Here is an 86,848-nt window from a genome sequence, read left to right as displayed (position 1 = left end):
TGCGCCAGGCGCAAGCAAGGGGGCCTTCATGTACCTGGGTCACTCCACCCGGGTGACCGTGAGGACCTCCGACGCCTCCTGGGACGGGATGTCGACCCGCACCGTGTCACCGTCCCGGATCTCACCGGCCAGCAGCTGTTTCGCCAGCTTGTCGCCGATCGCCGACTGCACGAGCCGCCGCAGCGGCCGCGCGCCGTAGATCGGGTCGAAGCCGTTCAGCGCGAGCCACTCGCGGGCCCCGGCGGTGACCTCCAGCGTCAGGCGGCGCCGCGACAGCCGGGCGGCGAGCCGCTCGATCTGGATGTCCACAATGGACGTCAGTTCGTCGGTGCCGAGCGCGTGGAAGACCACGATGTCGTCCAGCCGGTTCAGGAACTCCGGTTTGAACTGCCGCTGCACCACCGACATCACCGCGTCGTTGCGCTGACGCTCGTCGAGCGCCGGGTCGGCGATGGCCTGCGAACCGAGGTTCGAGGTCAGCACCAGGATGGTGTTGCGGAAGTCCACCGTCCGGCCCTGGCCGTCGGTGAGCCGTCCGTCGTCGAGCACCTGGAGGAGCACGTCGAACACGTCCGGGTGCGCCTTCTCGACCTCGTCGAGCAGCACCACCGAATACGGCCGCCTGCGCACCGACTCGGTCAGCTGTCCGCCCTGGTCGTAGCCGACGTAGCCCGGAGGCGCCCCGACCAGGCGCGCCACCGAGTGCTTCTCGGCGTACTCGCTCATGTCGATCCGCAGCATCGCGCGCTCGTCGTCGAACAGGAACTCCGCCAGCGCCTTCGCCAGCTCGGTCTTGCCGACGCCGGTCGGGCCGAGGAACAGGAACGAACCGGTCGGCCGGTCGGGGTCCGCGACGCCGGCCCGGGTGCGGCGCACCGCGTCCGAGACGACCTGGACGGCCTCCTTCTGCCCGATGACGCGCCTGCCGAGCTCCTCCTCCATCCGGAGCAGCTTGCCCGTCTCTCCCTCCAGCAGCCGTCCCGCCGGGATGCCGGTCCACGCGCTGACCACGTCGGCGACGTCGTCCGCGCTGACCTCTTCCTTGAGCATGACGTTCTGCTGGCTGACCTCACTGGCGGCCGTCGCGGCTTCGAACTCCTTCTCCAGCGCGGGAATCCGGCCGTAGCGGAGTTCGGCGGCCTTGCCCAGGTCGCCGTCGCGTTCGGCGCGCTCGGACTCGCCGCGCAGCTGCTCCAGCTGCTCCTTGAGTTCGCGGACGCGCTCGATCGAGCCCTTCTCGTTCTGCCAGCGCGCCGTCAGCGCCGTCAGCGTCTCCCGCTTCTCGGCCAGCTCCGACCGAAGCGCGGCGAGCCGCTCCTTCGAGGCGGCGTCGTCCTCTTTGGACAGCGCCATCTCTTCGATCTCCATACGCCGCACGGCGCGTTCGACCTCGTCGATCTCGACCGGCCGGGAGTCGATCTCCATGCGGAGCTTCGACGCGGCCTCGTCGACCAGGTCGATCGCCTTGTCCGGCAGGAACCGGGCGGTGATGTAGCGGTCGGACAGCGTCGCGGCGGCGACCAGCGCGGCGTCGGTGATGCGCACGCCGTGGTGCACCTCGTACCGCTCCTTGAGCCCGCGCAGGATGCCGATGGTGTCCTCTGTGGACGGTTCGCCGACCAGCACCTGCTGGAAGCGCCGCTCCAGCGCGGCGTCCTTCTCGATGTGCTGGCGGTACTCGTCGAGCGTGGTCGCGCCGACCATCCGCAGCTCGCCGCGGGCGAGCATCGGCTTGATCATGTTGCCCGCGTCCATCGCGCCCTCGCCGGTCGCGCCCGCGCCGACGATGGTGTGCAGCTCGTCGATGAAGGTGACGACCTCGCCCGCGGAGTCGGTGATCTCCTTGAGCACGGCCTTCAGCCGCTCTTCGAACTCGCCGCGGAACTTGGCGCCCGCGACCATCGAGCCGAGGTCCAGCGCCACCACGCGCTTGCCGCGCAGCGATTCCGGCACGTCACCGGCGATGATGCGCTGGGCGAGCCCTTCGACGATGGCCGTCTTGCCGACGCCGGGCTCGCCGATGAGCACCGGGTTGTTCTTGGTGCGGCGCGAGAGCACCTGCACCACGCGGCGGATCTCGGTGTCGCGGCCGATCACCGGGTCCAGCTCGCCGGCGCGGGCACGCGCTGTCAGGTCGACGCCGTACTTCTCCAGCGCCTTGAACGTGCTTTCCGGATCCGCGCTGGTGATCCGCGCCGAGCCGCGCACCTTGGCGAACGCCTCGCGCAGCGCGTCCGGGGTGGCGCCGTGCCGTTTGAGCAGGTCGGCGACCGGGCCGCCCTCGGTGGCGAGGCCGACGAGGAGGTGCTCCGTCGAGACGTACTCGTCGCCGAGTTCGGTCGCGAGCTTCTGCGCGTGCGTCAGCGCCTTGACCGCGTTCGTGTCGAACTGCGGGCTCGACACGGTGGCCCCGGTCGCCGACGGCAGCGCCGCGATCAGCGGCTCCAGCTCCTTGTGCACCTGCTCCGGATCGGCCCCGACCGCGGTCAGCAGCGGTGCGGTGAGCCCCTCACCCTGCGCCAGCAGGGCGCCGAGCAGATGCGCGGCCGCCACGTGCGGGTTGCCCGCCATCGTGGCCGCCTGCGCCGCCGACGAGATCGCCTGCTGGGTCTTCGTGGTCGGGTTGAAAGCGTCCATCCCTCACCTCGTACTAGGTCCTGCGAAGTTCTTGTCGACTCGTACAACGTCAGAAAAGTTGAGTCTGTTCCGCTCAAGTCTGAAAGGTTCAGCCGCCCGTCGGCGAGACGGCCTCCGCGGGCAGGCGCGGGCCCACCCGGCCGAGCCCGACGACGGCCGCGCAGGCGCACGCGGCCACGAGCACCCACGGGATCCACACTGCCACGGAGAACAGCCCGACGACGGCCGGAGCGATCACCGCGGCGAGCGTGAACGCGTATTGGAAGGCCGCCAGATAGCGGCCACGGGCCTCCGGCGGCGCCGCGGCTTCGGCCAGCGCCCCGGACCGCGGGCCGAACGCGAGATCGCCCGCCGCGAGCACGAGGGTCGCGCAGAGCAGGTAGATCGGCTGCAAGACCTTCGGCACGAACACCACCAGGAGGCACGCCAGGCACCACACGGCGAACAACGCCGAGCCCGCGCGCATCGCGGAGATCCGGGTCAGCCGCCGGGTGAGCCGCAGCCCGACGACTCCACCCAGACTGGTGACGACGGTGAGCAGCGCGATGATCGCGCCGGGCAGCCACCGGGGCCCCTGCAGGGCGTTGAAGACGTACACCGGCATCCCGATGAGGAAGAAGTCCATCGTGAGCGCGAAGAGCCCGCTGAACACGATCAGCGCCAGGTACGGGCGGTTCCGCCAGACCCGCGCGGGCCCCGAAAGCCGCCTCGGCCGCCGCTGGACCGGCGGCACCAGCGTCGAGAGGATGGCCGCGGCGACGACGAAGGTGGCGACGTCGATCATCACGGCGACGTACAGGCCCTCGCGCCCGATCCACACCAGCAGCCCGGCCGCCGCGAGCCCGCCCAGCCCGAAGCCCGCGGAGCGGACCATCGCGGCTTCGGCGAACGGCCGGTCCTTCGGCCCTTCGCCCGCCACGTCGGCGATGAGCGAGAACTGCGAGCTGTAGAACAACTGCTGCCCGGACGCGAGCATGACCGACGCGCCGACGACGCCGGCGAAACCACCGGCGAGCAGGAAAGCGCCCACTCCGGCGGCTTGCAGGACGTGGGCGCAGATCATCACCGTCCGCGGGCCGATCAGGTCGACGAGCCGTCCGGCGAACGCGGGGACGAGCAGCCCGGCCAGTGCACCGAGCGTGACCGCCGCCCCCGCCTGGGCGAGCGGCAGACCCACCACACGGATGACGAAGACGAGGCCCAGCGGGAGAAAGAGTCCCGAGCCGAAGTTGTCGATTCCCAACGCGACCAGCAACGCGACCCGGCTCCGCACCACTTCGACGCTACCGGCGTGACAGCGCTACGAAAGGTCCGTTCAGTCAAGACCGGCGGGTAGCAACAAAACCCCTCAGACGGGGCATGTGCGGCCGCCGAGGACCGCGCGGACATCGGCGTTCATCTCCGCCAGGCGAGTGGTCAACTCGATGACCTTCTCGTCGTCCCAGTCACCGAGCGCGCGCTCCATGAACTCCAGATAACCGGCCCGCCGCCGCCCCAGTTCCGCGCGGCCCCGTTCGGAGATGCTGATGATCGACGCGCGGCCGTCCTCGGGGGCGGGACGGCGGTCGACCATCCCCGCCGCGGACAGCTGGGAGATTTGACGGCTCACGACCGAAAGGTCCACAAAACGTCGTTTGGCGAGTTCCGAGGGACGCGCCTCGCCGTGCTTCGCCAGATCGGAAAGCAGCATCGCGGCCGCCGGATGCAGACCGGGGTCGTCCTGCCAGGCCTGCATTATCCAGGCGTGCTGCAGTTGGGAGGCGGCCTTCAGCTCACGCATCAGTTCGACCCTGGCGTCGTCTGCGGAGCTCATCGGTGCCTCCCGGCTACTTGTACAGTACAACTTTATTCGGCGACGCTTGCGTAAGACAACTATTTACCTCGTGAGATCGCCCACTGCCACGCGGATTCGAGTACACCCGTCCGGAGCAACGATGCGGGCAAAAGGGCTCCCGGCAGCTAGTCTCGCGAACGAGGCCGGAACCAGCCGACCGGCCGACAGCCACTGACCGGAGAGGTGAATGGTCCGTGAATTCTTCTCCAGTGGTCCCTCGTCCGTGAACCTGGGAAACTCTCTTCCGGTATGCGCTTCCCGATCAGCGACTCCCAGCCCGTGACGGCCGACGCGGTCAGCCCGGTACCCCGGTCGTCGGCGCCACGCGAAGCCCCGCCCGCGGTCACCGCGATGGTGCGGCTCATCCGTGACACCTGGGCGAAGTCGGAACCGTTCATCCCGGAGATCTCACAGTTCTTCTACGGGATGCTGTTCACCCTCGCGCCCGCCACCCGCGACTTCTTCCCGATCAACATGGAGGTCCAGCGCGGCAGGCTGGTGCGCGCGCTGGTCCACATCGTGCAGATGGTCGACCGGCCGGACGACCTCGTGCCGTTCCTGACCCAGCTGGGCCGCGACCACCGCAAGTTCGGTGTCATCCCGCGGCATTACGAGGCCGTCGGCACCGCACTGCTCGCCTCGCTCAAGAACCACCTCGGTCCGGACTGGACACCCGAGGTCGAACGGGCCTGGGCCGAGGCGTTCACCATCGTCGCCCGCGCGATGCAGGAGGCCGCCGCGGCCGACGTCAACCCGGCGTCGTGGTCGGCCACCGTGCTCGAACACCGGCGGCTCACCTGGGATCTCGCCCTGGTCCGCGTCCAGCCCGAATTCCCGGTGCCGTACCAACCGGGTCAGTACATGAGCGTCGAAGTCCCGCAGCGGCCGAGGCTCTGGCGCTACCTGTCCCCGGCGAACGCGCCGCGCGAGGACGGCGGGATCGAGTTCCACGTGCGCGCCGTCGACGGCGGCTGGGTGTCCCGCGCCATCGTCAGCCACACGCAGCCGGGCGACGTCTGGCGGCTGGGGCCGCCGCTCGGCAGGCTCGCCGTCGACCGGACCGACGGCCGCGACGTGCTGATGATCGCGGGCGGCACCGGCGTCGCGCCGCTGCGCGCCATTCTGGACGACCTCGCGCAATGGGGCGAGAACCCGAAGGTCCAGCTGTTCTACGGCGGACCGTCGCGTGAGGACCTTTACGACCTCGACGAGTTGCGCGCCCTCGCGGCCACGAACCCGTGGCTCACCGTGACCCCGGTGGTCGAGCACGGCGAGGAAGCACCCGGCTGTGTCCAGGGCACGTTGGCCGAAGCCGTTACACAGCAAGGATCCTGGCCGGGGCATCGCATCCTCGTCGCCGGCTCGCCCGCGATGATCCGGGCGACGGTGTCCCGGATGCTGGTCGCGGGCAGCGCGCTCGACCAGATCGCGTACGACCCCTTCACCATCGACTAGATCACTCGCCGCCTGAATTCGATTCCACAATGGTGATCAGTCGACGGCCGCATACCGTTACGTGACACCCGAATCACGGGGAAAACGCCACCCGATCGGGGGATCACACTTTCTCCGAGAACTGGCGAAAAACACTGTTGGACAAGGGAAATCCCGTCCTGCGTGATCACCTTCACTTAGTGCCAGAGGGGGTTGACGGCGCGTATATCGTTTGCTCCGTTCGAGCGGGAAACAACCATTCGTGGATCCTTTTGCGACTTTCGGGCCTACAGTCGAGATCCCTCGGGGGAAACAAGCACGATGACATCGGGTCTGGAGAATATGCCCGATCCAACTGGAGAAAATCGTTCACCCATGACTGCCGAAACAGTGAAGTACGAGCATCCACCCAGATCGTCCAGATCTTCACCGATTCCCGTTCCGCCGTTGATCGAGACACCCTCGGTGGACAAGACCGTCCAGATGGCGAAGCTCGTCCGGACGAGTTTCGCCGCTGTCGAAACGAAGGCCGACGAGCTCTCCCAGTACTTCTACGGTGCGCTTTTCTCCGTTTCGCCGGATACCAGGGCGTTGTTCCCGATCAACATGGCCACCCAACGAAATCGTTTACTGCGCGCGCTCGTCTACATCGTGCAGATGGTGGACCGGCCCGAAGAACTCACCACCTTCCTCAGCCAGCTCGGCCGCGATCACCGGAAGTTCGACGTCCTCGGCCGGCATTACGACGCGGTCGGCGTCGCGCTGATCGCCACGTTGAAAAGGTTCTTGAAAGACGACTGGACGCCCGAAGTCGAGGAGGCCTGGGTCACCGCGTACGGCGTCATTTCGAAGACCATGCGCGACGCCGCGAGCAAGGAGATCGGGCCCGCGTGGTGGAAGGCGCCCGTCGTCGAGCACCGGCTCGTGTCCCCCGACGTCGCCATCGTCAAGGTGCGCACCGATCAGCCGCTCCCGTACCGGGCCGGCGGCTACGTCAGCGTCGAAGTCCCGCAGCGGCCCCGGATGTGGCGGTACCTCTCGCCCGCCACCGCGCCGCACGACAACGGGTTGATGGAGTTCCACGTGCACGCCGTGCGCGGCGGCTGGGTCTCCCGCACGATCGTCCACCACACCCGCTTCGGCGACGTCTGGCGCCTCGGTCCGTCGCTCGGCGCGCTTTCGGTGCACCACACCGAAAGCCGTCCGCTGCTGATGATCGGCGGCGGCACCGGCGTCGCGCCACTGCTCGCCCTGCTCGACGAGATGTCGCGCTGGAAGAACAACCCGCCGGTGCACCTGTTCTTCGGCGGCCACCGGCCGGACGACCTGTACGCGCTCGACCACCTCCGCGGGCTGACCGTCACCTGCCCTTGGCTGACGGTGACCCCGGTGACCGAGGAAGGCACCATCGCCGGTGGCGACCGCGGCACGCTGGCCACCGCGGTCACGCAGCGCGGCGCCTGGAAGGAGCGTGACGTGTTCGTCGCCGGTTCGCCGTCGATGATCCGCGCGACGATCGCGAAACTGCTCGCCGCCGGGACCGACCTGGCCCGGATCAAATACGACCCCTTCACCCTGGACTGAGCCCCATACTTCGTTCGTATTAGGCCGATCGGCTGTTCTACCTGGGCCTGACGCAGCAGTAGGTCTGCGAATCATTGACCGCGGTCACCGGCGGATTTATGGTCTAGACCACATTGCTCCCCCTCAACGGGAACACCGTCGTTCCATCCCCAGGAGCCGGCATGACCGTCAAACGCAAGCTCGTGGCAGCCGCCGCCGGTGCGATCCTCGCCCCGATCGCCATCGTCGCCATCCCCCAGGTGGCCAGCGCCCATGGCTACGTGCTGTCCCCGCCCAGCCGCCAGGCGAACTGCGCCCAGGGCAAGGTTTCCGGCTGTGGCGCCATCGTCTACGAACCGCAGAGCGTCGAAGGCCCCAAGGGGCTCCGCAGCTGCAACGGCGGTCTTCCGGGATTCGCCGAGCTCAACGACGAGTCGAAGTCGTGGCCCGCCGCGTCGGTCGGCAACAGCGTGACCTTCAACTGGAAGTTCACCGCCTACCACCGGACCACGAACTACGAGTACTACATCGGCGGCACCAAGATCGCCGACATCAGCGGGAACAACTCCGCGCCCAAGGACCCGACGTCCCACACGGTCAGCCTGAACGGCTTCAGCGGACGGCAGAAGGTCCTCGCCATCTGGAACATCGCGGACACGCCGATGGCCTTCTACAGCTGCATCGACCTGCAGATCGGCGGCGGCAACCCGCCCACCAGCAACCCGCCGACCACCAGCAACCCGCCCTCGACGTCGAACCCGCCGAGCAGCACCACCAACCCGCCCACCGGCGGCACGTGGGCGGCCGGGACGGCCTACACGGTCGGCAGCACGGTGACCTACGGCGGCGCGACCTACCGCTGCCAGCTGGCCCACACGGCCATCCAGGGGTGGGAACCGCCGAACACCCCCGCGCTCTGGACCCGGCAGTGAAGCTGGCCCTCGTTCTCGTCGCCGGTCTCGTGGCCCTCGCGGGCTGCGGGGCCGGTGATGGCTCACCTCCCAACGCCGGTGCCCCGATCTCCCCGGTCCCTCAATCGGCCGCGCCGGCGTCCGCCGACTACAACGACGCCGACGTGATGTTCCTGCAGATGATGCTCGCCCACAACGACCAGGGCGTGGAGATCGTCAAGCTGGTGAAGACCAAGCAGGCGCAGAAACAGGAGCTCAAGGATCTCGCGGCCGCCATCGAGGCGACGCAGCTGACCGAGAGCACCGACATGCGGAACTGGCTGAAGAACTGGGGCAAACCCGAGACGGGCTCCATGGACCCGAACGCGCACCATCATCACGGTGGCGACGGGCTCACGGACAAGGGTCTGCTCGAAGCGCTGTCCAAAAAGGATGGTGCGGAGTTCACCCTCGACTTCGCCGACATCTTCGTGGCGCACCAGCACAACGGGGTCGCGCTGGCGAGGACCGAACTGAAGGACGGCAAGGACCCGGGGTCGAAGGCCCTGGCCCAGCGGATCATGGACTCGCGCACCGGCGAGGTCCAGCAGATCCGGACCCTGGTCCCCGGCCAGTAACGCGTTTAGTCCTCTAAATGCCCAGGACGCCTTCCGGCGCCAGACCACGGTCAGGGCATTTAGAGGACTAATTGCGTTTTTTGGGCTTCCAGACGACGAGCGCGGTCTGCTGCCGCAGCGGAACGAGATCCTTGCGGTAGGAGGCGTGCACGGCCGCGGCCGTCTGTTCGGCGGTGAGGTACGCCGCCGTGAGCTCCTCGGTCAGTTCGGCGATCCGGGCGCGGAGCGCGTCGACCTGGTTTTCCAGCTCGATGATCCGCTTGATGCCCGCGAGGTTGACACCGTCCTCTTGGGACAGTCGCTGCACTTCGCGGAGCAGCGCGATGTCCCGCATGGAGTACCGGCGGCCACCCCCGGACGTCCGGCCCGGCGACACGAGCCCCTGGCGGTCGTAGGACCGCAGGGTCTGCGCGTGCAGGCCGGACAGCTGTGCCGCCACCGAGATGACGAACACCGGGGTGTCCTCGTCCGCACCGTGCGGCAGCCCGCCGAACATCGTGCTCACCTGCCTTCGAGAAGTTCGGTGATCTCCGGTCGCGGGTCGTGATCGGACATGGCCTCCGCGTAGGCCTCCAGCGCTTCACGGGCCTTTTCGTCCAATTTGGACGGAATGGCCGCCTGCAGGGTGACCAGCAGGTCGCCTTGCGAGCCGTCCCGCTTCGCGATCCCCTTGCCGCGCACGCGAAGCACGCGGCCGCTCGCCGTGCCTTGCGGCACCTTCAGCGAGACCTTGCCCTCCAGCGTCGGCACGGTGATCGTGCCGCCGAGGGCCAGTTCCGCGAAGGACACCGGCACGGAGATCGTCAGGTCGAGGTCCTGGCGCCCGAACACCGCGTGCGGCGCGACGTGCACGCGGACGTACAGGTCGCCCGGCTGCGCGCCGCCCTTGCCCGGTTCGCCCTGACCGGCCAGCCGGATCCGCTGGTCGTCGGCGACGCCCGGCGGGATCCGCACGGTCAGCGTGCGGGTGCGGGTGCTGACGCCCTCGCCCGCGCATTCCGGGCAGGGGTCGTCGATGATCGTGCCGCGGCCGCGGCAGTCGCGGCACGGCTCGGAGAACGCGAACGCGCCCTGGCTCCGGCTGACCAGCCCGCTGCCCTGACAGGTCGAACACGTCCTCGGGGAGGTCCCCGGCTTCGCGCCGTTCCCGCCGCAGGTGGAACAGGTCGCCGGGCTCGACAGCCGCAGCGGCAGGGTCGCGCCCTTGACCGCCTCGGTGAAGTCGATCCGGACGTCGGTCTCCACGTCCGCGCCGCGCTGCGGCCGGTTCGCCGTGGCACCGGCCGCGGCGCCTCGGCGGCCGAAGAGACCGCCGAGGATGTCGCCGAGACCGCCGAAGCCGCCCTGCTGCTGGCCCGCCTGGCCGAAGATGTCGCCGACGTCGAAGCCGCCGCTCCCGCCGCCACCGCCCGGGAAGCCGAAGCCACCCGGACCGCCGGAGCCGAAGAGGCGGCGAGCCTCGTCGTACTCCTTGCGCTTGGACGCGTCGGAAAGAACGCCGTACGCCTCGGAAACCGCCTTGAACTTCTTCTCGGCCTCCGCGTTGCCCGCGTTGGCGTCGGGGTGGTTCTCCTTGGCCAGCTTGCGATAGGCCTTCTTGATCTCGTCCGCGGTGGCGTCGGAGGAGACGCCCAGCTCACGGTAGAAGTCCTTACCGATCCATTCCCGTGCACTCACCGAACGTCTCCTCCTTTCACGCCGTATCGCCGATCAGCGGTTGTTCTCATCGAAAAGTTCGCCCTCGAGCGGCAGCTCGCCGCCGACGGGCGGGTCCACCGGGGCGTCCTGCGCCGCCGGCGCGGGAGCGGCTCCCGGCTCGTGGTCGGTGACCCCGACCAGCGCCGCGCGCAGCACGCGCTCGCCGAAGCGGTAACCGCGGCGCATGACCGTGGTGACCGTCGGGCCCGCGACGTCCGGCGAGGTGCTGTGCTGGACGGCTTCGTGCACGCTCGGGTCGAAGGCTTCGCCCTCGGCGCCGAACGGCTCGAGCCCCGACCGCTGCAGGCTCCCGACCAGCTTCTCGCCGACCGCCTTGAAGGCACCCGTCAGATCGCCGTGCTGCTCCGCGCGCTCGAGGTCGTCGAGCAGCGGGAGCAGGTCGTTGACGACCGACGCCTTCGCACCGGTGACGACCTGTTCGCGGTCGCGGTCCACGCGCTTGCGGTAGTTGGCGTACTCCGCCTGGAGACGCTGGAGGTCGGCGGTGCGTTCCGCCAGCTCCTTCTCCAGTCCGGTGGCCACCGTCACCGAATCGTCCACGATGGAGTCCCCGAGGCCGGGGCCCGCGTGCGTCGCGGGCTCCGGCGCTTCGGTCACTACCGGTTCTTCGGCCGGAGCGGCGTGCTTCGGACCGTCCTGAGGTTCGGCCGGGGCGGCCGGACGGACCTCACCGGTCAGCGGGTCGATCCGCCTACGGTCCCGCACGACCACCGGTTCCTCCGGGCCACGGCCCTCGGTCTCGTCGTAGCGTCCCGTCACTTCTTGTCCTTCTCGTCCTCTTCGACGATCTCGGCGTCGACGACGTCGTCCGCCTTGGCCTGGGAACCGGTGCCCGCGCCGGCCGTTCCGGCGGCGCCTTCACCGGCGGCACCTTCGGCGCCCGGGGTGGCGTTGGCGTAGAGCGCGGTGCCCAGCTCCTGCGAAGCGGTGTTCAGCTTCTCGATGGACTCGCGGATCTTCGCCGAGTCGGTGCCCTTGAGCGCCTCGTTGGCCTCGTCGATCGCGGACTTCACCTTGCCCTTGAGCTCCTCGGGCAGCTTGTCCTCGTTGTCCTTGACGAACTTCTCGGTCTGGTAGACCAGCGTCTCCGCCTGGTTGCGGGTCTCCGCCTCCTCGCGGCGCTGCTTGTCCTCCTCGGCGTGCGCCTCGGCGTCCTTGACCATGCGCTCGATGTCGTCCTTCGGCAGCGCGGAGCCACCGGTGATCGTCATCGACTGCTCCTTGTTCGTGCCGAGGTCCTTCGCGAGGACGTGCACGATGCCGTTGGCGTCGATGTCGAAGGTGACCTCGATCTGCGGCACGCCACGCGGGGCGGGCGGGAGACCGGTCAGCTCGAACATGCCGAGCTTCTTGTTGTGCGCGGCGATCTCGCGCTCACCCTGGAACACCTGGATCTGCACCGACGGCTGGTTGTCGTCCGCGGTGGAGAAGATCTCCGAACGCTTGGTCGGGATCGTGGTGTTGCGCTCGATGAGCTTGGTGAACACGCCGCCCTTGGTCTCGATGCCCAGCGAAAGCGGGGTCACGTCGAGCAGCAGGACGTCCTTGACCTCGCCCTTGAGCACACCGGCCTGCAGCGCGGCGCCGACGGCGACGACCTCGTCCGGGTTCACGCCCTTGTTCGGCTCGCGGCCGCCGGTCAGCTCCTTGACCAGGTCGGACACGGCCGGCATGCGGGTGGAACCACCCACGAGCACGACGTGGTCGATGTCGCCGACGGCGACACCCGCGTCACGGATGACGTTGTTGAACGGCTTGCGGGTGCGCTCCAGCAGGTCCGAAGTGATCTTCTGGAACTCGGCGCGGGAGAGCTGCTCGTCGAGGAACAGCGGGTTCTTGTCCGAGTCCACGGTGATGTAGGGCAGGTTGATGCCCGCGGAGTTCGAGCTGGACAGCTCGATCTTCGCCTTCTCGGCCGCCTCACGGATGCGCTGGAGCGCCATCTTGTCCTTGGTGAGGTCGATGCCGTTGGAGGCCTTGAACTTGTCGACCAGCCAGGTGACGATGCGCTCGTCCCAGTCGTCGCCGCCGAGGTGGTTGTCACCGGAGGTCGCGCGGACCTCGACGACACCCTCGCCGATCTCCAGCAGCGAGACGTCGAACGTACCGCCACCGAGGTCGAAGACCAGGATGGTCTGTTCCTTCTCGCCCTTGTCGAGGCCGTACGCCAGCGCGGCCGCGGTGGGCTCGTTGACGATGCGGAGCACGTTCAGGCCGGCGATCTGCCCGGCCTCCTTGGTGGCCTGCCGCTGCGCGTCCTCGAAGTAGGCGGGGACGGTGATGACCGCGTCGGTGATGGTCTCGCCCAGGTACGCCTCGGCGTCGCGCTTGAGCTTCATCAGCACGCGGGCGCTGATCTCCTGCGAGGTGTAGGCCTTGCCGTCGATCTCGGTCTTCCAGTCGGTCCCGACGTGCCGCTTCACCGACCGGATGGTCCGGTCGACGTTCGTCACGGCCTGGTTCTTCGCCGGCTGACCGGTCAGCACTTCGCCGTTCTTGGCGAAGGCGACGATCGACGGGGTGGTGCGTGAACCTTCCGAGTTGGCGATGACCGTCGGCTCGCCGCCCTCAAGGACAGCGACGACCGAGTTGGTCGTGCCGAGGTCGATGCCGACCGCTCGCGCCATGGTGTGATCCTCCTGCTAGTTCGTGACCTGCACGTTCGACCCCACCTTGAGTGGGTGTCACGCAAGTTCTATCGGGATGATGCGGTCTCCGTCAAGCCGGACTTGAGCCGACTGCACTCAACCTTGTACCCGGCTCAACGTGCGACCCGGGTGTCTTGTTCCCGGGCTACCGGCAGACCGTGCCCGGAGCGGGTGTGAGCCCGCTCACCAGGTACTTCACCTCTTCGGTGCGCACGCAGGCCGAGTTGAGCAGCCCCGTGTGCCCGTACCCGGCGTCGACCAGCAACGCCGAGTTCTCGATGTTCCGCGCGAGCCCCTTCGCCCAGACGAGCGGCGTCGCCGGATCGTGTTCGCCGCCGACCACGAGGGTCGGCGCCGCGCCCTTCACCCGCTGCGGTCGCGGGAGGTACGCCGAGGGCACGGGCCAGCCCGCGCAGCCGCTCGCCATGTCCCAGAACTCCGAGTACCGCCAGCTGTGCGGCGCGAGGGTCTTCACCAGCCCCTGCATCGCCCGCATGTCGGCGTAGGAGGTGAACGGCGAGCCGAAGTCGTGGCAGCCGATCGAGCGATACGCGCCGTAGGACGGGTCCAGCTGCGAGGACGGCAGCAGTCCGTCCGCGTTCCCCGCCGTCGCGTCGGCGATCCCCTTCGCGATCTCGGGCCAGAACGCGGGAAGGATCAGCGAGCTGTAGAGCCCGGACGCCATTTCCTCGGCGGTCACAGTGCGGCCGAGCTGTTTCGACGGCACGCCGCCGGGCGTGGCCATCAGCTTGTCGTAGGTGGCGAGGACGTCCTTGCCGCGAAGGACGCAGTCCGCCGAAGTCGTGCACCACTTCGCGAAGTCCTTGAGCGCGCTCTCGGTCGCGATGGCCTCGTCGAGGACGGCCAGCCGCGTCGGCCGCGAATGGTCGACGGCGCCGTCGAGCACCATCGCGCGGACGCGCTTCGGGTATTTCTCCGCGTACACGGCGCCGAGTTCGGAGCCGTAGGAGACGCCGAGCCAGTTCACCTTCGGCTCGCCCAACGCGACCCGGATCGCTTCGACGTCGTCCGCGGCGTGCCAAGTGTCCACAGAGGACAACTCGGGTCCTGTCCTCTTGAGACACTCGGCGCCCGAGGAACGGTTGTGCGCGATGAGCTTGTCGTAGTCGGGGCGGCTCTTCGGGAAGCGGCTGATGGCGGGATCGTGCAGATCCGGCCCGCAGGTGATCGCGGGCCTGCTGTCGCCGACGCCACGCGGGTCGAACCCGATGACGTCGAACCGCTGCCGCACCTCGGCCATTTCCGGTTTGTCCAGCGCGAAACCGCGGCCGCCGTACTTGAGCACGGTGACCCCGGCGCCGCCGGGCCCGCCCGGGTTCGTCAGCAGCGAGCCGACGCGGCGCGCGGGATCGGTCGCCGGCAGTTTCGCCAGCGCGATCGAGACGGTGCCGCTCACCTGGAGGTTCGCGCATTCCAGCGTCGGCGCGTACTCGGTCGCGCAGGGCTTCCAGTCGAGCCGGGGCGCGGCCGACGCGGGCAGCGCGGAAAGCGGCAGCAAAGTCAGCGCGGTGACCACCGCGAGGGTCTTCATACGGGCTTCACCGTGACAGAGCCGGTGCCGGACTTGAGGTCGAGGACGTTCGCCGAAGCCTGATCCTGGCGCACACCGGCTGTCTCGACCCCGCCGACCTCCGAACGGGCCTCGATGCGATACGCGCCGTCAGGAACGGAGACGATCACCTTGCCGACACTGGCGTTCGCGGTGACGGCGCCGGGCTTCGCGAGCCCCACCTCGATGTCCCCGGTGCCGGTGGTCAGTCGCACCGGGCCCGACGAACTCCCGATCTTCAGGTCCCCGACGTCGCCGCGCAGGTCGACCGAGGCCACGCGGGCGAGGGAGATCTTGCCGGTGCCGATGCCGCCGGTGACGGCCAGTTCACGCGGGACGACGACCTCGTAGTCCACGCCGCACTGGCTGCATCCGCCGAGGACCAGCGTGCCGTTCTCGACGCTGTGCGTCTTGCCGGGATTCCGCCCGGTGTAAGTCACTTCGCGGCGCAGCGAGACCGGTGCGCCGTCCTCGACCCGGAGCGTGACCCCGCCGACCGGGACGTCCACCCGGATCGCGGTGATCTGCTCGGTGACGGGTGTGCCGTCGCTCAGCGTCTGGCGGCTTTCGGTCGTGCAGCCGACGATGCCGAAGGCCGTCAGCGCGCCGAGAGCGAGCGCGCCGAGGACGCGCTTTTCGATGGTGCCCATGAGAAAGTGTTCCCCCGATAAAGTCCGTCAGGCCGCGTTGACCTTGACGCTTCCGCTGTCGGTGTTGAGATCGAGCTTGTACTGCGCCGAACCGGACTGGTTGACGTCGATGTCGCGGCGGCCGCTGTCGGTGGTGCCGGTGACGTTGTAGTCCCCGGAAGGCACCGTGACCGAGATCGAACCGCTGTCGGCCTTCGCCGTGATGTTCGCGGCCTTGACCAGTTCGAGGTCGATACGGCCGCTGTCGGCCCGCGCCTGGACGTTGCCGCCGAGCCGTTCCCCCTTGATGGCGCCGGAATCCGCGTGGACGTCGACGTCCTGGCCGATGTTCTTCAGTTCGACGCGGCCGGAGTCGGCCTTGACCTTCACCGTGCCCGGCACGTCGCTCACCTCGACCCTGCCGGAGTTGACCGTGATGTCCACAGTGGACACCCCGGCGATCTCCACCCCGCCGGAGTCGACCTTGCCCGTCACCGGAATCCCCGCCGGGACGGTGACGTCGTAGCCGACCTCGCAGCTGGTGCCGCAGCCGGCGAGGACCAGGGTGTCCCCTTCGACGCGGAAGGCGTCACCCGGCTTGTTCCAGCGATACTCGAACGACTGATGGACCTTCACCGGTCCGTTGCCCGTGCGGACCTTGAGGGCACCCGAGTCGTTGTCGACGCGGACGCTCTTGATCTGCTGGGTGAGCTCGCTGGTCGCCTCCGCGTCGGACGGCCACCACCAGCCGAGACCGGTGAGCACACCGACGCCGATCAACGCGATGCCCCCGAAGGCGAGGAGTGGGCGCGCCATGGTCTTGAGTCCCTCCAGAGCAGGTTTTCGTGTACCTCGACGCTAAGGGCAGCGCGGCGAGTTGGACATAGGGGTAACCCCCGGATTCGTCCCTGAACCCGCGCCAGGGTCCTAGGGGTCATAACCTGGCTTCGTCATCTGATCCACGACCAGGAGGACGCATGCCGCAGGCACCCGATCCGTACGACTTCCTGCCCGATCTGCCTGCCTTCACCTTGAGCAGCATCGACATCGAAGAAGGCGGCTTCCTGCCGACACCCCAGCTTTCCGGGATCTTCGGCGCGGGCGGCGAAGACCGCTCCCCGCAGCTGTCCTGGGAGGGCTTTCCCGAGGGGACCAAGAGTTTCGCCGTGACCTGCTACGACCCCGACGCCCCGACGGCGAGCGGGTTCTGGCACTGGGCGGTGTTCGACATCCCCGTGTCGGTGACCGCGCTGGCCGCGAACGCGGGCGACGAAGCGGGCTCCGGTCTGCCGAAGGGCGCTGTCACCCTGAAGGGGGACGGTGGCGTGAAGCAGTTCCTCGGCGCCGCCCCGCCGCCCGGGCACGGGCCGCACCGGTACATCTTCGCGGTGCACGCTGTCGACGTCGAAAAGCTGGACGTCGGCGAGGACGCCACCCCGGCGCTGCTGGGCTTCAACCTCTTCAGCCACGCCATCGGCCGGGCGACCCTGACGGCCCTGTACGAGAACAAGGGCTGAGGGTTCTCTTCGCGCGCGTGTCATGAGGGGTCCCCATCGGACAGAATTCGTCCCATGGGGACCCCTCATGACATCCGGCGGCCGGTCACCCTTCGCACCCTCACGCCCGACGACTGGACCGACTGGCGCGACCTGCGCCTGGCGGCGCTGCGTCACGACCCCGGGGTGTTCGGCGCGACGCTCGCCCACTGGGAGAACGCACCGGAAGAGCGTTGGCGCGCGAGACTCACCGAAGTCCCCTTCAACGTCCTCGCGACCCCGGCGGGCATGGTCTCCGCCACGGCTCCCCAGGACGGCGCTGTCGAACTCCTGTCACTCTGGGTCGCCCCTGCCGGCCGCGGCCGCGGCGTCGGGGACGCGCTGGTCGCCGCGGTCGTGGACTGGGCCCGTTCCGTGGGCGCCGAAACCGTGCGGCTCCGGGTCTACGACCACAACGCGAAAGCAAGGGACCTTTACTACCGCCACGGCTTCGCTGAGACCGGCGAGCCCGAGATCCTCAGCAGGAGCCTGGGGGTCGTGAGTGGTGAGGACGGTTCTAACCGTCCTCACCACTCACGACCTCCCTAAGCCTGCCCGTTCGCCCGAGCCCGCTCCATGTACTGCCCCTCCGGCGGGTCCCCGAAGCCGAACCGCCGGTACAGCCCGTGCGCGTCCGCGGTGTGCAGCATCCACCGGAACTCCGCGCCCGGCCCGTTGTCGATCATCTCCCGCACCAGCTCCTTGCCGAGCCCCGCGCCGCGCGCCTCGTCGACGACGAAGACGTCCGCGAGGTACGCGCTGCCGATGGTGTCCGAGAACGCCCGCGCGAAGCCGACGAGACGTCCGCTGGAAGTCTCGTACGCGCCCACGACGCGCCAGGCGTTCCTGAAGACCTTCTCGACCAGTTCGCGGTCTCGCCACTTGCCCCAGTAGACGTCGGCGGACAGGCACTTCCACACCACGTCGAGGTCCACCCGTGCCGGGTCGTCATCCAGTTCGTATGCGCCGACAGTCCTCATGATCCGCACGTTACCCAGCAGGTCAACGAGGTTTCAGCAGGTAGTCCACCACCGGCCGCAGCTCTTCGGCGGACGGCGGCTCGTCGTCGATGAGGCCCTGGATCAGCAGGCCGTCGATGCCGGCCAGGAACACCCGGAACGCGACCTCGTCGTCGTGCCGGACCATCGAGGTCAGCACGTCCAGCCAGCGCCGCGCGGCGGGCCGCAGCTCGGGTTTGCGCGCGGCCAGCAGGTACAGCTCGTACTCCGCCATCGTCCGCCCGCGCCGCGGGCCCAGCGCCTCCGCGAGCAGCCCGGCGACCTCTTCCGCGCCGCGGCTGCCGCGCGACCGGGCGCGGTCGATCATCCAGTAGACCTCGGTCGCCATGTCCCTCGCGCACGAGATGAGGGTCGCGATCAGCAGGTCGTCGAGGCTGGAGAAGTGATAGGTCGTCGACGCCGTCGGCACGCCCGCCTCGGTGGCGACCGTCCGATGGGTGACACCGGCGACGCCGTCCCGTTCGATCACCCGCAGCGCGGCCGCGATGATCTCGTCGCGCCGCTTCTCGCCCCTGGCCTTCCGGCCGTCGACCTGGATCTTCACTTAGTGCGCGCTCCCTGCCTCGATCAACACGACCCCGCCGACCACCAGTACCAGCCCGGCGATGACGGAGAGGTTGACCGGCTCCTTGAAGAACACCATGCCGACGGCCGCCACCAGCGCGACGCCTGCCGCGGCCCAGATCGCGTAGGCGACGCTCACCGGCACGCCGGCCTTCAGAACGTACGCGAGCGCGACGAACGCGCAGGCGTATCCGACCACCACGACGATGGACGGTCCCACCTTGGAGAAGCCCTCGGAAAGTTTCAACGAGACCGTGGCGGTCACCTCGGCGGCGATGGCGAAAGCGAGGAGAAGGTACGCACCCATGTCACAAAAACTACCTGGACGATCGTCTTAAAACAAAGAGAGGTGTACACCACATCGGTGGGACTTGGGCGCGGTCAGTGGGTTACCCATCAGTAAGAAGCATTAGTCTGCCCGAACCACCACACAGCTTCACTCGGACGAAAGGCACCCGACGATGGGCGCTGTACAGCTGACGCTCGGCGGGATCGCGGTCCTGCTCGGCGTCGTCGCCTGGGGAATGTTCTTCGCGACCATCGCCCGCTTCGTGCGGGTGATCCGCCTCGGTCAGCCGGACTCGACCCGCAACGGCCCGTTCATCCCGCGCATGAAGACCCTGATCAAGGAATTCGCCGCGCACACCCGGATGAACAAGGTCAAGAGCGTCGGCCCGGCGCACTGGCTGGTCATGTGGGGCTTCCTGCTCGGGTCGCTCGCCCTGTTCGAGGCGTACGGCGAGGTCTTCGTCCCGACGTGGGGCTGGCCGATCCTCGACGACTGGTCGCTGTTCCAGCTGCTCATGGAGCTGCTCGGGGTCGGCACCATCGTCGGCATCCTGATCCTGATGGGGATCCGCCAGAAGAACCACCCGCGCCGCGCGGACCGGCAGTCCCGCTTCCAGGGCTCCAACTTCAAGTGGGCGTACTTCATCGAGGCCGTCGTGCTCATCGAGGGCATCGGCATCATCGGGGTCCGCGCCGCGAAATCCGCGCTGGGCGTCCACGACACCCCGGTCTGGGCCGCGTTCGTCTCGCACCCGCTCGGCCTGCTGCTGCCGTCCAGCCCGAACCTGGTCACGGTGTTCGCCTTCGTCAAGCTGATGAGCGCCACGATCTGGCTGATCGTCGTCGCGCGCACGATGACCATGGGCATCGCGTGGCACCGCTTCAGCGCCTTCTTCAACATCTACTTCAAGCGCGAGGCCGACGGCGGAGTCGCGCTGGGCGCGCTCAAGCCGATGATGAGCAACGGCAAGGTGCTCGACCTCGAAGAGGCGGACCCGGACGAGGACACCTTCGGCGTCGGCAAGGTCGAGGACTTCAGCTGGAAGGGCTGGCTGGACTTCTCCACCTGCACCGAATGCGGCCGCTGCCAGTCGCAGTGCCCCGCGTGGAACACCGGCAAGCCGCTTTCGCCGAAGCTGCTCATCACGCAGCTTCGCGACCACGCCTACGCGAAGGCGCCGTACCTGCTCGCGGGCGGTAAGCGCGACATGGCCGGCGACGAGGTCGGGTTGTCCGGGGACGACATGTACGCGGGCATCGACGTCCTCGCGATCGCCGAGTCGCAGAAGGCGCTCATCGGCGACGACGGCGGCGTCATCGACCCCGAGGTGCTGTGGTCCTGCACCTCCTGCGGCGCGTGCGTCGAGCAGTGCCCGGTGGACATCGAGCACGTCGACCACATCGTCGACATGCGCCGCTACCAGGTGATGATCGAGTCCGCGTTCCCCAGCGAGCTCAACGGGATGTTCAAGAACCTGGAGAACAAGGGCAACCCGTGGGGCCAGAACGCCAAGGACCGGCTCGCCTGGACCGAGGACCTGGACTTCGAGGTGCCGGTGTTCGACGGCGACCTCGGCGACACCGAGTACCTCTTCTGGGTCGGCTGTGCGGGCGCGTTCGAGGACCGCGCGAAGAAGACCACGCGCGCCGTCGCGGAACTGCTGCACATGGCGGGCGTCAAGTACACCGTGCTCGGCTCGGAGGAGTCCTGCACCGGTGACCCGGCCCGCCGCGCGGGCAACGAGTTCCTGTTCCAGATGCTGGCGCAGCAGAACGTCGAGATCCTGAACTCGGTGTTCGAGGGCCGCGAACGCAAGGCGCGCAAGGTGGTCGTCACCTGTGCCCACTGCTTCAACACCCTCGCGAACGAGTACCCGGAACTGGGCGGCCAGTTCGACGTCGTGCACCACACGCAGCTGCTCAACCGCCTGGTTCGGGAGAAGCACCTGACCCCGGTGGCGCCGGTCGCCGAGGACGTCACCTACCACGACCCGTGCTACCTGGGCCGCCACAACAAGGTCTACGACGCTCCGCGTGAGCTCGTCGGCGCCACCGGCGCGACGCTGCGGGAGATGCCGCGGCACGGCGACCGGTCGATGTGCTGTGGCGCCGGCGGCGCGCGCATGTGGATGGAAGAGAAGATCGGCAAGCGGATCAACGTCGAGCGTGTGGACGAGGCGCTCGGCACCGCGCCGTCGAAGATCGCGACCGGCTGCCCGTTCTGCAAGGTGATGCTGAACGACGGCCTCACCGCGCGCCAGAGCGACGGACAGGCGAGCGAGAAGGTCGAGATCGTCGACGTCGCGCAGCTGCTGCTGAACGCCGTCAAGCGCAAGCCGGAACCGCAGCTGGTCCCGGCCGGAGCGCCGTCCCTGGACGCCGTCTCAGATGCTGAGCTCGACGGAAAGGCGGACGAGCCCGCCGACGAAACGGCCACCGAGACACCGCTTCCGGCGGAAGACAAGTAGAACATCGAGGTCGGAGGGAACATTCTCTCGCACATAATGCGAGAGAATGTTCCCTCTTGTTTTATCCCGGACATGACCATTCCGTTCCCATTACCCGTTCGGCGGTACACCGTGGCGATAGGCTGCAGCGGATCCGAAAAAAGGGGCGAGGAAAATCAATGGGCAACCGTCACGAACTCCGTCCGGGCAAGGGACACCGCCTCGCGATTCCGGGATCGTCGACACTGCGCCCGCCCGCCCGTCTCCCCTCGGCCGCGGCGCTCGCCAGGATGGCGCAGGAAGCGACCATCCCCAGCATCCCGGCCGCCCGGCGGCCGCCGCGCCGGGAAGCGCAACGCACGCGCGTCCGCCCGTACGTCCGCACGGGCGGACGCACCCAGGCCAAGCGGAACTTCGCCATCGAAGCGATGATCTCGGTCCGGAACGACGCGCCATGGAGCGCGCCGGGGTTCAGCGTCGAATTCCATTCCGTCCGATCACTGTGCCGGCGTCCGACTTCCGTCGCGGAAGTGGCGGCGTCACTAAGCGTTCCACTCGGCGTCGCAAAGGTCCTTTTGGGTGATATGGCCGAGCTCGGTCTGGTTACCGTTCATGAAACGCAGGCTGAATTCGACGGTCATCCGGCGCTCGCCTTGATGGAACGCGTCCTGCAGGGTTTGCGTCGCCTGTGAGATCGGCCCACTCGCACTACGCTGCGCTAGGTGAGTGAAGAATCCGGTGGCGAAAGCACCCTGACCGTGGTGCTGGCGGGTGGGGTCAACCTCGCCATCGCCGTGCTGAAACTGATCGCCGGGATCATCACCGGCTCCGGCGCGATGCTTTCGGAGGCCGCGCACTCGGTCGCCGACACGATCACCGAAGTACTCCTGCTGACCGCGCTGAAACGCTCGGACCGCCCCGCCGACCGCGTCCACCCCTTCGGCTACGGCAAGGAGCGGTACTTCTGGTCGCTGCTCGCGGCGGTGTCGATCTTCGCCTCCGGCGCGATGTTCGCGCTCTACGAAGGCTTCTCGACGGTGTTCGGGGAGGAGACCGAGCAGACCGATCCGATCGTCGGCTACATCGTCCTCGGGATCGCCTTCGTCCTCGAGTCCGTCTCGTGGTTCCAGGCCGTGCGGCAGGTGCGGCGCGACGCCGCCGACGCGGGTCAGAAGGTCTCGGTCTACTTGCGGATGATCGACGACCCCGCGCCGAAGACCGTCCTGTTCGAGGATTCGGCCGCGCTGATCGGCCTGCTGCTCGCCTTCGCCGGGATCGGGCTGCACCAGCTCACCGGCTCGCACGTCTGGGACGGCGTGGCGTCGATCGCGATCGGGGTGCTGCTGGCGCTGGTCGCCTACGTGCTCGGGCGCACCAACCGCGGCCTGCTGATCGGCAGGCAGGCGGATCCGAGGCTGGTGCGCGGGGTGCGGGACCAGCTGATGGGCGCGGCCGAGATCGAGGCCGTCGTCGATCTTCAGACCATGCTGATGGGCACCGACCAGGTACTCGTCTGCGCCCGCGTCGACTTCGACGATGCACTGGGCGCGGCGGACGTCGAACGCGCCTGCGTCCGGATGGCGGCCGAACTGATCCGGGAGTTCGGCGACGTCACCGAGGTGTTCATCGAACCGGTCCCGCGTACGGATCCCGAGCTGCGCGCGACGGTGCTGGCCCGCTACGGCGAGATCGCCGAACGCTGGGAAAAGGGTCAGTAGCCGAAGTTCTGCGTCCAGTACATGCCCTTGGTGTTGACGCCGACGCCGATCTTCTTCAGCTTGCAGTTCAGGATGTTCGCCCGGTGGCCCTCGGAGTTCATCCAGGCGTCCATCACCTTGGCGGCGTTCGACTGCCCCTTGGCGATGTTCTCGGCGCCCGGCTTGTCGTAACCCGCGGCACGGATGCGCTGGTCGAACGTGGTGCCTTCCGGCGTGGTGTGCGAGAAGTAGTTCCGCGCCGACATGTCGTCGCTGTGGCCCTGCGCGGCGGCGGCGAGATGCGATTCGTTGCTCACCGGGGAGCAGCCCGCGTCGGCGCGCTCGGAGTTGACGAGCTCGATGACCTGACCGGCGAGCGAGCTGTCCTGCGAACGAGGCGGGTCCTGGGCCTTGCTCGGAGTGGGCTTCGGGGTTTCGGAAGGCTTGGGCGGCTCGGCCTCGGCGGAGGAAGAGCTGGGCGGCGCGGACGAAGACGTGGGAGCCGCCGAAGACGACGTCGGAGCGGCGGAGCCGGGTGCGGAGCCGTCCGGTGCCGCGGAGGTCGTCTGACCGAAGTAGGCGGGAGGTTTCGCGAGGGCTTCGCCGGGTCTGCCCTTGGTGTCGGGGACGCTCAACGACAGATTGCTCAACGCGGTGCCCTGGAACCGATCGGTCACCATCAGGTAGCTCGCGCTCGCGATCACCCCGCCCAGCAGCACGCTGAGCGTGACAAGCAGTAACCGGCTTCGTGTTCTATTGGGGGACACGGGGCCGAAAACTATCACGAACTGGTTACGGCAATACCCCCGAAAGTAGTAATACCGGTCAGCGGTTGCCGCGAGTGATCATTTCCGTCGACTCATGGGTGATCGCGGTCGCGTCAGCCAGGAACCGGAGAACGGTCTCCAGCTCACCGTCCGTATACCCCTCACAGGCCTCCCGGACCCGCTTCACCAGGTGGTCCCACATCGGCGCGGCGGCGGCCATCATCGCCCCGTCGATCTCGATGAGCACCTTCCGGCGGTCTTCGGGATGCGGCTTCCGCGTGACGACCCCCTTGCCCACGAGCCTGTCGATGAGCGCGGTGATCGACGCCGGCGCGAGCCCGGAGAGCTGCGAAAGCGCCTTCGGCGTCTGCGGGCCGAAGCGGGCGAGGTAGTCCGCCACCTTGCTCTCGACGGCCGAGAGGCCCCCTTGCTCGGCGATCGCCGAGTGGAACATGACCGTCTCCGTCGACAACGCCCGCGATCCACCGAGGATCCGCTCGACCAGTTCCGCTCGCTCGCTTGACACGTCGGCCAGCCTAGCGGAGTCTTTAGTTCGACAGAACGAATTAGTTTCTAAGAGATTCGATGGGGTGAACTACATGGCGAAGGCACTGATCGCCGGTGGGGGTATCGCGGGCACGATCACGGCGATCGCACTGCACGAGACCGGCCACGAGCCGGTGATCCACGAGGCGTACGACCGGACCGCGGAAGGGGTCGGCGCGTTCCTGACCCTCGCGGTGAACGGACTCGACGCCCTGGCGCCACTGGGACTGAAAGGCCTGGTCAAGGACCTGGGATTCGATACGCCGCGGATCAAGATGCATCTGGGGAGCGGGCGTGAACTGGCGGACTTCGCGCTCGGCGGGCAGCTGGAAGACGGCACCGTCAGCCAGACCGTGCTGCGCTCCGACCTGTACGTCGCCCTTCGCGACGAAGCCGTCAGACGCGGTATCGAAGTCCGCTACGGCAAACGTCTGGCCGACGCGCAGGAGACCGGCGGCGGCGTGCGCGCGACGTTCGAAGACGGTTCGTCGTCCGAAGGCGACCTGCTGATCGGCGCGGACGGACTCCGGTCGCGGGTGCGGGAGGTCATCGACCCGCGGGCGCCGTCGCCGCGTTACGTGCCCCTGCTGAACACCGGCGGGCTGGCCGAAGGCCTGCGGCTGGACGACGAACCCGGCGTCATGCACATGACCTTCGGCAAGCGGCTGTTCTTCTCGCACGTCGTCCACCCGGACGGCGGCGTCTGGTGGTTCGCGAACGTCCCCCGGAAGCAGGAGCCGTCGCAGGCGGAACTCGCCGCGATGACCGGCGACGCGTGGCGCGAGGACCTGATCAGGCAGCTGGCGGTGGACCGCACCCCGGCCGTCGGGATCGTGCGCGCGACGCGCGAGATCTACCGGCCGTGGGCGACGTACGACTTCCCGAGCGTGCCGACCTGGCGGACGGACCGGATGGTCATCATCGGCGACGCCGCCCACGCGACCTCACCGGCGGCGGGCCAGGGCGCCGCGATGGCGATCGAGGACGCCGTCACGCTGGCGCGATGCCTGCGTGACGTGCCCTCGATCCCGAAGGCGCTCGCCGCGTACGAAGGACTGCGCCGCGAGCGCGTCGAAGCCGTCGTCGAGCGCGGCAAGCGCAACGGAGACGCGAAGGCGGCCGGGCCCGTCGGACGGGTGATCCGGGACTTCTTCATCTCACGGGCGTTCAAGAACCCGCCTGCCGAGGACCCGAACGCCTTCATGTGGCGGCACCGGATCGACTGGGAAGCCCCCGTGAGCTGACTCGTGTCTCCCCAAGGGCGCTCAGCGCCCGACGGAGACTTCACCGTCGAGCGCCCGCTCTTGGGCCGGAGGCCCACGGAAACACGATGAAGGGGCGGCTTCACTCCCAACATGACGCGGGTACGCCACGTCGCCCCTTCGGCGGGTTTCCGTCAGCGCTCGACAGAAATCACCGCCAGGTGTCGACGCGGTGGAAGTTCTTGTACGCGCGGCTCGGGGTCGGGCCCCGCTGCCCCTGGTAGCGCGAACCGGCCTCGTTCGAGCCGTACGGGAACTCCGCCGCGCTGGACAGGCGGAAGATGCAGAGCTGGCCGATCTTCATCCCCGGCCAGAGCGTGATCGGCAGGTTGGCCACGTTCGACAGTTCGAGGGTGATGTGGCCGGAGAAGCCGGGGTCGATGAAGCCCGCGGTGGAGTGGGTGAGCAGGCCGAGGCGGCCGAGGGAGGACTTGCCCTCCAGGCGGCCGGCGAGGTCGTCGGCGAGCGTGACGGTCTCGTAGGTCGAACCCAGCACGAACTCGCCGGGGTGGAGGACGAAAGGGTCTTCGCCCTCCTTCTCGACCAGCGACGTCAGCTCGTCCTGCTGGAGCTGCGGGTCGATATGCGTGTACTTGCTGTTGTCGAACACGCGGAAGAAGCGGTCGAGTCGCACGTCGATGCTCGACGGCTGGACCATCGTCGGGTCGAACGGGTCGACGCCGAGACGGCCGGCGTCGAGCTCTTTACGGAGGTCACGGTCGCTGAGGAGCACGCGCTCAGCGTAGTCAAGCTGCCTTCATGTGCCTGCCGTAGGTGGTGTCGGGGCGGAACACCTTGGCGACCTGGCGGAGGTAGTGGCGCCGTCCGGCGGCCCCGATCAGCTCCTGGAGCGCCGTCGCGCCGGGCACCACCCGCCGGACCGTCTCGGCGGCGAAGTTCACCCCCGCCACCGCGACCACGGCCGCCTGCGCGATCGGATCGTCGGGCAATTCCAGGAAGTCGGCGTTGGTCTTGCCGAGCAGGAGCCTGCTGATCGCCCCGTGCCCCGCGACCGACACGTGCGCGAGCACCTTGCCGAGCGCGCCCCGGCCCTCGCCGATCCCGGCGTGGGACTTCATGAGCGCCGCGGCGAGCCGCTTGGAGTCGTCGTCGGGGATGAACTCGGTGGTGGCGAGCAGCCACAGCAGCCGCCAGGCGTCCTCCTCGTCGGCGGGCAGGAGCTCCTCGTCGACGCCCATCAGCCAGCCGACGTAACGCCAAAGGTGCAGGATGTCGGCGCGCTCGCTGGGGCTGTAGCGGAGCCCGAGCAGCTGCGTGCCGAAGACGTAGACGAGGGAGAAGAGCAGGAGCGTGCCCGCGGTCTGGACCTGGTTGACCGGCCTGTCCCAAGCGGCGTAATCCCAGTCCTTGCGACGGTTCATGGCCGCGCGCACGTGGGCGTGCACGATCCGCACCCGCAACGCCGACTCGTACCCGCGCCCGCCGAGCACCAGCGCGCCCGGCGTCGTCACGTGGATCCACCACGTCGCCGTCTCGACAAGACGACGTGACGCCTTGTACTCGATCTCGCCGGTGCCGACGAGCGACTTCGTGGCGCGCGAGGCGAGATAACCGCCCATCAACGAAACGTCGCCGAGCGGAAAGAGCCCGAGCAACCCGGCGCGCGTGATCGCCCGCGCCCCGCGGTCGAGGCGGTCCGGATCGACCCAGTACGGCGTCGCCTCGACGTCGCGGAAGAACGCTTCGAGCTCCTCCGGCGGATCCTCGACGCTCTCGATGCCTTGCCGCAGCGCCTGTTCGAACTGTCCCTGGGCACCTTTTCGCAGCAGCGGCACGAGCACGTCGGCCGCCGGGTCCTCCCGCTGCGCGAACTTCCGCAACCGGGCCACCTGGCGCTCGTCGCCCCCGATGTCGCCGTCGATGAACAGCCTTGACGCGACCCGGAACCCGCCTTCACGGAACAGCTCGGGGTCAGGAAGCCTCTCGCCCATCCGGATCACCTCCGATATAGACAACAAGTGTTGTCACTTTCGACGGCGACGTCAAGGTTGGGGTGGGTCTTGGCAAGGGGAGATCCGGACCATGTATGCTGGCCGAGCACTGCGGATGTAGTTCAATGGTAGAACATCAGCTTCCCAAGCTGAATACGCGGGTTCGATTCCCGTCATCCGCTCTCTCGCGAAAGCCCCAGGTCAGTGGATGTCCACTTTAGACCTGGGGCTTTCGCTTTGGAGTCCCTGATGGCCGTGTCCCTCCCGGACGATCTCCGCGCCGACGTCCAGACGCTCTGGGACTACCACGACCTGCGGCACGAACTCCGGCCCGCCGACGCCGGGATCGGACTCGGCAGCCACGACCTCGGCGTCGCGACGTACGCCGCGGAACTGTTCCATGCCGGGATGTTCCCGCTCATCGTCTTCAGCGGGGCGAACGCGCCGACCACCGTCGAGCGGTTCCCGCGCGGGGAGGCGGTGCACTACCGCGAGCACGCACTTGAGCTGGGCGTGCCGGATGACGCCATCCTGGTCGAGCCCGGGGCGCGGAACACCGGGGAGAACATCGCGCTCACTCGCGCGCTGCTGGACTCACGCGGCGTCGAGGTCGGGTCCGTCGTGCTCATCTCTCGGCCGTACCAGCAGCGACGCGCGTACGCGACCTGCAAGAAACTCTGGCCCGAGGTCGACGTCATCTGCGCATCGCGGCCACTCCCGCTGGACGACTACATCGAGAGCATTGGCGACGTGGACCGCGTCATCAACATGCTGGTCGGCGACACCCAACGCATCACCGCCTACGCTGAGCGTGGCTTTGCCATCCACCAGGAGATCTCAAACTACGTCATGGCCGCCTACAAGCGCTTGATACGAGCTGGTTACGTGAAACGCCTTCTCTAGCAGAGGTACTCTTTGCCGTTGCGATCGCCCACAAAAGAAATAACCTTAAAATAAGGACTATTAAAATTACTCTAGAAAATCCCGCACCCTGACGAATTCCCTACGCGTCACCAGCAGGAAAAAAGTTTCACTCGACTATTTAAATCAACTCAACTGACCCGAATCCAGACCTGCCTCTCCATTGCTTCCTGATTCGATTTCCTTGCGAATCTTCAAGTTTTCCAGACTTATACGAGTAGCAAGGGTGGCACCCAAGCCAAGCTCAAGATTCTTCGAAGAAATTCCAGTAGCAATACCAACAGCTGGCGGAAGAACTACTTCCTCTACCTTGCGAATTACCTGCCTGAATACTTCAAGCCAATTGTTGAAGCGCTCGATCGCGGAAGGCTCCTCAGAAGCCTGCTCCGCAACAACAACCCCAACCTCAAACGCCGTGACTTGAACTGTTCCAAGCAGGTGAGAGAAGCCACGAATACGAACGTAGGTTACCTTCTCCAATGCTATCGAGATCGGTCCGAGCATTCTAATTCGCGCAACCTCTGGTATGTCCATAGCGTTTTCAATGTCAATGCGAAGCTGTCCAAGTTGGTCGTACACCTCCTCCAGAACGCGAACTAGCTCTTCATCGCTACCTTTAGGCTTATGCTCCGGGCCGGCCAAACTCAAAAGAGATGAGAGCGTCGACAAGGAATCGAGCGCAGAATCCGCTATTAGATCATTTGACGAATAAGCTGTAGTGTCATTAAATGAAATTCCAAATATCGGCCGCGCCCATTGCGGACGGTCGCGGAGCAGCGCGGAAGCCCGGTGCCGACGTTGCGGCAATGAATACACGGCACGTTCCACATCCCGAAGAAGGCTTGCCGCCTCAGAACGCACCGATATGGCATCGCCACCCGTAGCGACCAGTGGCGCAATTTCACCCCACATTTGCGTCACGGAGCCGTTGGAACTCAAATCCCGGAAGAGTCCCAGGACACCATGCAGGCGACCAGCGGGCTCGTCTGGAAGTTCGCTAAGTGGCAACATCTACTGCTCCCTCTGACGCAAAATCGGCGCTCAAGCTTAAGATCTTAAACCTTGCTCAGTGCAACGCAATCAAGAAACACTATTCGATATCTAATCACATGAAAGATTGCGCAAAGGTTTGACCTTAACGGAGCACTCTCACCGGTGTCCCGACACAGCGAATCCATGATCACCAGAGTCAGTCGACTCCATCGCCAGTTGGCCCTGAAGCGGGATCTCGTGCACAGCCGCGCTGTCTGCCGAACTTGGCTCTAAGGGATCAAGGCGCCGCCACCGGCGGCGCGCACGTCACCGTCCGTACGGCGGGCTTCGCCCCATGGCGGACGCCGGCCTCCCGCTCCGCTCCGGCAGGCGCCGCCGGGCGAGCCCGCCGACGAGGCAGCACCGCACAGCGCGCCGCCGCCACCGGGAGACCCATGGAGCGCGACGTCAGATCACCCGACCCACCTGACCGCGTGGCAGTGGTCACCGGGTGTCCCTCGCTGCTCAGCGTCTAACACCGTGCCGCTCGCATCAAGGCGGGAAAGCGTGCCTTGACACGACCGACCCGGCGCTAGAAATTGCAGGGGCGAGGGAAGCGGAGCGAACAGGCACAAAGACGCAGGTAGAGACAGGGCGCGTTGGGCCATTAACGGGCCATTCAGAGGGGGCAACCACGGTCAATCGCGGCCACCCTGAGGAAGCGCCGTCCGCAGGTCAGAGCCACTTTCCAGCATGATCACCCTGGTTCCCAAGCTGAATACGCGGGTTCGATTCCCGTCATCCGCTCTCATGCGAAAGCCCCAGGTCAGTGGATGTCCACTTAGGACCTGGGGCTTTCGCTTACGCGTGCCATCGGCCGACCGGGACCCGGTTGGCCGCCCTGATCTTCGTCGTCGGAAGTCGTGCTCCTTGCAGTGACGGTCGACAAGCCTGGACGGCCGGTCCGCAATCTGCGCGTCGACCAAAGACCTCAAGGCGCGCCGCCCCTGGCAACAATCAGCTTAACGATCTGGCCATCATCCACCAGGTCGAAGCCGTGCAGAATCCGTCGATCACCCCCGCCCCAAAGGACCCAGCCGACCTGGCCGACACCAGGTACACCTTGACCAACAACCTCCCGCCTCAGTAGCCCGCCGCCTAGCCGGATCGTGCACAACGGCCGGTCACGCCACCGACCGCATGGCTCGTTTGTCATTGGGATGCGGGGAAGTCCCGGTCAAGGGCTCGGATAAACCGTTCGCACCAAAGCATTCGCTAGGTATCTTTGTTGCCCATGAGCGATGAAGTCGACGGGCGGCCCGTACCCGAGCAGTACGAGCACCTGCTCGAAGAATTGAACCTCGATGATCATCTGACACGAGAAGTCTACGCCTACTTTGGACTGGCCGCCTACCTTGCCAGCGTTATCGAGCACGGACTCGTCAACATCATCGTGCTTTCGCGGGTGGCAGAGGCCCGCGCCGGGAAGACGACGATCACTAGCGACCCCTGGGAATCTTCATTTAAGAAGACCTTCGGACAACTAGTCCACCGCTTCACAAAGTTGTCAGGCGACGAGGAGCGAAAGCTACAAGAGGACCTGGCAAGATGCTTGACCCAGCGAAACTTTCTGATCCACGGTTACTGGCGAGAGCGCGCCGAGACAGTTATGAGCCAAAATGGAAAACTGATGATGCTCGAAGAGTTAAGTGAGATGCATCAGGACTTCAGACAGCTCAACGAAGAGGTCGACCGAGTCACCTTTGACATCGGCGAGTCTCTGGGAGTGTCTCGCGAGGCAGCGGAGGCGGAGTACCAACGAATGCTTGGTTCCGTCGCTGAATAGGCGGTTTCGATACCCGTCATCCACTCTCACACTAAAGCCCCAGGTCAGCGCTTGCACCTACTTAAGACTCTGCTTTCCTTTTCCTTCGGAGCCCTCAGCGACCGATAATTTGGGGCCATAGCGCGTCGCGAAAGCCACTTTCGCGACGTCTGATGTCCCGAAAGTGGCTTTCGCGGCAAAGTACCGTCCGGGAACCCCTACCTGGACGATGCGGCTACTTTCGGGACCCCTCCCCTCAACCCACGCCTACCGTCCCAGCGTGCGGAGAAAGTCGAGTGACAGCACGGCGGCCGCCTTGCTGACCCTGCTGGCAGGGTCGCTGCTCCTCCCGGTGTTGCTGGTAGGCGTGGTCTTCCTCCTCATCGGGCTGAACAGGGGCAGCGGACCGGGGCCGTACACGGTCATCTTCGCGAAGGCGGGCGACGAATGCGGCGCGATGGGGCAGTACCTCGACGCGTCCACCGGCAAGCCGCTGCAATGCATGGGTCCTGGCGGATTCCGGACGGCCTCGCTCGAATTCCCCGGTTTCTCCCGTGAGCAGAACGACGAGGTGCGCCACTGGCTGACCACGTTGGCGGAGGACGGCGAGCTGAGCGTCTTCGACCACCGGTCGGTCCAGGCCAAGATCGACGGGATCGCGGCCGGTTTGCCGCCGGGAACGCGCGTCGAGCGGGAATCCGGCACGACGGAGATCTGGATCGGCGCGGCCTTGACCGCCGTCGGCCTGTCGGCGGGTTCCGGCTTCGCCTGGCGGTGGTACCGGGATCGCCGGAACGGTTTTTGATTTCCCGGCGTTGTTACGGTGCTGTACATGGAGATCCGGGAGTTCCGCGAAGAAGACTGGGCGCAGGTCTGGCCGATCGTGCGCGAAGTCGTCCGGGCGGCGGACACGTACACCTACGACCCCGACCTCACCGAGGAAACCGCGCGAGGACTTTGGGCCGAGAAGCCACCGAGCCGGACGGTGGTCGCGGTCGAGGACGGCCGCGTGCTCGGCACGGCCAAGACGGGCCCGAACCGCGGCGGCCCCGGCTCGCATGTGTCGACGGCCAGTTTCATGGTGGACAAGGAAGTTCGCGGCAAGGGTGTCGGCAGTGCGCTGTGCGCGCATGTGCTGGATTGGGCCAGGGCGCAGGGTTTCGCGGGTATGCAGTTCAACGCGGTCGTCGAGTCGAACGTCGCCGGGATCCGGGTCTACGAGCGGCTCGGGTTCGAGATCGTCGGGACGGTGCCGGGCGCGTTCGAGCACCCGACGCTGGGGCGCATCGGGTTGCACGTCATGTACTGCGACTTCGGCTGAGGCCGAGTGGTCAGCCTTCGACGAGTTCCCAAGGGGCGTCGGCGCTCGGCCGGTCGTACACCTGGCCGGGCGCGGCGCTCAGCACCAGCGCGACGTCCGGGTACAGCGTGACGGCGTGCTCCATCTCGAGGGCTTCGACCTCGAAATCCTCGTTCTCCGGCACCTGGAAACCGACGAGCAGCCAGCTGCCGTCGGCCTCGCGGACGACCTGGCGCACGGCGCGGGCCGGGGCGGCGGGGTCGGTGGAGATCTCGGCGAGTTCGGTGCTCACCTGGACTTCTTCCAGCGGCGAGCCCGGATGCGTCCACGCGGCCAGGCGGGCGGCACGCACCAGGAGGTCTTCTTCGTCGTCATCCGAGTCGGCGACCGAGCTCAGCAACCATGAGCGCCGCTCGGGGTCCCAGTCGGCGGCCATGCCGGTGGGGAGGCCGGCGAGCGCGGTGAACTCCGGGATGAGCTCCACCGCGTCCCGCAGGGGCAGCGCGCCGAAAGCGTCGCGGTTGAGGTCCATGTCCTCGGAGAACTCGTTGCCGTCGCTGATGAACCAGTCACCGTCGTCGTCGAGCACGACGAACGCGAGATTCGACGGGTCCTCCACGAGTGACCGCGAGATGATGACCGGCGATTCCGGATCCTGACGCAGCGGCCAGTTCTCGCTCGACATGCTGGGCTCCCAACGGGGTTGTCCGGCTGTGGGGCACCATCCCACCATCTCCGGCATCGTCGCCGCGCACCGGACCGGCCGAAGGCTATTCGCTGAGGTCGTACTCGTCGACGTCCAGCGCGGCGGCAGCTTCGGCGAGGAACGCGATCACGGCCGGTGACAGATGCCAGCCGAACTCCTCGCCGCCGTCGCGGTGGTGGAAGTAGCGCACCACCTGCAGCACCGCGCTCGCGCCTTCGTCCACCAGCTTCCGGATCCCCGGCCGGACCGGGGCGAGCCTGCCGATCAGGCCCTCGATCTGGTCGTCGACCGGCCCCGGACCTCGATGCGTCACCTTCCAGGCGTGCGTCCTCGGCAGCCGGTGCTCGGTGGACCTCGACCCCAGTACCTGGGCCTCGTCGGGCGCCATGCCGAGCCGCGCGGTGATCTCCCCGGCGGACACGGTTTCGCTCTTCAAGGCGAAGTAGCAGTACTGGTGGACCTTCATACGCCCGGCACCCTAGCTTTCAGGCAGGCTGACCAGGTGAAACGTGATCAATCGCTTATCGAACGTCTCGCGCGGGAGCGCAACGTCTGGCTGTGCACCCTCCGCGCGGACGGATCGCCGCACGTCACGCCGGTGTGGTTCGTGTACGTCGACGACGTCTTCTGGATCGGCAGCGGCGAGCGGAACGTCAAGGTGCGCAACGTCGGCGCTGATCCGCGCGTCAGCCTCGCGCTGGAAGACGGCGGCGCGCCCGCTGTCGCCGAAGGTCTGGCGCACGTTCACCGCGGGCACCTGCGCGAAGACGTTCTCGCCGCGCTGGCGGAGAAATACGACGGTTGGGCGGCCGGCGAGGAGATCGAACCGTTCGGTGCCAGGGTGTTGCTAGAAGTCCCCGTAAAGCGGTGGCTGCTCCGGGGTGTCGCCCAATAGTCTGGAAAGTCCGATACCGATCTTGGGATGGGACGATGCTGACCGGTGAACTGATTCGCTTACGGCCGCTGGAACCCGAGGACGCGGACACGCTGTGGCGCTGGCACAACGACCCGGAGGTCATGCGCTGGATGGCCGGGGACCATCCGGAGTCCCTCGCCCAGATTCGCGAGCGCTACGCCCGACTGAAGCCCAACAGCTACGAACGGACGAGCTTCGCGATCGAGAGCCTCGCCGTCGGCACGCTGATCGGCACCTGCACCCTGCGCGACGCCACTCCTGAGCAGGGCCGGGCCGAAGTCGACATCTATCTCGGCGAGAAGGACCACTGGGGCGGCGGCTACGGCACCGACGCCATGCGCACGCTCTGCCGCTACGGGTTCGACTCGATGCGACTGCACTTGATCGCGCTGTGGGTCGTGGCCGGCAACGAGGCCGCCATCCACATCTACAAGAAGCTCGGGTTCCAGGTCGACGGCAGGCATCGCCAGGCGTTCCGCGACCAGAACGGCGAGTGGCACGACGAGTACCTGATGAGCCTGCTCGAAGGGGAACTCCGCTAGTCGTCCAGACCTCTCGTGAGCCTGGCGGGTGCCTTCATCCGCCAGGCTTCCTCGATGAGCTCACGTAACTGCGCCTTGTCGACCTTCTCCAGGTCGACAAGGATCGCGCCGTAACCGTCGTAATGCGGGGTGGTGAAGTACGCGGGGTCGCCGGAGGCCAGCAGGGCCTCCTTCTCCGCGTGCTCGCACAGCAGCATCAGCCCGCCCTCGGCCTCGGTGCGCAGCCGGGCGAAGTTCTTGCCCGCGACCTTGAGCGACGGTGTGCGGTACGAAGTGGACTCCTCGACCTCCGGGAGCCTGCCCGCCAGGTCCACGACTTCTTCCCAGGTCGTCATGGCGGACATTGTGCCCTGGGTCACTGACAAAACCACCCCCGGAGACGCCATGAAAGGTCCTTTCCTTGCGAAATTCGCAAGGAAAGGACCTTTCATGGCGCTAGCGGAAGCGGCTACGGCAGGACGGTGATCCGGTCCGCGGCCGGCGGGGCGATGCCGGGGTGCGCGCCGAAGTACGCGATCAGCGCGTCGAGGTCCACCGGACCACCGGACAGGTTGGTCCCCTTGGTGAATTCGGCGAAGCCGTCCCCGCCGGCGGCGAGGAAGTTGTTCACCGACACGCGGTACGACGCCGCCGGGTCGATCGGCGCGCCGTCGAGCGTCAGGTTCGAGACGCGCGATCCCTGGGCCGCCGACGCCGAGTACGAGTACTTCAGCGACTTCGAGATCTGCAGGGTGCGCACGATCCCGTTGGCCTGCCACTGCTGTTCGAGCACGTTCTTCAGGTTCTCCCCGGTGAGCGTGATCGTCTGCATGATGTTCGCGAACGGCTGCACGGCGAACGCCTCGCCGTAGGTCACGACGCCGTCGCCCTCGCCGGCGGGCGAGGACGCGTAGGTGAAGTCCGTGCGGATGCCGCCCGGGTTCGTCATGGCGATCTGCGCGCCGTTCGACTTCGTGGCCTCGAGCTGAGCGTCGGCGATGACGTCGCCGAGCGGGGACTCGCCGGAGGCCGCGCCCTTGGCGACCAGGTCGGCGGTGATGGTGCCGACGGCCTTGTTCGCGATCGGCGCGGCCTTGGTCTTGGCCTCGTTGATCAGCGTCTGCACGTCGCCGTCAGGGTCGACGTCGCGGGTGACGATCTGGTTGTGCGCCTTGGTCTCGCCCCGCACGACGTCGCGGGTCCGGCGGTCGATCTTCAGGTCGACCACCGACAGCAGACGGCCGAACGACGCGCCCTGGATCACCGGACGCGGCTTGCCCTCGGGGTCGTTGATCACGCAGTTGTACTGCTGGTGGCTGTGCCCGGTGAAGATCGCGTCCACTTTGGACGAAACCTTCTGCGCGATGGCGGTCGCGGCGCCCGGCTTGACCTTGCACTCGTCCGGACCGGCGGTCTCGGAGTTGTCGCCCTGGTGCAGCAGCACGACCTGCGCCTTGACACCGAAGAGGTCGAGCAGCTTGGCGGTGCGGTCGATCGCTTGGACCTCTTCGCCGAACTTCAGGCCCTTGATCGCCTCCGGGGTGACGACCTGAGGCAGATCCTTCAGCGTCGCGCCGATGACGCCGATCGGGACGCCGCCGGAGAACTCGATGCTGAACGGCAGCAAGGCCGGGAAGCCGTTCTCGTAGTACACGTTGGACCCGAGGAACGGGAAGTTCGCACCCTTGAAGGACTTCCGGAACTGGCAACCGTCGGTCGGGTGGCAGCCGCCGTTCTGGATCCGGCGGAGTTCCTTGAGACCCTCGTCGAATTCGTGGTTGCCCACCACGGAAGCCCGGACGCCGAGCTGGTTCAGCAGCTCGACGGTCGGCTCGTCGTGGAACAGCGCCGAGATCACCGGCGACGCGCCGATGCTGTCACCGGCCGACAGGACGACCGAGTTGCGCGCTTCGCTCCGGAGCTTCTTCAGGTGCGTCGCGAGGTACGCGGCGCCGCCCGCATCGACGGTCTTGCCGCCGGGCAGCGTGACGCGGCCGCTCGAACCGGACGGCGGTTCGAGGTTGCCGTGCAGGTCGTTGAACGTGATGAGCCGGACGTCGGTGGTGGCCGGCGCGGCGGACGCGGGCGCGGCGACGGCACCCAGCGCGGTCAGCGCGGCACCGACGGCAACGGCCAGCCGGGTAGAGAGCTTCATTATTGGGCGCACGGCGGAGGAGTCTGCCTGGCGGAATTGACCTTCACCAGAGGAAAAAGCAGGACGATAGGCAAACGTCACATGGCGCGTGAGCTGCCCTCCAGCAGCACCCGCGCGACCATCTCCGGCTCGTCGTTCATCGGCACGTGCCCGCAGCCGCGCAGCACCAGCAGCTCCGCCCCGGGCGCGATCCGGCGCAGCTCGGCGGCCTTCGGGCGGGCGAGGATGCGGTCGCGTTCCGCCCACGCGATGGTCACCGGGACGTCCCGGACGACGCCGTCGAACCGGAACCCGCCGCGAGCCTGCTCCAGCGTCGGCCGGAAGCCCGGGCAGCCGGCCAGCGCGCGGATGTCCTCCATGACGACCTGCGTGGTGAGCCGATCCGGACGGCCGACGATCATCCCGGTCAGCATCGACCGGCCCGCCGGTGTCGCGGCGAGCCGCCGCGCGGTGCGCTCGGGGATCCGCTCCGCGAGCAGGCGGTGGGTGCGCAGCATGCTCAGCGCGTACCGCTGCTGGCGCGGCGTCCACAGCCCGGCCGGGGACAACGCCGTCACGCTGCGGACGAGACCCGCTTCGCCGAGGGCCAGCGAGAGCAGGCCGCCGAGCGAGTTGCCCGCGACGTGCGGCTTGCCGAGGCCGCGTTCGCGGAAGAACCTCCCGAACAGCTCGACCGCGGCTTCGACGCCGTAACCGCCGGAGTGCGGCGCCGATTCGCCGAACCCCGGCAGGTCGACGGTGATGACGTCGCGATGCGAGGTGAGCAGCGAAAGCACGGGCGACCAGGCCTGGCGGCGGTGGCCGACCCCGTGGATCAGCACCAGCGGCTCGCCGTGGCCCGCGCGGTCGAAGACGACGTTGTCCATCCCGCGAGGTTAAGCTATTTACTGCTACCGGCGGTAACAGGTAAATAAAGGCGTTCGCGCCGCCGGGTGATGTCGTTTGGCATCGGCTCCAGGTCACCCGTCGCGATGAACCCGAGCTTCAGGTACAGCCGCCGCGCCCGGTCGTTGTCCTCCGCGACGTGCAGCCACACCTCGCGCGCGCCGTCGGCCTCGGCGGCCGAGTGCACCTCGCCCGCCAGCTTCGCCCCCAGCCCCTGGCCACGGGCTTCGGCCGCGACCCACATCGAGTAGAGGATCCAGTCGCCGTCGCGGGCCCTCCCGGCGACGAGGCCCACCGCGCGTCCGTCGTCGAAGGCGGCGAACCAGGCGTCCCCGGCCAGCCTCGCGAGCCACTCCTCGTCGGTCTGGGCCCGTTCGGCCGCCGCGATCGAGCCGTAGTTCTCGGGGGTGTCCGTCAGGGCGCGCAGGCGGACGTCACGGAAGGCGTCGAGGTCTTCGGGGGTCAGCCGTCGAACGAGCAGCATGCGGGCAGAATCCCACGTCCGCCGATGGAGCGGGAAGGAATATCGCCGATCGGCCAAGATCGAGGTCAGCCACTTGGCCGATCCGGCCCCGTCCGCCGCGGCCCTTCGACCGAAGCGGCGGGATCACGCTGATCCATAACGTCCATGTCATGACGAACGCACAGGTCACCGCCTTGCAGTACGGCTTGATCGGCTTCTTCGCGCTTTGGGCGACGGCGCTGATCCCGCAGCTGATCGTCCTGCACGCGCGGCACGGCAGGGTGCGCCTTCGTCCCGTCCTGACCATGGCCGCCGTGCTGCTCTACGCCACCATGACCCTGGCGGTGACCTTCCTGCCGCTGCCCGGCCCCGGCGCCAAACGGCTGAGCCAGACCGTGCAGCTGCACCCGTTCCAGTGGATCGCCGACATCCACACCGAACTGCTCAAGCACGGGCTGCCGTTGGCCGACTGGTTCACCACCCAGACCTTCCAGCAGGCCACCATGAACGTGCTGCTGTTCGTCCCGCTCGGTTTCTTCGCCAGGACACTCTGGAAGCGCGGCCTCATCGGCACGACGCTGATCGGTCTCACCGCTTCGCTGCTGATCGAGATCACGCAGCTGACCGCGAACTTCGGCACGGCGCCCTACGTCTACCGGATCTTCGACGTCGACGACCTGCTCAACAACACCGGCGGCGCGATGCTCGGCTGGATCGCCGGAGCCCTGCTGCTCAGCCTCGTCCGGAAGCCCGTTCCTTCAACGGTCGAGCTTCAGCCTCTCGGCCGCGAGCGGATCGACCTCGCCCAGGTCCGCTAGCCTCGCCCGCCGCCGCTGGGCCGCGCGCCGCGCGGCCCGCCTGTCTTCCGCGATCACCAGCACGGTGGCCACGACGAAGATCAACGCGACCAGTCCGAGGATGAGCGAGAGCTGCAAAACGCCTCCTCGAAGACAACCTTGTGTGCGAGATCACAAACAGTACGCACATCGTGGTGAGTTGACCACCCCTTGAGACGAAAGTGGGTGTCGCAGGTCACGCGGGGTTCGCGGAGAACCAGGTCCGGTCGTCCGCGCACCAGCGTTCGAAGACCAGGCCCGCCCTGGTCAGAGACGTGTTCAGCGCTGTCGCGTCCAGTCGGCGGCAGGTGAACGCCTGGGCCCACGACCGGTCGCCCGCCGAGTAGCGGACGACGGCCGACAGCAGATCCCCGTCGCGGACGACCTGGCCCAGCCGGACGTCGACCTCGCCGATCCGGCCGCCCTGGCCGTCCCGGACCGACTCGAACCACTCCGGCGGATGCCACTCGACGAGCACCCGCCCGCCGGGCGCGACATGCGCGCGAGCGGTGGCAAGGAAGGCCGCGCGATCCGCGTCGGCGGCGGTGTTGACCAGGTGGCTGCCGAGCAGTACGGCGTCGAAGACCCGGCCGAGCCGCAGCTCCTCGATCTTCGAACACACCGTCTCGGCGCGGACCTCGGCGAGCATCTCCGGCGAGTCGTCCACCGCGACCACCGGATGCCCCAGGTCCAGGAGCGCGTGCGTGACCCGCCCGGCGCCGCTGCCGAGCTCCAGGATCGACGCGCCTTCCGGGACGGCCGCGTGCACGATCCCGGCCTCGCCGTCGGACGGCAGCAGCCGGTACACCTCCACCGGACAGCCGTCGGCCGTGAACGCCCCCTGATCCATACCCGCCAGCGTGCCGGAAACTGATCCGGTGAGGACGAAACCGACCAAGGACGAGCTGGCCGCCGCGTACGGCAAGACCATCGACGACGTCATCGCGCCTGATCTGGACGTGTTGTTCTGCGGGATCAACCCCGGCCTCTACTCCGGCGCCCTCGGCCTGCACTTCGCCAGGCCGGGGAACCGGTTCTGGCCGGCGCTGTATCGCGGCGGCTTCACCCCGCGCCTGCTCGACCCGAGCGAGCAGGACGAACTGCCCGGGCTCGGCCTCGGCATCACCAACGTCGTCGCACAGACGACGGCGCGAGCCGACGAGCTGACGCCGGACGAGTTCCGCGAGGGTGGGCGGCTTCTCACCACGAGGGTCGCCGAGTACCGGCCACGCTGGCTCGCCGTCGTCGGGATCACGGCGTTCCGGACCGCGTTCGGCCTGCCGAAGGCGAAGATCGGCCCGCAGGACGGCGAGATCGCCCGCGCGCGGGTCTGGGTCCTGCCGAACCCGAGCGGGCTGAACGCGCATTGGACGCCCGCGGCGCTCGGCGACGAATTCGGGCGCCTCCACGCCGAAGTCCACTCTGAGTAGCGAACGCGCCAAGATCCTCCGTCGGCGCGCTCATTCGAGCCTGAGATCCACAACCGGCCGATACGCAGAGTTTGCTGCGACGACGCGATACATCTATGAGGGGGATACCGCGTCACGCCCGCCGACCTACTGACTCGTAATAGTTACGAGGTGTCATCTCTGTCCGGTCCCGCAGGGGGGACCGGTTGACGAGGGTGACCACGCCGGGGGGCCGTGGTCACCGAATGGACTTCACGTCCTCTCGTCCGGGGATGACGGGCAAAAAAACGGAGGGGTCCGTGATGCGAGGCATCGAGCCGAACCGAACGCAGGCCGGCAGGCCTGGCGGACTGTCACCAGGTGGCCGCGGCCTCGGAGTGGCCGCCGTCGATCCGATCCCGATCTTCTGCGAGGGGCTGAGCTCACTGGTCCACCGCACGCCGGGGCTGCAATGGCTCGGGCACGCGACGAGCCATCACGCCGCGCTCCAGCTGTGCGAACAGCTCAAACCGGACGTCATCGTGCTGGATTCGGCGCTCGACCCGAACTGCCACCTGTCCCGGCTGCTCAGCGCCGGCGATCCGGCGCTGGTCATCATCACGATGATCAGGGACACCAACCGCACCCAGCAGTACCTCGCCGCGGCGATCGCGGCGGGCGTTCACGCGATCGTGCCGCGGGCGACCGACGGCCGTCATCTGACCGAGGCGATCCGGCGCGCGCACAGCGACCGCCGCTACATCGACCCGACCCTGGCGGCGCTGACGGCGCGGCCGAAGCGCCAGCCCGTGCTCCCCAAGCCGGGCGACGCCCCCAAGCCGGCGACCGCGCGCGGCCTGATGCCGCTGTCCCGCCGCGAGTACCAGGTCCTTCAGCTGGTCGCCGAGGGGCTGGAGAACTCCGGGATCGCGAAGATCCTCTTCCTGTCGGTGGAAACCGTGCGGACCCACGTCAAGAGCATCTTGCGCAAGCTTTCCGCCCGCGACCGGACACACGCGGTGACCATCGCGTTCCGATCCGGCATCCTGGTCACGAGCCCCGACGACGCGCACAGCCCGGCCGAGACGCCTTCGGCTTCTTCGATCGCGCCGTCACCCCGCTGAACCGGCACCGAGACCCCCCGTATTGCTGATTTACACATCACAACAGTGGCCATTCACTTGCCGCCGGTTACCCACAGGTAATATCCTGAAGTTACCGGCGAGTAGGGGACGTGTGCCCGGCCGGGGAGCCGAACACATTGGAGTGACGAAATGGGCCACTACAAGAGCAACGTCCGAGACCTGGAGTTCAACCTCTTCGAGGTACTCGGCGTGCAGGACCGCCTCGGCAAGGGCGTCCTCGCGGAATCCGACGAGGAGACCGCCCGCGGCGTGCTGACGGAGCTGAACAAGCTCGCTTCCGGTCCCCTCGCCGACTCGTACGCCGACGCGGACCGCAACCCGCCGGTGTACGACCCGAAGACGTTCTCGGTGAAGATCCCCGAGTCGTTCAAGAAGAGCTACCAGGCGCTGATGGACGGCGAATGGTGGCGGCTGGGCCTGCCGAACGAGCTGGGCGGCTTCGGCCTGCCCCCGACCGTGCAGTGGGCCGCAGCCGAGCTGATCCTCGGCGCCAACGCGCCGCTGTTCATGTACCTGGCCGGCCCGAACTTCGCCGGCATCGTCGACAAGAACGGCACCGACGAGCAGAAGCGCTGGGCGCAGGTCATGATCGACCGCGGCTGGGGCGCCACGATGGTGCTCACCGAGCCCGACGCCGGTTCCGACGTCGGCGCCGGCCGCGCCAAGGCCGTCAAGCAGGAGGACGGCTCCTGGCACATCGACGGCGTGAAGCGGTTCATCACCTCGGCCGAGAACGACATGGTCGAGAACATCATGCACCTGGTGCTGGCCCGCCCCGAGGGTCCCGGCATCGAGACCAAGCCCGGCACCAAGGGCCTTTCGCTCTTCCTCGTGCCGAAGTTCCACTTCGACGGCGAAACCGGTGAGCTGGGCGAGCGCAACGGCGCCTTCGTCACCAATGTCGAGCACAAGATGGGCATCAAGGCCTCCACCACCTGCGAGCTGACCTTCGGCCAGCACGGCACCCCCGCCAAGGGCTGGCTGCTGGGCGAGGTGCACGACGGCATCGCGCAGATGTTCCAGGTCATCGAGTACGCCCGCATGATGGTCGGCACGAAGGCCATCGCGACGCTGTCGACCGGCTACCTCAACGCGCTCGAGTACGCCAAGGAGCGCGTCCAGGGCGCCGACCTGCCGAACATGCTGAACAAGGCGGCGCCGCGCGTCACGATCACCCACCACCCGGACGTCCGTCGCTCGCTGATGCTGCAGAAGGCGTACGCCGAGGGCCTGCGCTCGGTGTACCTCTACACCGCGACGTTCCAGGACCAGGTGTGGACCGGCGAGGGCGACGAGGCTTCGCAGAAGATCGCGCACGGCGTCAACGACCTCCTGCTGCCGATCGTCAAGGGCGTCGGCTCCGAGCGCGCGACCGAGCAGCTCGTGCAGTCGCTGCAGACCCTCGGCGGGTCTGGCTTCCTGCAGGACTACCCGATCGAGCAGTACATCCGTGACGCGAAGATCGACTCGCTGTACGAAGGCACCACGGCCATCCAGTCGCTGGACTTCTTCTTCCGCAAGATCGTCCGCGACAAGGGCGCTTCGCTCGCCTACGTCGCCGGGGAGATCACGAAGACCATCGAGTCGGAGGTCGGCAACGGGCGGCTCAAGAACGAGCGCGGGCTGCTCAAGCAGGCGCTCGAAGACACCCAGGGCATGCTCGGCTCGCTGATCGGCTACCTGACCTCGTCGCAGGAAGACCCGCAGAACATCAACAAGGTCGGCCAGCACACGGTCCGCCTGCTGATGTCGGTCGGCGACCTGCTCATCGGCTGGCGGCTCATCAAGCACGCCGAGGTCGCCATCAACAAGCTCGACGCGGGCGCGTCGGCGAAGGACACCCCGTTCTACGAGGGCAAGATCGCCGTGGCGTCGTTCTTCGCGAAGAGCGTGCTGCCGGAGCTGACGTCGCGCCGCGCGATCGTCGAGGCCGCGGACAACAGCCTCATGGACATCCCCGAAGCCGCGTTCTAAACGGTTTAGTGACGAAGAGCCCTCTCCGATGCGGAGAGGGCTCTTCGTGGTTTCGAGGGTGTTTGCCGGGGGCATTTCCGTCCTGAGTCCGCCCGTCGGCGGACACCTCGGCAAAGGAGCTCTTCAATGACAGTCACCGGCATCATCACGGCGATCGTGGTCGGGCTGATCCTCGGGGTACTCGGCAGGTTCTTCGCCCCCGGCAAGCAGTCCATCCCGATCTGGCTGACGATCGTCGTCGGCATCATCGCCGCCTTCGTCGGCACCGCCATCGCCCGCGGGCTCGGCTACGCGGACACCAAGGGCTTCGACTGGCTCGAACTCATCACCCAGATCGTCATCGCCGCCATCGGGGTCACCCTGGCAGCGAACCTCTACGGACGGCGCGGCGTCACCCGGTAAGGGGTCTTGAGGCGCGACGAACCGCTTTCGGTGTCACCGTTGGAACCAACTGATTCTCCAGCGAAGGAGGAACCATGCTGGGTGGCATTTGGGGCATCATCACCACGATCGTGGTGGGCCTGATCCTCGGCGTCATCGGCCGGATGCTCGCGTCCGGCGATCAGAAGATCCCGATGTGGCTGACGATCGTCGTCGGCATCGTCGCCGCCTTCATCGGCAACTGGCTGGCAGGCGTGTTCGGCGTCCGCGACACCCCGGGCATCGACTGGATCCGGCACGCCTTCCAGGTCGGCGCGGCGGTCGTCGGCGTGATCGCCGCGTCCGCGATCTACGCGAAGGTCAAGGGCGGGCACCACGCCGCGACCTGAGGTGCCGTGAGCGGGACTACGGTCGGCCCCTGTGACCACTCGACTCGAACTCAGTGGCCAGGGGCTGACCTCCCTGTCCGGCGTCGCCCTTCCGGCGTCGCTCGAATATCTGGACCTGTACGACAACCGGTTGACGTCCGTTCCCGACAACCTCTGGTCGCTTTCGGGGCTCCGGGTGCTGAACCTGGCCACCAACCGGCTGACCTCCCTCTCGCCTTCGATCGGCGCGCTGCGGAATCTGCACACGCTGGACCTGGGGCACAACGAGTTCGAGACCCTCCCGGACGAGCTCGGCGAGCTCTCCGGGCTGACGGAATACCTCTACGTGAGCGACAACAGGCTGACCGAGTTCCCGGTCGCGCTGTGCTCACTCGGACGGCTGAAGTACCTGGGGTGCACGGACAATCGCATCTCCACCCTGCCGGACTACCTTTCCGGGCTGGCCTCGCTGCGTGAACTTCGCTTGTACGGCAACGGGTTGACCGAGCTCCCGGAATCGCTGGGGACGCTCTCCACGCTGCGCGAGCTGCACCTGCGGAAGAACCGGCTGACGTCCTTGCCGTCCTCACTCGGGGAGCTGAGCGAACTGCGCCAGCTGGACCTGCGTGAGAACCGGCTCGCCTCGCTGCCGTCGTCGATCGCCCGGCTGTCCAAATTGGACAAGCTGGATCTGCGATGGAACAAGGACTTCCGGGAACCGCCGTGGCTCGCGGACTTCGAGGCCCGCGGCTGCATGGTGCTGCGGTGAGGCTCAGGTGCAGATGACCGTGGCGCGCGGCGAATAGGTCGCGTTGCGGGTCTCCCGGCGGACCTCCGTGCCGGTGACGACGTCGACGAGCACGCGGGTGTCCGAGGTGCTGAAACCGGCGGCACCGGGATCCGGCACGCAGCCGGGACCGGAGCCGACCTGAACCGGCTGGGGGACGTAGGAATGCCGATCCCCGCCGACGCTCTGGACCGAAAAGCGTTTCGTGCCCCAGATCCGCACGGTCACCGAGCCGTTGGCGGGGATCACCTGGATCGCGATGCCGGTCGGGGCGTCGTTGACGATCTGCATCTCGACGGGCGAGCCGTCGTCGTTGATCGCCTTCACGTCGCGCGCGACCGGATAGCGGTCCAGGTAGTGGTCGTGCTCCAGATGCCCGCCGTCGGCCAGTCCGGCCAGATACGCGGCGTTGTAGAGCGTCGTCGCGAGCTGCGAGACGCCGCCGCCGACCACGACCGGTCCGGTGCCGTCCTCGTTCGACGGCGCGGGGACGTAGCCCGCGTCCGCCGTCCTCGCCCCGGACCGCGCGCCGAGGCTGAACGTCTCGTTCGGCTTCACGATGGCGCCGGAGACGCGGGTGGCCAGCGCCTGCACGTTCGTCATCGCCGGCCCGCTCAGGCCGGAGGTGGTGAACTCGCCGACGACTTCGTTGATGCCGAGGACGTTCGCCGCTTCGGTGCTGACGGCCGGGCTGCTGGCGTCGTAGACCGCCTTCAACTCCCGGTCTTCGCTCTTGGCGAGGGTCGCGGTCAGCGCGGAGAACGTGAGGTCCCAGTTGACCTTTCTCGCGTCCTTCGACGGCTGCACCGCCGGCCTGTCGCCGACGAAGACGATCTGCGCGTCCGCGCCGTCGGTCTCGGTCTCCTTCAGCTGAGGCTGCGCCGCGGCCCGGAGTTTGCCCTGGTCGATGCGGACTTCGAGGTTGCCGTCGTCGCGCGCGGCGAACTGGAAGGAGCCCGCGATCGCGTCCGGTTTCAGCGTCGCGTCCTTGCCCTCGCCGCGGATCAGGAGCGGCTTCGCGACCGCCGGCGTGACGATCTTGTCGAGCGCCGCGTGCACGCCTTGTGAGTTCGCCTTCACCGGCGCGACGTTCACCTTCAGCTCGACTCCGCCGTCGCCCAGCCAGCCGTCGGTGACCGTGGTGACCGCCGCCTTGACGTCGGCGAGCGTCTGCCCGGACCGCGGTTCGACCGCGGCCGCGGCGACCGCGCCGTCACCGCCCGCGACGGGCCGGAAGGTGATGTTCCCTTCGATCGGCGGACGGTTCAGCTGCGCGGCGGCGAGGTCGGACACGGCCTTTTCGAGCTTCGGCGCGTCCGTCCAGGTGACGACGCCGACCTCGCGGCTGGTGAAGAACGACATCAACCGCGTGTACGGGCTCAGCGGCTGATGCCCGGCGCGCCCCAGCGTCTGCGGCCAGTCCAGGCCGAGCCCGGACGAGGTCGGGTACAGGACCGTGTGGACGTCTCCCGCCCGGACCCGCACCGGCTCGATCAGCTTCGGCTCCAGCTCGCGGCGGAGCTTCGACTCGGCCTCCTTGTGCGTGAGGCCGCCGACGTCGATCCCCGCGACGGTGACGCCGCGCGGGACGTCCCCGGCGCTGACGATCAGGTCGACCGCGTACGCGAGCACGAACAGGCCCATGAGCACCCCGGCGGCCATGAGGGCCTTGCCGAGCCCCTTGCGGAACTTCGACGCGGGCGTCGGCGGCGCGTGCACCACCGCCCTGCCGCCCTCGAAGAGCTCGTCTACCAGGCCTTCGTCTGTTTCCGGAGCGTCGTCCGGATCCGGGAGGAGTTCGTCGGTGAACAGGTCGGTGCCCGGCTCGTCATCGCGTACCAACTCTCACCACCCCTCCCGCGGGCACGGAGCTAGAGGTACAACCCGGTGCCGTGTTCGGTCCGTTCGGTCGCCACGGCGTGGATGTCCCGCTCCCGCATGACCAGGTGTCCTTCGCCCTGGATCTCGACCTCGTGCTGCTCCTCCGGGTTGAACAGCACACGGTCGCCGGTCTTGACGTTCCGCACACTGTTGCCCACGCCCAGTACATCACCCCACGAGAGCCGTCGCGCCACTTGCGCGGTGGCGGGGATGACGATGCCACCGGAACTGCGGCGCTCTCCGTCCTCGGGGGACAGCTTCACGAGCACCCTGTCCTGCAGCATCTGAATCTCGAGTTTCGGCCTTTCCGACACAAGTGAGACTCTACTTACCCGGGTCCCCCGCCATGACCAGGCTCAGCGCGCTTTCTCCACCGTTTTCGAACCGCAACGGCACTCCCCAGTCCTGCCGGGTGATGCGGCAGGCGGGATGCTCGCCTCCGTCGTCACAGCTCGCGGCCTGCGCGACGACCTGCAAGACGCCTCCGGTCACCCCCTCGGCGAAGCGGAGCTTGCGGAACAGGTCCGTGCCGACTCCCGCGCCCTCGGCGAGGAGCTCCGGCGGCGAGGCGCTGATCTCCAGGCGCGTCGACGGGCCATAACGGTCGTCGAGCTTCTCGCCGGGCGGCGGGGTGAAGACGACGGAGAACTCCAGCTCACCCGGCGCCAGCACGGTCGGCGGGCGGCGGACCGCGTGCGCGTCACCGGCCACGGCCTGCTCGCCGAGCGGGACCGGCCCGATCCGGTTGCCCGCCGACTCGACGACCAGCAGCTCGCCGTCGTGCACCAGCAGGCCGGACGGCTCCGCGAGACCGGTCGCGAGCGTGGTCACCCGGCGGGTGAGCGGGTCGTAGCGGCGGACGGCGCCGTTGTAGGTGTCGGCGATCGCGATGATGTCGCCGGGCAGCACGGCGAGGCCGAGCGGATGCTGCAGGAGCGCCTCGTCGGCGGGTCCGTCGACGTGGCCGAAGGAGAACAGGTCGACGCCGACCGCGGTGTGCACGGTGAACGTCTCACCCTCGGGCTGGATCCAGCGCAGCGCCGACGTCTCGGCGTCCGCGAGCCACAGACGTCGTCCGTCGGGCGTTAGGCCGGACGTCTGCGCGAAGAACGCTTCGTGGACGTCGCCGTCTCGCAGACCCTCGACCGTCGTGCCGGCGAAGCGGCGGATGGTGCCCGAGACCGGCTCGAACACGCTCAGCGTGTGGTTGCCCGCCATGGCGACCACGACGCCGCCCGCGGGACCCCACCAGGCGACGTCCCAGGGGCTCGTGAGGTCGATGTCGAGCGCCTTGCCGGTGTCGACGCCGTCGCGCCACTGACGGCCGGTGCCGGCGACCGTGGAGACCTCGCCGGTGATCAGGTCGATGCCGCGCAGCCGGTGACCGGCCGTGTCGGCGACGACGGCGTGGTAGCCCGCGCGTTCCGCGACCTCGTACGGCAGAAGGGTGATCCCGGACGGCTCGGTGAAGCTCGCCAGGTCGAACGGCCCGTCCTGCGCGCCGCGGGCCCCGCTGCCGAAGCGGCGGATGATCGTCTCGCCGTCGGACGCGAACTCGACGATGGAGTGGTTGCCGGTGTCGGCGACCAGGATCCGGCCCTCGGCGGTGGTCACGGCCTTGCTCGGGAACCGCAGTTCGGCGCGCTGCTCTTCGGCCGGGACGTACGGGCTGCCGCCGCGGCGGAGCGTGCCCTTGGCCTCGTGGGTGGCGACGAGGTCGGCGATCACCCGGCGCAGCGCCTCGGCGTGCCCCTCACCGGCTGCGACGTGGACGACGTACCCCTCGGGGTCGACGACCACCAGCGTCGGCCACGCCTTGACCGCGTACTGAGACCAGGTGGTCATCTTCGGGTCGTTGAGGACCGGGTGGTGCACCTCGTAGCGCCGTACGGCCGCCTCGATCGCGGCCGCCTCGCCCTCGTGCAGGAACTTGGGCGAATGCACGCCGATGGTCACCAGGACGTCGGCGAACTCGGCCTCCAGCGGGCGCAGTTCGTCCAGCACGTGCAGGCAGTTGACGCAGCCGCTGGTCCAGAAGTCCAGCAGGACGATACGGCCGCGCAACCCGGCCAGCGTGAGCCGCTCGCCGCCGGTGTTGAGCCACCCGTCACCGGCGAGCTCGGGCGCCCGCACGCGGGACTGCGTTCGTGGGGAAGTCACGCCATGAGTGAACTACACGTGTCGCCGCTCTGTTCCGACGTCCAGGCGTTGAGAGGGCGAGCTCACCCCAGGGGAGGAGCCTCATGTGGGTGATGAGGGGGCCTTCTCCCAGACCGACACGTGCCCCGTGCTCCCGGCGGTGAACTCCGAACGGGCCCAATCCGCCCAGCGGTGCTTCGGGCGCATTCCGGCGATACGGGCCATGAGGTCCAGCTCGGCGGGCCAGACGTAGCGGAAGGGGATGCGGCGAAACCGCCCTGTCCCGTCCGGTGACACGGTCACGTGGTTCGACGTGAACTCCTGCGTGACCACGTCGTACTGGTCGAACCCGACATAGCCGGGGGTCATCGCGAAGGGGACGACGTCCTGTCCGGGCGGCAGGCGGCGCAGGTCCGGGAGGCCCACCTCGACGACGAACAGCCCGCCGGGCCGCAGATGCGCCGCCGCGTTGCGGAAGACGTCGACCTGGCCGTCCTGGGTGGTCACGTTGCCGATCGTGTTGAACACCAGGCAGACCAGCGAGAACTCGCCCGCCACCCGGGTGCTCGTCATGTCGCCGATCGTGACCTCGACCGCTTCGCCACCCGGCTTGTCCGCGATCCGCGCGGCCATCGCCCGGCTCAGCTCGATACCGCTCACCGGCACTCCGCGTGCGGCCAGCGGCGCGGCGATCCGCCCGGTCCCGACGGCGAACTCGAGCACCGGGCCGCCTTCGGCAAGGTCTTCGAGGACGTCCACGGCGGACGTCACCACCTCGGGGGCGTTCGCGCCGCCCGGGTCGTCGTAATCCGTGGCCACACTCTCGGGGAACCAGCCGTCGGCCGGGTCGTCTTCGACGCTCACGATCGCGGACGCTACCGCCGGGACCGCGCGCACTTCACCCCGTTTTCGCCGTCGCGCTCGACCGGCGTTAAAAGAGAAGGCGCCTGCGCGGTGCGCAATTTACGCTCGAACACATGTCCACTGTTGAGCACGCCTTCACCATCGAGGAGGCACACGTCCTCCAGGCGAGCTTGGCCGAACCCGTGCGTCCCGGGTTGAGCGAGGCCGAGCTCGACGACGTCGAAGCACGCTTCGGCTTCCGGTTCGCCGCCGACCACCGGACCTTCCTGTCCGCCGGGGTGCCGATCGGCGACCGCTGGCCGGACTGGCGCTGCGGCAACCCCGACCACCTGCGGAAACGGCTGGACTGGCCGGTGGACGGGGTGCTTTACGACGTCGAACACAACGGCTTCTGGCCGCCGGACTGGGGCATGCGCCCGATCGACCTCGCCGACGCGCTTTCGCGGGCTCGCTCACATCTGGCACAGGCCCCGCAGCTGGTTCCGGTCTGCGGGCATCGGTATCTGCCCGGGATCGCCGGGAGCGCGGGCTATCCGGTGCTTTCGGTGTATCAGACCGACATCGTCTACTACGGCTACGACCTGCGGGGATACCTGCGGCACGACTTCTGCGACGAGCCGCTGGGCCCGCCACCGGCCGGCGGGCCGCGGCAGGTCGAGTTCTGGTCGCGGTTCGTGGAGTGAACGGACCGTTCATACCTTGAGTTCGCGGTTCGGTGCCCCTACCTGTGGCCGATTCGCGCGTCGGGCGTCACCAAATGTGCCCCCGGCGATAGCAAAGGTCCCTTGCTCTTTTCGCGATTCGGCAAAGTGGTGGTAGGGGTCAGGATTCGGCGGCGGCCTTCAGCCGGGCCAGCGTCGCGGCGATGTTCGCCCGGTTGGCGTCGTCCCGCTTCCAGACCCCGGTGAACAGCGACGTCGGCCCGCGCAGCCAGCCCGGCCGCCGGTCCCACGTGCTCTCCACGGCCACGCACCCGTCGCCGGACGCCTCGATGTCGTACTGCCAGCGCGCGACGGGAAGTCCGGCGACCGTGGTCACCTCGAACGCGAACCGCCTGCCCTCGTCGGCGTCGGTGATCGTCGAAAGGGTGCTCCAGCGACGGATCCCGTTGCGGTTGCGGCCGCGGAACCTGGCGCCGACAGCGGGCCCCGCCGCCGCACCGACCCAACGGTGCCCCTCGTACTCCTCGGCCATCCCCGCGAGCGCGCCCGGGTCGCTGACCAGGGCGTACACCTTCTCGGGCGGGGCGGCGATCGCGATCTTTCCGGTGGCGCTGGGCTCAGTCATGGCATACCTCCGTACTGAGGGTATGTGAAATACCCTCAGTTGTCCCGCCGGAGCATGCGACTGATACCGGCGGCGACCGTCGTCGCCAGCACCCAGCCCGACGCGGTGAACCCGGCCGCGACCCAGTTGTCCATGCCGTGCATGTACCAGCGCGACTTGTTGCCGAAGTCGACGATCGGGACCAGGAGGTCGATCGTGTACAGCACCGGATTCCACTGCAAACCGGTGTCGTCCTGGTTGACCAGGCACCGCGGCCCGCTCACCGTGAGATTGGGTTTGGTGACGCAGTCGTCGACCCCGAGCCCGAACCACAGGCTTCCCAGCACCAGCAACGTCAGCAGCCAGCCGAGCGCGCGCACCGGACGGAAGCCGTAGCCGACCATCGACCGCTGCAACCAGCTCCACACGCGCACGCCCGGCCCGAAGAACTTGAAACCCTTCGCGAGCGCCACGTACCGGAATTGCTGCTTCTTCAACAGCACCGTGGAGGCGTGCTCTTCGTTTCCGGACGCGCGCAGCGTCGCCGCCAGCTGGTCGTAGGGTCCCGGCCGGTAGCCGTCCATCGCCTTGCGCAGCAACACGATCCGATGATCGATCGCGCGGTCGTCGTCGAGCGCGATGTCCTCTTGGAGGGCGTCGTACCGGAAATCCTCCAGCTCGATCCCGGTCGTCGACGCCCAGAACGCCTCGTTGTCACCGAGCGTCCCGCAATGCGCGCGCCGCAAGACGATCCGGCCCTCCGGCGGAACGGCGGGCGTGAGCAGGAACTCGTCGGCCGAAACGTCGCTGCCGTCGAGCGCGATCCCGTGCGGCGCGAGGGAACCGAGTCGTGCGCCGCGGAAGTCGACGCGCCGCGCGACCTGAGCGCCGTCGAGGTTGACCCCGCCCTGCGCGACGAACGGACGCTCCTTGTTCTCGGTGAGGATCAGATCACGGCCGATCCGCGCGGTGCGGACGTCCAGCGAGTAACTGGTGCGTGTGCGCGTGCCCGGCTCGGTCAGGCTCGTGCCGAAGAGGTTCACGCTGCCGCCGACCTCGGCGCCCTGGAGCCGCAGAGTGCCCTGGACGGTCGCGTCGGTGAGCTGGAAGTTGCCCGCGATCTTCGCGCGCCGCGCGGAAAAGACGTCGCGGCGCGGGTGCAGGAACATCGAGTTCCACGCCAGCACGTTGCCACCGACGGTGATGTCGGCCATGCGCAACTGCCCGGACGGCACCCGCAGGCTCGTCGCCTCGAGATCGCCGCCGATCGTGGTCCCGTCGAGGTGGATCGCGCGGTCGTAGTAGGGAATGCTCTGCCCGCGCACGACCTGGACCTCGGCGCCGGCGAGGCGCAACGAACCCCCGATCCGGGCGTTGACCATCCGCAGCGTCCCGGTCGCCTGCATGCCGTCGCTCAGCTCGAGGTTCCCGTTGATCGCCGACCGATCCGCGACCAGCGCCGGCCGCGGGTCGATGTACGGATCGTTCGACTTCCACGCGTCGACGACGATCGGCCCGGCCTGATTCACCGACAGTTTGGCTTCGCGAAAAATGACGTCACTGTCCACAGTGGCGCTCGGCAGGAACATGATCCCACTGGCGGAGAAGCGTTTCCGCTGCGCGGCGGGCCCGTAGTTGTCCACCTCGCACAGCAGGCTGCCGCCGATGTGGATCCCGTTCCCGTTGAGCGCGAAGCCGTCCCGGTTGTTCAGCGTCGCGCCCGAAAAGTTGACGTTACCGCCCGCCCGCATACCCGGGATGCGGACTTCTCCGTTGGCCACCAACCGATACGCCAGCAACGCGCCGACGATGTTGACCCGGTCGGCCTGGATCGCCTTGCCCCGCGGATGGGTGATCACCGTGCGGGTCAGCACGACCGAACCCTCGATGACCGCGTCGGTGAGATTGACCGCCGCGTTCGGCATCCCGCGTTCGCGATCGTCGCCGCGCTGGACCGTGGTCTCCTCGATCTCGTGCTCGCCGTCGACGTGCACGACACTGCGGATGAGGCGGACATCGTTGCGGGTGCGGAGATTGCGCGCTTTGAGCCCCGGCAGCCAGCACTTGCGGAACACGAGCCCGAGCAGATGCGCCTCACGGACGTCCGGCGGATGCTCGAACCGGCACCGCTCGAACCGGAACAGATACTTGATGTCGGCCGCGCGCAGATCGAGCGTTCCGGTGATGTAGGCGTCCTCGACCTGCACGATCGGCGCGTTGGTCGCCTGGCGGCGCCACCGGAGCAGACCGGTCGTCCCCGGCTTCATCAGCTCGGATGCCGGAACCTCGTACCGCTTGTCGGGGTTCGGAGCGAACGGATCGAGCGGCGGCAAGGCCGCGTCGCCGTTCGGTTCACCTTCCCCCGGATCGCGCGGCCCGTTGTTGCGCCGAAAACCCGGCATCGTCTCGCTTCCCTCCCCCGTCGTTCCCCTGCACCAGCGAAGCCGATCACCCCCGGGATTCGCAAGTGGGCCTGGGCAGCAGACCTGAACCTGCCACCTGACCGCGACGGCAGAACGGCCATCGCGGGTTCGAGACCAGGCCTTATCGGTGATCTTGACCGAACTCGCCGCCCGTCCGCTTGGTCGCTGCTACGGTCACGCACCGGAGTCAGAGGTGGACTACGGGTAGGTCGCGCCCTTCGCGGCCCGTGCGGGGAGGCACGACGTGAAGCGTTTCTTGCTCTTGGCGGCTGCGGTATCGATTTTGGCCGGTGGTTGCGGCACTCAGGCGGCCGGCACCGCGACGACGAGTGCGCCGTCCTCGGCGCGGCTTCCATCCGATGGGGCGCCGGCGGTGGCGACCCCGATCGCCAATACGGCGGTGGTCGAGGCGGACCCGTGCAGCGCCATCCCGTCGGCCGAGATCGAAGCGATCGGCGGGACGGTGGAGCGTTCACGGACCGTCGACCTGTCCGAAGGTCTGAACTGCAGTTGGTTGTTCTCCGAAGCTCCGAGCACCCTCAGCGCAGGCCTGGTGGTCGGCAACAAGAAAGGGTTGAGCGCTCTCTATGCGCAGAAGTCGACCGGGGGACTCACTACCTTCAAACCAGTCGACTCCATAGAAGGACACCCGGCCGTCATCTATGCCAACGGCAGCGAAGGCCGAGGAACCTGCACGCTCGCTGTCGGGCTCAGGAACGACCTCGTCTACACCGTCATCCCGCACCTGTCTTCCGGAAACCCCATGCTCGCGGACCCTTGCGGGATGGCGACCAAGGTCGCCGCCGCGGCGATCAAGAACCTCAAGAAGTCCTGATCAGGTGAAACCGTCGATCAGGACAAAAGTAACGTCGTCCTGGCAACTTTCGATGGTGATCTTTCACGAAGGGGCTGATCAGCGGTTTACCTGCTGCTATCGTCACCGGTTGGAGTCAGTGATGAACTACGGGTAGGTCGCGCCCCATCGCGGCCCGTGCGGGGAGGCACGACATGACACGACCGGGAAGTGGCCCTCAGGGGGTCTACAACCAGCTCAACACGACGCCGCCGCAGGCACCGCCGCCGGGGTCCGGACTGATTCAGGGCGCTACCGCCGCACCACCACCGCCGGGCCCGCCGCCGAACTACGGCGAGCTGGGTGCCGGGCAGGCCCAGGCCGACTTCGCCGCGGCGTCGTCGAACGGCGGCTGGGAATTCGACTCGGAGGCCATGGACAAGGTCATCAAATCCCTCGAGGACTGCATCGAGAACAACTTCAGCAGCGCCATGAGGGAAGCCTCGTACCTGACCGGTATCGACGCGATGGGTGACGAGGTCGCCAGCCAAGGTTACGTCAAGATCGCGAACGAGTCGGGGGCCTCTTATCAAAATTTCTTGGACGGCGCACGCAAGTTCACCAGGGCTTACGCCGACAAGCTAGTGGAAATAAAGACGGCGTACGAAAAGCAAGACCAGGCAGCGATCGACGCTCTCCGTTCCGTTGGAAAGGCTCTCTGAATGCGTGCTCGACTCGTCTCCGTTCTCACTGTTGCCGCCGTGCTCGCGGCCGGTTGCAATGGGGAAACCGGCGGTAAGGCCGAGCCTTCGACGCCCAAGCCTGACGCCACGACCCTGCCGCGCGCGGGAGCCCCCAAAGTGACGACCCCGTTGAAGACGGAAAAACTCACGAACGAACCCTGCAGCGCCGCGACCGATACGGAGATCGCAGGCATCGCCGGGAAGGTGAAAAGCTCGAAGGTGGAACAGATCGCGGGCGGCCCGACCTGCTCGTGGATCCTCGCCGACCTAGCGGGCTCGATCAACGGCGGTCTGAATGTCAGTCAGCCCGAAGGCTTGAGCCATCTCTACGCTCTCAAGCAACAGGGCAGCGGTGTCACGACGTTCCAACCCTTGCCTGACATCGCCGGACATCCGGCCGTCGTCTTCGCGAACGGTGGCGAAGGCGCGGGCAACTGCAACCTGGCTGTCGGACTTCGCGACGACATGATGTACACCGTGGTCACCGCCCTGTTCGACGACAGCCCCGCCTACAACGACCCCTGCGGTGCCAGCGTGAAGCTGGCCGAGTTGGCGATCCAACGTCTGAAGGCGGCCCAATGACCTACAGCGGATGGGAAATCTTCACCAAACTCAACGCCAACCCGAACACCACGAAACGCTTGGATGCGGCGCAAGTCGCTTCCCATCACTTGATGGTCGCCCACGGAGAAATCAGCACCGCCATGGAGGCCAGCCAGACGGCCTTGAGTTCCTTCTGGAAGGGCAAAGCAGCCGACTCCGGAGCAGCAGGCCTCGCCCCGCTCATCGCGACCTCCAAGATCGCGGGCGAGAACATGGACCGCGCCCGCCAGTCGATGTACGACCAGAACGGCTCCTTCCACTACACGCGCGGCAACGTCCGCCCGGTGGAGAAGGAGCGCGCGGGGGACAACGGGCCCGAGGACATCCTGTCCATCGGCGCGAGTGACGACGAGATCGCGGCGGCGAAGTTCGACGCGGACACCAAGCACAACGTCGAGGTCTACGAGCCGTACTACCAGAGCACCCAGCCGCGGCAGCAGTCGCTCGCGCCGGTTTATCCGGCCGCGCACGATCCGAACGTCTCGGCGGGGCCGATCACGGCGGATCCGATCGATCCCGGGACGAAGGTCAGCGGATTCAGTGGTGGGCACGGCGAAACCGGCGGGCGGCACGGCGGACCCGGTGGCGGGTACACCGGCGGCCCGAGTTCGTACAGCCCGCCTCCGGGGGCCGAGGGGTATCAGGCGCCGAGGCCGCCGCAGATCTCGCAGCCGCCCCGCATGCCGCAGATGCCACAGCCGCCGCGGCGGCCGATGCCGTCTCCACAGCCGAACGATCGGACCGACTTGTCCAGGACGGGCCCCGGGATGGAAGTACGTCCTGGCGACCACCGGCCGCCCGCGTTCGGGCCCGGAAGCGGCGGACCCGGAGGCGGTCCCGGTAGCGGCGGCGGATTCGGCCCGGGCTCGGGCGGGTTCAGCGGCGGCTTCGGCCCCGGTGGCGGCTTCGGGCCGGGTGGATCGACGGGCGGGCCGGGCAGCATGGGGCCCGGTCGCGGTGTCGGGGGTGGCATGCCCGGCGAGGGCGCGACGCGCGGACCCGGCGGGACTCCGGCGGGCGGCGCGGCGGCGGGGCGTCCTGGCACACCCGGTATGGGTGGCGGCGGCATGGGCGCGGGCAAAGGCGGCAAGGGCGGCGAGGACGAGGAGCACCAGCGCAAGATCACGCTGCAGGAAGAGGACGGCGACTCCATTTTCGGCGGCTACGACGGCGACAAGCCGGTTCCCCCGGTGATCGGCGCGTGACGTGCTCCAGAAACCCGTCGAACTGACGCTCCAGACCTACGAAACCCTGCTGGACCAACACAATCTCGGCGACATCCATCCGACGCTCGTCCGCGGCGCGCAGTGGTACCTGCCCGAGGAACGACGTGAACTGGCCGCCACCGCGCAGTCCGAATTGGACAGACAAGGACTGCTCAGGCGCGGCCGGATCGACGACGAATTCCTCGACACGCTGCGCTTCCTGCAGCGGCCGGCGGTCGAGTACTACTCGTGGGTGAAGTCGGAGGGGCGTGAACGGACCGTTCGCGCCGCGGGCAGCGGCCGCGAGGCGGTCACCGTCGTCCTGGTCGACAAGGTCGTCTACCTGAAGCCGACCCGGCCGGACACGCTCCCGCAGGATTTCACCGGTCTGCTGCCCGAGGCTCCCGGCGCGCGCACGCCGTCCTTGAACTGCTCGGAAGCCGACCTGCAAGTCCTCATGAAGGGCGAAATGCTGACGGGCGCGAGCCCGAGCATCCGCGACGCCAAGAAGGTCCTCCAGTGGATCCGGTCGCCGCACACCTTCTTCGGCAGGCTGTACGTCGCCATCCGTGACGGCGGCGGCAACCGGAAACGCGTCGAGCGGCCTCCTGGCTGGATGGACACCGAACAGGGCCGCGTCGTGTTCGGCCCGGACGCCAAGGGCTGGGTGAGCCTCATGGGCGCCGGGCCGCACGAAATCGCCTCGAAGGTGGTCCAGCTGGAGTCCCAGCTCCGAGGACGCTAACCCTGGTGGTTGGGATTCAGGACCCGTGAGAGGAACGTCTTCGTGCGTTCCTCTTGCGGGTCGCCGATGACCTGGTCCGGCGCGCCCTGTTCGACGACGACGCCGCCGTCCATGAACAGCACGATGTCGGCCACCTCACGGGCGAACTGCATCTCGTGGGTGACGACGAGCATCGTCATGCCCTCCTGCGCGAGCTGGCGCATGACAGCGAGCACGTCACCGACCAGCTCGGGGTCGAGCGCCGACGTCGGTTCGTCGAACAGCATGACGTCCGGGTCCATCGACAGCGCCCTGGCGATCGCGACGCGCTGCTGCTGCCCGCCGGAAAGCTGTGTCGGCAGCGAAGACTCCTTCTCCGCCAACCCGACCTTCGCGAGGTTGTCCCGCGCGACGCGCTCCGCCTCTTCCTTGCCACGCTTCAAAACCTTGCGCTGCGCGACAGTGAGGTTGTCGAGCACGCTCAGGTGCGAGAAGAGGTTGAACGACTGGAAGACCATGCCGATCTTCGTGCGGGCGCCGTCGATGTCGACGTCCGGATCGGTGATCTCGCTGCCGTTGACCACGATCTTGCCTTGCTGCGGTTCCTCGAGGAGGTTGACGCAGCGCAGCAGCGTCGACTTGCCCGAACCCGACGGGCCGATGATGCAGACGACCTGACCGCGTTCGACTCGCAAGTCGATGCCCTTGAGCACCTCGAGTTCGCCGAACGCCTTGTGCAGTCCTGAAACCTCGACGATCGTCTGGCCGCTCATACCGTTCCTCCGCCGGGCACTCCGGCTCCGTATTTCTTCTCTAGCCGCTGCTGCAGGATCGACAGCGGGATGGTGATCACCAGATAACACAGCCCGGCGACGACGACCGGCGTCAGCCCCCTGGCCTGGATCAGCGCCTGACGGCTGAACTGCGCCAGTTCCTGCTGCAACGGCGTGGTGCCGAGCAGGAACGCCAGCGAAGAGTCCTTGGTCAACATGATCAGCTCGTTGGCCAGCGGCGGCAGGATGATCCGGAACGCCTGCGGGATCACGACGGTGATCATCGTCCGCGCGGGCGACATGCCGAGCGAACGCGCGGCTTCGACCTGTCCGCGCGGCACCGCCTGGATACCCGCGCGAATGGTCTCCGCCATGTACGCGGACGACACGATGCCCAGCGCCAGCATGATCGCGATATTGCGCGGCAGGTTCGTGTTGAAGGCCGTCGGCACGCCGATGCCGACGGCGATGAAGATCAGCAGCGCGGGCAGGCCGCGGAAGAACTCGATGTACCCGCGCGCCACCCAGCGGTACGGGCCGACCGAGGAAAGTCTCATGAGGGCGAGCAAAAGGCCCAGCCCGAGACCGAGCGCGAAGCCCAGTGCGGTGAAGACGATGGTGTTCTTCAGTGCGACGGTGATGACTTCCGGGAACTGGTTGGCGGCGACTTCGAGATCGAAGAACGCCTTGCCGATCCTGCCCCAGTCGGCCAGCAGCGCGAGCACGACGACGATCACCAGCAGCAGGACGTATTGCCCGGTCCGGAAGGCCGAACGTCGCTGGCGGCGGCTCAGAGCCATTTCTCTCCTCAAACAGGTGGCGACAAACCTGTGGCCGGTGCGCTGGGCACCGGCCACAGGGCGGCATTAAACTAGTTCGTCGCGGATCCAGGCTGCCAGGTCGGCGCCTTGCCGAACCACTTCTGGTAGATCTGCGCGTAGGAGCCGTCCGCCACGGACGCCTTGAGCACCTCGTTGATCTGGCCGAGCAGGGCGCTGTTGCCCTTCTTCACGCCGATTCCGTAGAACTCGTTCGTCTTGAACTCGGTGACGACCGTCGTGTCCGGGTTCGTCTTCGCGAAGTCGTAGAGCACGCCGTTGTCGTTGACGCCCGCGTCGATCGTGCCGTTCTTGACGGCCTGCTCCAGCAGCGCGAGGTCGTCGAAGGTGACGATCTCCGCGCCCTTGGCTTCCTTCTGCGTGTACTCGGCGCCGGTGGTGGCCGACTGCACGCCGATCTTCTTGCCCGCCACGTTGGACAGATCCTTGATCGGCGAGCCCGCCTTGACCAGCAGCGCCTGGGTCGCCTCGAAGTACGGGTCGGAGAAGTCGAACTTCTCCTTGCGCTTGTCGGTGATCGTCATGCCGGCGGCGGCGAGATCGCACTGCCCGCTGTTCATCGACTCACCGGACTCGATGTTCTCGAAGGCGATGTCGACGATGCTCTGCTCGACACCCAGCTTCTTGCCGACCAGGTCGACCAGGTCGACGTCGAAGCCGACGATCTTGTCGCCCTGCTTCACCTGGAACGGCTGGTAGGGCAGGTGCGTGCAGGTGGTCACTTTGCCGGACGCGACGAGCTGGACGCCGCCGGCCGCGGTTCCGCCTTCCTCGCCGCACGCGGACAGCGCGCCCGCGGCTAGGGCGAGCGCCGGGATCAGGGCGAGCGCTTTGAATCGGGCCACGTCGTCACTCCTTGTAGTTCCCATGTGTCGAGAGCACGCATATTGCCACTCATCCGGCGGCAAGCACAGCACTACGACGTTACAGCGCCGTTTCGGCCGTCACGGGCATTGCATGAGGTATCGCGCCGACATGGCAGGGTGAGCGAGTATGGCGACCATGAACAACAACTCGGCGCCGCGGCTCCCACCTGCGGGCCGCCGCCCTCGCGCGACCACTTCGGCGAGGCGCGCGGCGAAACCCGGAGCGCAGTTCGACGGCTATCTTTCGCCGTCCAGGCCGCACGCGGGCGCGTACGACGAGATGTTCACCGCCGACGGCACGGTCCGCCAGCCGTACCGGGCGCTCTACGAATCGATCTCCGCGCTGACCTCGGCGGACCTCACGTCCCGATCGGCGGCCATCGACCGGGCGATGGTGGATCAGGGCATCACGTTCTCGCTGTCCGGCCAAGAACGCCCTTTCCCGCTCGATCTCGTACCGAGAGTGATCACTTCATCCGAATGGAGCAAACTCGAACGTGGCGTGGCCCAACGGGTTCGCGCGCTCGAAGCCTTTCTCGCCGACGTGTACGGCGATCGGCAGATCCTGCGCGAAGGCGTTCTCCCGCGACGGCTGATCACCTCGTGTGAACATTTCCAGCGCGAGGCGTTCGGGATCAACCCGCCCAACGGCGTCCGCATCCACGTGTCCGGTGTGGACCTGGTACGCGACGAAGAAGGCACCTTCCGGGTGCTGGAGGACAATCTTCGCAATCCCTCGGGTGTTTCGTACGTGATGGAGAACCGCCGCACGATGGCGCGCGTGTTCCCGGACCTATTCGCCCAGCACCGGGTGCGCCCGGTCGGCGACTACGCCTCCCATCTGCTGCGCGCGCTGCGGGCGGCGGCCGCGGCCAACGTCGCCGACCCGATGGTCGTCGTACTCACGCCCGGCGTGCACAACTCGGCGTACTTCGAGCATTCGCTGCTGGCCCGGCTGATGGGGGTCGAGCTGGTCGAGGGCCGCGACATGTTCTGCCGGGACAACGTCGTCTACCTGCGCACCACCGAGGGCGAACGGCAGGTCGACGTCATCTACCGGCGGATCGACGACGAATTCCTCGATCCGGTGCACTACCGGCCGGACTCCGTGCTCGGCGTCGCCGGGATCCTCAACGCGGCCCGCGCGGGCAACGTGGTGGTCGCGAACGCCGTCGGCAACGGGGTCGGCGACGACAAGCTCGTCTACACCTACGTGCCCGAGATGGTGAAGTACTACCTCAACGAAAAGCCGCTGCTGCCCAACGTCGACACCTTCCGCTGCTGGCTGCCGGACGAGTTCGACCACGTCATGCAGCACATGGACGAGCTGGTGATCAAACCGGTCGAGGGCTCCGGCGGCTACGGCATCGTGTTCGGCCCCGACGCGACGCAGGCGGAGCTGACCGCGCTCAAACGTAAAGTCCGGGCGAACAAACGCGGCTGGATCGCCCAGCCCGTCGTCCAGCTGTCCACCGTTCCGTCCAAAGTGGACGCACGGCTGGCGCCGCGGCACGTCGACCTCCGGCCGTTCGCGGTCAACGACGGCAAGGAGATCTTCGTCCTGCCGGGCGGACTGACCAGGGTCGCGCTCCCGGAGGGCAGTCTGGTGGTCAACTCGTCGCAGGGCGGCGGCTCGAAGGACACCTGGGTACTGGCGCCGCGATCCTCGACGGCGGAACGCGAGCTGGAGCGGCCCGCGCTCGGCGCACTGTCCCATGTGGACGGTCTGATCGCCGAGCAGGGTCCCGAGCTGACCACCACCCAGCAACAGCAGCAGCAGCAAGCGCAGGGAGGGTCACCGTGCTAGCCCGTAACGCGGAATCGCTGTACTGGATCGGCCGCTACGTCGAACGCGCCGACGACACCTCCCGGATCCTCAACGTCTCCGTGCACCAGCTGCTCGAAGACGCCAGTGTCGACCCGGACCACGCGAGCCGCCAGCTGCTCGCCGTCCTCGGCATCTCGCCGGAGGGCATGGATTCGCTCGACGTGTGGAAGCTGACCGAACTGGTCGCCTACGCCAAGGACAATCCGGCGTCGATCGTCGGCTCGATCAACTCTGCCCGGGAGAACACGCGCGGTGCCCGAGAGGTCGTCTCGACCGAGCTGTGGGAATGCCTGAACGCGACCTGGAACGCGGTACCGGACAGGCAGCGGTACGCGCGCCGCGCCGGACCGCACGCCTTCCTTTCCTTCGTGGAGGAGCGCGCGGCGATGTTCGCCGGACTCGCCGATTCGACGATGAGCCGCGACGACGGCTGGCTGTTCATGGTGCTCGGCCGCTCGATCGAACGCGCGGACATGGTGGTGCGACTGCTGCTTTCGCGGGTTCAGGACAGCGCGTCCTCACCCGGCTGGATCACCGTGCTCCGCTCGGCGGGCGCGCAGGACACGTATCTGCGGACCTATCGCGGCGCGCTCGACGCCGCCCGGGTCGTGCAGTTCCTGATGCGGGACACGCTCTTCCCGCGTTCGGTGTTCCACGCGCTGCGCCAAGCCGAAGAATGCCTGGAGCGGCTGGACCCCGGCGTCAACTCGCGGGCCAACGAGAAGTCCGAGGCACTGCGGCAGCTCGGCCGCGCCCGCAGCGAGCTGGAGTTCCTGCGGCAGTCGGATCTGCTGGACGACCTGCCGAAGCGGCTCGTCACCCTGCAGACGTCGATCAAGGACATCGGCGACGCGGTTTCGGTGCAGTACTTCCATTCGTCGCCGTGGGTGGCCTGGAGCGGTGCGGAGGTTTCGCTGTGACCTGGCAGCTTCGGGTGGCCCACCGGACCGGATACCGGTACGCGACACCGGCCACGCAGTCGTACAACGAGGCGCGGCTGACCCCGCGGTCCGACCGGCGGCAGACCACGGTCGTGAACCGCGTCGAGACGACGCCGGCGACCCGTGCGTACCGGTACACGGATTACTGGGGCACCGTCGTGACCTCGTTCGACCTTCACGCGCCGCACACCGAGTTCACCGTGCTCGCGACGTCGGTGGTCGAGACCGCCGACGAAGGCGAGCCGATCCGTTCGGCGTCGTGGAAAGACCTGCGCGGCGACACCGTGGTCGATCACCGCACCGAATATCTGACGCCGACGGCGTACACGCCGCGTGATCCCGAGCTGACGAAGGTCGCGCGCGAACTGCGGAAGGGGCTCGACCCGGCGGAGGCCGTGCTCGCCGTCTGCGAATGGGTCAACCAGCAGCTCAAGTACCAGCCGGGGACCACCGGCGTGCACAGTACGGCGACCGACGCCTGGCGTGCGCGCGAAGGGGTTTGCCAGGACTTCGCGCATGTGACGCTGGTGATGCTGCGCGCGATCGGCGTCCCGGCGCGGTACGTCTCCGGGTACCTGCACACGAAACCGGAGGCGAAGCTCGGTGAGACGGTCGAAGGCGAGAGCCACGCCTGGGTCGACGTCTGGACCGGCGGCTGGTGGGCCTACGACCCGACGAACGCGATCCCGGTCGGACCTCGGCACGTCTGGGTCGCCTACGGCCGAGACTACGCCGACGTGCCTCCGCTCAAGGGCATCTTCACCGGCGGCGGTCAGTCCACTTTGGACGTCTCGGTGCAGCTGACCCGGCTGACCTAGGGCGTGTTTCACTAGTCTGTTCGATGGGCTTCGTGATCCAGGTGGCTCCTGGCGGTGCGGGCGGATCGGCCTCGTACCGGGTCGTACTCGGGCGCATCCGCCCGTGCCGTCAGGAGTCACCTGGGCGCGAAGACCGCGAACAGACTTGTGAAACACGCCCTAGGCCCGTCGTCGGAGCAACAACCAGAGCAGGTACACGCCACCGAGGGCCGCCGCGACGACGCCCGCCGGGAGCAGCGAAGACGCCAGCAGGCGTTGGCCGACGTAGTCCGCCGCGACGACCAGGGTCGCCCCGACGAAGGCCGATGCCACCAGGTTCGGCCCCGGCAGGCGCGTCATCCGGCGGGCCAGCTGCGGCGCGGCGAGGGCGATGAACTGGAGCGGCCCCGTCGTCGCGGTGGCGGCGGCGACCAGTCCGACGGCGACCAGCACCAGGGTCAGCCGCACGCGAGGCACGTCGACGCCGATGCCGGTCGCGGTGTCGTCGCCCATCTCCAGCATGCGCAGCGCGCGGCCGTTCGCGAACACGATCGGCGCGAAGACCGCCATCGCGATCGCCAGCGGCACGAAGTAGGTCCAGTCGCGGCCGGAGAGGTCACCGACCAGCCAGCCGACCGCCTGCGCGGCGGCTTCGAGGTTCGCCTTCACCAGCAGGTACGCGTTCACGCCGCCCAGCACCGCGCTGACCGCGATCCCGAGCAGCACCAGCCGCGAACTCAGCAGACCGTGCGGCGCGCACAACGCCATCACCAGCAACGCCGTCAGCAGGCCGCCCGCCAGCGCGCCGAGTGAGACGACGCCGGGGCCGGAGCCGAAGAACAGCAGCGTCACGATGCCGCCGGTCGCCGAGCCGGTGGTGAATCCGATGACGTCCGGGCTGCCGAGCGGATTCCGGGTGATCGTCTGGAAGATCGCCCCGGCCAGTGCCAGCGCGGCGCCGACGAGGATCGCGACCAGCACCCGCGGCAGCCGTCCCATGACGACCAGGTACTGCGCCTTCGTGCCTTGGCCCGCCAGCGTCGCGAGCACCTCGCCGGGGCTCATCTCGTAGTCGCCCGTGCCGACCGAAAGCACGACGAGAGCGAGCGTCACCAGGGCCAGCGCGGCGACGACGATCGTGGATCGTCTGTCCAAACCGGACTCCCGGCGGACGAGCGCGGTCATCGGCGCACCGCCTTCAACCGGCGGGCGACGATCACGAACGCGATCCCGCCGACGACCTCGGTCATCACGCCGACCTGGATCTCCCCCGGCGAGCCGAGCAGGCGGCCGAGGACGTCGCAGCCGAGCAGCAAGACCGGTCCGAGCAGCGCCGACAGCAGCATCACCCAGCGTTCGTCCTGGCCGATCAGCGACCGGACGACGTGCGGGATCATCAGGCCGACGAAGGCGATCGGCCCGCAGGCCGCGGTCGCCGCCGCCGACAGCAGCCCGACGGCCACCATCCCGGCGGCGCGGACCAGCGCCGGATTCGCACCGAGCCCGCGCGCGGTGTCTTCCCCGAGTGCCAAGGCGTTCAGCGCACGCGCCAGCACGATCGCGATCACCACGCCCGCGACGAAGAACGGCAGCAGCACGGAAAGCTGATCGAGGTTCCGGTTGACCAGCGAGCCGACCAGCCAGAACCGCATGGCCTGGAGGTTGTGCGTGTTGATCATCTGCATGGCCTGGTTGATCCCGATGAACACCGCCTGGATAGCGACCCCGGCCAGCACCAGCCGCAGCGGGCTCGTCGCGCCGCGTGTCCCGCCGATCACCGAGACCAGCGCGGTTCCCGCCAGTGCCCCGGCGAAGGCGAACCAGATGTACTGGCCGGGCGAAGTCACCGAGAACACCGTGGAGCCGAGCACGATCGCGACGGCGGCACCGTGGTTGATGCCGAGCAGCCCGGGTTCCGCGACCGGGTTGCGGGTGATCGCCTGCATCAGTGAGCCCGCGAGGCCGAGCGCCATCCCGACGAACAGGCCGAGCACCGTCCGGGGCATGCGGTCGTCGCGGACGACGACGTCGTTGTAGCTGCCGTCGTAAGCGAAGAGAGCATGGAGGACTTCGCCGAGGGAAAGCTTGTTCGACCCGAAGCCGATCGACAGCAGGACGACCGCGACGAGTGCGATGAGCGACCCGACCAGGACCAGCGTTCTCACGGAGACGCTGGTCCGGGGTGATCTGACGCGCTCCGTGACCTGGACCATGGCCCTCACAGTAAGCGAAGGCTAGCCTAACGACGAAACCCGGTCGTATGGCGAAAGAAGATCTCGAATGCACCTCTCCCGACGCGGCTTCCTCGCCGGTACCGCGGCGCTCGGCGCCACCGGCCTCCTGACCGCCTGCGGCTATCAGGACGAAGCACCCACGCAGGGAGCGGGCGCGACCTGGTCCTTCACTGACGACCGCGGCCGCAGACTCGAAGGCGAGCGGCCGACGCGGATCGTCGCGCAGGTGACCGCCGCGGCGGCGCTGTGGGACCTCGGCGTGAAGTCGGTCGGGATCTTCGGCCCGTCGAAGTTCGCCGACGGCAAGCCGGACCCGCAGGCGGGCGGTGTCGACCTGAACACGGTGACGTCGCTCGGGAACGTGTGGAACGAGTTCAACTTCGACAAGTTCGTCTCGTTGAACCCGCAGTTGCTGATCAGCGTGATGTACCTCAAGGAACAGATGTGGTACGTCCCGGACACGCAGACGGAGAAGATCGACAAGGCCGCGCCGAGCGTCGGGATCCGGCTGCAGGACATCTCGATGCCCGAGGGGATCGCGAAGTTCATCGCGCTCGCGAAGGCGCTCGGCGCCGACACCGAGACTCCGGCGATCAAGGCCGCGAAGGAAGAGTACGAGAAGGCTGACGCCGCGTTCGGCGAAGCGGCCAAGAAGGCGGCCGGGCTGAAGATCCTGCTGGTGTCCGCGCAGAAGGACGCCGTCTACGTCTCGAACGCGCCGAAGTTCGCGACGTCGAAGCACTACCAGAGCAAGGGCCTGAACTTCGTCACGCCGGAGGCACCGGACGAGAGCCAGGGCGGCTACTACCAGCAGATCAGCTGGGAGAACATCGGCAAGTACCCCGCCGACGTGATCATGTACGACAACCGCGGCGGTTCGCTCTCGCTCGGCCCGGACGGGCTCGGCGGCGTGCCGACCTGGGCGCAGCTGCCCGCGGTGAAGGCCGGGAAGCTGATCCCGTGGAACAACGAGACGCCGTTCTCGTACCAGCGGTTCACGCCGCAGCTGACGGAGCTCACGGCCGCGCTGAACAAGTTCGCCTAGGGGGACCAGAGGCGGCGGTGAGGATTGGGGCGCGTTGGTCGTGAGTGGCAAGGACGGTTAGAACCGGCCTAGGCGCTGTCCTGTAAGTCCGTTCGATGGGCTTCGTGATCCAGGTGGTCTCTGGCGGTGCGGGCGATTCGGCCTCGTACCGGGTTGTACTCGGCTGGATCGCCCGTGCCGTCAGAGGCCGCCTGGGCGCGAAGACCGCGGACGGACTTACAGGACAGCGCCTAGCCACTCACGACCCGCTCAGCCCAGGAACTCCCGTAGCGCCGCCGCGAGGTCGGCCGGGTTGTCCTCGGCCATGTGATGCCCGGACTCGATCGCGAAACCGCGGACGTCCTCGGCCCACTCGCGCCACACCGCGATCGGATCGCCGTACAGGTCGCCGAGATCGTCGAAGCTGGACCACAGGACGAGCGCCGGGCACGTGATCTTGTTCCCGGCCGCCTTGTCGGCGTCATCGGCTACGCGGTCGGGTCCGAGCCCGGCGCGGTAGTCCTCGAGCATCGCGTGGACCGTCTCGGGATCGTGGATCGCGCGCAGGAAGTCGGCGTGGTTCTCCGCGCCCATCGCTTCGGGATCGCCGCCGTACCAGGCGTCGGGGTCGGCGTTGATCACCCGCTCGGCGGGTTTCGCGAGCTGGCCGAAGAAGAACCAGTGCCACCAGGCCTGCGCGAACTTCGCGTCCGCGCGGGAAAGGTGCTCGCCGATCGGGATGCCGTCGAGGATGGCCAGCTTCGTGACGGCTTCCGGATGGTCGAAGGCCAGGCGGTAGGCGACGGCGCTGCCGCGATCATGCCCGGCGACGGCGAACCGCTCGTGGCCGAGATGGCGCATGAGCGCGACGATGTGCCGGGCCATGGCGCGTTTCGAGTGCGCCGAGTGGTCTTCGGTGGTCTCGGGTTTAGAGGACTGGCCGTAGCCGGGGAGATCCGGGCAGACGACGGTGAACGCGTCCGCGAGCCGGGGCGCGACGTCGTACCAGGTCGTGTGGGTGCGGGGATGTCCGTGCAGGAGAACGAGAGGCGGCCCCGATCCGCCGTGGCGGACCCTGAGGGTCACTTCGCCGACATCGACGTTTTCGAGCTGGAAACCCTCGAACATGTTCCTCCCGCGCGCGCAATGAAAGGTCCTTTCCTTGCAAATTTTGCTGGGAAAGGACCTTTCATTGCAGCGTGAGCGAGGAGATCAGCTCCGCGCGTGCGCGTCCAGGATGTGCGCGACCGCCTCGGTGACCCGCTGGGCGAAGTCGATGTTCAGCCACTCGTCCGGCACGTGGATGTTCGAGTCCGGCCCGCAGGCGCCGGTGACCACGAACTGCGCGTCCGGGTACTTCTCGCCGAGCAGCCCCATGAACGGGATCGACCCGCCCATGCCGAAGCTCTTGTGCGGCTCACCGAAGACCTCGCCGCTGACGTGGTGCAGGACCTTGTCGAGCCACGGCGCGGTGTCCGGCGCGTTCCAGCCGTTCTCGGCCTGGAAATCGCCGAGCTCGACCGAAGCGTCGTAAGGCACGTCGGTGGTGAGCACCCGGCGGACCGCCTCCATCGCGGCCTTCGCGTCGGCCGTCGGCGGGAGACGGAAGCTCAGGGTGAGCGTGGTGCTGTCGCGCAGCACGTTGCCCGCCTCGGCCGGGAGCGGGAAGCCCGCCGCGCCGATCACCGAAAGCGTCGGCCGCCACGAGTTGTTGAGCAGCAGTTCGAGGTCGTCGTCGGACACCGGACGGCCGACCACCGGGAACAGCGTCTTCGCCGCGCCGGGCGCGATCTCGACGACACCGCGCGCCTCGTCGACGCGGTTCTCCGGGATGTCGACGCTCAGTTCGGCGAGCTTGATCTCACCGGTCTCGACGTTCTCGATCCGGTCGATCAGGGCGCGCAGGACGCGGAACGAGCTCGCCACGATGCCGCTGGCCATGCCGGAGTGCTGCGCGGATTCGAGCACCTTCACGGTGACGTTGACGTGCAGCATGCCGCGAAGGCTGGTGGTCAGCCACAGGCGCTTGTAGTCGGTGCCGCCGGCGTCGAGGCAGACGACCAGCGTGACCTCGCCGAGCTTCTCCTTCAGGTGCTCGACGTAGGCGGGGAGGTCCGGACTGCCGGACTCCTCACCGGTCTCCAACAGCACGACCGCGCGGGAGTGCTCGCCACCGGCGGCGCGCACGGCCTCGATCGCCGTCGTCGCCGCGTAGCCCGAGTAGCCGTCGTCGACCGCGCCGCGGCCGTACAGCCTGCCGTCGCGGATCACCGGCGTCCACGGGTCGAGCCCCTCGGACCAGCCACCGACCGGGGGCTGCTTGTCGAGGTGCCCGTACATCAGCACGGTGCCCTTCTCGGCCGCTTCGGACGTCGCAGGGATGTCGACGACCAGCAGCGGGCTGCGGCCTTCGAGTTCCACGACCTCGAGCGTCGCGCCGGGGATCTCCCGGGCGGCGATCCAGGAGCGGACGTGCTCGACGGCGGCGGCCAGATGGCCGGTCTTCGCCCACTCGGCGTCGAACGCCGGCGACAAGGCGGGGATCGCCACCAGGCCGGACAGGCTCGGAAGGACTTCGTCGGTCCAGTTCGAAACCACGGTTTCGCGTACGGATTTCTGCTCCACGTCCGCCATCCTGCCACGACGCCGGGAGCGTGTGATGGATCACAACGGCGGGCACGGATCGTCATCGATCAAGCCGGGCAGGACACCCGTCCGGACTCGTCGTCCGCTGGTCGGGCCGCGGGTGAAAACCCTACTTTCGGCGGCCCCACACTCGGTCGTCCTAGCATTTTCCCTGATCAGACACCCTTTCTCAGCAACAAATCAGCATCCTGCCCTGACCAAGACGGCGTCCGGCGTGCCAGGATGTGCGCACGAACCGTCAACGCCGATGGTGACCCAGCGCTTCAGATCCGACGCGCTGGTCCCCGCCGGCGCAGTCACTGTGGCCGCCACAAGTGGCCGCCAGAGGCGCCGACATCAAGGAGAGCAGCGCATGCCGTCCGAACACTGGACGCACCCGGAACCTGGAGACGGTCCCGCCGCCGTAGCGGCGCAACCTTCCCCTGAACAGGTGATCGCCGGTTTGCGAGCAACGAGCGAAGGTGGCGCTGAGCTGACTCAGCTGCTCACCCCCGAAGGCGAACGGGTCTCCTCGCCGCAATTCGACCGGTACGTCGACGACATCGACGCCGAAGCCCTCAAGGGCCTGTACCGCGACATGGTCCTGGTCCGCCGCGCGGACCGCGAGGCCAACGCGATGCAGCGCCAGGGCCAGCTCGGCATCTGGGTCCCGCTGCTCGGGCAGGAAGCCGCGCAGATCGGCTCCGGCCGCGCGCTGCGGAAGGGGGACATGGCCTTCCCCAGCTACCGCGAACACGGTGTCGCCTACACCCGCGGCGTCGACCTCAAAGAGGTGCTCGGCATCTTCCGCTGCACCGACCACAGTGGCTGGGACTACAAGGCCCACGGCTTCCACCCGTACACCATCGTGATCGGCAACCAGGTGCTCAACGCCGCCGGTTACGCGATGGGCCAGAAGTTCGAAGGCAAGGTCGGCGACGACGACAGCGAAGCGACCATCTGTTACTTCGGTGACGGAGCGACTTCGCAGGGCGACGTGCACGAAGGCTTCGTCTGGGCCGCCGTCTACGACGCGCCGCTCGTGTTCTTCTGCCAGAACAACCAGTGGGCGATCTCGGAGCCCACCGAACGCCAGTCTCGCCTGCCGCTGTACCAGCGCGCCCGCGGCTACGGCTTCCCCGGCATCCGCGTGGACGGCAACGACGTCCTCGCCTGCCTCGCGGTCTCCCGCTGGGCGCTGGAGGAGTGCCGCCACGGCAACGGCCCGGTGCTGATCGAGGCGTTCACCTACCGGATGGACGCGCACACCACCACCGACGACCCCACCCGCTACCGGCTCTCCGACGAGCTGGAGGAGTGGAAGCTGAAGGACCCGATCGAGCGCGTCCGGGCGTACCTCGCCCGCGGTGGCGGCGCCGACCAGGCGTTCTTCGACCAGGTGCAGGCCGATTCGGACGCCTTCGCGGCCGAGCTGCGCGACTACTGCTTCAACATGCCCGAACCGCCACCGGACCGGATCTTCTCCAACGTGTACGCGGAGTCCACGCCGCTGCTGGACGCGCAGCGCGAAGAGTTCCTGTCCTACATGGACGGTTTCGTCGGGGCGGGTGAGCACTGAAATGGCCGACCTCCAGAAACTCACCATCGGCAAGGCCCTCAACCTCGGCCTCCGGCGCGCCATGGAAGAGGACCCGAAGGTCCTGATCATGGGTGAGGACGTCGGCAAGCTCGGCGGCGTCTTCCGCATCACCGACGGCCTCCAGAAGGACTTCGGCGAGCAGCGCGTCCTGGACACGCCGCTCGCGGAATCGGGCATCATCGGCACCGCGGTCGGCCTCGCCGTCCGCGGATTCCGGCCGGTGTGCGAGATCCAGTTCGAGGGCTTCATCTTCCCGGGCTTCGACCAGATCTCCAGCCAGGTCGCGAAGCTGCACTACCGGACGCAGGGCAAGATCAAGATGCCCATCGTGATCCGGGTGCCGTTCGGCGGCGGCATCGGCGCGGTCGAGCACCACTCGGAGTCGCCGGAATCGCTGTTCGCGCACATCCCCGGCCTCAAGGTCGTGTCGGTTTCGAACGCCGTCGACGCCTATTGGGGCATCCAGCAGGCGATCAAGTCCGACGACCCGATCCTGTTCTTCGAGCCCAAGAAGCTGTACCACTCGGGCGCGATGAAGTCCGAGGTCGACGTCGAGGCCACGCCGGACCAGCTGTTCAAGTCGCGCGTCGTCCGCGAAGGCACGACGGCCACCGTCGTCGCGTACGGCCCGTCGGTGAAGGTCGCGCTCGACGCGGCGACCGCCGCCGAGGACGAGGGCAAGTCGCTGGAGGTCATCGACCTGCGGACGCTGTCCCCGCTCGACCTGGAGCCGGTGTTCGAGTCGGTGCGCAAGACCGGGCGGCTCATCGCGCTGAGCGAGGCGCCGTCGGAGTCGTCGCTGACCTCGGAGATCGCCGCGCGCGTGCAGCAGGAATGCTTCTACTCGCTGGAAGCCCCCGTGCTGCGGGTGACCGGATTCGACACGCCGTACCCGCCGGCCAAGCTCGAGGAGCACTACCTCCCCGACCTGGACAGGGTGCTGCACACCGTCGACCGTTCGCTCGCCTGGTAAGGGGGAAGTTCCTGAAATGCCCGAGTACAAACACTTTCCCCTCGCCGACACGGCGGAGGGGCTGACCGAGGCCGACATCATCGCCTGGCAGGTCAAGCCGGGTGACACCGTGACGGTGAACCAGATCGTGGTCGAGGTCGAGACCGCGAAGGCCGCCGTCGAACTGCCCATCCCGTGGGCGGGCGTGGTCACCGAACTGCTCGTCGAGCCGGGTCAGACGGTGGAGGTCGGCGCGCCGATCCTCACCATCGACGTCGACCCGAACGGCAAGGCGGCTCCGGCACCCGCTGCCGCCCCGGCGGCGGAGGAAGCCGAAGAGGAGATGAAGCCGCTGGTCGGCTACGGCTCCAAGGCCGTCGTCACCCAGCGTCGGGCACGGAAGGGCGCTGCCGCTCCCGTGGCCGCAGCTCCCGCTCCGGTCGCCGTCGCTCCCGTGCCTGCTCCGGTGGCGGTCGCTCCGGCGCCTGCCAAGCCGAAGGGCGGGTACGTCCCGCTGGCGAAGCCGCCGGTGCGCAAGCTCGCCAAGGACCTCGGCGTCGACCTGCACGCGCTCACCGGCACCGCGGACGGCGGCGTCATCACCCGTGACGACGTGCACGCCGCCGCCAACGGTTCCGCCGCCCCGGCCGCCGCTGTCCAGTCCGTTGTGGACAGTGGATACGACCCCGCGACGCGGGAACGCCGGGTGCCGATCAAGGGTGTCCGCAAGGCCACCGCGGCCGCGATGGTGCAGAGCGCGTACACCGCCCCGCACGTCACGGAATTCCTCACCATCGACGTCACGCCGATGATGGAGTTCCGGGAGAAGCTGAAGAAGTCGCGCGAGTTCGCCGGGGTCAAGGTCACCCCGCTGACCTTCGCGGCTAAGGCCGTCTGCCTGGCGGCCAAGCGCACTCCGGACGTCAACGCGGTGTGGGACGAGGCCGCACAGGAGATCGTCTACAAGGACTACGTGCACCTCGGGATCGCCGCGGCCACCCCGCGCGGGCTCGTCGTGCCCAAGGTCCGTGACGCGGATTCGATGTCCCTCAAGGAACTCGCGATCTCGCTCACCGAGCTGACCGACGTCGCCCGCGAGGGCAAGACCACCCCGGCGGCCATGCTCGGCGGCACGATCACCATCACCAACGTCGGCGTCTTCGGCGTCGACACCGGTACGCCGATCATCAACCCCGGCGAGTCCGCGATCCTGTGCCTCGGCGCGATCAAGGACACCCCGTGGGTCGTCGACGGCGAGATCAAGGTGCGCAAGGTGCTCCAGCTTTCGCTGAGCTTCGACCACCGCGTGGTCGACGGGCAGCAGGGCTCGGAGTTCCTGGCCGACGTCGGCGCGCTGCTGGCCGACCCCGCGGTCGCGATCACCTACTGACCCAAGTACGTGAAGGCCCCCTTCATTGCGCTAGGCGCAGTGAAGGGGGCCTTCACGTACTTCAGCCTTAATCGCTTGACGGAGTGAGCACTCACTCCGCACACTGGACGGCATGACGGAAACCACCGCCCGGCGGAGAGCGCCGGGAATGAGCCCCGAAGAGCGACGGAGGATGATCGTCCAATCCGTGCTGCCCCTGATGGTGGAGCACGGCGCCGGCGTCACCACCAGCCAGATCGCCCGCGCCGCCGGCATCGGCGAAGGCACGGTCTTCCGCGTCTTCAAGGACAAGGACGAGCTCTTCGCCACCTGCTTCGCCGAAGCGCTGAAGCCCGACCAGGTGCTCGACGCCATCGCCGTGATCGACCTCGAACAGCCCCTCGACGACAGGCTCGTCGAGGCGGCCGACGCGCTCAGCGCGCATCTCCAGCGCATGGGCGCGCTGATGGCGGTCATGCACGGCTCCGGCAAGCGGCCCGAGCATCGCCACGGCCCCGGCGACGGCAGGGACCGGCGCAAGGAGTCGATGACCGCGATGCGCGAGGCCATGGCCGAGCTGTTCGAACCGGAAAAGGACCGGCTCCGGCTGCCCGCGACCCAGCTGGCCGCGCTCTTCCTTTCGCTGCTGTTCAGCGGCCGGATGCGGTTCGACGCGAACGGTGACGAGCCCACCACGATGGAACTCGTCGACGTCTTCCTCAACGGCGCCGTGGGGGCCGCGTGATCGGCCCGCCCGGGGGAGGCGGCGGCATGGAGATGCTGCTGGCCAGGGGCGGCAGGCGGCGCCGTCCGCCGTCGACGGTGCCCGACAGCGGGCTGACCGGCCCGGTCGACATCCCGGAACCCGAACCCGAAGCCGTCCCGAAGGACCTGAAGTCCCGGCTCGGCCGCATGTGGATCAACGTCGCGGGCACGGTCCGCGGCCTGCCGAAGGTCGCGAAGCTGACCTGGCAGGCGAGCCCGTTCCTGACCATCACGATCACCGTGGTGACCCTGCTTTCCGGTCTGCTGCCCACGGCGACCGCGTATGTCGCGAAGCTGCTGATCGACTCCGTGGTCGCCGCGATCCAGGGCCACGGCACCAAGAGCGCGATCGTCGGGGTCGCGCTGTTCCAGTTCGGTGTCCTCGTGCTCACCGCGCTTTCCCAGGCGCTGACCACCTACGGCCAGTCATTGCTGCAAGAACGCATGACGCTGACCATCCGCCACCAGGTGATGGAGCATTCGAGCAGGCTGCATCTGTCGTACTTCGAAGGTTCCGCGTCCTACGACATGCTGCGCCAGGCCGCGCAGGAGGCACCGACCCGGCCGCTGTCGATGATGAACTCGGCGTTGGGCCTGGTCCGGACGGTGATCACCTTCGGCAGCATGATCGCGCTGCTCGTCTCGATCAGCCCGCTGCTGGCGCTCGTCGCGCTGCTGGCCCCGATCCCCGCTTTCATCTCGCAGTCGAAATACGGCGCCCGCGCGTTCTGGCTGACGGTGATGATGTCGCCGCTGAAACGGCGGATGGACTATCTGTCCTCTTTGGTCACCACGGACACCTACGCCAAGGAGACCAAGCTCTTCGGGCTCGGCCCGTACTTCGTCGACCGGTTCCAGCGGCTCGGCCAGGTCTTCTACGACCGTCAGCGGAAACTGACCCGCAAGCGCAGCGTGAGCTCGACGTCGTGGGGGCTGCTGAGCACCGCCGCCGGATCCGCGATCGCGCTGTACATCGCGCTGGAAGCCGTCGGCGGCAGGCTCACCCTCGGTGATCTCGCGCTGTACACGGCCGCCGCGGCGTCAGTGCAGACGTCCGTCCAGGGTCTGTTCACCGCGTTTTCCGGGATGTACGAGAACAATCTCTACCTCGACACGCTGTACCGCTTCCTCGGCACGAAACCGGAGATCGTCGCGCCGCCGGAACCGCGCCCCGTTCCCTCCACTGTGGAGGGACACATCCGGTTCGAGGAAGTGTCCTTCACCTATCCCGGAGCGTCCGAACCCGCCCTCGACGGCGTGAGCTTCGAGATCCGGCCCGGCGAAACGGTCGCCGTCGTCGGGCGCAACGGCGCCGGGAAGTCGACGCTGTTCAAACTGCTCTGCCGCCTGTACGACCCGACGGGCGGGCGGATCCTCCTCGACGACGTCGACATCCGTGAGTACGACCCGGTCGAGCTGCGGCGGCGGATCAGCGCGATGTTCCAGGACTACGTCACCTACCAGGGCACCGCGGCCGAGAACATCGGGCTCGGCGACCTGACGCACCTCGTCGACCGCGAACGGATCGAGGAGTCGGCGAAGCGGGCCGGCGCCGATGAGCGGATCGAACGGCTGCCCAGCGGATACGACAGTCCGCTCGGCCGCTGGTTCGACCAGGGCGTGAGCCTTTCCGGCGGCGAATGGCAGAAGATCGCGCTGGCCAGGGCGTTCCTGAGGGAGGCGCCGATCCTGATCCTCGACGAACCGACGTCCGCGCTCGACGCCCAGGCCGAACATGATCTCTTTTCGCGCCTGCGGGAGCTTTCGGAGGGGCGGACGACGCTGTACATCTCGCACCGGTTCTCGACCGTCCGGCAGGCGGAGCGGATCTTGTTGCTGGAGAACGGAAAGGTCGCCGAATACGGCACGCACGACGAGCTGATGGCGGCGAAGGCGGGCTACGCCGACCTGTTCACGTTGCAGGCCGCCGCGTACCTCGACGAGGCCGTCGGCTGACGACGGACCAGCCCCCGATCCGGCGACCCCGGTCACCGGATCGGGGGTTCGGGAGCAAAACGGGCAAGCCGTACGTTGTCCGGGTATGGCTGTCGCGTTCCTGCTCTATGTCGTCGCCGAGATCGCCGCCGTGTGGGCGGTGGGCTCGGCCATCGGTGTGCTCGGCACGATCGCGCTGCTCTTCGCCGGTGCGTTCATCGGGTCCTGGCTCGCGCGCCGCGAAGGCGGCCGCGCCTTCCGGGCTTTCGCGGAGTCCGCGCGGCTGGGCCGCCCCGCCGACGCGGAGAAGGAACTCACCGACGGCATGCTGATCGGGCTCGGCGGTCTGCTGATCCTGCTGCCCGGTTTCGTCAGCGACGTCATCGGCCTGCTGTTCATCCTGCCGCCGACGCGGAGTGTCGCGCGCAAGGTCTGGCAGAAGCGGATGCAGCGCCGGGCGGTCAAGTTCGCCAACAGCGCCCGCGGGCCGGTGATGGTGGTGGACAGCGAGGTCGTCATGGACACGCCGCCCGCCGAGGCCGTGAAGAAGCAGCCGCCGGTGATCGAAGGCCGCATCGTCGAGGGCTAGCCCCAGCTTGGACACTAGCTTAGACACTAAGGCTTAGTGTCTAAGCTAGTGTCTAAGCTAGTGTCTAAGCTGGGACGACCACATGCTCTATGACGAACTCGCCGAGATCATCGCGAACCTGCGCGACCTCGGCGGTGACCACGCCTTTGTCGAAGCCAAACGAGCTGAGACCAAGCTGCCGAAGAGCGTCCGAGAAACGGTATCGGCGTTCGCCAACACCAACGGTGGTGTTCTGATCCTCGGCCTGGACGAGGCCAACGGGTTCGAGGCAACCGGTGTTCGCGACCCCGCGAAGATGGAGGCCGATCTCGCCGCGACGTGCTCGGAGAACTTGGAGCCACCGCTACGCCCGCTTATCGGAACTCACCGCTTCGAGGGCGCGGATCTGGTGGTCGCGGAGATCCCTGAACTTCCACAGAGCGCCAAGCCCTCCTTCAGCCGCGGCATCGGTATGACGCAGGGAAGCTTCGTCAGGGTCGCCGACGGAGATCGCAAGCTGAGCCCTTACGAAGTACAGCTGATGGTGGCGAACCGAGGTCAACCTCGGGACGACGAGCAACCCGTTTCCGGAACGACCATCGCAAACCTCGACAACCAGCTCGTCGAGACCTTCTTGAGCCGGCTACGCCGTCATCGCGGCAGAGCGTTCGCGGACTTGGACTCCACTGCCGCGCTCCGACGGGCGAAGGTACTCATAGGCGATGAACTCTCTCTGGCCGGATTACTGGCGCTGGGAGAGTACCCTCAGGAGTTCTTCCCTCAGCTCATGCTGACCTTTGTCCACTATCCGACGAAATCAGGACCAGATCCACGAAATGGGACCCGGTTCATCGACAATGTCGCGGCTGAGGGTCCTATTCCTATCATGGTGGACGAGGCACTCTTAGCTCTTCGTCGCAACATGAAGCGCCGGTCCACCGTACGCGGATCCGGCCGCGCCGAGGCCTACGAATACCCCGAGGCAGCCTTACGCGAAGCAGTCGTGAACGCGCTCGTGCACCGCGACTACTCAGGCCCGTCGCTGGGAACACAGGTGCAGGTCGAGATGTACCCCGACCGTCTGGTCATCCGCAACGCGGGCGGCTTGTTCGGGTCGGTTCGGGAGGAGAACCTGGGGGTGGAGGGCACCTCTTCGGCTCGCAATGCGACCTTGTTGAAGATCCTCGAAGATTCCCCCGTCCCAGGAACAGACCGTCCGATCTGCGAAAACCGTGGTTCTGGAATCCCGACAATGCTGGCGGCGATGCGAGATGCCAAGCTCAGTCCGCCTCGGTTCGCCGACAATATTTCCACTTTCACCGCGACCTTCCCGAATCACACGTTGATGGGGAACGACGCGGTTCGATGGATCGGTTCACTCAACGAACACGGCCTCAGCGACAGCCAATGCCATGGCCTCGCCATGCTCTTCCATGGGGAGACGCTCAACAATCAGGCATACCGGAATGCCAATGACCTCGACTCTCGAGTGGCCACCGAGGAACTCGGCGATCTTGTCGCCAGGGGCCTGTTGGTTCCGGGTGGCGGTCGCCGCTACGCGCAGTACACCCTCGCCGAGGACGCGGACCCTCATTCGTCCGGCAACCCCGCCCCCGTGAAGCATCGTGCGGATCGCCGCGAAGAAATCCTTGCCGCGTTGGGTGACGGGGAAGCGACACGCGCCGATCTGGTCGCCGCGACCGGGCTCCACGACCGCACGGTCACGCGATGGCTGAGCACCTTGCTCCGGCAGGGACTGATCGAGGCGACCGAGAAGAACCTTCGCAGTCCGAATGTCCGCTATCGCCGGACGCGGCAACGAACGCTCGACGAGACAGGCGGCTAGGCGCCGCTCGGCTTCGGGATGTCGAAGTACCCGCTGAACCGGACGGCCGGCGCGTACTCGCCCTTCACCTTCACCTTGCCGGTCACGAACATCGCCGCCACCGCCGCGTTGCCGGTCGCCATCCGGATGAAGTCGTCGACGGACAACGTGATGGTGGTGTCCGGAGTGCGCGCGAGATCGGTGCTCGAAACGCAGACCCCGTCCTCGATGACCGTTTGAAAACGATCGAAACCGTCTTCTCCGTCGCCATCGGTGAAACGCCAAGCGACGACGAAGTCGACATGCCGCGCGCGTTCCGGAACGAAATGGTCCGACATTCTGCGGAAAATCTCGTCGAGGAACGCCGAACGCAGTTCCGCGTGATCGGCGATCGCCTTGAGCTGCTCCCGTGACGCGCGTTGCACGACGTCGACGAGCACCTCGGTCTCCAGTGAGCTCAGCTCGATGCCCGCACCGGTTTCGCCCAGCATGTGCAGGGTTTCCAGCACCTGGGTGAACTGTTCGGGACTCAGCTTGGCGAGCTCCAGCTTCTCCGCGAAAGCGTTGATGACGTGCTCGCCCGCGGTGCGTGTCTTGTGCAGCCGCAACGGACGGGAAAGGCGAACCTTGTCCCGCCAGCGCCGGTTCGGAGAATTTCGGGGCACGGCACGGAAGTGTATCTGCTCGGCCGGGTTCAGGACGGTTCGTGCGTTCTGGGAAGGTCGAAGAAACCGATCAGGCCCGCCGCGAATGCCAGGTCACCTTTTACTTTGATCTTTCCGGTGACGAATAGCACAGCCGGGGTCGCCTGATGGGTGATGAGCCGGAAGAAATCGACGGGCGCGATCGTGATCGTCACCCGCGGCTTCTCCCGCATGTCCCGGTCGACCGTGCACTCGCCGTGCGAGATCACCGTCTCGTAGCGGTCGTAGCCGCCTTCGCCGACGCCGCCGGAAAGCCGCCAGTGGACGACGGCGTGCAGTGTCTTCGCCCGGTCCTGCCGGATGTGGGCGCCCATGCGGTCGAAGATCTCGCGCAGCACCCGTTCGCGGAGCGGCCGTTCGGCGACGACGCTCTCGAGCTGCGTGCGCGAGGCTCGCGCGACGAGGTTCGCGAACCGGACCGGGTCGACCTTGCGGAGATCGAACGCGGGCGCGGATTCCGCGAGCCGTCCCAGCGCGGTCAGCAGCCGCCGGACGTCGTCCTTGCCGAGGTCCTTCGGGTCGATGGCGCCCGCGACCTCGTTGACGTCAAGAGAGTGCGCCTCGGCCGAATCCGGCTCGATCCGTTCCAGCGCGTCGACCAGCGCGCGGCCGGTCAGCCCCACGATCTCGGTCATTTTCCCTCCAGCTCCGCCTACCAAGGCGTAAGGCTACCCGCCAGTAGGTAGGCGGGCAAGCGTGCCGAAATCACCTTTGCCCGAAGGGGCCCGGTAGCGTCTTACGCGACTAATGGGAGGTCCTGAGTGTCCGAGGAAGTACCGCGTCCCGCCGAACGCGCCAAAAGGCTGCCGAGAGCGGTGCGGGAACGCCAGATCCTGGACGCAGCGGTCTCGGTGTTCTCGCGCTACGGCTATCACTCCGCGTCGATGGACGAGATCTCCGAGGTCGCCGGCGTCTCGAAGCCGATGATCTACACCTACCTCGGCTCCAAGGAAGACCTCTTCGGCGCGTGCATCCGCCGCGAAGCCACCCGCTTGCTGGAGGCGGTGCAGGACGGGATCAAGCCCGATCTGCCGCCCGACATGCAGCTTTGGCACGGGCTTCGCGCGTTCTACCGGTTCGTCGCCGAGTACCGCGAGTCCTGGACGGTGCTGCATCGCCAGGCCATGACCGTCGGCGGCGCCTTCGCCGCGGAGATCACCGACATGCGCACCCGCGCGATCGAGCTGGTCGCCGCGCTGGTCGTCTCCGCGGGCACCCGCAAGGGCCTCGGCGAGCAGGCCGAGTTCTCCGGCGCCGGGCTGTCCGCCGCGCTGGTCGGGGCGGCCGAGTCGCTGGCCGACTGGGCGCTCGACCACCCCGATGTCTCCGACGGCGTGCTCGCCTCGTGGCTGATGAACCTCGTCTGGCTGGGGTTCAACGACCTCGTCGAAGGCGAGATCTGGAAGCCGTCAGAGAGCGACGACTGAGCCCTCCAGATGCGGCTTCGGCTTGCGCGCGTTCCACAGCTCGAAGGCCCAGCCATCACCTTCGCTCCACGAGGTGAAAGCCACCTTGGCGGGCAGCAGGACCGGCTGCTTGAACTTGACGTCGACGGTGAAGGCCTCCGGAAGCCTGCCTTCGAACGCGGCGAGCGCGTGCGCCTTCGTCCACATGCCGTGCGCGATCGCGGCCGGGAAACCGAACGCCTTCGCGGTGATCGGGTGCAGGTGGATCGGGTTGCGGTCGCCAGAGACCTCGGCGTAGCGACGGCCGATGTCACCCGGCACGGGCCAGATCGCGTTGGGCGACGGTTGCGAGAGCTGACCGCGCGAGGTCTTCTCGCCACTGCCGCCACCGCGGCGCAGGTACGTGCTGACGTCCGTCCACACCGGACTGTCGTTCACGAGCAGCTCGCTGACCACGTCGAACTGCTTGCCCTTTTCGTGCGGGCGCAGATCCTCGGCGCGCACGCGCAGGGTGAACGACTCGTCGAGCCGCAGCTGACGGTGCTGGGTGATCCGGTTGGCGACGTGCACCATGCCCAGCAACGGGAACGGGAAGTCGGCCTCGGTCATCAGCGCCATCTGCAACGGGAAGGCGAGGATGTGCGGATACGTCGCCGGGAGCACGTCGTCCAGCCGGAATCCGCACACCTGGTTGTACGCGGCGAGGTGCGCCGGGTCGACGACGACGCCCTCGCGGACGAACTCGGTCGACGGCAGCGTGCTCCCGCCGCTCTTGCGCAGCGAGCCGAGCAGCGCCTTGGGGTACAACGAAGACAGGCTCGGCGACTCGTGGAGTTCCTTGACGCCCATTCTCACGCCCCCAGCAGTGCCTGGCCGCAGACGCGGACCACGTTGCCGTTGACAGCGGCCGAAGCCGGGTTCGCGTACCAGGCGATCGTCTCGGCGACGTCGACCGGGAGCCCACCCTGGCCGAGACTGGACAGCCGCCGCCCGGCCTCGCGGATGAACAGCGGCACCGCGGCGGTCATCTTGGTCTCGATGAACCCGGGCGCGACGGCGTTGATCGTGCCGCCGTATTCGGCGAGCGCCGGCGCGCCGACGTTCACCATGCCGATGACGCCCGCCTTGCTGGTGGCGTAGTTGGTCTGGCCGACGTTGCCCGCGATGCCGGCGATCGAGGAGACGCCGATGATCCGGCCGTTGTCGTGCAGCACCTTGTCCGCAAGGAGCTTCTCGTTCACCGCGAGCTGCGACGCGAGGTTGACGGAGATGACCGAGTCCCAGCCGCCTTCGGTCATGTTGCCCAGCGTCTTGTCCCGCGTGATGCCGGCGTTGTGCACGACGATGTCGACGCCGCCGTGGCGCGAGGTCAGGTACTCGGCGAGCTTCTCCGGCGCGTCGGCGGCGGTGATGTCCAGCTGCAGCGCCGAACCGCCGACCTTGTTGGCCACCTTCGACAGATCCGCGCCCTGGGCGGGGATGTCGAGGGCGACGACGTGCGCGCCGTCGCGGCCCAGCACCTCGGCGATGGCGGCGCCGATACCGCGGGAGGCACCGGTGACCAGGGCGACCTTGCCGTCCAAGGGCTTGGCCCAGTCGGCCGGGGCCGAGGCGGTCTTGGTCTCCGTGCCGACGCGGATGACCTGGGCATCGACGAAGGCGGACTTCGACGACAGCAGGAAGCGGAGCGTGGACTCAGTGGCCTCTTCTGCACCTTCGGCGACGTACACGAGCTGAGCGGTCGCGCCGCGCTTCAGTTCCTTACCGACGGAACGGACGAAGCCTTCGAGCGCGCGTTGGGCGATCCGCTCGTGCCCTTCGGCCAGCTCAGGAGGCGTTCCGAGGATGACGACGCGGCCCGAGGGCCCGACGCTCCGGATCACCGGGTGGAAGAAGTCGTAGACCTCGCGAAGCTGCTTCGGGTCCTTCACACCTGTCGCGTCGAAGACGAGCGCGGCGTGCTTGTCGGCCGCCGTCGAGATGACCTCGATGCCCGCGCGGTGCAGCTGAGCCTCGATCACCTTTTCGAGGCGGCCACCTGGCGCGGCGCCGAGAAGTGCGGGACCTTCGAGAGCGGGCTGGCCGGGCTTGTACCGGCGAAGCGTCGCGGGGTTCGGCAGGCCGAGCTTCGGCACCACGAATTTCCCTACCGGGCTCTTCGTGAACTGCTGGTACCTGTCAGCCATTACGTGCCTCCCGTGCCGTTTGCATCACGTCGCAGTCTAACCTACCCGTGAGTAGGTTACAGTGTGAGAGAGCCTACGGAGGAGTGGAAAAAATGGCCACGAAAAGGACGGCACCCGTGCGCAAGGTCGCGATCATCGGCGGCAACCGGATCCCCTTCGCCCGTTCGAACGGTCCGTACTCGAAGGCGTCGAACCAGGACATGTTCACCGCCGCCCTCGACGGCCTGGTCAGCCGCTTCTCCCTGCAGGACGAGGTGATCGGCGAGGTCGCCGCCGGCGCGGTGCTCAAGCACGCCCGCGACTTCAACCTCGCCCGCGAAAGCGTCCTCGGCAGCAGGCTGAACCCCGCCACTCCGGCGTCGGACGTGCAGATGGCCTGCGGCACCGGCCTCCAGGCGATCGTCAACGTCGCCAACAAGATCGCCCTCGGCCAGATCGACTCGGCCATCGCGGGCGGCGTCGACACCACGTCCGACGCGCCGCTCGCGGTCAACGACGACCTGCGCCAGATCCTCGTGCAGCTCAACGCTGCGAAGACGCTCCCCGAACGGCTGAAGCTCGCCGCGAAGCTGCGTCCCGGCCACATCGTCCCGGAGATCCCGCGCAACTCCGAGCCGCGCACCGGCCTTTCCATGGGCGAGCACGCCGCGCTGACCGCGAAGGTCTGGGAGATCACGCGCGAGGCGCAGGACGAACTCGCCGCGACCAGCCACCAGCGTCTCGGCGCCGCGTACGACAAGGGCTTCTTCGACGACCTGGTGACGCCGTACCTCAAGCTGGCCCGCGACCAGAACCTGCGCCCGGACTCCAGTGTCGAGAAGCTCGCGAAGCTGAAGCCCGCCTTCGGTGGCCCCGAGGGCACGATGACCGCGGGCAACTCGACGCCGCTGTCCGACGGCGCGTCGACGGTCCTGCTCGCGACCGAGCAGTGGGCGAAGGCGCGGAAGCTGCCGGTGCTGGCGTACCTGACGTTCTCGCAGACCGCGGCCGTCGACTACGTCCACGGTGACGAAGGCCTGCTGATGGCGCCCGCGTACGCCGTCCCGCAGATGCTCACGCGCGCCGGGATCACCCTGCAGGACTTCGACTTCTACGAGATCCACGAGGCCTTCGCCTCGCAGGTGCTCGCCACCCTCAAGGCGTGGGAGGACCCGCAGTTCGCGAAGTCGAAGCTGGGCCTCGACGAGCCGCTCGGCTCCATCGATCGGGCGAAACTGAACGTCAACGGTTCTTCGCTGGCGGCCGGGCACCCGTTCGCCGCGACCGGCGGCCGTATCGTCGCCACGCTCGCGAAGCTGTTGAACGAGAAGGGATCCGGCCGCGGGCTCATCTCGATCTGCGCGGCGGGCGGCCAGGGCGTCACCGCGATCCTCGAGAAGTAGACCGTTCGCCCGGAGCGGATCCGGGGAAAACCCCGGTGCCTTTGTCGGTGCCGGGGTCTAGTTTGTCCGCATGTTCGCAGTTCAGGCGAAAGCCCTGGTCAAGACCTACGGCTCCACCCGGGCGCTCGACGGGGTCGATCTGTCGATCCCGACGGGCAAGGTGCTGGGCCTGCTGGGGCCGAACGGTGCCGGCAAGACGACGACCGTCCGCATCCTGACCACGCTGCTCCGCCCGGATTCGGGCGAAGCGGAGGTGGCCGGGCACGACGTGCTGGCCCAGCCCGACGCCGTCCGGCGGTCGATCGGGCTGTCCGGCCAGTACGCCGCCGTGGACGAGAACCTCACCGGGTTCGAGAACCTGTACATGGTCGGCAGGCTGTACGGGAGCAAGAAGGCCGCGGCGAAGTCGAGGGCGCGCGAGCTGCTCGCGCGGTTCCGGCTGGAGGACGCGGCGGACCGGCCGGCCAAGACGTATTCCGGCGGTATGCGGCGGCGGCTCGACCTCGCGGGGGCGCTGGTCGCCGAGCCGACAGTGGTGATCCTCGACGAACCGACCACCGGGCTCGACCCGCGCGGCCGGATCGAAACCTGGGAGGTCATCAAGGAACTCGTCGCCGACGGCACCACGGTCCTGCTGACCACGCAGTACCTGGAGGAGGCCGATCAGCTCGCCGACTCGATCGTCGTGATCGACAAGGGGAAGGTCATCGCGCGTGGCACGGCCGACGAGCTCAAGCAGGAGATCGGCGGCGAACGGCTGGAACTGGTCGTGGCCTCCGCCGACGACCTCGCGGCGACCACACAGGTGCTCGCCGAGGTCGGCTCGGGGACGCCGTCGGTCGACGAGCACACCCGCAAGGTCGACGTCCTGGTCGAGGGCGGGCCGAAGGCACTGATCGAGGCACTGCGGCGGCTGGACGCGCAGGGCGTCGCCGTCCAGGACGTCGCGCTGCACCGGCCGACGCTCGACGACGTCTTCCTTTCGCTGACAGGGCACGCCACGGACGAGGGGGAGAAAGAGTGAGCGCGGTCGCGAAGGCCTTTTCCGACGGTGGCGTGATCACCTGGCGGAACCTGAAGAACGTCCAGCGCAACCCGGACTGGCTGATGGCGGCGACGCTGCAGCCGATCATGTTCGTGCTGCTGTTCGCGTACGTCTTCGGCGACGCGATCGGCGGCGAAGCGGGCGGCCTCGCGTATCGCGAGTTCCTGATCGCCGGCATCTTCGCGCAGACGGTCGCGTTCAACTCGGCGTTCACCGTGATCGGGTTCGCGAACGACCTGCAGAAGGGCATCATCGACAGGTTCCGGTCGCTGCCGATCTCCCGGCTCGCGGTGATCTTCGGACGGACGACGTCCGACCTGGTGATCAGCGTCGTGGCGCTGGTCGTCATGTCGCTGTGCGGGCTGCTCGTCGGCTGGCGGATCCGCGGCAGTTTCCTCGACGCGGTGCTCGGCTACCTGGTGATGCTGATGTTCGCCTGGGCGCTGTCCTGGGTCGGCGCGTGGATCGGGCTCGTCGCCCGCAGTGTCGAGGTGGCGCAGAGCGCCGGGCTGATGTGGATGTTCCCGCTGAGCTTCATCTCGACGGCGTTCGTCCCGGCGGACAAGCTGCCGGGCGTGCTGAAGGCGATCGCCGACTGGAACCCGTTCACCGCGGTGATCAATTCGGCGCGTGACCTGTTCGGCAACCGGTTCGGCGTGGCCCCGACGGGCTGGCCCGCCGAGCACGCCTCGCTGTACGCGATCCTTTGCTGCATCGCCATCATCGCGATCTTCGCGCCGCTGGCGACGGCCCAGTACAAGAAGGTCGCGAGCCGCTGAGAAATTCTTCCGACGAAAATGTCGAACCGCCGTCGAGCCGCTCGACGCGCTGGTGAAGGCGGGGTAGAAACAGCCCCGCCAAGACACTGAGGAGCAGCGATGCGGTTTCTGATGATGCACCGGCTGGACGAGAGCGCCCCGGAAGCCTGGAACCCCAGCAAGGAGTTCATCGAGCAGATGGGCGCCTTCGTCGAGGACTCGTTCAAGAAGGGCATCCTCATCACGGCGGAGGGCGTGCACCCGTCGGAGCGAGGCGCGAAGGTCCGCAAGGCGCGCGGCGGCAAGATCACCGCGACCGACGGCCCGTTCACCGAGACCAAGGAGGTCATCGGCGGGTTCGCGCTCATCAACGCGAAGGACCTGGCGGAGGCCGTCGCCTTCGCCGAGACCTACGCGGCGCTGTTCGACGAGATCGAGGTCGAGGTCCGCACGGTCGTCGAGATGGAGGACATCGAGGCCTTCACCGGGTGAGCCCTCGGTCCCGTAAGTGTCATGAGGGGTCCCCCTAGGGCAAATTTAGGGCGGTGGGGTCCCCCCATGTCACGCACTGGAGCCCGGCGACAGAGTGTTTGCCGTATAGGC

At 67.7% G+C, this 86,848-nt stretch carries 88 protein-coding genes and 1 tRNA gene; 46 read left to right on the top strand and 43 right to left on the bottom strand.

Translation table 11 applies throughout. The features are described 5' to 3' along the window. Nucleotides 1–39 precede the first annotated feature (39 nt). From clpB to ACFWMR_RS09740, 3 genes are all read right to left on the bottom strand, one after another. The gene (gene clpB / locus ACFWMR_RS09750; RefSeq protein ID WP_093932501.1) at nt 40–2,637 is read right to left on the bottom strand and encodes an ATP-dependent chaperone ClpB; all 2,598 of its coding nucleotides are present in this window, start codon (nt 2,635–2,637) and stop codon (nt 40–42) included. Between the two features lie 88 nt (nt 2,638–2,725). Beyond that, a complete protein-coding gene (locus ACFWMR_RS09745; RefSeq protein ID WP_378378098.1) occupies nt 2,726–3,910 on the bottom strand; it encodes an MFS transporter in 1,185 nt (394 codons plus the stop codon). A 75-nt stretch (nt 3,911–3,985) separates the two neighbouring features. Further along, entirely contained in the window at nt 3,986–4,450 is a 465-nt protein-coding gene (locus tag ACFWMR_RS09740) for a MarR family winged helix-turn-helix transcriptional regulator (protein ID WP_378378097.1), read from the bottom strand. A 270-nt stretch (nt 4,451–4,720) separates the two neighbouring features. Here ACFWMR_RS09740 and ACFWMR_RS09735 point away from each other — a divergent pair, with 270 nt between their 5' ends. From ACFWMR_RS09735 to ACFWMR_RS09720, 4 genes are all read left to right on the top strand, one after another. After that, nucleotides 4,721–5,926, top strand: coding sequence for a globin domain-containing protein (locus ACFWMR_RS09735; RefSeq protein WP_208635878.1), 1,206 nt, complete (start codon nt 4,721–4,723; stop codon nt 5,924–5,926). A gap of 462 nt (nt 5,927–6,388) precedes the next feature. Continuing rightward, entirely contained in the window at nt 6,389–7,489 is a 1,101-nt protein-coding gene (locus tag ACFWMR_RS09730; RefSeq protein ID WP_378378102.1) for a globin domain-containing protein, read from the top strand. Nucleotides 7,490–7,650: 161 nt separating this feature from the next. Then, on the top strand, nt 7,651–8,400 hold the full coding sequence (locus ACFWMR_RS09725) for a lytic polysaccharide monooxygenase (protein ID WP_093932505.1): 750 nt from the start codon (nt 7,651–7,653) through the stop codon (nt 8,398–8,400). Further along, nucleotides 8,397–8,996, top strand: coding sequence for a DUF305 domain-containing protein (locus ACFWMR_RS09720; protein WP_093932506.1), 600 nt, complete (start codon nt 8,397–8,399; stop codon nt 8,994–8,996). The genes ACFWMR_RS09725 and ACFWMR_RS09720 overlap by 4 nt, the downstream gene beginning before the upstream one ends. Before the next feature lie 67 nt (nt 8,997–9,063). Here the strand turns inward: ACFWMR_RS09720 and ACFWMR_RS09715 are convergent, their stop codons facing one another. The 7 genes from ACFWMR_RS09715 to ACFWMR_RS09685 all read right to left on the bottom strand — a co-directional run bounded on the left by ACFWMR_RS09715 (nt 9,064) and on the right by ACFWMR_RS09685 (nt 16,378). After that, the gene (locus ACFWMR_RS09715) at nt 9,064–9,492 is read right to left on the bottom strand and encodes a heat shock protein transcriptional repressor HspR (protein WP_038524831.1); all 429 of its coding nucleotides are present in this window, start codon (nt 9,490–9,492) and stop codon (nt 9,064–9,066) included. Between the two features lie 5 nt (nt 9,493–9,497). Next, nucleotides 9,498–10,673, bottom strand: coding sequence for a molecular chaperone DnaJ (gene dnaJ / locus ACFWMR_RS09710; protein ID WP_378378096.1), 1,176 nt, complete (start codon nt 10,671–10,673; stop codon nt 9,498–9,500). Between the two features lie 33 nt (nt 10,674–10,706). Next, nucleotides 10,707–11,474 (bottom strand): nucleotide exchange factor GrpE, encoded by a 768-nt coding sequence (grpE, locus tag ACFWMR_RS09705; RefSeq protein WP_378378095.1) that lies wholly within the window; start codon nt 11,472–11,474, stop codon nt 10,707–10,709. Then, nucleotides 11,471–13,342 carry a molecular chaperone DnaK gene (dnaK, locus tag ACFWMR_RS09700; RefSeq protein ID WP_378378094.1) on the bottom strand — a complete coding sequence of 624 codons (1,872 nt, stop codon included), beginning with the start codon at nt 13,340–13,342 and terminating at the stop codon, nt 11,471–11,473. Before dnaK ends, grpE begins: the two co-directional genes overlap by 4 nt. Before the next feature lie 166 nt (nt 13,343–13,508). Continuing rightward, nucleotides 13,509–14,915: an alpha/beta hydrolase gene (locus tag ACFWMR_RS09695; RefSeq protein ID WP_378378093.1), complete on the bottom strand. Its 1,407-nt coding sequence runs from the start codon at nt 14,913–14,915 to the stop codon at nt 13,509–13,511. Further along, the gene (locus ACFWMR_RS09690) at nt 14,912–15,583 is read right to left on the bottom strand and encodes a hypothetical protein (RefSeq protein WP_378378092.1); all 672 of its coding nucleotides are present in this window, start codon (nt 15,581–15,583) and stop codon (nt 14,912–14,914) included. Before ACFWMR_RS09690 ends, ACFWMR_RS09695 begins: the two co-directional genes overlap by 4 nt. 27 nt (nt 15,584–15,610) lie before the next feature. Further along, nucleotides 15,611–16,378, bottom strand: a complete 768-nt coding sequence (locus tag ACFWMR_RS09685; protein ID WP_378378091.1) for a DUF4097 family beta strand repeat-containing protein — start codon at nt 16,376–16,378, stop codon at nt 15,611–15,613. A 161-nt stretch (nt 16,379–16,539) separates the two neighbouring features. Here ACFWMR_RS09685 and ACFWMR_RS09680 point away from each other — a divergent pair, with 161 nt between their 5' ends. Further along, the gene (locus tag ACFWMR_RS09680; protein ID WP_093932513.1) at nt 16,540–17,079 is read left to right on the top strand and encodes a YbhB/YbcL family Raf kinase inhibitor-like protein; all 540 of its coding nucleotides are present in this window, start codon (nt 16,540–16,542) and stop codon (nt 17,077–17,079) included. Between the two features lie 54 nt (nt 17,080–17,133). Beyond that, a complete protein-coding gene (locus ACFWMR_RS09675; protein ID WP_378378090.1) occupies nt 17,134–17,646 on the top strand; it encodes a GNAT family N-acetyltransferase in 513 nt (170 codons plus the stop codon). On the opposite strand, the gene ACFWMR_RS09670 is transcribed toward ACFWMR_RS09675, so the two are convergent. Genes ACFWMR_RS09670 through ACFWMR_RS09660 form a run of 3 tightly spaced genes read right to left on the bottom strand, consistent with a single transcriptional unit; the run spans nt 17,643 to nt 18,987 of the window. Next, complete coding sequence (locus ACFWMR_RS09670; protein WP_378273942.1) at nt 17,643–18,077, bottom strand: GNAT family N-acetyltransferase; 435 nt, start codon at nt 18,075–18,077, stop codon at nt 17,643–17,645. The genes ACFWMR_RS09675 and ACFWMR_RS09670 overlap by 4 nt on opposite strands. Before the next feature lie 22 nt (nt 18,078–18,099). Continuing rightward, on the bottom strand, nt 18,100–18,660 hold the full coding sequence (locus ACFWMR_RS09665) for a TetR/AcrR family transcriptional regulator (RefSeq protein ID WP_093932515.1): 561 nt from the start codon (nt 18,658–18,660) through the stop codon (nt 18,100–18,102). Continuing rightward, complete coding sequence (locus ACFWMR_RS09660) at nt 18,661–18,987, bottom strand: DMT family transporter (protein ID WP_378378089.1); 327 nt, start codon at nt 18,985–18,987, stop codon at nt 18,661–18,663. It lies immediately after the preceding gene. 154 nt (nt 18,988–19,141) lie between these two features. Between ACFWMR_RS09660 and ACFWMR_RS09655 the strand changes: the two genes are divergently transcribed. The 3 genes from ACFWMR_RS09655 to ACFWMR_RS09645 all read left to right on the top strand — a co-directional run bounded on the left by ACFWMR_RS09655 (nt 19,142) and on the right by ACFWMR_RS09645 (nt 23,133). After that, entirely contained in the window at nt 19,142–21,436 is a 2,295-nt protein-coding gene (locus ACFWMR_RS09655) for a (Fe-S)-binding protein (protein WP_378378088.1), read from the top strand. 158 nt (nt 21,437–21,594) lie between these two features. Continuing rightward, the gene (locus tag ACFWMR_RS09650; RefSeq protein WP_093932518.1) at nt 21,595–22,107 is read left to right on the top strand and encodes a DUF742 domain-containing protein; all 513 of its coding nucleotides are present in this window, start codon (nt 21,595–21,597) and stop codon (nt 22,105–22,107) included. 30 nt (nt 22,108–22,137) lie between these two features. Next, a complete protein-coding gene (locus ACFWMR_RS09645; RefSeq protein ID WP_378378087.1) occupies nt 22,138–23,133 on the top strand; it encodes a cation diffusion facilitator family transporter in 996 nt (331 codons plus the stop codon). On the opposite strand, the gene ACFWMR_RS09640 is transcribed toward ACFWMR_RS09645, so the two are convergent. Further along, nucleotides 23,127–23,816 carry a CAP domain-containing protein gene (locus ACFWMR_RS09640; RefSeq protein WP_378378101.1) on the bottom strand — a complete coding sequence of 230 codons (690 nt, stop codon included), beginning with the start codon at nt 23,814–23,816 and terminating at the stop codon, nt 23,127–23,129. The two genes, ACFWMR_RS09645 and ACFWMR_RS09640, sit on opposite strands and share 7 nt — an antisense overlap. A gap of 121 nt (nt 23,817–23,937) precedes the next feature. Beyond that, nucleotides 23,938–24,405 (bottom strand): MarR family winged helix-turn-helix transcriptional regulator, encoded by a 468-nt coding sequence (locus ACFWMR_RS09635; protein WP_378378086.1) that lies wholly within the window; start codon nt 24,403–24,405, stop codon nt 23,938–23,940. A gap of 73 nt (nt 24,406–24,478) precedes the next feature. Between ACFWMR_RS09635 and ACFWMR_RS09630 the strand changes: the two genes are divergently transcribed. Then, on the top strand, nt 24,479–25,669 hold the full coding sequence (locus ACFWMR_RS09630) for an FAD-dependent oxidoreductase (protein WP_378378085.1): 1,191 nt from the start codon (nt 24,479–24,481) through the stop codon (nt 25,667–25,669). A gap of 169 nt (nt 25,670–25,838) precedes the next feature. On the opposite strand, the gene dcd is transcribed toward ACFWMR_RS09630, so the two are convergent. Next, nucleotides 25,839–26,420 (bottom strand): dCTP deaminase, encoded by a 582-nt coding sequence (gene dcd, locus ACFWMR_RS09625; protein WP_016338162.1) that lies wholly within the window; start codon nt 26,418–26,420, stop codon nt 25,839–25,841. Nucleotides 26,421–26,433: 13 nt separating this feature from the next. Beyond that, nucleotides 26,434–27,639 carry an oxygenase MpaB family protein gene (locus ACFWMR_RS09620; RefSeq protein WP_378378084.1) on the bottom strand — a complete coding sequence of 402 codons (1,206 nt, stop codon included), beginning with the start codon at nt 27,637–27,639 and terminating at the stop codon, nt 26,434–26,436. A 111-nt stretch (nt 27,640–27,750) separates the two neighbouring features. Between ACFWMR_RS09620 and ACFWMR_RS09615 the strand changes: the two genes are divergently transcribed. Both ACFWMR_RS09615 and ACFWMR_RS09610 read left to right on the top strand, forming a co-directional pair. Beyond that, nucleotides 27,751–27,821 (top strand) — tRNA-Gly (locus ACFWMR_RS09615). A 67-nt stretch (nt 27,822–27,888) separates the two neighbouring features. Next, on the top strand, nt 27,889–28,542 hold the full coding sequence (locus tag ACFWMR_RS09610; protein ID WP_378378083.1) for a YdcF family protein: 654 nt from the start codon (nt 27,889–27,891) through the stop codon (nt 28,540–28,542). A 144-nt stretch (nt 28,543–28,686) separates the two neighbouring features. Here ACFWMR_RS09610 and ACFWMR_RS09605 read toward each other — a convergent pair whose 3' ends face one another. After that, entirely contained in the window at nt 28,687–29,571 is an 885-nt protein-coding gene (locus ACFWMR_RS09605; protein WP_378378082.1) for a hypothetical protein, read from the bottom strand. A gap of 1,255 nt (nt 29,572–30,826) precedes the next feature. On the opposite strand from ACFWMR_RS09605, the gene ACFWMR_RS09600 reads away from it, so the two are divergent. The 3 genes from ACFWMR_RS09600 to ACFWMR_RS09590 all read left to right on the top strand — a co-directional run bounded on the left by ACFWMR_RS09600 (nt 30,827) and on the right by ACFWMR_RS09590 (nt 32,678). Then, on the top strand, nt 30,827–31,378 hold the full coding sequence (locus tag ACFWMR_RS09600; RefSeq protein ID WP_378378081.1) for a hypothetical protein: 552 nt from the start codon (nt 30,827–30,829) through the stop codon (nt 31,376–31,378). 259 nt (nt 31,379–31,637) lie between these two features. Continuing rightward, nucleotides 31,638–32,162 carry a hypothetical protein gene (locus tag ACFWMR_RS09595; protein ID WP_378378080.1) on the top strand — a complete coding sequence of 175 codons (525 nt, stop codon included), beginning with the start codon at nt 31,638–31,640 and terminating at the stop codon, nt 32,160–32,162. Between the two features lie 27 nt (nt 32,163–32,189). Then, nucleotides 32,190–32,678 (top strand): GNAT family N-acetyltransferase, encoded by a 489-nt coding sequence (locus ACFWMR_RS09590; RefSeq protein WP_378273932.1) that lies wholly within the window; start codon nt 32,190–32,192, stop codon nt 32,676–32,678. A gap of 10 nt (nt 32,679–32,688) precedes the next feature. Here ACFWMR_RS09590 and ACFWMR_RS09585 read toward each other — a convergent pair whose 3' ends face one another. Further along, complete coding sequence (locus ACFWMR_RS09585; RefSeq protein WP_378378079.1) at nt 32,689–33,342, bottom strand: hypothetical protein; 654 nt, start codon at nt 33,340–33,342, stop codon at nt 32,689–32,691. Between the two features lie 85 nt (nt 33,343–33,427). Beyond that, nucleotides 33,428–33,829, bottom strand: coding sequence for a DUF4279 domain-containing protein (locus ACFWMR_RS09580; protein WP_378273930.1), 402 nt, complete (start codon nt 33,827–33,829; stop codon nt 33,428–33,430). A gap of 36 nt (nt 33,830–33,865) precedes the next feature. Here ACFWMR_RS09580 and ACFWMR_RS09575 point away from each other — a divergent pair, with 36 nt between their 5' ends. Continuing rightward, nucleotides 33,866–34,258: a pyridoxamine 5'-phosphate oxidase family protein gene (locus ACFWMR_RS09575; RefSeq protein ID WP_378378078.1), complete on the top strand. Its 393-nt coding sequence runs from the start codon at nt 33,866–33,868 to the stop codon at nt 34,256–34,258. A gap of 35 nt (nt 34,259–34,293) precedes the next feature. After that, entirely contained in the window at nt 34,294–34,821 is a 528-nt protein-coding gene (locus ACFWMR_RS09570) for a GNAT family N-acetyltransferase (protein WP_378378077.1), read from the top strand. On the opposite strand, the gene ACFWMR_RS09565 is transcribed toward ACFWMR_RS09570, so the two are convergent. The 4 genes from ACFWMR_RS09565 to ACFWMR_RS09550 all read right to left on the bottom strand — a co-directional run bounded on the left by ACFWMR_RS09565 (nt 34,818) and on the right by ACFWMR_RS09550 (nt 38,324). Beyond that, nucleotides 34,818–35,156 (bottom strand): MmcQ/YjbR family DNA-binding protein, encoded by a 339-nt coding sequence (locus ACFWMR_RS09565; protein ID WP_378378076.1) that lies wholly within the window; start codon nt 35,154–35,156, stop codon nt 34,818–34,820. The genes ACFWMR_RS09570 and ACFWMR_RS09565 overlap by 4 nt on opposite strands. Nucleotides 35,157–35,269: 113 nt before the next feature. Continuing rightward, complete coding sequence (locus ACFWMR_RS09560; protein WP_378378075.1) at nt 35,270–36,955, bottom strand: bifunctional metallophosphatase/5'-nucleotidase; 1,686 nt, start codon at nt 36,953–36,955, stop codon at nt 35,270–35,272. 77 nt (nt 36,956–37,032) lie between these two features. Continuing rightward, nucleotides 37,033–37,821, bottom strand: a complete 789-nt coding sequence (locus ACFWMR_RS09555; protein WP_378378074.1) for an alpha/beta fold hydrolase — start codon at nt 37,819–37,821, stop codon at nt 37,033–37,035. Nucleotides 37,822–37,835: 14 nt separating this feature from the next. Beyond that, a complete protein-coding gene (locus ACFWMR_RS09550) occupies nt 37,836–38,324 on the bottom strand; it encodes a GNAT family N-acetyltransferase (RefSeq protein ID WP_378378073.1) in 489 nt (162 codons plus the stop codon). 149 nt (nt 38,325–38,473) lie between these two features. Between ACFWMR_RS09550 and ACFWMR_RS09545 the strand changes: the two genes are divergently transcribed. Beyond that, the gene (locus tag ACFWMR_RS09545; RefSeq protein WP_378378072.1) at nt 38,474–39,121 is read left to right on the top strand and encodes a VanZ family protein; all 648 of its coding nucleotides are present in this window, start codon (nt 38,474–38,476) and stop codon (nt 39,119–39,121) included. Here ACFWMR_RS09545 and ACFWMR_RS09540 read toward each other — a convergent pair. Together ACFWMR_RS09540 and ACFWMR_RS09535 are read right to left on the bottom strand one after the other, a co-directional pair. Further along, nucleotides 39,062–39,238, bottom strand: a complete 177-nt coding sequence (locus ACFWMR_RS09540; protein WP_378378071.1) for a hypothetical protein — start codon at nt 39,236–39,238, stop codon at nt 39,062–39,064. The genes ACFWMR_RS09545 and ACFWMR_RS09540 overlap by 60 nt on opposite strands. Nucleotides 39,239–39,335: 97 nt before the next feature. Then, nucleotides 39,336–39,989: a class I SAM-dependent methyltransferase gene (locus tag ACFWMR_RS09535; RefSeq protein WP_378378070.1), complete on the bottom strand. Its 654-nt coding sequence runs from the start codon at nt 39,987–39,989 to the stop codon at nt 39,336–39,338. Between the two features lie 28 nt (nt 39,990–40,017). On the opposite strand from ACFWMR_RS09535, the gene mug reads away from it, so the two are divergent. The 6 genes from mug (at nt 40,018) to ACFWMR_RS09505 (ending at nt 45,164) form a co-directional block, all read left to right on the top strand. After that, nucleotides 40,018–40,569 carry a G/U mismatch-specific DNA glycosylase gene (mug, locus tag ACFWMR_RS09530; protein WP_378378069.1) on the top strand — a complete coding sequence of 184 codons (552 nt, stop codon included), beginning with the start codon at nt 40,018–40,020 and terminating at the stop codon, nt 40,567–40,569. A gap of 281 nt (nt 40,570–40,850) precedes the next feature. Further along, on the top strand, nt 40,851–41,651 hold the full coding sequence (locus ACFWMR_RS09525) for a response regulator transcription factor (protein ID WP_093932533.1): 801 nt from the start codon (nt 40,851–40,853) through the stop codon (nt 41,649–41,651). A 150-nt stretch (nt 41,652–41,801) separates the two neighbouring features. Beyond that, complete coding sequence (locus ACFWMR_RS09520) at nt 41,802–43,646, top strand: acyl-CoA dehydrogenase (protein ID WP_378378068.1); 1,845 nt, start codon at nt 41,802–41,804, stop codon at nt 43,644–43,646. Nucleotides 43,647–43,772: 126 nt separating this feature from the next. Then, nucleotides 43,773–44,048, top strand: coding sequence for a GlsB/YeaQ/YmgE family stress response membrane protein (locus ACFWMR_RS09515; protein ID WP_378378067.1), 276 nt, complete (start codon nt 43,773–43,775; stop codon nt 44,046–44,048). A gap of 74 nt (nt 44,049–44,122) precedes the next feature. Further along, complete coding sequence (locus ACFWMR_RS09510; RefSeq protein WP_093932536.1) at nt 44,123–44,416, top strand: GlsB/YeaQ/YmgE family stress response membrane protein; 294 nt, start codon at nt 44,123–44,125, stop codon at nt 44,414–44,416. 31 nt (nt 44,417–44,447) lie between these two features. Then, the gene (locus ACFWMR_RS09505) at nt 44,448–45,164 is read left to right on the top strand and encodes a leucine-rich repeat domain-containing protein (protein WP_378378066.1); all 717 of its coding nucleotides are present in this window, start codon (nt 44,448–44,450) and stop codon (nt 45,162–45,164) included. A gap of 3 nt (nt 45,165–45,167) precedes the next feature. Here ACFWMR_RS09505 and ACFWMR_RS09500 read toward each other — a convergent pair whose 3' ends face one another. The 4 genes from ACFWMR_RS09500 to ACFWMR_RS09485 all read right to left on the bottom strand — a co-directional run bounded on the left by ACFWMR_RS09500 (nt 45,168) and on the right by ACFWMR_RS09485 (nt 50,066). Beyond that, a complete protein-coding gene (locus ACFWMR_RS09500) occupies nt 45,168–47,024 on the bottom strand; it encodes a VanW family protein (RefSeq protein WP_093932538.1) in 1,857 nt (618 codons plus the stop codon). A 29-nt stretch (nt 47,025–47,053) separates the two neighbouring features. Then, on the bottom strand, nt 47,054–47,347 hold the full coding sequence (locus ACFWMR_RS09495; protein ID WP_093932559.1) for a GroES family chaperonin: 294 nt from the start codon (nt 47,345–47,347) through the stop codon (nt 47,054–47,056). A 40-nt stretch (nt 47,348–47,387) separates the two neighbouring features. Continuing rightward, nucleotides 47,388–49,196, bottom strand: a complete 1,809-nt coding sequence (locus tag ACFWMR_RS09490) for an NHL domain-containing thioredoxin family protein (RefSeq protein ID WP_378378100.1) — start codon at nt 49,194–49,196, stop codon at nt 47,388–47,390. 108 nt (nt 49,197–49,304) lie between these two features. Next, a complete protein-coding gene (locus tag ACFWMR_RS09485; protein WP_378378065.1) occupies nt 49,305–50,066 on the bottom strand; it encodes a class I SAM-dependent DNA methyltransferase in 762 nt (253 codons plus the stop codon). 113 nt (nt 50,067–50,179) lie between these two features. Between ACFWMR_RS09485 and ACFWMR_RS09480 the strand changes: the two genes are divergently transcribed. Next, nucleotides 50,180–50,749 carry a hypothetical protein gene (locus ACFWMR_RS09480; protein ID WP_378378064.1) on the top strand — a complete coding sequence of 190 codons (570 nt, stop codon included), beginning with the start codon at nt 50,180–50,182 and terminating at the stop codon, nt 50,747–50,749. Between the two features lie 139 nt (nt 50,750–50,888). Here the strand turns inward: ACFWMR_RS09480 and ACFWMR_RS09475 are convergent, their stop codons facing one another. Further along, entirely contained in the window at nt 50,889–51,353 is a 465-nt protein-coding gene (locus ACFWMR_RS09475) for an SRPBCC family protein (protein WP_378273919.1), read from the bottom strand. A gap of 35 nt (nt 51,354–51,388) precedes the next feature. Beyond that, entirely contained in the window at nt 51,389–53,734 is a 2,346-nt protein-coding gene (locus tag ACFWMR_RS09470; RefSeq protein ID WP_093932543.1) for an oxidoreductase, read from the bottom strand. A 265-nt stretch (nt 53,735–53,999) separates the two neighbouring features. Here ACFWMR_RS09470 and ACFWMR_RS09465 point away from each other — a divergent pair, with 265 nt between their 5' ends. From ACFWMR_RS09465 to ACFWMR_RS09445, 5 genes are all read left to right on the top strand, one after another. Continuing rightward, nucleotides 54,000–54,590: a DUF3558 domain-containing protein gene (locus ACFWMR_RS09465; protein ID WP_378378063.1), complete on the top strand. Its 591-nt coding sequence runs from the start codon at nt 54,000–54,002 to the stop codon at nt 54,588–54,590. 173 nt (nt 54,591–54,763) lie between these two features. Then, nucleotides 54,764–55,270, top strand: coding sequence for a hypothetical protein (locus ACFWMR_RS09460; RefSeq protein ID WP_093932545.1), 507 nt, complete (start codon nt 54,764–54,766; stop codon nt 55,268–55,270). Then, nucleotides 55,271–55,873: a DUF3558 domain-containing protein gene (locus tag ACFWMR_RS09455; RefSeq protein ID WP_093932546.1), complete on the top strand. Its 603-nt coding sequence runs from the start codon at nt 55,271–55,273 to the stop codon at nt 55,871–55,873. Then, the gene (locus ACFWMR_RS09450) at nt 55,870–57,099 is read left to right on the top strand and encodes a hypothetical protein (RefSeq protein WP_378378062.1); all 1,230 of its coding nucleotides are present in this window, start codon (nt 55,870–55,872) and stop codon (nt 57,097–57,099) included. The genes ACFWMR_RS09455 and ACFWMR_RS09450 overlap by 4 nt, the downstream gene beginning before the upstream one ends. Nucleotide 57,100: 1 nt before the next feature. Next, on the top strand, nt 57,101–57,844 hold the full coding sequence (locus tag ACFWMR_RS09445; protein ID WP_378273913.1) for an ESX secretion-associated protein EspG: 744 nt from the start codon (nt 57,101–57,103) through the stop codon (nt 57,842–57,844). Here ACFWMR_RS09445 and ACFWMR_RS09440 read toward each other — a convergent pair. The 3 genes from ACFWMR_RS09440 to ACFWMR_RS09430 all read right to left on the bottom strand — a co-directional run bounded on the left by ACFWMR_RS09440 (nt 57,841) and on the right by ACFWMR_RS09430 (nt 60,280). Then, on the bottom strand, nt 57,841–58,596 hold the full coding sequence (locus tag ACFWMR_RS09440; RefSeq protein ID WP_093938887.1) for an amino acid ABC transporter ATP-binding protein: 756 nt from the start codon (nt 58,594–58,596) through the stop codon (nt 57,841–57,843). The genes ACFWMR_RS09445 and ACFWMR_RS09440 overlap by 4 nt on opposite strands. After that, nucleotides 58,593–59,396 (bottom strand): amino acid ABC transporter permease, encoded by an 804-nt coding sequence (locus tag ACFWMR_RS09435; protein WP_093938886.1) that lies wholly within the window; start codon nt 59,394–59,396, stop codon nt 58,593–58,595. Before ACFWMR_RS09435 ends, ACFWMR_RS09440 begins: the two co-directional genes overlap by 4 nt. Before the next feature lie 71 nt (nt 59,397–59,467). Further along, nucleotides 59,468–60,280, bottom strand: coding sequence for a basic amino acid ABC transporter substrate-binding protein (locus ACFWMR_RS09430; RefSeq protein ID WP_093938885.1), 813 nt, complete (start codon nt 60,278–60,280; stop codon nt 59,468–59,470). A 148-nt stretch (nt 60,281–60,428) separates the two neighbouring features. Here ACFWMR_RS09430 and ACFWMR_RS09425 point away from each other — a divergent pair, with 148 nt between their 5' ends. Genes ACFWMR_RS09425 through ACFWMR_RS09415 form a run of 3 tightly spaced genes read left to right on the top strand, consistent with a single transcriptional unit; the run spans nt 60,429 to nt 63,888 of the window. Then, entirely contained in the window at nt 60,429–62,108 is a 1,680-nt protein-coding gene (locus tag ACFWMR_RS09425) for a circularly permuted type 2 ATP-grasp protein (RefSeq protein WP_167406431.1), read from the top strand. Next, nucleotides 62,102–63,049: an alpha-E domain-containing protein gene (locus ACFWMR_RS09420; RefSeq protein WP_093938884.1), complete on the top strand. Its 948-nt coding sequence runs from the start codon at nt 62,102–62,104 to the stop codon at nt 63,047–63,049. Before ACFWMR_RS09425 ends, ACFWMR_RS09420 begins: the two co-directional genes overlap by 7 nt. Then, complete coding sequence (locus ACFWMR_RS09415) at nt 63,046–63,888, top strand: transglutaminase family protein (RefSeq protein ID WP_093938883.1); 843 nt, start codon at nt 63,046–63,048, stop codon at nt 63,886–63,888. The genes ACFWMR_RS09420 and ACFWMR_RS09415 overlap by 4 nt, the downstream gene beginning before the upstream one ends. Before the next feature lie 159 nt (nt 63,889–64,047). On the opposite strand, the gene ACFWMR_RS09410 is transcribed toward ACFWMR_RS09415, so the two are convergent. Further along, nucleotides 64,048–65,052 carry a FecCD family ABC transporter permease gene (locus tag ACFWMR_RS09410; protein ID WP_093938882.1) on the bottom strand — a complete coding sequence of 335 codons (1,005 nt, stop codon included), beginning with the start codon at nt 65,050–65,052 and terminating at the stop codon, nt 64,048–64,050. Beyond that, nucleotides 65,049–66,032 carry a FecCD family ABC transporter permease gene (locus tag ACFWMR_RS09405; protein WP_378378061.1) on the bottom strand — a complete coding sequence of 328 codons (984 nt, stop codon included), beginning with the start codon at nt 66,030–66,032 and terminating at the stop codon, nt 65,049–65,051. Before ACFWMR_RS09405 ends, ACFWMR_RS09410 begins: the two co-directional genes overlap by 4 nt. A 115-nt stretch (nt 66,033–66,147) precedes the next feature. Here ACFWMR_RS09405 and ACFWMR_RS09400 point away from each other — a divergent pair, with 115 nt between their 5' ends. Continuing rightward, nucleotides 66,148–67,146 carry an ABC transporter substrate-binding protein gene (locus ACFWMR_RS09400; protein ID WP_378378060.1) on the top strand — a complete coding sequence of 333 codons (999 nt, stop codon included), beginning with the start codon at nt 66,148–66,150 and terminating at the stop codon, nt 67,144–67,146. 249 nt (nt 67,147–67,395) lie between these two features. Here the strand turns inward: ACFWMR_RS09400 and ACFWMR_RS09395 are convergent, their stop codons facing one another. Together ACFWMR_RS09395 and ACFWMR_RS09390 are read right to left on the bottom strand one after the other, a co-directional pair. Further along, nucleotides 67,396–68,253 carry an alpha/beta fold hydrolase gene (locus ACFWMR_RS09395; RefSeq protein WP_378378059.1) on the bottom strand — a complete coding sequence of 286 codons (858 nt, stop codon included), beginning with the start codon at nt 68,251–68,253 and terminating at the stop codon, nt 67,396–67,398. An 84-nt stretch (nt 68,254–68,337) separates the two neighbouring features. Continuing rightward, nucleotides 68,338–69,750: a M20/M25/M40 family metallo-hydrolase gene (locus tag ACFWMR_RS09390; RefSeq protein ID WP_208636136.1), complete on the bottom strand. Its 1,413-nt coding sequence runs from the start codon at nt 69,748–69,750 to the stop codon at nt 68,338–68,340. A gap of 373 nt (nt 69,751–70,123) precedes the next feature. On the opposite strand from ACFWMR_RS09390, the gene pdhA reads away from it, so the two are divergent. From pdhA to ACFWMR_RS09355, 7 genes are all read left to right on the top strand, one after another. Beyond that, a complete protein-coding gene (pdhA, locus tag ACFWMR_RS09385) occupies nt 70,124–71,329 on the top strand; it encodes a pyruvate dehydrogenase (acetyl-transferring) E1 component subunit alpha (protein WP_125732972.1) in 1,206 nt (401 codons plus the stop codon). A 1-nt stretch (nt 71,330) separates the two neighbouring features. Beyond that, the gene (locus ACFWMR_RS09380; protein WP_093938877.1) at nt 71,331–72,323 is read left to right on the top strand and encodes an alpha-ketoacid dehydrogenase subunit beta; all 993 of its coding nucleotides are present in this window, start codon (nt 71,331–71,333) and stop codon (nt 72,321–72,323) included. A gap of 16 nt (nt 72,324–72,339) precedes the next feature. After that, nucleotides 72,340–73,692, top strand: a complete 1,353-nt coding sequence (locus ACFWMR_RS09375; RefSeq protein WP_378378058.1) for a dihydrolipoamide acetyltransferase family protein — start codon at nt 72,340–72,342, stop codon at nt 73,690–73,692. A 148-nt stretch (nt 73,693–73,840) separates the two neighbouring features. Continuing rightward, nucleotides 73,841–74,416, top strand: a complete 576-nt coding sequence (locus tag ACFWMR_RS09370; RefSeq protein WP_093935027.1) for a TetR/AcrR family transcriptional regulator — start codon at nt 73,841–73,843, stop codon at nt 74,414–74,416. Between the two features lie 26 nt (nt 74,417–74,442). Continuing rightward, complete coding sequence (locus ACFWMR_RS09365) at nt 74,443–76,392, top strand: ABC transporter ATP-binding protein (protein ID WP_378277241.1); 1,950 nt, start codon at nt 74,443–74,445, stop codon at nt 76,390–76,392. A gap of 85 nt (nt 76,393–76,477) precedes the next feature. Next, complete coding sequence (locus ACFWMR_RS09360; protein ID WP_378241944.1) at nt 76,478–76,960, top strand: FxsA family protein; 483 nt, start codon at nt 76,478–76,480, stop codon at nt 76,958–76,960. Nucleotides 76,961–77,042: 82 nt separating this feature from the next. After that, nucleotides 77,043–78,785 carry an ATP-binding protein gene (locus ACFWMR_RS09355; RefSeq protein ID WP_378378057.1) on the top strand — a complete coding sequence of 581 codons (1,743 nt, stop codon included), beginning with the start codon at nt 77,043–77,045 and terminating at the stop codon, nt 78,783–78,785. On the opposite strand, the gene ACFWMR_RS09350 is transcribed toward ACFWMR_RS09355, so the two are convergent. Continuing rightward, nucleotides 78,782–79,372 carry an SCP2 sterol-binding domain-containing protein gene (locus tag ACFWMR_RS09350; protein WP_378378099.1) on the bottom strand — a complete coding sequence of 197 codons (591 nt, stop codon included), beginning with the start codon at nt 79,370–79,372 and terminating at the stop codon, nt 78,782–78,784. The two genes, ACFWMR_RS09355 and ACFWMR_RS09350, sit on opposite strands and share 4 nt — an antisense overlap. Before the next feature lie 86 nt (nt 79,373–79,458). Then, complete coding sequence (locus ACFWMR_RS09345) at nt 79,459–80,103, bottom strand: SCP2 sterol-binding domain-containing protein (protein WP_093935023.1); 645 nt, start codon at nt 80,101–80,103, stop codon at nt 79,459–79,461. Between the two features lie 126 nt (nt 80,104–80,229). Between ACFWMR_RS09345 and ACFWMR_RS09340 the strand changes: the two genes are divergently transcribed. Further along, nucleotides 80,230–80,895 carry a TetR/AcrR family transcriptional regulator gene (locus tag ACFWMR_RS09340; RefSeq protein ID WP_005155885.1) on the top strand — a complete coding sequence of 222 codons (666 nt, stop codon included), beginning with the start codon at nt 80,230–80,232 and terminating at the stop codon, nt 80,893–80,895. Here the strand turns inward: ACFWMR_RS09340 and ACFWMR_RS09335 are convergent. Both ACFWMR_RS09335 and ACFWMR_RS09330 read right to left on the bottom strand, forming a co-directional pair. Then, the gene (locus ACFWMR_RS09335; RefSeq protein ID WP_093935022.1) at nt 80,878–81,723 is read right to left on the bottom strand and encodes a MaoC family dehydratase; all 846 of its coding nucleotides are present in this window, start codon (nt 81,721–81,723) and stop codon (nt 80,878–80,880) included. The two genes, ACFWMR_RS09340 and ACFWMR_RS09335, sit on opposite strands and share 18 nt — an antisense overlap. Nucleotides 81,724–81,725: 2 nt before the next feature. After that, on the bottom strand, nt 81,726–83,060 hold the full coding sequence (locus tag ACFWMR_RS09330) for a 3-oxoacyl-ACP reductase (RefSeq protein WP_378378056.1): 1,335 nt from the start codon (nt 83,058–83,060) through the stop codon (nt 81,726–81,728). 92 nt (nt 83,061–83,152) lie between these two features. On the opposite strand from ACFWMR_RS09330, the gene ACFWMR_RS09325 reads away from it, so the two are divergent. The 4 genes from ACFWMR_RS09325 (at nt 83,153) to ACFWMR_RS09310 (ending at nt 86,737) form a co-directional block, all read left to right on the top strand. Then, nucleotides 83,153–84,442: an acetyl-CoA C-acetyltransferase gene (locus tag ACFWMR_RS09325; protein WP_093935020.1), complete on the top strand. Its 1,290-nt coding sequence runs from the start codon at nt 83,153–83,155 to the stop codon at nt 84,440–84,442. Between the two features lie 70 nt (nt 84,443–84,512). Next, nucleotides 84,513–85,466, top strand: a complete 954-nt coding sequence (locus ACFWMR_RS09320; RefSeq protein WP_378378055.1) for an ATP-binding cassette domain-containing protein — start codon at nt 84,513–84,515, stop codon at nt 85,464–85,466. Then, a complete protein-coding gene (locus ACFWMR_RS09315; RefSeq protein WP_093935018.1) occupies nt 85,463–86,266 on the top strand; it encodes an ABC transporter permease in 804 nt (267 codons plus the stop codon). Before ACFWMR_RS09320 ends, ACFWMR_RS09315 begins: the two co-directional genes overlap by 4 nt. Before the next feature lie 99 nt (nt 86,267–86,365). Then, the gene (locus ACFWMR_RS09310; RefSeq protein WP_093935017.1) at nt 86,366–86,737 is read left to right on the top strand and encodes a YciI family protein; all 372 of its coding nucleotides are present in this window, start codon (nt 86,366–86,368) and stop codon (nt 86,735–86,737) included. The last annotated feature ends 111 nt before the right edge of the window (nt 86,738–86,848 follow it).

This window comes from Amycolatopsis thailandensis (assembly GCF_042723255.1).
Classification (GTDB): Bacteria; Actinomycetota; Actinomycetes; order Mycobacteriales; family Pseudonocardiaceae; genus Amycolatopsis; species Amycolatopsis thailandensis.
Note: the sequence above shows the minus strand (reverse complement) of the source record. Positions and strands in the feature narration are given on the sequence as shown.

Excerpts from the sequence above, each read along its gene's own strand:
- clpB (WP_093932501.1), bottom strand. The coding sequence starts at position 2,637 with ATGGACGCTTTCAACCCGACCACGAAGACCCAGCAGGCGATCTCGTCG.
- ACFWMR_RS09740 (WP_378378097.1), bottom strand. The coding sequence starts at position 4,450 with ATGAGCTCCGCAGACGACGCCAGGGTCGAACTGATGCGTGAGCTGAAG.
- ACFWMR_RS09735 (WP_208635878.1), top strand. The coding sequence starts at position 4,721 with ATGCGCTTCCCGATCAGCGACTCCCAGCCCGTGACGGCCGACGCGGTC.
- ACFWMR_RS09730 (WP_378378102.1), top strand. The coding sequence starts at position 6,389 with ATGGCGAAGCTCGTCCGGACGAGTTTCGCCGCTGTCGAAACGAAGGCC.
- ACFWMR_RS09725 (WP_093932505.1), top strand. The coding sequence starts at position 7,651 with ATGACCGTCAAACGCAAGCTCGTGGCAGCCGCCGCCGGTGCGATCCTC.
- ACFWMR_RS09715 (WP_038524831.1), bottom strand. The coding sequence starts at position 9,492 with ATGTTCGGCGGGCTGCCGCACGGTGCGGACGAGGACACCCCGGTGTTC.
- dnaK (WP_378378094.1), bottom strand. The coding sequence starts at position 13,342 with ATGGCGCGAGCGGTCGGCATCGACCTCGGCACGACCAACTCGGTCGTC.
- ACFWMR_RS09695 (WP_378378093.1), bottom strand. The coding sequence starts at position 14,915 with ATGAAGACCCTCGCGGTGGTCACCGCGCTGACTTTGCTGCCGCTTTCC.
- ACFWMR_RS09690 (WP_378378092.1), bottom strand. The coding sequence starts at position 15,583 with ATGGGCACCATCGAAAAGCGCGTCCTCGGCGCGCTCGCTCTCGGCGCG.
- ACFWMR_RS09685 (WP_378378091.1), bottom strand. The coding sequence starts at position 16,378 with ATGGCGCGCCCACTCCTCGCCTTCGGGGGCATCGCGTTGATCGGCGTC.
- ACFWMR_RS09680 (WP_093932513.1), top strand. The coding sequence starts at position 16,540 with ATGCCGCAGGCACCCGATCCGTACGACTTCCTGCCCGATCTGCCTGCC.
- ACFWMR_RS09675 (WP_378378090.1), top strand. The coding sequence starts at position 17,134 with ATGGGGACCCCTCATGACATCCGGCGGCCGGTCACCCTTCGCACCCTC.
- ACFWMR_RS09670 (WP_378273942.1), bottom strand. The coding sequence starts at position 18,077 with ATGAGGACTGTCGGCGCATACGAACTGGATGACGACCCGGCACGGGTG.
- ACFWMR_RS09660 (WP_378378089.1), bottom strand. The coding sequence starts at position 18,987 with ATGGGTGCGTACCTTCTCCTCGCTTTCGCCATCGCCGCCGAGGTGACC.
- ACFWMR_RS09655 (WP_378378088.1), top strand. The coding sequence starts at position 19,142 with ATGGGCGCTGTACAGCTGACGCTCGGCGGGATCGCGGTCCTGCTCGGC.
- ACFWMR_RS09650 (WP_093932518.1), top strand. The coding sequence starts at position 21,595 with ATGGGCAACCGTCACGAACTCCGTCCGGGCAAGGGACACCGCCTCGCG.
- ACFWMR_RS09630 (WP_378378085.1), top strand. The coding sequence starts at position 24,479 with ATGGCGAAGGCACTGATCGCCGGTGGGGGTATCGCGGGCACGATCACG.
- ACFWMR_RS09620 (WP_378378084.1), bottom strand. The coding sequence starts at position 27,639 with ATGGGCGAGAGGCTTCCTGACCCCGAGCTGTTCCGTGAAGGCGGGTTC.
- ACFWMR_RS09610 (WP_378378083.1), top strand. The coding sequence starts at position 27,889 with ATGGCCGTGTCCCTCCCGGACGATCTCCGCGCCGACGTCCAGACGCTC.
- ACFWMR_RS09605 (WP_378378082.1), bottom strand. The coding sequence starts at position 29,571 with ATGTTGCCACTTAGCGAACTTCCAGACGAGCCCGCTGGTCGCCTGCAT.
- ACFWMR_RS09600 (WP_378378081.1), top strand. The coding sequence starts at position 30,827 with ATGAGCGATGAAGTCGACGGGCGGCCCGTACCCGAGCAGTACGAGCAC.
- ACFWMR_RS09590 (WP_378273932.1), top strand. The coding sequence starts at position 32,190 with ATGGAGATCCGGGAGTTCCGCGAAGAAGACTGGGCGCAGGTCTGGCCG.
- ACFWMR_RS09585 (WP_378378079.1), bottom strand. The coding sequence starts at position 33,342 with ATGTCGAGCGAGAACTGGCCGCTGCGTCAGGATCCGGAATCGCCGGTC.
- ACFWMR_RS09580 (WP_378273930.1), bottom strand. The coding sequence starts at position 33,829 with ATGAAGGTCCACCAGTACTGCTACTTCGCCTTGAAGAGCGAAACCGTG.
- ACFWMR_RS09570 (WP_378378077.1), top strand. The coding sequence starts at position 34,294 with ATGCTGACCGGTGAACTGATTCGCTTACGGCCGCTGGAACCCGAGGAC.
- ACFWMR_RS09565 (WP_378378076.1), bottom strand. The coding sequence starts at position 35,156 with ATGACGACCTGGGAAGAAGTCGTGGACCTGGCGGGCAGGCTCCCGGAG.
- ACFWMR_RS09560 (WP_378378075.1), bottom strand. The coding sequence starts at position 36,955 with ATGAAGCTCTCTACCCGGCTGGCCGTTGCCGTCGGTGCCGCGCTGACC.
- ACFWMR_RS09555 (WP_378378074.1), bottom strand. The coding sequence starts at position 37,821 with ATGGACAACGTCGTCTTCGACCGCGCGGGCCACGGCGAGCCGCTGGTG.
- ACFWMR_RS09550 (WP_378378073.1), bottom strand. The coding sequence starts at position 38,324 with ATGCTGCTCGTTCGACGGCTGACCCCCGAAGACCTCGACGCCTTCCGT.
- ACFWMR_RS09545 (WP_378378072.1), top strand. The coding sequence starts at position 38,474 with ATGACGAACGCACAGGTCACCGCCTTGCAGTACGGCTTGATCGGCTTC.
- ACFWMR_RS09535 (WP_378378070.1), bottom strand. The coding sequence starts at position 39,989 with ATGGATCAGGGGGCGTTCACGGCCGACGGCTGTCCGGTGGAGGTGTAC.
- ACFWMR_RS09525 (WP_093932533.1), top strand. The coding sequence starts at position 40,851 with ATGCGAGGCATCGAGCCGAACCGAACGCAGGCCGGCAGGCCTGGCGGA.
- ACFWMR_RS09520 (WP_378378068.1), top strand. The coding sequence starts at position 41,802 with ATGGGCCACTACAAGAGCAACGTCCGAGACCTGGAGTTCAACCTCTTC.
- ACFWMR_RS09515 (WP_378378067.1), top strand. The coding sequence starts at position 43,773 with ATGACAGTCACCGGCATCATCACGGCGATCGTGGTCGGGCTGATCCTC.
- ACFWMR_RS09510 (WP_093932536.1), top strand. The coding sequence starts at position 44,123 with ATGCTGGGTGGCATTTGGGGCATCATCACCACGATCGTGGTGGGCCTG.
- ACFWMR_RS09495 (WP_093932559.1), bottom strand. The coding sequence starts at position 47,347 with ATGCTGCAGGACAGGGTGCTCGTGAAGCTGTCCCCCGAGGACGGAGAG.
- ACFWMR_RS09480 (WP_378378064.1), top strand. The coding sequence starts at position 50,180 with ATGTCCACTGTTGAGCACGCCTTCACCATCGAGGAGGCACACGTCCTC.
- ACFWMR_RS09475 (WP_378273919.1), bottom strand. The coding sequence starts at position 51,353 with ATGACTGAGCCCAGCGCCACCGGAAAGATCGCGATCGCCGCCCCGCCC.
- ACFWMR_RS09470 (WP_093932543.1), bottom strand. The coding sequence starts at position 53,734 with ATGCCGGGTTTTCGGCGCAACAACGGGCCGCGCGATCCGGGGGAAGGT.
- ACFWMR_RS09460 (WP_093932545.1), top strand. The coding sequence starts at position 54,764 with ATGACACGACCGGGAAGTGGCCCTCAGGGGGTCTACAACCAGCTCAAC.
- ACFWMR_RS09455 (WP_093932546.1), top strand. The coding sequence starts at position 55,271 with ATGCGTGCTCGACTCGTCTCCGTTCTCACTGTTGCCGCCGTGCTCGCG.
- ACFWMR_RS09450 (WP_378378062.1), top strand. The coding sequence starts at position 55,870 with ATGACCTACAGCGGATGGGAAATCTTCACCAAACTCAACGCCAACCCG.
- ACFWMR_RS09440 (WP_093938887.1), bottom strand. The coding sequence starts at position 58,596 with ATGAGCGGCCAGACGATCGTCGAGGTTTCAGGACTGCACAAGGCGTTC.
- ACFWMR_RS09435 (WP_093938886.1), bottom strand. The coding sequence starts at position 59,396 with ATGGCTCTGAGCCGCCGCCAGCGACGTTCGGCCTTCCGGACCGGGCAA.
- ACFWMR_RS09425 (WP_167406431.1), top strand. The coding sequence starts at position 60,429 with ATGGCGACCATGAACAACAACTCGGCGCCGCGGCTCCCACCTGCGGGC.
- ACFWMR_RS09410 (WP_093938882.1), bottom strand. The coding sequence starts at position 65,052 with ATGACCGCGCTCGTCCGCCGGGAGTCCGGTTTGGACAGACGATCCACG.
- ACFWMR_RS09400 (WP_378378060.1), top strand. The coding sequence starts at position 66,148 with ATGCACCTCTCCCGACGCGGCTTCCTCGCCGGTACCGCGGCGCTCGGC.
- ACFWMR_RS09395 (WP_378378059.1), bottom strand. The coding sequence starts at position 68,253 with ATGTTCGAGGGTTTCCAGCTCGAAAACGTCGATGTCGGCGAAGTGACC.
- pdhA (WP_125732972.1), top strand. The coding sequence starts at position 70,124 with ATGCCGTCCGAACACTGGACGCACCCGGAACCTGGAGACGGTCCCGCC.
- ACFWMR_RS09380 (WP_093938877.1), top strand. The coding sequence starts at position 71,331 with ATGGCCGACCTCCAGAAACTCACCATCGGCAAGGCCCTCAACCTCGGC.
- ACFWMR_RS09375 (WP_378378058.1), top strand. The coding sequence starts at position 72,340 with ATGCCCGAGTACAAACACTTTCCCCTCGCCGACACGGCGGAGGGGCTG.
- ACFWMR_RS09370 (WP_093935027.1), top strand. The coding sequence starts at position 73,841 with ATGAGCCCCGAAGAGCGACGGAGGATGATCGTCCAATCCGTGCTGCCC.
- ACFWMR_RS09365 (WP_378277241.1), top strand. The coding sequence starts at position 74,443 with ATGGAGATGCTGCTGGCCAGGGGCGGCAGGCGGCGCCGTCCGCCGTCG.
- ACFWMR_RS09360 (WP_378241944.1), top strand. The coding sequence starts at position 76,478 with ATGGCTGTCGCGTTCCTGCTCTATGTCGTCGCCGAGATCGCCGCCGTG.
- ACFWMR_RS09355 (WP_378378057.1), top strand. The coding sequence starts at position 77,043 with ATGCTCTATGACGAACTCGCCGAGATCATCGCGAACCTGCGCGACCTC.
- ACFWMR_RS09345 (WP_093935023.1), bottom strand. The coding sequence starts at position 80,103 with ATGACCGAGATCGTGGGGCTGACCGGCCGCGCGCTGGTCGACGCGCTG.
- ACFWMR_RS09335 (WP_093935022.1), bottom strand. The coding sequence starts at position 81,723 with ATGGGCGTCAAGGAACTCCACGAGTCGCCGAGCCTGTCTTCGTTGTAC.
- ACFWMR_RS09330 (WP_378378056.1), bottom strand. The coding sequence starts at position 83,060 with ATGGCTGACAGGTACCAGCAGTTCACGAAGAGCCCGGTAGGGAAATTC.
- ACFWMR_RS09325 (WP_093935020.1), top strand. The coding sequence starts at position 83,153 with ATGGCCACGAAAAGGACGGCACCCGTGCGCAAGGTCGCGATCATCGGC.
- ACFWMR_RS09320 (WP_378378055.1), top strand. The coding sequence starts at position 84,513 with ATGTTCGCAGTTCAGGCGAAAGCCCTGGTCAAGACCTACGGCTCCACC.
- ACFWMR_RS09310 (WP_093935017.1), top strand. The coding sequence starts at position 86,366 with ATGCGGTTTCTGATGATGCACCGGCTGGACGAGAGCGCCCCGGAAGCC.